Below are 109,439 nucleotides of genomic sequence, written 5' to 3'. Positions count from 1 at the left end.
CTGCCCGCCGGTGACGTAGTAGTAGCCACCGATGACAAGCGCGACCGGAAGCAGCGCAAACAGGACTGGTCGCGTCATGCCACGGCGCTTGCGCGGCGCCTCCGGGGGCGCTGCCGGTGCGGCCGGCGCAGTCGTGGAAGGCTGGGGCGCCGGGTTTGAGGATGGAGCCTCGGCGACGGGAGCTTGATTTTGTTCGGAGGAGTTTGCGTTCGCGGGTACGCGAAGTGGGGAGGATGCTTCAGCCATGTTGTAACTCTTTATCGACTGCTTTTGAACGGCAGGCGCTAACCAGGTTCGATTTCATAAGGGTAAGCAATTCATAGAGGCGCTCTTGATCTTCCTGAGAGGCGCCCTCGAGCGCTTCCTTGCGCGACTGTTCGCCAATGCTGCGCATGGCGTCCATCAACGGCCGGGCCTCTTCGCGCATATAGAGTAGCCAGCTGCGCCGATCATTCGGATGCTGCCGGCGCTCCACCAGCCCCCGTTCGCTGAGCTTGTCCAGAATACGCACCAGCGTGATCGGCTCGATTTCGAGAATTTCGGCCAGTCCGGCCTGATGGATACCTTCATTGTTTGCAAGGTAGGCAAGGGTTTGCCACTGCGAGCGCGTCAGGCCCAAATCCTTCGCACGCTGCTCGAATCTCTTCCGAAGGAGTCGCGCAACGTCATGGAGGAGAAAACCAACGGTGGGGGTCGAAATCATTGTATGGGGAGCCTGCTATTCATAAGCAACCTTATAATTGTTGTTACGTATAGTAAGCGCCCACGTGATACAAGAGGGTGCGCGTTCAACAAATGGCGATGGTCAACATGCCGCAGGGAGTGTCACAAAGATGTCGCAGCAGGCTTCGGTTGTGGTGCAATGCATATATTCTGCAATTCTTGCATACGGGCGTTTGCGGTTACCAATTGAAAAGGCGCGGACGAATCGTCCGCGCCTTTTTCGGCGGTTTCGCAGCTGCGGTCGCTCGGAGTGGCTCGTCCACCCGTCGAGAGCTCGTCCTGACTAGCGTCGGCTCAGAAGGCCGATCAGATAACCGATGCCTGCTGCGGCAGCGACCATGAAAATCGGCTCTTCTCGAACTCTCTCGCGCAACTGCTCCGTGATCTCCTGGGCTTCCTCCGCGACGACAGATTTCGCTCCCTGCCCCACAGCCGCCACGCTTTGTGACAGCTTTGCCAGATCTTCGCGTAAGGCTGCGACCTGGGCGGCAAGATCCTCCATTGCCGTTTCCGTTTGTGCTCGCGCCGAAGACGACTGAGTAGAGGCTGATTTGGTCTCTGCCATCGTGTGCTCCTTATGTTTCCGCATTGCTAGAACGCTGTCGCTTCTCAAAGGTTCCGGCATGGCTGCACCTCATCAGGCGATTTCCCCACTGGCTCTTCAATTCCGGTTCGGATTGTTCTAAGGAACTCCGATTGTTTCGCCTGCGGGCGAAGACTTGATGATGACGAGGTTTGCTTTCCGATGTTCGACGTGCTGAGAAAAATCGCCCAGACCTGGGTTGCCAAAGGTTTGTTGCTTCTTCTTGCGGCGGCCTTCGGCGTGTGGGGCGTCGAGCGGTCCCTTATCACGGGCGGTGGCAGCAATACCGTTGTCACAGTCGGCGATCAGCACATCGATACCAATGAGTTCCGCCTTGCCTATCGCCGCCAGATCCAGGCGATCAGCCAGCAGCTGCGCATGCAGATCACACCGGAGCAGGCTCGCGCCTTCGGCATCGGGCAACAGACGGTGGCGCAGCTCGTCGCTGGCGCTTCGCTCGATCAGCTCGCCGCTGACATGAACCTCGGCCTCTCGCAAGACCGCCTTGCCAAGCTCATCGGCGACGATCCGGCCTTCAAGGCTGCGAACGGTGCCTTTGACCGCCAAAAGTTCGATATGCTTCTGCGCAACAGCAACATATCGCCCGATGATTATATCAAGGAGCGCAGCAAAGTCGCGATCCGCAGCCAAATCGTCGAAGCTGTGTCCAACGGCTTTGTCGCACCGGCGGTTCTTGCCGATGCGGTCAAGCAGTATCACGACGAGACCCGCAGCATCGATTATCTGTTGCTGACCAATGCCAATATCGATCCCGTCAAGGCGCCGGCCGACGACGTGTTGCAGAAATGGTTCGATGGCGTGAAGTCGAAATATCGTGCGCCTGAATACCGCAAGTTCGCCTATGTGAAGTTGCAGGCCGAGGATATTGCCGATGTGGCAAGTGTCACGGATGACGAAGTGCGGGCGCAGTTCGACAAGCGCAAGGACAGCTTCACCACGCCGGCAACGCGCACCATCGAGCAGCTGACCTTCGCTAACAAGGATCTCGCCAATGCCGCAGCCGATGCGCTGAAGACGGGAACCACCTTCGATCAGCTCGTCTCCGATCAGGGCAAGAAGCCGTCCGACGTGCTGCTCGGCACCTTCACCAAGGATCAGGTTCCGGACAAGACCGTTGCCGAAGCGGCGTTTGCCGTCTCCAAGGAAGGCGGCACCACGCCCGTCGTGGACGGTTCATTCGGTCCGGTCATCCTGCGTGTAACCAATGTGAAGAACGAAACGGCCAAGAATTTCGACGACGTCAAGGAAGATATCCGCAAGCAGATTGCGCTCGGCAACGCTGCCAATGAAATCACCAGCGTCCACGACAAGTTCGAAGACCTGCGCGGCTCCGGCGCATCGCTTCAGGATGCGGCATCGCAACTCAAGCTGAAGCTCGTTACCATCGATGCGATCGACCAGACCGGCCTCGATCAGAATGGCAATGAGATCAAGGATCTGCCGGCCCGCCAGCAGCTGATCTCGGAGGTCTTCAAGGCCGATCAGGGTGGCAACCCTGCTCCCCTGACGGTCGGCAATGATGGCTACATCTGGTATGATGTCATGAACGTCACGCCCGATCATGATCGCCCGCTTTCCGAAGTCCGTGAAAAGGCAGTTGCCGACTGGACCGCCGAGCAGCAGAAGGTCGCGCTTGCCGCCAAGGCCGCCGAGCTGAAGCAGGAAGCGCAGAAAGGCAAGTCGCTCGCCGATATCGCCGCGCCGCTTGGCATCGCTGTTGAAAGCAAGACCGGCATCACGCGCTCGACGGATGATCCGGTTCTGGGTCGCGGCGGTATCGCTGCCGCCTTCTCCGGTCCGGTCGATACGGCCGCCAACGCTGTCGGCGCCGATGACACGACGCAGATCCTGCTCAAAGTCACCGATGTCAACGACAATCCGACGACCGATGCGCTGAGCAATGACGATCAGCAAGTGGCCCAGATCGCCAATGCTGCCGGCGACGACATCCTCGACCAGATAGTCGGCCAGCTGCAGTCCAAATACGCCGTAACGGTCAACCAGAGCCTCGCCGAACAGGCGATGTCCCGCTAGACCCATACGGGAGGATGGATCATCAATGACAGAATTGAAGCCTTTCCTCGCCAAGGTGGCCAATCGTGAGGCGCTGACGCGGGACGAAGCCCGACAGGCATTCGAAATCCTGATGTCGGGCGAGGCCACGCCGTCGCAGATCGGTGCATTTCTCATGGCGCTGCGCGTTCGCGGCGAGACGGTGGATGAAATCGTCGGCGCCGTGACGACCATGCGCGCCAAGATGCTGCCGGTGGAAGCGCCTGCCGATGCGATCGATATCGTCGGCACCGGCGGCGATGGCTTTGGCACATACAATATCTCGACGCTGGCGGCATTCATCGTCGCCGGCGCGGGTGTGCCCGTCGCCAAGCACGGCAATCGTGCCCAAAGCTCCAAGGCCGGCACCGCCGACACGCAATCCGTATTGGGTATCAAGCTCGATATCGGACCTGAGACGATTGCCCGCTGCATTCGGGAAGCCGGTATCGGCTTCATGTTCGCGCAGCTGCATCATTCTTCCATGCGCCATGTCGGCCCCTCGCGTGTCGAACTCGGCACGCGCACGATTTTCAATCTCCTTGGTCCGTTGTCCAATCCTGCCGGCGCTCGTCGTCAGCTGCTGGGCGTCTTCGCGCCACAATGGGTATTGCCGCTGGCCGAGGTGCTGAAGGATCTCAACGCGGAGAGCGTCTGGGTCGTGCACGGCGACGGCTTGGACGAGATCACTACGACGGGCAAGACCTCCGTAGCGGCCCTGGAAAACGGCAGGATTCGTAGCTTCGAACTGACACCGGCCGATTTCGGCCTGCAACATGCTGACCTTGCCGATCTCAAGGGTGGTGACGGCGTTGCCAATGCCGCAGCCCTTCGCGCAGTGCTCGCCGGCGAAAAGAACGCCTATCGCGACATCGCCCTTGCCAATGCGGCGGCCTCGCTGGTCATTGCCGGCAAGGCGGAAACGCTGCATGATGGCATGAAGCTCGCGGCTCATTCGCTCGATAGCGGCGCCACCGCCGTTGCACTGGAAAAGCTCATTGCCGTTTCCAATGAAGAAGGACAGGACTAGGACATCATGAGCGATATCCTTAGAAAGATCGAGGCCTACAAGCGCGAGGAAATCGCCGCTGCCAAGGCCAAGCTTTCCCTTGCCGATCTCAAGGCCATGCAGGCTGACCAGTCCGCGCCGCGCGGCTTTCACAAGGCGCTGCTTGCCAGGCAGGAATCCAGTGTTTTCGGCCTGATTGCCGAAATCAAGAAGGCAAGCCCGTCCAAGGGCCTGATACGCCCCGATTTCGACCCGCCTGCCCTCGCCAAGGCCTACGAGGCCGGCGGTGCGGCTTGCCTTTCGGTGCTGACGGATACACCGAGTTTCCAGGGTGCTCCGGAATTCCTGACGGCTGCCCGCGCGGCCTGCTCGCTGCCGGCACTGCGCAAGGATTTCATGTTCGACACGTACCAGGTCCAGGAAGCCCGTGCTTGGGGTGCAGACTGCATCTTGCTGATCATGGCATCGCTTTCGGACGATGACGCCGAGCGTCTTCAGGACGAGGCCTTCGGCCTCGGCATGGATGTGCTGGTGGAGGTCCACGACGCCGAAGAGATGGATCGTGCACTAAAACTCTCCTCGCCGCTGGTCGGCATCAACAACCGCAATCTGCGCACGTTCGAAGTAAGCTTGACGGTCAGCGAGAATCTGGCGCCCATGGTACCGAAGGATAGGCTGCTGGTCGGCGAAAGCGGCGTCTTCACACACGCCGACTGCAAGCGTCTCGAGGCCGTCGGTATCAGCACCTTCCTCGTCGGCGAAAGCCTCATGCGCAAGGATGATGTGACGGCGGCAACCAAACTGCTGCTGAACGGTGAAACCGGCATTCTGGCGGCCGAGTGAGATGAGCAGCGAGAAGGCCGGTCTTACGCATATCGACGCTTCGGGCGAAGCCCATATGGTCGACGTCGGCGATAAGGCCGAGACGGCGCGCAGCGCCACCGCGGCCGGTTACGTCAAGATGAAACCCGAGACTTTGGCGCTGATTCGCGACGGCAACGCTAAGAAGGGCGATGTGATCGGCACGGCGCGGCTTGCCGGCATCATGGCTGCCAAGCAGACCAGCAATCTCATCCCGCTCTGCCATCCCCTCATGTTGACGAAGGTTTCCGTCGATATCGCAGAAGATGCCGCCCTGCCCGGTCTCCGGGTCACCGCGACAGCAAAGCTGACCGGCCGCACCGGCGTCGAGATGGAAGCGCTGACGGCGGTTTCCGTCGCCTGCCTGACGATCTACGACATGGCCAAGGCCGCCGATCGCGGCATGGAAATCGGCGGAATCACTCTATTGGAGAAATCCGGCGGCAAATCGGGGGATTTCCGCCATCCGAGGGCCTGATATATGAGCCTGCTACCCGTTGTCGAAGCGCAAGCGCGCTTGTTGGATAGTGCCGCGCCGATCCACCGTGTTGAAGGCGTTCCGCTCGATATGGCCGAAGGCAGGGTTCTGGCCAAAGATTTGACGGCCCGCCTGACACAGCCGCCTTTCGATGCCTCGGCGATGGATGGCTACGCGCTGCGCTTCGAGGATGCGGCACTGCCTGGTTCTGAGCTGCAGGTTATCGGCGCCTCGGCTGCCGGCCATGCCTTCGAAGGAACCGTCGGCAAGGGCAAAGCGGTTCGCATTTTCACCGGCGCGCCCGTTCCGGCCGGTGCCGATTCGGTGCTTTTGCAGGAGGACGCCGAGCGCTTGGAGGGCGATCGCATCCGCACGACCTATCCCTTGCGCAAGGGGCAGCATATTCGCCCGCGCGGACAGGATTTCCTGGAAGGCGAAGCCGTGCTTCCCGCCGGCACGGTGATGGACTTTTCGAGGCTTACCGTCGCCGCGGCCATGAACCATCCGGCCTTGGATGTCTACCGGAGGCCGCTGGTGGCGATTCTCGCGACCGGCGATGAACTCGTGGCTCCCGGCAATGAACCGGGTCCCTCGCAGATCATCGCATCCAACACGTTCGGCATCGCTGCACTGGCCCGCAATGCAGGCGCGCATGTGCTTGATCTCGGCATCGTCGCCGACGACAGCGACGATATCACCGCCGCCATAGGCCGTGCGCAGGTGGCCAAGGCCGACATCATCGTCACGCTCGGCGGCGCTTCTGTCGGTGATCACGATCTGGTGCAGGCGACAATGGTGGCTGCGGGAATGAAGCTGGATTTCTGGCGTATTGCCATGCGCCCCGGCAAGCCGCTGATGGTCGGCAGCCTCGGCGACATGCATGTCCTTGGCCTTCCCGGCAATCCCGTCTCCAGCCTCGTCTGCGGCCTGCTCTTTCTCGAGCCATTGATAAGAAAGCTCGCATCCCTGCCGCCGATAAAGCGCGAAGGCTTTGCACGCGCCGCCGTCTCCTTTGCAGCGAACGATCAGCGACAGGATTACGTCCGCGCAACGCTGACGAAAGCTGCCGACGGCGGCCGGCTCGCCGAGCCGTTTTCGAAGCAGGATTCGTCGATGATGAAGATCTTTTCGCGCGCCGACTGCCTGGTCGTCCGCCCGCCACATGCACCGCAGCTAGAAGTCGGTTCGCCCACTCCGGTCATATTCCTGCGGCCCGATCTGCTGGGCTGAAGGTCCACCAGGAAAAGTGCATGGCGGTTTCCGGCTCGACGTATCGGGATAATAAAAGCGGACAAGAAAAAGCCGGGAGGTTTGACCCACCCGGCTCGCTATCATCAGATCGATAGACCAACCAATTACTTCGCCGGCTTCTCATGGTGGCCGCCGAAGCCGGCGCGCATGGCAGAGAGAACCTTGTTGGCGTAGTCGTCATTGCCGCGCGAAGCGAAACGGCCGTAAAGCGCAGCGCTCAGCACCGGCGTTGGAACGCCTTCGTCGATCGCGGCCGAGATCGTCCAGCGGCCTTCGCCGGAGTCGGAAACGCGGCCGGCATATTGCGAAAGCGCTGCATCGCCGTGCAGGGCATCGGCCGTGAGGTCGAGCAGCCAGGAGGTGATCACGCTGCCGCGGCGCCAGACTTCCGAGATTTCGGCGATGTCGAGATCATACTGGTAATACTGCGGGTGGGAGAGCGGCGCGGTTTCGGCGTCCTTCTCCGCGTCTTGCTTGCCGATATTGGCATGGCGCAGAACGTTGAAGCCTTCGGCATAGGCAGCCATCAGGCCATATTCGATGCCGTTATGGACCATCTTGACGAAATGGCCGGCGCCGGATGGGCCGCAATGGAGATAGCCCTGCTCTGCCGTGCTGTTCTTGGCAGCCTCTTCCGAGCGCATTGCCGACGGAGCGACGTCACCGACACCGGGGGCAAGTGTCGCGAAGATCGGCGATAGATGCTGGACGGTTTCCTTTTCGCCGCCGATCATCAGGCAATAGCCGCGCTCCAGACCGAAAACGCCACCGCTGGTGCCGACGTCGACGTAATGGATGCCCTTCGGCTTCAGCTCTTCGGCACGGCGGATATCGTCGTGATAATAGGAATTGCCGCCATCGATGACGATGTCGCCCTCTTCCAGCAGCGGGACGATCGCCGCCAATTCCTGATCGACGATTGCCGCCGGCAACATCAGCCAGACAACGCGCGGCTTAGCGAGCTTCGATACGAAATCCGCGAGAGACTTGCTGCCGGTGGCGCCGAGCTGCTCAAGCCCGGCGATGCTTTCCGGACGCGCATCGAAAACAACCGCACTGTGACCGCCTCTCATCAGGCGCTGCACCATGTTGTTGCCCATACGGCCAAGGCCAATCATTCCGATTTGCATATGTCAGTCTCCTAGGACGGTTTTAATCGTTTGAATGTTCAATAGAGACATTTCGCAGCATTTTCCAATGAACAAATGACGGGCGAGCTATGCATAAGCCGGTCAGCGAAGGAAAATTCGCCCGTTCACGCATCTGTGATGTCGCCTGGTCTGACCTCCCGCTTTTCGCCATGATCGCGCTTTGCCGGTTTCGAGGAAAGCTGTATTTTGCGCTTCATTCATGTTGATGGATTTAGCATCGATCTCGGGTTCTTTGCATCATTCTCTTTAGGGTGGCGCTCACATAGAGCGTCAAAGGGGGCATATGGCTGCGTCTTTGAAACTACCGCTGGTTCCAGCTTCGTTTTTCGGCATGATTCTTGGGCTTTCCGGTCTCGCCAATGCCTGGCGCGTGGGTGCCCGCATCTGGCATCTGCCAGTACTGATCGGTGAATTTCTGACCTTTATTGCGCTGGCCGTCTGGCTGGTGCTGATCGTGCTCTACGCTTTGAAGTGGATGGTGGCGCGCGAGGAGGCATTCAAGGAAGTGGCGCACCCTGTCCAATGCTGCTTTATCGGCCTTGTCGGTGTCGCAACCATGCTGGTCGCCGGTGGCCTGCTGCCCTATTCGCGTATCGGCGCCGAAACAATATTCCTGATCGGCGCCGTCTATACCCTGGCGTTCTCCGTCTGGCGAACCGGAGGGCTCTGGCAGGGCGAACGCGATATTGCCACGACGACAGCCGTGCTCTATCTGCCAAGCGTCGCCGGCAGTTTCGTGACTGCTATTGTCGGCGCCGCACTCGGCTTTCCGCAATGGGCGCAGCTTTTCTTCGGCGCCGGCTTCTTCACCTGGCTTGCTATCGAATCCGCCCTGCTGCATCGCCTGCTGACGGGGCCGGCGTTGGCCGCGCCGGTGCGGCCGACCCTCGGAATTCAACTGGCTCCGCCGGCTGTCGGTGCGTTAGCCTATATCAGCGCCACACAAAGCCCTCCCGACATGCTCGTCCACGCAATGATCGGCTACGGCTTGCTGCAGGCCCTGATCATGTTGCGCCTCCTGCCCTGGATCATGAAAGAAGGCTTCAGCCCCGCTTATTGGGCCTTCACCTTCGGCGCGACCGCACTGGCAACCGCCCCCATGCGCCTTGTCGAACGTGGCGATGTTGGTCCAGTGACGCAACTTGCTCCCATTCTCTTCGTCGCTGCCAATATCGTCGTCGGTTTGGTCGCGCTGGCAACGATCTGGCTGATTGCCAACCGCAAACTTGTCATTGGTTGGGTCGAGCTTGCCGACCGCGACGCTGGCGCCGTTGGTCAGCGTTAATGGAGTTCAATCTCACTTTTGGAGGGTGATGTGCTGGATCATGTGACGATCGGGGTTCGCGATATCGAGCGATCGAAGATCTTCTACGACACACTACTACGCTCCATAGGCATAGAACGCCTTTATGCCGAAGGCGAAAGATTTGCGGGTTACGGTATTGGCCAGAAGGCTTTCTTCTGGATCGGTCAGCGCGATGCTTTGCAAACAGGCACCCATATCGCCTTTGCCGCCCGAAACAGGGAGCTCGTCGATGACTTTTCCATCGGGTCGGGATAATCGCCGGCGGCACCGATAACGGTGCCCCAGGTCTGCGCCCTCATTATCATCCGAACTACTATGGCGCTTTCATTCTCGATCCTGATGGCCACAATATCGAAGCTGTTTGTCACCTTCCGGTGAGTTGAGAAGAAAACGCCCTATGTCCGGTAAGAATGAGATCATGGTACAGGCGGACCTACATAGCGCGCACGCGGCCGAATGAGCCTGCCGCTGGTCGCCTGTTCCATGGCATGCGCAAGCCATCCGACCGTCCGTGCCAGCGCGAAGATGATTAGCGGCGCATTCTCCGGGAGATGATAGGCATGGGTCATCGCCGTCAGCGCGAAGTCAACATTGACGCGTTCTCCGACCAGTTGCTCGCCGACATCGCGAACTCTGGCGAAGAGCGGCGGCAGCGTGAAGCAGCCAAGCAACGCCTCTCCCCGGATATCGGCATCAGGATAAAGCTGATGGCCAAAAGCCGGCAATGGCCGTCCTTCCGCGAGATAGCTGCGGACCGCCTCATCCACCCCCGTCGTGGCTGCCCGCGCGATCAGCGTACGCACGCTCTGCCATGCACCGCCATGCAGCGGACCTGTCAGTGTGGAGAGGCCGGATAGAGTGGCGGCGGATAGCGTGGCGCCTGCGGATGCCGTGATCCTTGCGGTGAAGGTCGAAGCGTTCAGCTCGTGATCGGCAAGCAAGACGAAACTGCGGCGGATCATATCGGCGGCATCAGGGCGGTCCCAGGCAATCGCGAGACGGCGATGCAGTGGTTGATCCCACGCGCCCGGGGCCAGGGCCTCAGCCACCGTACCAAACACGCTTTCGGCTTCATTTTGCAGTGGCGGAAGCGAACGCCCGAGTGATGGCAGATCGCTTGTTATGCGCTCGGCAAGCGCGGAGAAAGCACTATCCAAGGAAGGCGGCTTCCGCCACGCCTCGCTTGGATCGAATCGCAACGGCCGCTTCATGTCCCAAAGCAGCCGCGCGATATCTTCGAGGCTTGCGCTTTCGGCAAGCATCGCCACGTCCTTGCCGCGATAGAAAAGCCTTCCGTTCGAAACCGTCGACAGTGCCGATGGCAATACCGGATCGCCCCATTGAATGGCCTCGGCGGCCACCGTCTCGGTCTTGCGCCGTCCGGCGTGGCGGGTGGCCAATCGCTTGACGTCATCGGCAAAATAGAGGCTGCGCCGCGTATCCGTGGGATCGGCTTTCGCACGAATGCGCCCGCGGCTGACATTGGCGTAGAGCGTCTGTGATTTCGTTCCCAGCAGGTTCAGCGCCTGCTCTGCCGTCAGCCAGCTCATCGGTCCTCATATTGATCAATTGCGTCAAGATTGACGTCAATAGGAATAGATCCGATCTAATCGGATAGTCAAAGGAGAACCGTAATGAAAAGTGGTCTTGAAGATGTCATTGCCGCAGAAACCAAGCTGTCCGATGTCGACGGCGCTGCCGGTCGCTTGATTATCCGCGGCGTGTCGCTCGATGATCTGGTGGCAACCAGCCGCTTCGAGGATGTTGCGGCGCTGCTGCTGGATGGCCTGTTTGACGAACATATCGACGCAGCTTCCATCCGAACTCAACTCGGCGCGGCTCGTGTTGCGCTTTTCCCGCATGTGAAGACCGCCGATGCCGCTCTGCTCGCGCTACCACCCGTGGATGCCGTGCGGGCCTTGCTGGCGCGCGTGGCCGACGGTGAGGATTTCGCCACCGCGATCCGCCTGATGGCGGCACCGGCCGTTTTCCTGCCGGCCATCTTGCGATTGCAGAAAGGCGAAGCACCGATAAAGCCGGATGCATCCTTGTCCCAATCCGGTGATATCCTGCGCATGCTGACGGGTCGAAGCCCGACCGCAGAGCAGACCGCAGGCCTCGATGCCTATCTGGTGACGATTTCCGATCACGGCTTGAATGCGTCCACATTTGCCTCCCGCGTCATCGCCTCGACTCATGCCGGTCTGACCTCCTCGGTGCTCGCCGCAATCAGCGCCCTTAAAGGTCCGTTGCATGGCGGCGCCCCCGGCCCTGTCCTCGACATGTTTGACGGCGTCGGCAAACCGGAAAATGCCCGGGCATGGTTGTCTGACGCGCTCGATCGTGGCGAGCGGCTAATGGGTTTCGGTCACCGCATCTATCGCGTCCGCGATCCGCGCGCCGATGCGCTGAAGACTGCATTAAAGCCGATCTTTGCGAGCGGCCAGGCAGATGCTGGACGTATCGCGCTGGCGGAAGCCATTGAGGCGGCGGCGCTGGCGTTGCTGAAGGAGCGCAAACCGGATCGGCCCTTGGACGTCAACGTCGAATACTACACCGCCCTGCTGCTCGATGCTCTCGGCTTTCCTCGCAGTTCGTTTACCGGCGTCTTCGCGATCGGCCGCACGGTCGGCTGGATCGCCCATGCCCGCGAGCAGACGCTCGATGGGCGTCTGATCCGGCCGCAGTCGCGCTATGTCGGTCCGCTGCCGAAGGCGGCATAGGCGGTTTTATCAAGGAGACGGAATTTAGGCGGCCGCGGATTGGCGCGGCCGCATCATGCCCTCGCGGATATGGCGGGCAAGCTCCAGCGCCTGCGGTGTTGCGCCGCCCTTCGGCAAATGCAGGTTGATTGAGAAGACCGGCAGCTCGGGCAGACCCTGCTCGCCGGTGAGGATATCGAGATCGGTGGGAACGGTCGAAGCGAGCCAGGCGGTGATAGCCAGATCCGTGCGCACCGTCGCCGTGGTCGCTTCGATATTGCCATTCTCAAAGACCGTCCGCCAGCGCAACCCATCCTTGCTGAGCGCGGCAAAGACCGACGATCGGAAGGCACAGGTATCGGCGACCATCGAAATCGGCAGCGGTACCTTGCGATGGGCATTGCCTGCCTTCGCTCCGACCCAGACGAGCCGCTCCACAGTAAGGCATTCGCCCTGCGACGTGCCGTATGGTTCCTCCACCACACAGAGGTCGACGGTTCCCTTCCCCAACTCTTCCAGCAGTTCCGGCGACGATGCGCAGACCAGCGAAATCTCCACCTGCGGATGGCGTTCGGCATAGGATTTCAGCACGGGCGCTAGCGTCGCGCCCACAAGATCATAGGGAACGCCGAGCCGGACGCCGCCGCGAACGGTGCTTTCCGTCATATCGTCCCAGATCTCGTCATTCAACGCCAATAGGCGGCGAGCATTGCCGCGCAGGCGTTCACCGGCCTCCGTCAGCCGCAATCCGCGCCTGTTCCGTTCGAACAGAGCGCAGCCGAGCATATCCTCCAGCCGCTTGATCTGCTGGCTGACGGCGCCCTGGGTCATATGCAGCATATTGGCTGATATCGTCATGCTGCCCTGGTCGGCAACGGTGGCGAAGGTTCTGATGAGGGTAATATCGAAGTTTCGGATCATCTGGGCATTATAATTGCTAATGCCTTGATCCTTCAATATTCGATTTCATAATGCGGGAGCTGCGCCTATGCCTTTTTCGATTAGAGAAGGGCTGGATATGACAATCGAACCTCTGCTGCCGCTGATACTCTTCGCATTGGTTTCCACCATAACGCCGGGCGGTGCGACCACGCTCGCGACTGCGTCCGGCGCGCATTTCGGCTTCCGTCGCTCCATACCCGTCATGGGCGGTTTTGCCTTCGGCTTGGGCTCCATGGCCTGCGCTGCGGCTGCGGGGCTCGGCAGCGTGTTGATGGCCCTGCCGATGCTGCAGATCGCCATGAAGACGCTGGGGTCCCTCTATCTGCTCTGGCTCGCCGTTCGGATCGGCAGAAGCGGCCAGCCGCACGAGGTGGGGCAGATGGCGAGACCGACAGGCTTCCTCGCCGGCGTATGGATGCTCTGGCACAATCCCAAGGGCTGGGCCATGACGATGGGGGCTGCTGCTTCTTTCGCTGCGTTGGCAGAAAGTCCCGTTAGACTTGGTATATTGCTCGGTGTGACTTTCTGCCTTATCGCAGCCTTCTCGCTCGCCGTATGGTGCCTTCTCGGGCAGATGCTCGGGCGTCTGCTGAAAGCGGCATGGCAGTGGCGCGCGGTCAATATCTCTCTTGCGTGCCTCCTGGTGATTTCAATCATTCCGATGTGGGGAGAATGAAACCAGGCAGATGGAGGCTGGTTTGATCACGGCCGGTTGCGCCAAAGCCATATGGTCAAGGTCCCGGCGCGACCACGCAAGCCTGTTTCGATCGGGCCATCGAGGCTGCCCTCATTGAAAGGCGCGCTGTCCCGACCGACGGAAAGCAATAGCTCATGGCTGATGGCGATTTCGGCGCGATTGCTGGCGGCGACCTCCATCAGCCGGCTTGCGACGTTAACGGTGTCGCCGGTTGCGGTGATCTGCTGTCGTCCTCCACCACCCAGCCGGGAGGCGACGATGATGCCGCAATGCGCACCGATCTTGAAGCCGATGCGGGAAGCGACCGTCTCCGGCAGTGCTGAGAGCCAGCCCTTCATCCGCGCGGCGAGACGAATGCAGCAGCGCGCCGCATTGGCGGGATCGCTCGGCTTCGGCTGCGGCAGGCCGAAAAGGATCATAGCTCCGTCACCCATGAAGCTGATGATGGCGCCGCCGGATGCGGTTACCTCTTCATCGACGAGATTGTAGAAGCCGTTCAGCAGTTCCCGAACCGCTGCTGGGCCAATGGCCTCGCTAAGACCTGTGAAGCCGTTGATGTCGATGAAGACGACGGCCGCTTCCTGTTGCACAGGGCTTGCGAGAAAATCGGGATCGCGGGCAAGATATTCGGCAAGACCGGGCGCCTCGATGCGCTGCAGGAGCTCGCTTTGCTCGGCAAATCGCGTCGCTCGCCTGCGGTCGAGCCAAAGTTGCGTGGCGCCATATAGCAGCATCGGTGGTACGGTCGCAGCAATCGGCAGTGCTGCGCTCAGCCATATTCCATGCTTGAATGCGCTGACGTTGACTGCGAACCAGACAAGCATGACGCCGAGTACTGTTATCGGGCCGATGGTGCTGCGCCGCCAGGAGAGAAGGGCAATGACGAGCAGCGGCAGGCCGACGGCGAAATAAAGGTCGATAAAACGGACGTTGCGGTCGCGTACCAGCCCGTCTCCGGCAATCAGATGTGTGATCGAGGTCGCGATAACCTCGACCCCAGGCAGAACGGGATCGAAGGGTGTTGGAAAGACATCGCCGCCGCCGGTAACGGTCGCGCCGATAACGACGATATGATCCCTGATCGCAGCCTCCGGCAAGTGCCCATTGAGCGCAGCACCGGCGCTGACGGTGCGGATCGTTCCGCGCGGACCGTAGAACGAGAGCGGCATGAGATAGCCGGTATCGGTCTGGATGGACCTGTCACCGATCTTGATATGATCGGAGATGACGGTTGTCTGCTCGTTGGTTGCGGTGGAAACGACACGCAGCGAAAAAGATGGTTCGATCCGCTCGCCGCTGCGAAACAGCAAAGGCACGAAACGCGGCGTGCCCGCCTTGTCGGTCTGCACATTGACGATACCATAGCTTGCGACGTCGGCGAACCGCTGCTGCGGTTCGAGGAATTGCAGCGCACTGGGCACGCGAGCGAGAGGTTCCTTGCTATCTTCTGTGACGCGTTGGCGGCTTTCGGGAAAGATGCCGGCTGCGGCCAGCACAACCTTGGTCCGTTTGAGCGATTGTTCCAATGCTGCATCGTTGGCCTCGTCGCCGGCATCGACCAGAAGCAGATCGAGCGCGACGGCTTTCGGCCCCAATGCGGCGATGGCATCGATCACTTTGGCGAGCGTGGCGCGCGGCAAAGGATAGTGTCCCGCCATACGCGACGTCTCATCGTCTATGGCAATGATCGTGACGAGATCGGGTGGCTGGAAGCTGCCGCCGAGCGTATTGCGGAGGTTCGTGAGCGTCGCTTCGGCGCCGTCGACAAAGGGAATGTCACCGCGCAGATGCGCGACGCCCAGGCCCATCCCCCAGACGGCAGTCAAGAAAAGCGCAATCAGCGTCTGCAGCGGCGGTCTGCGCATGATGTTGGAATCTCACTGGCCGAGGCGCGCCATCAAAGCATTTATGCGCGGCTGTCCCCATTGGGTGACACGCAATGCGGCGCGCCCCCGGTCGGCGTCGACGCCTTGTCCTTGGCCTAGCGTAAGCCCCTGCCCGGTCGATACCTTATTGACCGCGACCCGGCCGCGCAGGACAAGCACGGAGGTATTGCCCCGTTTCACGTCGACGGCCCAGCGCGTGCCGCGCACGGCGGCGATCGCCTGCGGCGTCACCACTTCGAATCCGCCCCTAACACGGTTGCGATCGACATCAACCAGTGCTGCCTTGCTGTCGAGTACGAGAGCATCCGCCCGACCATCATGGTTTCGGTCTGCAAACCGGTAGTGAGCGCCACGCTCGACGGTGACGCTAAGCCCAGCTTCGCAATTCAAGACCTGGCGCGTCGTGCTGACGGCAGGCTGCAATGGGCAATTTGCGACGGCTTGTGCAGAAGCCGTGCCGGCGCTGACGATGCATAGACTGCCTGCTGCCAGCGCTAGGCTGCGAACATTGCTTGCGTGGATCATGATTGTGGCCCCTCATCACATGCGACTGGAGCCGCGGACGGCGATTTCCAGTCACGGTATGCCCGATCCTCGGGGCGATGATGCGTCATGAGCGATTGATCTGCAAGTTGTCGTAGCCTCTGGCTTTGTAGAGCACGGTCGAAACCAGCCAGCTCAGCAAGAAGATGCCGACGACGGCGAAGCCGAAATTGGCAAGGTTGTCGTTGAGTTCGCCGACGAAGCTCCAGAAGCTGCCTTCGAGGCCGAGTTTGTCAGCGATGAGCCCCAAAGCCTCGATACCACCGATGAAGACGGCGACGACAACTGAAGCCGCAGTGATGGTCAGATTGTACCAGAGCTTGCGAACCGGCTTGACGAAGGCCCAGCCATAGGCACCCGTCATCAGCGTACTGTCCAGCGTATCCATCAGCGACATGCCGGCGGTGAACAGCGCCGGGAAGACGAGTATGGTCCAGAAGGACATGCCCTGCGCGGCTTGAGCGGCCGAAATGCCGAGAAGCCCGATCTCAGTTGCGGTATCGAAGCCGAGGCCGAAAAGGAAGCCGATCGGATACATATGCCAGGAGCGTGTCACGACCTTGAACATAGGACGGAAAATGCGCGCCAGGACGCCGCTGCCGGCAAGCAGCGTGTCGAGATCTTCTTCTGAGATCCGCTCACCCCTCTGCGCCCTTCTGAAAGCGGACCAGACGCCTTTTAGGACGAAGAGATTGGCAATGCCGATCAGCAGCAGAAAGACCGCTGAAACCGTCGTGCCGACGACGCCGCCGATATCGTGGAAGGAATCGAGCTGGCTTTGCATGGCGGCAGCCGTTGCGGCAATCAGGATCGAGGCGATCACAACGATCGAGGAATGACCGAGCGAGAAGAAGAAGCCGACGGCATAAGGCTGCTTCTTTTCCTGAATGAGCTTGCGCACGACATTGTCGATCGCGGCGATGTGATCGGCATCGAAGGCGTGGCGCAGGCCGAACATATAGGCAAGAAGCGCAATACCAAGCAAAGACGGACGGTCTGCAAAAGCGACCCAAGCCCAGATCCAGGCGGCAATATTGAAAACGATCAGCAGCGCGAAGGTGAAGGCGATCTTCGCCCTCGGCCTTTCCGCGCGATCATCAAATGGATTGAGAATCATACTTTTGTTCCCGTTATGCTTACCCGCACAATGTCACGGAAACGAAAGCAGCGCGACAGTCAAATGACGTAGATGCCGAAGTTTTTCGCAGTGTCGCAAAAATGGGCAGACCCGTCTATGCCGGCTCTGCCCTTTGCGCTCAATCCTTCTCGAACGGATACCCCTCATCGGCCCAGCCGGTCATGCCGCCGATCATGACCTTCACGCGCTTACCGAGTGTGCCCAGACGCCAGGCCGCCTTGTCTGTGCCGTTACAATGCGGTCCGGCGCAATAGACGACGAAGAGTGTATCGTCTGGCCATTCCGCCATCTTCCTCGCGGTCATCTTGCCATGCGGCAGGTTGATCGCACCCGGGATATGCTTCTCCTGGAACATGGCCGGGCCGCGGACATCGAACAGGACGAAATCGACATTGCCCGATGTCATGGATTGGTAGACGTCGGAGCAATCGGTTTCGAAGCCAAGCCTCTTGGCATAGTGCTCAGCGACGAGACTGGGGTCTGCAACGGGGATTTCACTGACGAGGGACATGGAACGCTCCTTATTTGGTTCGGTGCATTCATGCCTGAGCGATCCCATGATTGAAATTGGCCGAAATGCCATATAACGTCAAAATCATGCCAAACTCAGATCACCCCAATCTCCGCGGCCCCCATGTCGTCACCCTTGTCTATGACGGGCTGTGCACCTTCGAATTCGGGGTCGCCTATGAGATCTTTGGCCTGTCGCGTCCGGAAATGGGCGAGGACTGGTATCGCTTTTCCGCCTGCGCTATCGAGCATGGCCCTCTGCGCGCCGCCGGCGGGCTGACGATACAGGTCGACCACGGTCTTGAAGTCCTTGCCGATGCCGACCTCATCATCGTGCCCGGCTGGCGCGGTATCGGAACGCCGGTCCCTGCCCTGCTGATTGCCGAACTCCAAGCGGCCAGCCGCCGTGGTGTCCGCATCATGTCCCTCTGCTCTGGCGTCGCAGTCCTTGCCGCGGCCAGTCTACTCGCCGGCCGCAAGGCGACCACACATTGGCGCTACGTCGATTCCATTGCTACGCGCTATCCGGATATATTAGTCGATGCCGATGTTCTCTATGTCGATGAAGACAAGGTGCTGACCGCCGCCGGCAGTGCCGCCGCCATCGATCTCTGTCTGCATGTCGTGCGCCGCGATTACGGACCGGATATTGCCAACAGCGTCGCCCGCCGTCTTGTGGTTCCACCCCATCGCGAGGGCGGCCAGGCGCAATATATCGAAACGCCGGTTTTGAGACAGCGTGAGGGAGCTCGTTTAGGCCCGCTGCTTGAATGGATGCGCGAGCGTTTGCAGGAAGATCAGCCCATTGCGGCACTTGCAGCGCGGGCCGGCATGAGTGTGCGGACCTTCCAGCGCCGTTTCGAGGCGACCACCGGCATGACGCCGGGGGAATGGCTGCTCAGCGAGCGGCTGCGGCGCGCCCGCGATCTGCTTGAAAAGCAAACGGCCATTTCATTGGACGATGTAGCCGCGGCGAGCGGGTTTGGATCGCTCGCCACCATGCGCCATCATTTTCGGGAGAGGCTTGCGGTGAGCCCGAGCGACTACCGCAAGCGATTTTCAAATCTTAAACCAGCCGGCTCTGTTCCGTCGCCGCTTCGATAAAGCTCGAGAACAGCGGATGCGGCTCCAGCGGACGGGACTTCAGTTCCGGGTGATACTGGACGCCGATGAACCACGGATGATCCGCATATTCGATCGTTTCAGGCAGAACGCCGTCCGGTGACATGCCGGAGAAGGTCAAGCCGCATTCTTCCAGCCTGTCCTTGTAGTCGACATTGACCTCATAGCGATGGCGATGACGCTCCGAAATATCTGTGGAGCCGTAGATCTCGGAAATCTTCGTGCCCTTCTTCAGGGCCGCCTTGTAAGCGCCAAGGCGCATCGTGCCGCCGAGATCGCCGGATGCCGTGCGCTTCTGCAGCTCATTGCCCTTCAACCATTCGGTCATCAGGCCAACGACAGGTTCCTTGGTCGGGCCGAACTCGGTCGACGAGGCATGTTCGACACCGGCCAGATTGCGGGCCGCTTCGATGACGGCCATCTGCATGCCGAAGCAGATGCCGAAATACGGCACCTTGCGTTCGCGTGCGAAGCGGGCTGCCAGGATCTTGCCCTCCGAACCGCGCTCGCCAAAGCCGCCGGGGACGAGAATGCCGTGAACTTTCTCAAGATACGGCGCCGGATCTTCCTTTTCGAAGACCTCGGATTCGATCCATTCGAGCTTGACCTTGACCCGGTTGGCGATGCCGCCGTGATGCAGTGCTTCGATCAGCGACTTATACGCATCCTTGAGCCCGGTATATTTGCCGACGATGGCAATCGTCACCTCGCCTTCCGGCGTGCGGATGCGATTGCAGACCTCTTCCCACTGCTCCAGGCGCGGCTTCGGGGCCGGCTCGATGCCGAAAGCAGCCAGAACTTCGTTGTCGAGGCCTTCCTTGTGGTAGGCCATCGGCACGTCATAGATGTTGGCGACATCGAGCGCCTGAATGACGGCAGATTCCCGCACGTTGCAGAACAGCGAAAGCTTGCGACGCTCAGCTTCGGGGATTTCCCGATCGGCGCGTACAAGCAGAATGTCAGGATGAATGCCGAGTGCCTGCAGTTCCTTGACCGAATGCTGCGTCGGCTTGGTCTTCAGCTCGCCGGCAGCGGGGATATAGGGCATCAGCGTCAGATGGACGTAAACAGCCGTACCGCGCGGCAGATCGTTGCCGAGCTGGCGGATCGCTTCCATGAAAGGCATGGCTTCGATATCGCCGACCGTGCCGCCGATTTCGCAGATGACGAAATCATAGTCGTCATTGCCTTCGGTGACGAAATCCTTGATCTCGTTGGTAACGTGCGGAATGACCTGAACAGTCGCGCCGAGATAGTCGCCGCGGCGTTCCTTGTCGATGATGTTCTTGTAGATGCGACCGGTGGTGATGTTGTCGGTCTTGGTGGCCGAGCGGCCGGTGAAGCGCTCGTAGTGGCCGAGATCGAGGTCGGTTTCAGCACCGTCGTCGGTGACGAAGACCTCGCCGTGCTGGGTCGGGCTCATAGTGCCCGGATCCACGTTCAGATAGGGGTCGAGTTTGCGCAGGCGGACTCGATAACCACGAGCCTGCAACAACGCTCCGAGAGCCGCAGCCGCAATTCCTTTTCCGAGGGAAGAAACCACGCCGCCAGTGATGAATACATATCGCGCCATGGGAGTCACCGGATACCTTTTCACAAATGATTCCGCTAGCCCTAAAATTCGTTTCCGGAATTTTGGCTACAGAACGCGGAATATGGACAAAACAAAACCGGCAGATCCGAGGACCTGCCGGGGATGATCTTCGACGACCGGAATTACTTACCGGTCGGGACGCCGCCGTTGTCGGCTGGCGCGGGAGTGGTCGTCGCCGGCGCGGTCTGTTGACCGGTCGCGGCCGGAGCCTGCTGGGCAGGAGCTGCCTGATTCGTCGTGGCAGGCGGTGTTGCCTGCGACTGCGGAGCGACGGCACCGCTGTTCGGAACACCGCTATTATCGGCGGGCTTCGGCTGGGTGTTTGCCGGAGCAGCACCCTTCTGGCCGCCAAGCGAATCGAGAATGCCGTTGCCCTGACCCGCCGTGCTCGGAATGCGGTTGAGAATGTCGGTCGGGCGAGCCTCGAAGCGGGACAGCACGTTCATGCCGAGGGCAAGCGCGAAGAACAGCGTTGCCAGAATGGCCGTTGTGCGCGTCAGCGCATTGGCCGTACCGCGCGCAGACATGAAGCCCGAGCCGCCCCCGATGCCAAGGCCGCCACCTTCGGAGCGCTGAATCAGCACCACGCCGATAAGGGCGACGACAACCATGAGATAGATGACAAGCAGTACGGTTTGCATAGATCCAGTCCTGCCCGGTGCGGGCATCAAAAATAAAAGCTCGCGGCTCTTTACATGAGGCTCTCGCCTATTCCAAGCCCTTTTAAGGCTGGAATTCCGGGCAAGTGGTTGCTTCAGGCGAACTGCCGTTCGAATGCGGCATAAATGGCGAGGAAGTCGACCGCTTTCAAGCTCTGTCCGCCGACAAGCACACCGTTGACATGCGGAACATCCAGAAGGTCGCGCGCATTGGCGCCGCTGACCGATCCGCCATAGAGGATTCGCATATTCGCCCCCTCCTTGCCGAAGCGCTCGATGAGTTCGGCGCGGATGAAGGCATGTGCCTCCTCGACGTTTTCCTGGGTTGGAACCACGCCGGTGCCGATCGCCCAGACTGGCTCGTAAGCGATCACGGTCGTCTGTGCCGTGGAGCCATCCGGAATGGAGCCCACGAGCTCCCGCTTCAGCACCTCGAGCGTTTGGCCACTATTGCGCTCGTAAGCCGTTTCGCCGATGCAGATGATGGCGATCAGCCCGGAATCATGCGCTGCCTGCGCCTTGGCGCGCACCAGCATGTCGCTTTCCGCGTGATTCCTGCGGCGTTCTGAATGGCCGACGATGACGTGAGTGCCGAAGCAGTCGGCGATCATCTCGGCTGAAATATCGCCGGTATGGGCGCCGCTGACCTGCTGGTGACAATCCTGGGCGCCGATGGCGAGCGGACTGTCGTCGCAAAGTGCGGTCGCGACATAGAGCAAGGTGGCTGGGGGGCAGAGCAGCGTATCGATCTTCTCCGACAGCGGCGCCTTGACGCCGTCCGCGATCGCCTTGATCTGATCCAGGCTCGCGCGTGTGCCGTTCATCTTCCAGTTTCCGGCCAGAAGCGGCCGTATGGTCTTCGTCATTCCGATATTCTCCCCCTTGATCCAGCTTCGGACTAACAAAAAGGAAAGGGAAAAGAAAGTTATCGAATGCGGCCGAAACCAGCTCAAATCGTTTGAAAAATGCTTATCCGGAAAATAAGTCGGATTGCGCGAGCGTTTATGACGCTTGCGGATCAACGATCCAGTTGAGCACTTTGCGCCAATCGGTCATGCGCACCGGCGTTCCATGATTGCCGGTCTCGAAAAGCGTGAAGCGTGTCGGATAATGCGTCTCGTAAAGTTTTTCAAACAAGGCCTGCTGGTCCGCAGCCGCATAGACCGGATCCTTGCTGCCATGCGTGAACCAGAGCGGCAGCTTTGCCTTGTAAAAGGCGCTCTTGGTAAAATCAGGATCGGTGACGCCGCTCAGGATCGCCATGCCCTTCATGCGCTTGACGCTCTCGGCATCGCGGGTAATGCCCCAGCAGATGAAGCTGCCCATGGAGGCGCAGGTCAGGATGACGGGCTTGCCGCCCGACTGTTCATAAGAGTAGCGGATCAGCGCGGCGATATCCGCAACCCCGTTGCTGTCGAAGCCCTTGACGCTCGGGGCGTAATAGGTGCCGCCGTTGCGATAGGCGAGGTTCTTCAGCCGGTTGAAATTGCCGCCGAACGTATAGTCGTTGGAGCCGAGCCGGCGGTCGCCGCCGCGGCCATGGATGAAGATCACGGTAAATGCCTGTTGCGATGCGGGACCTATGCGGGTGACATCGACCTTGCGGCCGCTGATCTCAAGCGTTTCGTCTTCCTGGGCTTTCCAGCGCACGCCGGTATCGACATAGGCCGGCTTGACGCGCTTTTCCGGAATCTGGTCGCGGCCATTGATATCTCGCATTTCCTGGTAATCGATCGTCTGGAACGCGCCGTTGTCGTGGCTTTCGATGACCGTCTGATTGGAAAACAGCTCATCCTTGAACGGCTTCAACATATCTGCAGAGGCGGTCTGCCCCGTCGCCAGAAGCAAAATGGCCGAGATTGCGGGCAGGATAGGCAAATGAGCTGTGGACATTCGCATGCGGATACTTCCTCAAATCAGCCATCGGGGTTGCCATTCGTCACTCGGCAACGCAAATCTCATTCATGAATCTTCCCCGTCACGGGGCGCCATCGCTCTTGTGCGCCGTTTCTGGCAGAATCACGATGATTCGCGAATAGCGGCGACAAATGCGATATTAAAGGGGTTTGGCCCCTCCAGGACAAATCTAGCAGCTCGAAGTTCTATGGATAACAGCAACGATCTCTTCTCCGGCCTCCCCCGCTCGCCGAAACCGGAAGCAGCGGAAAAGTCGGCCGCAAAGCCGGAAAAGTCAGCCGCCGCGCCCGCACAGCGCCCGGCTCCGACGACTTCGTCGTCAGAGGAATATGGCGCAAGCTCCATCCGAGTTCTCGAGGGGCTCGAGCCCGTCCGCATGCGTCCCGGCATGTATATCGGCGGCACGGACGAGAAGGCGCTGCACCACCTCTTCGCCGAAGTCATCGACAATTCCATGGACGAGGCGGTGGCCGGCCACGCCAATTTCATTGAGGTCTATCTCGATCGGGAAGGTTATCTGACCGTCACGGATAACGGGCGCGGCATTCCCGTGGAAAACCATCCGCAGGTGCCTGGCAAGTCGACGCTCGAAGTCATCATGACCAAGCTGCATGCCGGCGGCAAATTCGACGGCAAGGCCTATGAGACCTCGGGCGGTCTGCATGGCGTCGGCGTGTCCGTCGTCAATGCGCTGTCGGATGATCTGGAAGTCGAAGTCGCCCGCAACCGCAAGCTCTATCGCCAGCGCTTCTCGCGCGGCCTGCCGATTGGCGGTTTGGAAGAACTGGGTGACGTGCATAATCGCCGCGGCACGCGCGTCCGCTTCCATCCCGATCCGCAGATCTTCGGCGATCACGCCCGCTTCGATCCGGCCCGCGTTTTCCGCATGGCCCGTTCCAAGGCCTATCTGTTCGGCGGCGTCGAAATCCGCTGGGGCTGCGATCCCGAGCTGGCGCCGGAAGGCGCCGATGTTCCGGAAAAGGCGGTCTTCCATTTCCCGGGCGGCCTTAAGGATTATCTTAAGGCGACGATGGGCAACGAGTTCACTGTCACCCGCGAGATCTTTGCCGGCAAGTCGGAAAAGGAAAGCGGCCACGGCTCGCTCGAATGGGCGATCACATGGTATGGCGGCGACCCGCAGATCCATTCCTATTGTAATACGATTCCGACTCCTGAAGGCGGCACCCATGAGGCAGGCCTCCGCATTGCCTTGACCAAGGGCCTGAAGAGCTACGCCGATCTCACCCAAAACAAGCGTGCGGCCAATATCACGACGGATGACGTGATGATTTCCGGCGTCGGCATGCTGTCGATCTTCATCCGCGAGCCGGAATTCGTCGGCCAGACGAAGGACAAGCTCGCGACGGTCGAAGCCCAGCGCATCGTCGAAAACGCACTGCGCGACCCTTTCGATCACTATCTTGCCGACAATCCGGCCGAAGCTGAAAAGCTGCTGGAATGGGTGATCGAGCGCTCCGAGGAGCGCCTGCGGCGGCGCAAGGAAAAGGAAGTCAACCGCAAGACGGCCGTGCGCAAGCTGCGCCTTCCGGGCAAGCTGGCGGATTGCTCGCAGAGCGCAGCGGAAGGTGCCGAACTTTTCCTCGTGGAGGGCGATTCGGCAGGCGGCTCGGCCAAGCAGGCACGAAACCGCACCAACCAGGCAATCCTGCCGCTACGCGGCAAGATTCTGAACGTCGCCAGCGCCGGCCGGGAGAAGCTTTCTGCCAATCAGCAGATTACCGACCTCGTGCAGGCGCTCGGTTGCGGCACACGCACGAAATACCGTGAGGAAGACCTTCGCTATCAGCGCATCGTCGTGATGACCGATGCCGACGTCGACGGCGCCCACATCGCTTCGCTGCTGATCACCTTCTTCTATCAGGAGATGCCGGAGCTGATCCGTCAGGGCCACCTCTTTCTGGCCGTCCCGCCGCTCTACAAGATCACCCAGGGCTCGAAATCCATCTATGCCCGCGACGACGCCCACCGGCAGGAGCTGATGGCCACGGAATTCAAGGGCAAAGGCAAGGTTGAGATCAGCCGCTTCAAAGGTCTGGGCGAAATGCTGCCGGCCCAGCTCAAGGAGACCACGATGGATCCGGCTAAGCGCACGCTGCTGCGCGTCGAGATCGATGAAGTGGATTTCGAAGGCACCCGCGACGCCGTCGACAATCTGATGGGCACCAAGGCCGACGCCCGTTTCCGCTTCATTCAGGAGCGCGCTGCCTTTGCCGAGGATCTGGATATCTGACAGCAGACCAACCGCCGAAACGGATTTGTTGATCCTCCTCGCTGATAAAAGTTTCAAATTCGACACAAAAACTCAGTCTTCTGCGTTCAAGATGCTTCTTCGCCTCTCGATAACTTAATTACGGCGCGCAGGACGGTCGTGCTATTGTCATGACGGCTGAATAAGAAGCTTAAAGCCGTTGCTCTTGAAACGGCCTAGATCATACCCCATAACCGGATGATCTAGTAAAGAGGGGCGAAGTAAGACCGGTGGGTGTATTTGAACGTCATAAGCCGAGGGAGCATCGGTGGCTGGGACCGAGTGCGCATGCGCGCATGCCTTTGATCCCATCCATTTCCGCAGCGCGCTGGCTGCTGATTCTGATTGCCATTGCCGGCATTTATTTCTTCTATGGCTTTCTCGTTCCGGTTCTGGCCGCCGCGGTGATCGGCTTTGCCACTTGGCCGCTTTACAGTGATATCGTGCGGCGAACGGGCGGGAATACGACAGTTGCCGCCACCATCGCTATTGCATTCATCGTGACCTTTCTGGTTCTCCCGATCGTTCTTTCCGCCCTCTATATGGCTGGAGAAGTACGCGACTGGTTCGGCTGGGCAATCCATGTAAACCGTGACGGTGCGCCGCCACCGCAATGGATTCTGGCTTTGCCGGTCGTCGGTGCGTGGCTCGGCGAGCAATGGACGCAATATGTCGGCAGCCCGGGCTCGCTCGGTGAGCTGGCGCAGCTCGTCAGCGGCGCCCATATCGGCAATATCTACAGGGCAGTGCTCGCAGCAGGCGGTGGCGCCTTCCACGTCGTCTTGACCTTGCTCTTCATGCTGATTGCATTGTTCTTCATCTATCGCGACGGCTCGACCTTCGTTCGTCAGGTCGATCTGCTCGGCGAACGTATTCTTCCCAATCGTTGGGAACGGATTTCGCGGGTCGTACCCGCGACGATCAGTTCGACCGTCATGGGCATGACGCTAATCGCCATCGGCGAAGGCATCGTCCTCGGCGTGGCCTACTGGATCGCCGGCGCTCCGTCCGCAATCACGCTCGGCGTACTGACGGGCGTGATGGCTCTCGTGCCGGGCGGTGCACCGCTTTCCATGTCGCTTGTGTCGATCTATCTCGTCGCCAGCGGCTCGCTTTGGGCGGGTATCGCCCTCTTTCTCTGGGGCACGATCGAGCTTTTCATTGTCGATAAAACGCTCCGTCCCAAGCTTGTCGGCGGTCCGATCAAGCTGCCGTTCCTCCCCACCTTCTTCGGTCTGGTGGGCGGGGTGAAGACCATGGGTTTCCTCGGGCTGTTCATCGGCCCGGTCCTAATGGCCATTATCGTTGCCATCTGGCGCGAATGGATTCGTGAGGCTGAATTGACCGAGGAACAGCATGCGCAGGAACCCGAACTGCAGCTGCATGTTCGGGACGCTGCCGAAGGCTGATTGCTCAGCTGGTTTGTTCCAGCCGTTTTTCCATGAACAGGCTGAGCGGGTCGGGCTGATAGCTGCCGAATGCGGGAATTTCGAGATATCCGAATTTCCGGTATAGGCCGATCGCTTCCGGCTGATATATGCCGGTTTCAAGCCGCACCGCGGAAAGGCCTTTTTCGAGCGCTGCCGCTTCGAGCGTCTCCATTAGCTTGCGCGCGACACTGCGGCCTCTGGCGATCGGATCGACGAACATGCGCTTGATCTCCGCTGTACCGTCGCCGGCTTCCACCAAGGCGCAACATCCGACGATCGCGCCCTCTACCCTGGCAACCCAGAAGGTCACCTCGGCCTTCTCCAGGGAAGAGAGATCGAGCATGTGGTTACTCTCCACCGGATAGAGCGATTCCGCATAGGCGCTCGACATGTCGAGAAGGCGGATAACCCCCTCCTGACGCGGGGATTCGATAGCAATCGTCAGTGACAAGATGAACCTCTGAGAGATAGAATGTCCGCTGGATATCACGCGGCGGCGAGCGTCGCCAGTGCGGCAAAGCTCCGCGCAGTCTGCCGTTTCTCGGCATTGGCAAGCTTCTCGACCATGTCGAGCAACTGCGTTGCCGCGGCGGGGGCTTGCTCCGCAAGGCGGAACTTGCGCATCAATCGCGAAGACACATCTTCCAGCATCGCACTGCCGTTCTTGCGGGAGGATTCGCGCCATATCATCGTCGCTTCGACGAAGATCGTGCTGATATCCCGAGGCAGTCCGGCGCTTTCGTAAAGCGCCCGCAGGGCATGGGCGCGCCCCCTGGAAACGATCGAGCGCACGCGCCGTTCATCGCATCCGGAAAGATTGGTGATCGCGCAGGCAAAGAAATCGACCTTGCCGGAACATAGCGCATGCATCAGGAACGCCGGCGTCAGCCAGCCGCCCTGCCTGAGATGCTCGACCAAATCGGGCAATTGCTCGTGCTGTGCCGTTCCCGCAATCGTGACGGTTGCGGATTCGGTCGCTTCACGCGTTACCTGCTGTAGTCTGGATCTGTCGATAAAACTCTGGACGAGGGGCGATTCCAAAAGCGCGTTGCTGACCTGGCGCATCAGCAGGTGCCTGATATCTGAGGACAAGATGTCTCGTGAAAGAAGCAGTCCGCGTATGTCGGCGCAGTCACCCATTCGCTCGGCGATGCGTTTGAGCGAGGCCTGCGAAAGCAAGGCACCATCGTTCTCGAGCAGACACAGAATTTCAGCCTCGCCGCCGATCTCGGCAAGTGCAGCGCAGACCGCACGTGGCACCTCGCCGCGAGACGCGATCAACACCCGCGTCACATCGCTACCCCGCAATGCGAGATCGACGAGGTCGGCATCGGTGAACACGGGCGAAAATAGGATGATCTGCCCGGCGATTTCAGGCTGATCCTCGGCTAAAGACAGGATGACGTTCCGCGGGGCGGTGGCCGAATGCGCGACCGCCTCAGCAAGCGCCAGCCGCACGCGGGGAGACGGGTCGTCGAGCAGATAGGTCATTGCCATCTCGGCAGCCGCGCGCTCGTCCTTCGGCATCTCCGACTGCAGATAGGCCCTGCCGAGCGCATTGGCCGCTCGGGTCCTGCTTTCTGCCTTGGCGGTCTCAGCCCAGCGAAGGAATGCTTCTATGATCACGTAACGCCCCGATATCAACGAGGCGATTCTTGCCCCGCAAATTCATATGCTTCACGTTATCGGGCAAAGGTTTACGGGACGTTTACCTTGCTTATTAACCTTTCGCCTACCAGCACGAGTGGCACCCATCAGGGCGCCTTTGGCCTGATCATCTCGAAGACGTCACTGCCCTCGCTATAATCCATGTAGCCCATGCGGGCGATGGGACGCGCCAGCGCCATGTCCAGCCTGCCGTCGCGAATGATCGTCTCGTCGATATGGATACCGACGACCTGGCCGATGACCATGATATTTTCCGATACCTCGCCATTGAGACCCTTGGGCTGCAGGATTTCAGTTACCCGGCATTCAAGCACGGCAAAGGCTTCGGCAACATAGGGCGCATCGATCAGCTCGCCAGGTTTTGCGGTCAGTCCGGCAAGTTCGAATTCATTGACGCCATAGGGAACGGCAACGGAAGAATGGTTCATCTTCTCAACGATATGGCGACTGACGAGGTTGGCCGTAAAGACGCCGGTTTCCTCGACATTGCGCACGCTGTCCTTTCTGCCGGCAGAGGAGAACATCACCAGCTTCGGCCGGTCGCTGACGGCGTTGAAAAAGGAATAAGGCGACAAATTCAGCGAACCATCCCTGCCCTTGCTGCCGATCCAGCCGATCGGCCGCGGCGCCACGATCGCCTTGAACGGATCATGCGCCAGCCCATGACGATTGGTATCCGTCGTATAGAACATCACGCGTCCTCGCCGCCGACCCATGTTACCGTTTCGGCAAGTTCCGGGCGTGGGCGTTCGACCGGAGGAAAGCTTGTCGAGCCGATATGGATGAAGCCGGCGACCTTTTCGCCAGGCTGGACGCCGAGCAACGGATAGGCGCGCTCGTCGAAGGCGAACCATTCGGTCAGCCAATTGGAGACCCAACCATGAGCATTGGCTGAAATCAGCAGGTTCATGCAAAGCGCGCCCGCCGACATCAGCTGTTCCCATTCCGGGATCTTGAAATGCGGCGCCGCCTTGCTGACGACGGCGATGACCACCGGGGCACGAGTGAAGCGGGTGCGCTCCACCTGGATCATTTCCTCCGATAGGTCAGGCTTAGCTTCCAGCGCAAGCTTCAGCAGCTCTTCACCGATGCGAGCGCGTTCCTCGCCGCGATAGACGATGAAGCGCCACGGTGCGAGCTTGCCGTGGTCCGGCACACGCGAGGCCAACCGGAGAATCTCCTCGATCTCAGCCTTGTCCGGTCCCGGCTCCGACATCTGGAACGCAGGGATGGATCGGCGCACCGCGAGATAGTCGACCAGCTTGATATCGGTTTTCATTGAGGAACTGCCTTCATTTTGGCTTGTGGTATGATGAGGTCTTGAATTTGCCACCGCATTGGTTTTGAAGTGGCGTGTGTTTTATCGGAAGTCAATCGGTTGGTATCCATGTCAGGCATTTCATCCGCTCGCCGATTGAGCGCGGCTTTCGCAATGCTTGCGAGCATGAGTACCGCCGCCTCGGCACAGGATGCCTTCAAGGAATTCAAGCAGCTCGACGGCAGCGTCAAGATGCCGAAGCTCAATGCTTTCGTGGCCCCGAATGGCGAGAATTCGCCTGCGCGCGCATTGCGCGACGTTTCCCTCGAAGCCAAACTCACGCCCCAGAGCAGCCCGCAGCAGCAGGGCCTTGCCTGGTACGTCTTCAGCCCGATAGCGGGAGCAGACGGCAAACTGCCGCTGGTTGCCAGCTCGCGGGGAGGCTCGGCTTCCTTTCACCTTTTGCCGGGCGATTACTTCGTCAATGTCTCTTTCGGCCGCGCCGGTGTCACCAAGCGGCTGAGCGTGCCTGAAAGCGGCGAGACCCAGAAGCAGACGATGGTTCTCGACGCCGGCGGCATGGTCTTGAATGCCGTATCCGGCCCCGATGTCCGTATCCCTCCGAACGAGCTGAGTTTCTCGATCTATTCGAGCGAGACCAAGGAAGACGGCGAACGCGGCCTCGTCATGGACGACGTCAAGCCGAACACGCTGGTCGGCCTCAGTGCCGGCACCTATCACGTCGTCTCCGAATATGGCGAGGTCAATGCCGTCATCCGTGCCGATATCCAGGTGGAAGCCGGCAAGGTGACGGAGGCAACCATCCAGCACAGAGCGGCAAAGCTCACGTTCAAGCTGGTCTCGGATGCCGGCGGCGAGGCGATCGCCGATACGGCTTGGTCGATCCTCACATCTGCGGGCGATATCGTCGGGGAAAGCGTCAGTGCGTTCCCGACCATGGTCCTTGCGGAAGGCCGCTATACGGCTGTTGCCCGCAACAAGGACAAGATCTATCAGCGCGATTTCACGGTCGCCGCCGGGATGAATACGGATGTGGAAGTGCTGATGAAGCAGCAGCAGCCGCAGGATGCCGATACCGAACAGTCGGCCCGGCAGCTGCCGATCCAGATGCCGCCGATGCGCCAGAGCCAGACGCCGCCGGCCACGACCAACCAGCAACCGCTGCCCACTTATGAACAATTGGCGCCTTCCGCTGGTGGCGACGACGGCGATAGCATGGATTGACAGCGGAGCCCCGGGTTTGATCGCCGGCTGGCGCTATCAGTGCAGTCACCGTTCGGTGATGAGAAGCTCGAACCCTTTCCGCTCACCCGGCCTTACGCCGCAGCATCTTTCTAGGGGGTGCCATGGAGAAGACCGCTCCATAGAGCTTCGTCAGCAGGTCCTTGCGGTCACTGCCCTCGCTGAGGGCCTCCCAGCTCCTGGGAGCACCGATATGCGCTGTTATGGTGCTGCCGGAGAGACGCCGGAATTCACGGATCAGCAGCGAGATCCGCAGGGTCATCGAGATGCGGCTCGCCAGATGGAACAGCCGGCCGTTCTGTCCTTCGAAATAGATGGGAATGACGCTCGCACGCGCGGCCTGGATGAGTTTTGCCGGGAATATCTTCCAAGGCAGATCCTCCGCCCGGCCGAAACCCTTCTTGGCGGTTGCAACGCCACCGGCCGGAAAGACGATGATCGTTGTGCCTTCCTTTAAGAGGCGAACAGCCTCATGCCGGGTCTTCATATTGATCGCCATCGCTTCCTTGGTCTCCTCGAAGGAGACCGGCAGCGAATAGTCGTGCATCTCAGGCACCTTCAGCAATTCGTTATTGATCAGAACCTTGAAGGGCCGCCCCAGTTGCTCGGCAAGCGCCAGCACCGCAATGCCGTCGCCGATGCCGTAGGGGTGATTGGCGACGATGACGATCGGCGCCTCGGGGATCTGGTTCGGCGGCCACTCGCCTTTGATGAGCAGGCGCACATTGATGAGATCAAGCATCTTGCCGAAAACCCGCTCGCTCTTGCCGACGATATCCGTGCGCCAGATATCGTAGAGCCGGGCGTAACGATCTCGGCCGGAAAGGCCTTCGATGGAGCGGATGAACCAGCGCTTGATCCGCGTGTCCCGTTCGTTGGCGTAGGATAATTCTTTGAATTCCAAGTGCGCGACGGGGCTGCCCCGCTCCTATGGTCTCAGTTGCGTCACATGCTGCAGCCACAGCAACGCGTTGATTCATCAATTATATGAAAGTCGTATGTCAGTTCTCTGACGGCACCCTGAAGGTGCCGCCAGATACAGAAGCGTCAAGCCGCCTTGACGCGCCGTGCTTCGCGCTTGCGCAGAATGTCCGGCGGCGTTGCTTCGAGAGCAAGCGACGCGATCGCTTCGTCCAGTGACATCGAGGTCTGCGATTGGCTGCCGAGGCGGCGGATGTTGACCGAACGTTCCTCGGCTTCCTTCTTGCCGCAGACGATGATGACCGGAACCTTCGTCACCGAATGCTCGCGGATCTTGTAGTTGATCTTCTCGTTGCGGAAGTCGGTCTCGACATCGAGGCCGGCGTCGCGCAACGCTTCCGCTACTTCTTCGCCGTAGGCATCGGCTTCCGAGGTAATCGTCGCCACGACGACCTGCAGCGGCGAAACCCACAGCGGCATATGGCCGGCAAAGTTCTCGATCAAGATGCCCAGGAAGCGCTCCATCGAGCCGCAGATGGCACGATGGATCATGACCGGCTGCGTCTTTTCGGAGTGCTGGTCGATGTAAAAGGCACCGAAACGCTCCGGCAGGTTGAAGTCGACCTGCGTCGTGCCGCATTGCCATTCACGGCCGATGGCATCCTTGAGCGTATATTCGAACTTCGGGCCGTAGAAAGCGCCCTCGCCCGGCAGAATGCCGGTCTTGATGCGGCCTTCGGACTGCGCCTCGATCGTCTTCAGCACGTCCATCATCACGCTTTCGGCGCGATCCCAGAGCTCGTCCGAACCGACGCGCTTGTCGGGGCGAGTCGAAAGCTTGACGACGATCTCCTTGAAGCCGAAGTCCTCATAGACCGACAGGATAAGATCGTTGATCTTCAGGCACTCAGCCGCCATCTGCTCGTCGGTGCAGAAGATGTGTGCATCGTCCTGCGTGAAGCCGCGCACGCGCATCAAACCATGGAGCGCGCCCGAAGGCTCGTAGCGATGCACGGCCCCGAATTCCGCAAGGCGGATCGGCAGTTCGCGATAAGACTTCAAGCCATGCTTGAAGATCTGGATGTGGCCGGGGCAGTTCATCGGCTTCAACGCAAAGACGCGATCGTCATCTGTATCGTCGCCGGCAACGGTGACCTTGAACATGTTGTCACGGTACCAGCCCCAGTGACCCGAGGTCTCCCAAAGCGACTTGTCGAGCACCTGCGGCGCGTTGACTTCCTGATAATCGCCCTGCAGTCGCCGGCGCATATAGGACACGAGCGTCTGGAACATGCGCCAGCCCTTGCCGTGCCAGAAGACGACGCCAGGGCCTTCTTCCTGGAAATGGAACAGGTCCATTTCGCGGCCGAGACGGCGATGGTCGCGCTTTTCGGCTTCGGCAAGAATGTGCAGATAGTTGTCAAGATCCGTCTGCTCGGCAAACGCCGTGCCATAGATGCGGGTCAGCATCGGATTGTTGCTGTCGCCACGCCAATAGGCGCCGGCAACCTTCATCAGCTTGAAGGCATTGCCGATCTGGCCGGTCGAGGCCATGTGCGGACCTCGGCAGAGATCGAACCAATCACCCTGGTAATAGATCTTCAGATCCTGACCTTCGGGGATGGCATCGACCAGTTCCACCTTGTAGCGCTCGCCCTTGGCGGCAAAGACTTCCCTCGCCTTCTCGCGCGACCATATTTCCTTGGTGAACGGCTTGTTGCGCTGGATGATCTCGCGCATCCGCTTCTCGATGACCGGGAGGTCATCGGGTGTGAAGGGCTCGTTCTTGGCGAAGTCGTAGTAGAAGCCGTTTTCGATGACCGGACCGATCGTCACCTGCGTTCCCGGCCAGAGCTCCTGAACGGCTTCGGCGAGAACGTGAGCAGTGTCATGGCGGATCAGTTCCAGCGCGCGGTCGTCCGAGCGGGTAATGATCTCGATCCTGCCGTCGGTCACCGGATCGGAAAGGTCGCGCACGGTGCCGTCTATAGCGATTGCGACAGCCTTCTTGGCCAGCGACTTGGAAATGGATTCGGCAACATCGCGCCCGGTCGTGCCGGCAGCGAAGCTGCGCACGGAATCATCGGGAAATGTCAGGGAAACGGATTGGGACATCGATATTCTCCTTGTCCAGTCCCGCCAACGAATGCGGGTGGTTTCGAAAGATAGGGACCAAGTAAATGCGTAACTTAAGTCCGCGCGCCTGATAGCTGTATTTCGCATTCTAGTAAAGGAAAAGCCGCGTTAGCTGCCGATCATCTCGGCTAAACCACGCACGGTGTTCCAGTTTCGCATCGTTCCGATGCCGAGCCGTTTTGTTGTCAAAGCCGGTAGCATTTTCGTCTCGCTGGCCTTGAGGCCGAAATCGATCCATAAATCGCCATCGACAACGGCCATGCGCTCGTCCTGCCGGTATTTCGCAAGCACATCGAGAATTTCGGGTTCGAGTGGCTGCCGCATCACCCGTACGATGACCTCGCTGCCGATCCCGTCGAGAAAGGGATTGCCGTCGGCGAGCCTCAGCCATGTATCGGCATCGCGGACGATGATATCGACATGCTTGCCGAAAGCCGTAGCAAAACCTGTCTCAAGCTGTGCCTCGACCGATGCGATTGATTGCGGCTCAGCTTCGAAAACAAGATTGCCAGTCGCAACAAGCGTTCGGGCATTGCGAAAGCCCAAACTCTCCGCCATGGCCTTGAGATCGGACATGATAACTCTGCGGCCTGGGCCAAGGACTATGCTGTAGAGCAGCGCGACATAAACTGCCAACGGTCAGGCAGCCTTTTGCCCAAGGCGGAAATAGCGCCAGGGCGTCCACCAATGATAGCGGCGCTCCAGCTCGCCGGGCACCGGATCGAGCCCGCTCGTCCCACCCGGTCCGCAGCGGGCGACGCGAAACAACGTCATCCAGCCGCCAGCCCAAAGCCCATGGCGCGCTACTGCCTCATAGCCATATTCCGAGCAGGTCGGGATGTGGCGGCAGGAGTTGCCGATGAAGCCGGAAAGCGTCAGTTGATAAAGGCGAATGAGGCCCATGCCGAGGAGCCGGTCCGGTGTTTTGCGGAAAGGTCCGGCATAATTGCGCGACTTCATCGCCATGTCGCCGCCTAGTGATGCATCGCGCCGCGCGCGCTTGGAGGGTGCAGCACCGCCCTCGTCTTCATCGTCGTCCTGCATGAGACAGAATTGGCACATGGTCAGCGCCCGCTCAGACGGCTTCAGCCGTTTTGGCATTTCCGCCTTGACGCGCCGCCTCGATCTGCCCGATCGCGTCCACAACGGCATCGAATGTCAGCATGGTCGAAGCGTGACGGGCCTTGTAATCCCTGACCGGCTTTAGATAGCGCATGTCTTCGAAACGCCCCTCAGGCCCCTCGCCGTCGGCCTTGAGCATGGCGAGCATATCCTCGCGGGCCTTGCGTACTTCGTCTGCAGTAGCGCCGACCACATGGCGCGCCATGATCGAAGATGACGCCTGGCCGAGCGCACAGGCCTTGACGTCATGGGCAAAATCGGTCACCACATCGCCGTCCATTTTCAGCCAGATTTTTACGCGAGAACCGCACAGTCTGGAATGGGCCTGGGCACTGGCATCGGCGTCAGGAAGACTGCCGATGCGGCCGATATTGCCGGCAAACTCTAGGATTTTGCTGTTGTAGATGTCGTCCATCACAGATTTTGCTCCGATGCACCTGTTCGTGTTTCGTAACAAAAAACACAGCGTGTCCGTTTAGGACACTTTCACAGGGACAATGCCATACTATATGTATGTCGTTCGAAGACCATCGAAATGCAATGGTCTTCTGTAAGTTTGATGGGAAACCGTGCAGGACGGCAGGCTTGTCCGCCAGCCAGAACGCCCCGGAGCCCGCCAAAGGTACAAAATCTCCGTACCTCGGGGAATGCCAGTGGCGAGTCCGACAAGATGATATCCGCACAGCGGATCAGGAGAACCACAGGTAATGGACGCCATTGTAAAGAACTTTCCGCAAGTCACTGATTCCGAACGCCCGTCGCAGCAGGAAGCTGAAGACGCAATCCGCGTTCTCCTTCGCTGGGCCGGCGATGATCCGCGTCGCGAAGGCCTGCTCGATACGCCTGCGCGCGTTGCCAAGGCCTATCGCGAGCTGTTCGGCGGCTACGAGCTGAATCCCGAGGATGTGCTCGGCCGCACTTTTGAAGAAGTCTCGGGCTACGACGATATCGTTCTTGAGCGGGACGTCCCGTTCTATTCGCATTGCGAACATCATATGGTGCCGATCATCGGCAAGGCGCACGTCGCCTATCTGCCGAGCGGTCGTGTCCTCGGCCTGTCGAAAATCGCCCGTGTCGTCGATATTTTTGCGCGCCGACTGCAGACGCAGGAAGCCATGACGGCCCAGATCGCCAATGCGATCGACGAGTCCCTGCGTCCGCGCGGCGTCGCCGTGATGATCGACGCCGAACATATGTGCATGTCCATGCGCGGCATAAAGAAGCAGGGTTCCTCGACGCTGACGATGACCTTCACGGGTGCCTTCAAGGCCGATCCGGCCGAGCAGGCTCGTTTCATGTCCTTGGTCCGGGGTCGCTGACCGGGCTTCAACGAAAGAGCCGGAAATGAACCTGATTTTCAATGCTCCTTCCGAAGATAAAGCCGAGTTGGAGGATGCAGGCGATTTCACGCCCCGTTTCGACGATCGCGGCCTGATCACCGCGATCGTGACGGATGTACATGATGGTGAATTGCTGATGGTCGCGCACATGAATGCCGAGGCGCTCGCGCTGACGATCAAGACCGGCACGGCGCATTATTTCAGCCGCTCGCGCGGTAAGATCTGGAAAAAAGGTGAAACCTCCGGAAACCTTCAGACGGTGAAGGAAATCCGAACGGATTGCGATCAGGATGCAATCTGGCTGAAAGTGGAGGTCGCCGGACATGATGCGACGTGCCATACTGGCCGCCGTTCCTGCTTCTACCGAACAGTTGAGCTCGAAGATGGGAAGCCGGTGCTGAGCGTGGTCGACGATCACCTGCATTTCAATCCGGAAGAAGTCTACAAGCAGTAGACCTATCGGTGATGGTGTTTCAACAAGCCACAACCAGTATACGATTTGGAAACGAAAAAGGGACAGTATTTTAGCCGAGGCACACGGAGCCTCGGAGGAGGCGTAAAAATGCTGAATTGGGGGTTGAATCGTCACATCGGCGGACAGAGCTCGACCGGTTCAGGCCTTACGCAGGATACGTCTACCCCGCTTCTCCCTCCCGCCCCTCCAAAAAAAGTAAAGATTGCCTTGGCGCTTGGCGGTGGTGCTGCGCGTGGCTGGGCGCATATCGGTGTTTTGCGCGCACTCGACGAAGCCGGCATTGCAGTCGGCATGATTGCCGGTACGTCGATCGGCGCCCTCGTTGGTGGCTGCTATCTTGCAGGTAAGCTTGACGAGCTCGAGGCCTTCGCGCGTTCGCTGACCATGCGGCGCATCGCCAGCCTGCTCGACCTCACCATCGGCGGAAGCGGATTGTTCGGCGGCATGCGGCTCACCAAGCGCATGCAGGAACATCTGGAAGGATTATCCATCGAAGATCTCGACCGCCCCTTCGTGGCCGTCGCGTCGGAGTTGAACACAGGCCATGAAGTCTGGATTGCCAACGGCTCTCTCATCACTGCGCTCAGGGCATCATATGCCCTGCCCGGCATCTTCGAGCCGGTACGCTCCAACGGCCGTACGCTGGTCGATGGCGCCCTGGTCAATCCGGTGCCGGTTTCGGTCTGCCGAACTTATGAACAGACGTTGGTGGTTGCGGTAAACCTTCACTACGATCTCTATGGCCGGTCCGCGGTGGTCAAGCACAATGTCGGCTCGCCCAACGGCGATCTGCTGCGCCGCGAGGATGCGCCCGCCATGAAACTTGGCATGACGGGTGTCATGGTGCAGGCTTTCAACATAATACAGGACAGAATTGCGCGTGCGCGCCTTGCCGGCGATCCGCCCGATCTGGCGTTGCATCCGCGCCTCAGCGATATCGGCCTTTCGGAATTTCATCGTGCTGGCGAAGCAATAGAACGCGGCTATGAGGAAGCATCGGCAAGATTGACCGAGATCCGGCGCATGCAAGAAGCCTACGCGCGTTAAGCCTTGAAAAACGCAATCGGCGCTTTGCTGGGAATTCAGGCCGTTGCTTACCGCAGGCGATCCACCGCGCCGATTGCTTCGGTCACGCCGAACCGCTTCTTACCCGGCGATATAGGCCTTGATCTGCTCGGCCTCGAGTTCGATCTCACGGATGCGCCATTTGACGACGTCGCCTATGGAGATGATGCCGGAAAGCTTGCCTTTCTCCTCAACGGGAACGTGACGGAAGCGGCGCATCGTCATCAGTTCCATCAATTCGTCGGTCGTCGTATCTTCCTTGCAGCGATGCACCTTGGCCGTCATCATCGATGCGATCGGCTTGTCGAGGCATTCCTGCCCCTGCTTGGCAACGGCATTGACCACATCCCGTTCGGTGAAGATACCGGAAATCTTGCCGCCCGGTCCGACGACCACGATGGCGCCGATGCGATTCTCATTGAGAATCTTCGCGGCCTCGGCAACGGTCGTATTACCGCCCGTCGTCACGACGTCGCGGCCCTTGGCTTCAAGTATGGCCTTTACGGAAACTGACATTCGATCCTCCCATCTCGAAAGCATGATGAACACCTGAAGCGTCCGATATGTTCCGAAATTACCCCCGGAGCTCAAACCGGCGCCTCGCCCGTCGGTCGGTCGATCTCCTCATCCAACGATCGACGGATAGCAATGGTGCGCCTGTGTCAGTCAGAAAGCAACAGCTCATTCATCGAGTGGTAAAGCTTCCTGAGCTTCCACGGGCGGCTGCCGGTCGAAGGGTGCAAAAAGCAGGAATCCGAACAGGAATCCGCCAATATGAGCATCCCAGGCCACCGGCTGCGAGCTGTCGCCCGCAAGATTGATGCCGAAGGCGACGAGTGCATTACCGGCGACCCACATGACGATATAGGCGACGACGGTACGGCTTCGAAGCGACTCCAAGATGCTGAGTCGCGGATTGAGATGCGCCTGCCGCATGGAAACTCTGCGACCGTCCATGGCCGGAAACGCAAAGCGGCAAGCTGCCCCCATCAGCGCCGAGACGACTCCGGATGCACCGATCAAAAGCGTCTGGTCTCCCCAATAAAGCGCTGCATGCAGGAAGGCGGAAGCGGCGGACGAAAAAATCCAGAAAATCACATAGCGCAGCGCGCCGATGCGTCGCGCCACGGGCGCGGCAAAGACCATCAGCCAGAGACTGTTGAAGACGATATGCTCGATCCCGCCATGCAGTAGCGAATAGGTGACCGGCGTCCAAAGCCATTCCAGCCCCTGCTGCGACAAGGGGAAGGCATAACGGGCCGGGATGAAGCTGAAGGTGAAATAAATCCAGTTCAACGTATCGTCCGACCACGAGGGCAGGTTCATGACCGCGAAGATGACGATCAGAACAGCAAGACTCGCCAGAATCGCGGGAGGCAGATTGAAGGCGGGCACATGCTGCTGCGGCCGCGGATTTTCCGGCTCTGGGCGCGGCAGCTGTTCATCGTCCATGTCTTGCTCGGCTTATCAATAGAGGTCTTCGACACATACCGCAGCAAAAATCAAAAAAAAAGCCGCCCGCAGTATGGGGCGGCGCGCCGGGATGCTCCTCTCCGGCTTGGACCACGCTGGTCCATCCGGCGCCCGGGAAATTCGTGCTGAAGGTCACTTGGTGAAGTGATGAACAAAGCCTTACACCGACCATCGGGCGGAGCAAGCGAAACCCCTTGTTAACCCTAATGGCCCGGTTCTGGCATGGAATTCGCAACGGTGGAGTCGAGGGCAATGAATGCCTTTGTATTTGAAATGAAATGGGACACGGACGCATTATGCGCCAGAAGACGAGCATCGATATATTTACCTATTGGGAGCATATACGCGGCAACGCTGATGCCCCCTTGCGCAATTTGATACAGCCATCGGCGATCGGACATATTCTTCCCGAGCTGTTCATCCTGGAAAACACGGCCGACGACAATCCCCGCTTCCGTCTGGCCGGTACGGCGATCTGCAACCTCATGGGGCGCGAGATTCGCGGCGAGAATTTCGCGGCGCTCTGGGCTGGCAGCCAGCAGGACGATCCGGTGCACATCGCCGCCGGCGTGATGAGGCACGTGGTTCCCGCATCGATCCATGCAACGGGATATTGCATCAGTGGCCGCAGCATGACCTTCGAGCTGATATTGCTGCCAATTCGAACATCGAGCGACACTTGCGACAGACTGCTCGGCTGCCTCACGCCCACCGTTTACACGACATGGCTCGGCAATGAGCGCCTGGAATTTCTGGCGCTGGACCGCAGCCGCCTGCTTCGCGACCGCCCCGTCCGGCTCGTGAATGCGCCGCCGCATCCCGATCCGACAGATCTTCTGCCGCATCAGCGAAGCACCAGCCTGGGCGAATGGATGCGCCGAAAGTTAATTCAAGCAAAAAATGGGCGCGAGAGAGCTGGAATTGACCCAGCTCGGAACAAAATCGACGATCATCTCTAAGCCATGCCTTGGGAAAGACAACCTTACTTTAAGGAGTTGCGGCTAATAGTTGGAAGAGACGCAATAGGGTTCAAGACGCTTCATGCACTCATTCCAGCCGGCCCATGCGACGCGGCCCAACCAAATGCCAGGCAATGCTGTTCGCAATGATCAGCGGACCTTTCAACGGGTTCCGATCAATATGCAGGGTCGCCTGATGCTGGCTAATTATGAGGAGTTCGAGTGCCTGGTCACCGAGATGTCGCCGGGCGACCTTCATGTCACCTGCCTGGGACGTCCGCGCGCCGACGAGCGCGTTGTCGCCTATATCGATCACCTTGGCCGCGTTGAAGGCAATGTCGTTGCCGTCGATGGCCGCGGTTTCACCATGTCGATCAATGCGACCGAACGGAAACGCGAAAAGCTTGCCGCCCAATTGACCTGGCTTGCCAACAAGCACGAACTCGGCCTGCCGGAAGATCGCCGCCATGATCGCCTGACGCCGCGCAACACCCGCTGCGAGCTTACGCTCGACGACGGTACGCAATATGTCTGCCGCATCATGGACCTCTCGCTCTCGGGTGCCGCGGTCGATGTCGAAATACGCCCTACGATCGGGACGCCGGTGCGCCTCGGCAATATGCGTGGCCGCGTCGTCCGCCATTTCATGGAAGGCGTGGCGATCGAATTCCTTTCGCTGCAGTCGCGCGAGACCTTGCGCGAATTTCTCTGATATTGTCATCCTCCTGTCACGCGGCGTCGCGAAACAGCGATGCCTGTCTTCTTCTCAACGCGTGACGGCGAATGCTTTACCCGGATACAATTCCTTTTGACGAAGGCCTGCTTGAGGTCGGTGACGGCCAGCGGATTCATTGGACGCAATCAGGCAACCGGCCAGGCAGGCCTGTCCTTATCCTGCACGGCGGTCCGGGTTCAGGAAGTTCGGCCGGAACGCGGCGTTATTTTGACCCGCATTACTATCGAATCATTCAGTTCGACCAGCGCGGCTGCGGCGGCAGCCTTCCGCATGCGTCGGAACCGGCGATCGATCTCTCGGCCAACACCACATGGCATACGATTGCCGATATCGAGCAATTGCGGTTGCGTCTCGGCGTTGAAAGCTGGATCGTCTTCGGCAATTCCTGGGGCTGCACGCTTGCGCTCGTCTATGCCGAAACCCATGCGCAACGGGTGGAAAGCTTGCTCCTCGTCGGCATTACCATGACGAGACAATCAGAAATCGATTGGCTCTATCAAGGTCTTGGCCGGTTCTTTCCGGAGCAATGGGCACGCTTTCGCGCTGCCGTGCATGAAGAGGATCGCGACGGTGATCTCGTCGCTGCCTATTATCGCCTCCTGCTTAACCCAGATCCCGCAATCCACGTGAGAGCCGCAAGAGACTGGCACGAATGGGAGGGCGCCTCGATCCTGATCGATCCGCGCGAGACCCTCCCATCTCGGTGGTCCGATGCTCGCTATCTGACGGCCCGTGCCCGGATCATCACCCACTACTTCCACCATCTGGGCTGGCTCGAGGAACGGCAGATCCTGCGCGACATCCATCGGCTCGCCGGTATCCCCTGCACGATGATCCAGGGGCGGATGGATCTCGAGGCGCCGCTGGTAACAGCCTGGGAATTGTCGCAAGCATGGCCAGAGGCGGAACTGGTGATCGTTGCGAACGCGGCCCACTCGCCGGCCGTCGCGGAGATGGCTGCCGCGATCATTCGCACAACCGACGGGCCTCGCCCCAACGGCCGACAATAAAAATCAAAAATATTTTTTGAGCCGGCTTTCCCAAAATGGGACAGATCGAGGTTCTTGCGGTCATTTCCGGCACTCGGCAGGCCTATCGCAAGGTGGGCTCTGTATCAATACAACACGGTTGGTGCCCAAATCTGCACCCGGACGTTAACGATCCTCATTGTTGAAAACCGTTCCGAAACAGCCGGATACCAAACTCTCGCTTTGCTGCACTTCATACCAAAATTCCTCAAATTTTAATCGAATTTGCCGCAAACTTGAATCAAGTTTTCTGCGTGTTTTATGAGAATTTTCTCCAGATTTGATTCAACTAAACCATTAATTTAACTGCGCAATTTTGCGTCAGATAAAATCACGCGTGTCATTCTGATCCCAATAAAACAGGGACAGGGACATGAACTTTCAAATCGCACTTCGCGGCCTTGCCGCTCTGGCGCTTTCCGCTCTTGGCTTCTTCGGTGCGGCCCAGGCGGCACCCGCCAACATGACGATAACAGGCGACGCTGCTCCTCCGATCGGCCATTACGAATTCTGCAAGGAAAATCCGCGGGAATGCGCCTATTCCGGTGGCGATGCAGGGCCGATGATCCTCAATGAGGATAGCTGGAAGACGATTCTGAAGGTCAATTACACGGTCAATACCACCATCAAGCCGATGACCGATATGGAGCTTTACGGCGTTGAGGAAAAGTGGGCGATCCCGACCACCGCCGGTGACTGCGAGGATTTCGCGCTCCTGAAGCGCAAGCAGCTCATCGATGCCGGCTTCTCGCCTTCCGATCTGCTCATGACCGTCGTGCTGCAGCCGAACGGTGAAGGCCATGCCGTTTTGACCGTCCGCACGGATCGCGGCGATTTCATTCTCGATAACATGCGCAACAAGGTGAAGCTCTGGTCCGAAACCGAGTATACCTTCCTCAAGCGCCAGTCCGCCGACCACCCGGCTCGCTGGGTCAAGATCCAGGATGGCCGCGCCGTCGCAGTCGGCAGCTTGAAATAAGCGTTCTTCACACAGGATCATCGGCGACCTAGCGTCGATGGTCAAAGTCAGAGGCCCGGTCTCGTCCCCTGATTTCTGTCCAGGCCGGTGCCTCTGAGCCGTTCCCACTGTCCCAGGGAACGGCTCTTTTTCGTTTGATGAGTGGGCCTAAAGCTAAGGCTGAAAATACCCGAAGAATTTAAGTGCGCCATTAGCATGGCTTGCGACACATATTTAACCGTCGGTTAACCATCGTGGCGCCAATCATCATTTCCAACGAGACTCAAAAAAGTCAGGCGCCGCGAGGCTTTGCCGTCGATGATGGCGACCTGAGCGGAAGGAAATGAAGGCAAGAGTATGGCTCCTCCTCTGTCATCCGCCGCAATGATCGAAGAAAGACCGCTGATATCGAGCGGCTTTGTCTATGGGCTCACGGCCGGTGTCGCCGTTCTGGCAGCCTTGACCGTAGCCATATCCGTTGGTGGACACTGGCTTGGTGAGAAAATTTCGCTGGCAGGGCATACGACGGATACCAAGCCCATCTCTGTCACGATCGGCGACGACACAATGCGTCTGGCTGCAAACACCATTCGCTTTCCGAGCGAGCGTTCGGACGGTATGGCCGAACGTGTCGATCTCTATCTGACCTGGCCGCAGATGCAGGGCTATAGCGAAGCCGATCGCATGCGTTTCGACGATATCTCGCAATCGTCCTCACTGATCTTCCTGCAAATCAGCCAGAGCACGATGTCCCATGACATGTCCGGCCGGCTCGGTCCGATCTATTCGCAACTGATGGATGGGGCGGCCTATGCCGGCCCCTTCGGCCTGACCGCACATCGGCTTCGTGCGGATGCCGGCTACAACGACGAAATCCTTCTGACGGCGCCGCGGCCTGACGAGACCGATTATGTCGTGCGCTGTCTCCTGCCCTCCTCGCCCACGCTGACAACCAGCGGCGATTGCCAGAGGGACATCAAGGTCGGTAAGGATTTGAGCGTTCTCTACCGCTTTTCCAGCAATCAGCTGGGTGACTGGCGCGCCATGGATGCCGCGGTCCAGAACTTCGTCAAAACGCGTCTTGTGGATAATGCCGTACCTGCGACGACAGCTGTGGGCGGCCGCTAAAATGGCGCAGAAACCTGAAACCAACTGTTCATCATAAACCGATTGGTAACGCTAAGCCTCTACTGTCGAACGGAATGGCCGTTCATGGAGGCGGCGGCCGGATAATCGAGAATGTAAATGCAAGCAGAGAGTGATTTAGTGTCCAGATCCATTCTTTCCGTTTCGTCGTCTCAAACCGGTAAGATTCTGGCGAGAGCGCTTGTTGGTTTTTCGATCGCAACGGCGACAGTCACGGTGACTGTCATTGACGCGAGCGCGGCCGGTCCGAAATATGCCGGTATCGTCATCGATGCCAATACCGGCAACGTTCTCTACAGTGAAAACGCCGACACGCTGCACTACCCGGCCTCGCTGACCAAGATGATGACGGTCTATCTGACCTTCGAAGCACTCGAAGCCGGCCGCATCACCCTCGACACCCCCGTCGTGTTTTCGAAGAACGCTGCAGCACAGGCTCCGACCAAGCTCGGTATTGGAGCCGGCCGCTCCGTGACTGTTCGCGAGGCAATCCTCGGCATCGTCACCAAATCTGCCAATGATGCAGCAATGGCGCTTGGCGAAATGCTTGGCGGTTCGGAGGAAGGCTTTGCCCGGATGATGAACGATAAGGCGCGGGCGCTCGGCATGACGCGCACGACCTATCGCAACCCGAACGGCCTGCCGAACACGGCGCAGATGACGACGGCGCGCGATCAGGCCCGCCTTGGCATCGCCTTGCGCGAGCATTTCCCGGAATATTACGGTTTCTTCTCCGAAACGAGCTTCCGGCTGGGCAATCGCACGATCCTCGGTCACAATCGCCTGGTTGGCTCCGTGCGCGGCGTCGACGGCATCAAGACTGGTTACACGCGTGCCGCCGGCTATAATCTCGCAACCTCCGTGAAAGTCGATGGTCGCTCCATCGTTGGTGTCGTCCTTGGCGGCGCTTCGACGCCGGCTCGTGACAACCAGATGCGCAAGCTGATCGCTGACTATCTGCCTAAAGCATCGACAAAGCATATTGATTCCAATGTGATCGCACAGGTCCCGGCCGCAACGCCCAATGTGCAGGCAGCCAGCGCACGCATGGCGGATATCAGCCGCGCGAAGATCAAGAATGGCGGAACGACCGAAGTCGCCGATTCCAACCCTTCCAGTGCGGCGGCCTTCGCAGCGGTAACGCCGCAGTCTTCCTCCTCCAATCCACTGCTTTCGGCGAAACCGGAGCCCGTGAAGCGGCCAGCCTATGACGAAACGGCCTCCGCCGGATCGTCGGACGATGCCGATGAGGATGAGATCGATACCGTAACGACCGCATCAACCTCCAAGAGCGATACGAATCTCGCGAAGCTGCAGCGGACCGAAAAGACAGAGAAGGTTGCAAAAGCAGCCAAAGGCGAGCGCGGGCCGACTGGCTGGGTCGTGCAGATCGGCATTTCCTCCAGTAAGGATGGCGCAACCGACCTGCTTGATACGGCTAAGACCAAGGGTGGCAAGGCGTTGCGTTCGGCAAAGCCCTATACAGTCGCCTTCGATGGCGGTTACCGCGCCCGTTTTGGTGGTTTCGAAGATCAGAGCGAAGCGGTGAATGCCTGCAAGGCGCTCAAGCGAGCCGGCGTCAAGTGCTGGGCGAGCACGGAATAGGAATGTGGCCGGTGTTTTCGCGCCGCATGATTTGAAGATTGGTCGGGCCTTCTGTTGCGCCCGATCCTCCGGTTCCGAATGTCAAACGGGCCGGCCCTGAGTTTGTAACGTGTACGGGGTTTTGAAATGGCAATGAACGAGAACTTTCCCGGTTTCTCGCTCGACGGCGGGGGCAAGATGAAACCGAAGGGCTTTGCTCTTCATCCGCTGCATGAGGCGGCGATGCGGCTAGCGGACCTAGGTCTCAGCCGTTCGCGTTCGCGCAACAAGACGAAAGACCTGATCGGCATCCTGCTTTGCCATGGCGCACGCGCCTGGCGTTATTCGCAGCCGGAAGCGCATATTCATCTGCACATCACCGCCCCGACCGGCCGTGCGCCGATCATGATGCGACTGCGTTAAAGCAATCCGAGTTCGGAAAGTTCCCGCCGTAGATCGGCGGGCAATTCGGCTGCCGCGCCGAGACTGTCGAGATCGCGCGGCACGTCGTCCTGCGGCAGGTACCGCCAGCCCTGAAATGGCCGCTTCGGCTGCCCTGTCGTCTCGACAACGCTCGGGTCGAGAATAAGCCGGCAGCGCTGAATGCCGTCCGCGTCGGTGAAGGTCTCGATGCCAAGCAATTTCTGCCGCGCCTGCACCTGCCCTTTGATCACCCAATAAAGCGAACCGCCGTCCAACAGCTCGTCTACCCGTTTCGGCACCATGCGCGTCGTGTGGGTTGTATGCGGCTCGAGCCCAGCAGCAATGGCGTTCATTGCTCGCTCGGAAACCCATTCGCGCAGATCATCCAGCGAATCCGCGCCCACGCACAATTTAATGAGATGCAAAGCCATAATGCCGTTGAAGTCCTTTTGACCGGCAGCGTCAAGCTTTCCACTGCGGACATCCACAGAGTGGGTAACATCACCTGAAAGCGCAAGAGGTGATTCTCGGAGGCGATTATGGGCGGTGCATCGGATTACCCGGCCAATGAGTGGACAACAGTGGATGATCCAGGCCAGTTCGGCTGGTCCAGTACTGCGCTCGCGAACGCCTACCGTTATGCGCAGTCGATCGGATCGTCCGCGATCATGATCGTGCAAGATGGCTTGATTATGAGCTCGTGGGGTAAGATTGCCGACGTGACCGGCATCGCCTCCATGCGCAAAAGCCTGTTGAATGCATTGATTGGCACGCATGAGATCGAGGGCACGATCGATTTGGCAATGACTCTGGCCGAACTGGATATCGATGATTGCGAACCAGCGCTGACACCGAAAGAGAAGCAGGCGACGATCGCTGATCTTCTGATGTCGAGGTCGGGTGTTTATCATGCTGCCGCCGATCAGGACCCGGCACTTTTGCCTGCCCGAGGTATCCATGCTGTCGGAGAGCAATGGTTTTACAATAATTGGAGCTTCAATGTCCTGGGCGTCATCCTCCAGCAACTGAGTGGCGTTCCGATTGCCGAGGATTTTTTCCGTCGTATTGCGATCCCGCTTCAGATGCAGGATTTGCGGCCGGAACACTTCTATTTCAAGACGATTCCTCAATCGCTACATCCTGCCTATAAGATCAGAATGTCCGCGCGTGACCTGGCGCGCCTGGGCGTGCTTCTGGCGAATGACGGCCGATGGCGCGATGCGCAAATCATTCCGGCGGAATGGATCAGCAGAAGCATCGCGCCTTATACGGATCTCGGGCGAGGTGCAGGTTTCGGCTATAGCTGGTGGATCGGGCGATACGCATTGCAGCCGCCAGCCGCATCCGACTGCGAAGTTGTCAAAGACAAGCCATTCTACTGGGCATCCGGCATGGGAAACCAATATCTCATGGTGTTTCCGGACTTAGCGACGGTCCTGGTTCACAGAGTAAGCGACACCAATAATGGGCCGAGCAGCGCTCAAATCGAGCAATTGCAAACCATGCTTTTGGGAAGCCGCGTGGCCGGCATCCCCCTCACCACGCCTATAAGCAAATGATCTACTCCCAAGATCGCGCTTCGACCTTGGGCCACATCAGCATTCCACGACATTGACGGCGAGGCCGCCAGTCGAAGTTTCCTTGTATTTCTCGCTCATGTCGTGACCCGTCTGGCGCATGGTTTCGATGCAGGCGTCGAGTGGTACGAAATGCTGGCCGTCGCCCTTGATCGCAAGCGAAGCGGCAGTGACCGCCTTGACCGCACCAAGCGCGTTACGCTCGATGCAAGGCACCTGCACCAGGCCGGCGATTGGGTCGCAGGTCATGCCGAGGTGATGTTCAAGCGCGATTTCCGCGGCATTCTCGATCTGCTCCGGCGTCGCCCCCATGACAGCGGCAAGTCCCGCAGCCGCCATCGCGGCCGCCGAGCCCACCTCGCCCTGACAGCCGACTTCGGCGCCTGAGATCGAGGCGTTGTGCTTGATGATGCCGCCGACGGCGGCGGCGGTCAGAAGATAGTTGCGAATGCCGTCCTGATCCCAATCCTCGTGGAAATGCTGATAATAGCGGATCGTTGCCGGAATGACGCCGGCCGCTCCGTTGGTCGGCGCTGTGACCACGCGGCCGCCGGCCGCATTCTCTTCATTGACGGCCATGGCGTAGACGCTGAGCCAGTCATTGGCGAGCAGCGGATTGATGCGGTTGCTACGCCATTCTTCCTGCAATTTATCATGGATGGCACGCGCACGCCGGCGCACCTTCAGGCCACCAGGCATGATGCCATCGACCTTGAGGCCACGATCGATGCAGCTGCTCATGGCCGCCCAGATGCGGTCGAGGCCGGCATCCAGCTCTTCGGCGCTCATATGCGTCTCTTCATTGGCGCGCTTCATTTGCGCAATCGAAAGGCCGGAACGCTCGGACATTTCGAGCATCTGCTTGGCGCTGGCGAAGGGGAACGGAACACGCTCGCCGGCTGGGGCAGGCTTTTTCCGGTCGGCCTTCATCTGCTCCAATTCTGTATCGGTGACGACGAAGCCGCCGCCGACGGAATAATAGATGCGCTTGACCAGTAGGCGCTCGTCCTTGTCGAAGGCAGAGAAGCTCATGCCGTTGGCATGACCGGGCAGCGGCACCTTCTTGTCGAAGATGAGATCTGTCTTGGGCTGGAATCGATAGACCGGATGGCCTGGCGGCGTGATGCGCCCGCTACGCTCCACTTCGTCGATAATGGCATCCATATGATCGGGATCGACACTATCAGGCTTTTCGCCCATCAGGCCGAGAATAACCGCCCTGCCCGTGCCGTGGCCAATGCCCGTGTGGGCGAGCGAGCCATGCAAGCTGACCTTGATCGACTCGATATGCACATTCGAAGACGGACGCGGCCATTCGTTCGAAAGAACGAGGTCGAGGAAGCGATTCGCGGCCGACATCGGCCCCATCGTGTGCGAGCTGGACGGTCCCACACCGATCTTGAACACATCAAAAACTGAGAGAAACATGGACCTTTGGTGCCTCCAGGCAAATCGATTTCCGGCAAGGCTACGCTATCGGGGCAAGCTTGCACGGCGATTGGCCGACATCGGATTTCATGGCAGCGACATTACATATAGGCATTCGGGGAAGCAAACAGAAGGCCATTGCACGCAGCCCGCGCTGCGCTACAGTCCACATCGGATTGATCTGGAGAATCTCCCTTTATGACGACTGCCGACTATGTCGCCCTCGCCCTCTTCATCCTTCTCTGGGTCGCGCTGAACTGGATCGTCAGCAGCGCCAGCTTCTTCAATCGTACAAGCCTGACGCTGGCGATGAACGAGCGTCGCCGCGAATGGATCTACAACTCCCTTCGCCGCGACCTGAAGATGATCGACACGCAGATCCTCTCAGGCCTGCAGAACGGCACCGGCTTCTTCGCCTCCACCTCGATCTTCGCCATCGGCAGCTGCTTTGCGTTGCTCGGCGCCACCGACAAGATCAATGCCTTCTTCTCCGACATGCCCTTCATCTTCAACGGCGGCCGGACAGCTTTCGAAATCAAGGTGGCCGGGCTTGCCTGTCTCTTTGGCTATGCCTTTTTCAAGTTCGGCTGGGCCTATCGCCTATTCAATTACTGCACCATTCTCTTCGGCTCCCTGCCGATGCTGGAAGATGCCATTCGTGATCCCGTGCGTGCCGAACGCGCCGCCGAGCGGGTCATCCGCATGAACATCATCGCGGCCCGGAATTTTAACTCCGGCCTGCGAGCCATTTTCCTGTCGATTGGCTATCTCGGCTGGTTTCTGAGCCCTTACGTTTTCATGGTCACGACCATGTTCATCATCATCGTGCTGGTCCGCCGGCAGTTTTTTTCCGATGCCCGTCTGGCCATTATGGATAGCGATGTGCCATGACATGCTCGCGCCGTCTCAAGCGGCGCTCGTGATCTGAGTTCATGCCTGGAAGGACCCGCCAATGGTCGCTATCGCCGAGAGTGCCGATGCACCGCAAAAGACGCCCCGCATCGGCATTCTGGACACGGCGCGCGGCGTCGCACTCCTGGCCATGGCAAGCTATCACTGCACCTGGGATTTCGAGTTCTTCGGCTATCTCGATTCCGGCACGGCGGAAACAGGCTGGCTGAAGCTTTACGCCCGCGCGATCGCCAGCACCTTCCTGTTTCTGGCAGGATTCAGCCTTGTGCTTGCCAATACGCCGGAGATTCGCTGGCGCTCCTACTGGCGACGACTGGGCATGATCGTGGCGGCCGCCGCTGCCATTTCCCTCGTCACCTTCATCGGCATGCGCGACGAGTGGATATTCTTCGGCATCCTGCACAGCATCGCGGCGGCAAGTCTCATTGGGCTCCTATTCTTGCGTCTGCCGGCACTTGCCACGCTTCTCGTCGCAATCGTGCTTGCCGTCGGTATTGTCGTCGACAATGTCATTGCGCCTCTATCGCTGCATTCGACATTTTTCGACGTGCCCTGGCTCTGGTGGGTGGGGCTTTCGGAAAACATCCGGCGCTCGAATGACTATGTGCCGCTTTTCCCATGGCTGACGCCATTCCTGTTCGGCGTCGGCGTGGCGCAATTGGCGACATCTCTTGGCTGGCTTAGATGGTTGGCAAAATTCGGCCCCGGCCGCAATCTCATTGCCCGGGCCGGTCGGCACAGTCTGATCTTCTATCTGCTGCACCAGCCGGTGCTGTTCGGCCTCGTCTACCTTTTGTCACTGGTCGCACCGGCTCCGCCTCAGGACGCGACCGTCGGCTATATCAGGCAATGCGTGGCCTCCTGCACCCGGTCGGGCAGCGAATCCATGTGCCGCAGCTTCTGCCAATGCACACTCGATAAATTACAAGCCCAGAATCTTTTCAAACCATTGGAATCCGGGGCGATCAAAGCAGATAGCGATGAACGTGTAAGCCGAATCGCGATACAATGTACGGATGAAGCGCAATGACAGGGTTATTCTATGAATGCCTATCGTTCGAAGTCGCTGAGTTTTCCGTGGCCGCCGCTGCTCTATAGCCTCGCCGTCATGGCAGCGCTGTATCTGCAGCGGGTGTATCCCTTGCCGTTGCCCTTTGTCTGGGCGCTTGTTTCTTGGATGTTTGGCGCGCTTCTGACCGCCTTCGCCGTGACGCTGAACGTCTGGGCCGTCAAGACGCTCCTAGAGCGCCGCACGACCGTTCTGACGCAGCGCTGTACGGCGCATCTGGTGACGACTGGCCCCTTTCGCTTCACCCGCAACCCGACCTATCTCGGCTATACCTTGCTGACCGCGGGCCTCGGCATGCTGATCGGCAATCTCTGGTTCCTGGCGATGGCGGCCCTGGCGGCTGCCTTGACGACATTGCTCGTCATCCGTTGCGAAGAGATGCATCTCCTCTCGCGATTCGGCTGTGAGTTCGAATTCTATTGCAAGCGGACGCGCCGCTGGCTTTGACAAGCTGAAGGCCTGGTCGCGATCACGTCCCGACGCCAATTTCGGCGAGACGTCCAAGGCAAGCTTCTTCGACATTGTCGAGTTCGCTCAGCGTATCGTCGATATCCTTGCGCTTTTGGCGCAGCTCATCGCGCTTCTCATCGACGCGCTTCATCAGCAGCTTGAGCTGACCGATTTCGCCCGGAGGCTCTTTATAGACCTGAATGATCTCGCGAATCTCGGCAATGGTGAAGCCGATGCGGCGGCCGCGCAGGATTTCCATGATCAGACGCCGGTCAGCCGGACGGAACAGGCGCGTACGGCCCCTGCGCTCAGGGTGGATGAGACCCTCGTCCTCATAGAACCTCAAGGTCCGAGTCGAAACCCCGAATTCCCGAGTAAGCTCCGTTATGCTATAGTATCCGTCGACCAAGAATCCGCCCCTATCTGCTGTCCATGATAATATTGACTTTTACGTAATAGTCAATTTTCGCGGGTTGCAGTCAGTTCCCGACCCACCAGTGCCGCCCAAAACCACAGGCTCGCAAGCCCCGAGAGGGCAAAATTCCTCGTAAATTCGATGGGAACGGTCATAAAAGCAGAGGACGCCTCAGCCATTCGATGCACGAATCATGCGATGGAGGTTCGAATGGCGGAATGCGGTGATTGCATCTTCAGCAATGGCAGACGTCATTCGGCTAGAAGGCCTCCGGCTCGCCCGACGTCCCTTATGGGGCTCGATTGAAATCGATGTAAAACAAGTGGATGATGGAAAAAGCTCATAGGGAAAGCGCAGCCATCGGGACGGTGGCATTGCAACCACCTTCCCCTTATTCTGGCAGCCTCCTGCCTATGTCTTCCATCCGTAGAGGGTCCCATGCCGGTTCGCCCCATCATCCGCTTTCCCGATCCGCTACTACGAACCGCCTGCGCTGCTGTCACCGCCTTCGACGACGATCTGCGAGCGCTCGTCCACGACCTGCTGGATACGATGCGGGCTGCGCCCGGCGTTGGCATCACAGGCCCGCATATCGGCGTCCTCAAGCGAGTCGTCGTGATTGAACTCAGCCGCGAGGATGGCGTGCGCACCTATATCAATCCGGAAATCCTATGGTCGTCGCCGGAAACCATGCGGCATACGGAGGGCAGCGTTTCCATGCCCGGAGTGACGGAAGAGATCGTCAGGCCGAAATCGATCCGCTTTCGCTATTGGGATGTCGCCGGCGAGGTCCATGAAGCGGAGGCGCACGACTTTCTGGCCATCTGCCTCCAGCACGAGATCGACCAGCTGGACGGCATTTTCTGGCTGCAGCAGCTTTCCAAGCTCAAGCGCGACCGGCTTGTCAAAAAATGGGAAAAGATGCGGGCTTGATCTCCATAAAAGGAAACGGGCGCCCAAAGGCGCCCGCTCCGTAATCGCTTGGCTTCTCAATCAGCCCTTGAGCTTGGAATTGCAAAGGCTGTAGTAGCCGCCGCCCTTCTGAATCCACTTCAGACCGCCGAGCGAATTGCTGGTCTTGGCGGCGTTGTATGCATCGACGCAGGTGTGGAAGCGGGCTTTGCCGGGCGTCTCGGTAGCATATTTGGGGTCGACCTTTGCCGGGAAGGTTACGCCAGCTGGCGCAGCCGTCGTCGGCTTTGCCGGTTCGGCTGCCGGCGGCTTCGTCGCGTCGGGCTCGCTGGCATCGACCTTGGCAGCCGCAGTGGTCTTCGCCGGCTTGGCAGGCGTCGTAGCCGCTGGTGTGGTGGCTGCGGGAGCGGTGGTCGTAGTGGCGCTGGCGTCCGCACTGCACTGCGTTGCGCGGAAGTCATTCCACTTCTGGCCGTTCAAGGTACCAGCGGTCTTGGCCGCTTGGTATTTGGCGCTGCACTCTTTCATGGTAAGCGCAGAAGCCGAAGAAGCGAGGCCCATCGAGCCTACAACTGTGAGAGACGCAAGAGACATCAACAGGATGGCACGACTTGTCATTGGCATATCCTCCGCTCTATGACGAATGTCGAAACTATTAATCGTATCGTCCATATCGATTGTCAATCGACGCGCGATCTGGGGGCGACGGAAGACACCATATGCGGACGAACATGAACGCAAACTGTACAAAAATAGCCATCGAAAAGAGTGGCTTGGCTGGGCTGACAATCCTTGATGGCGGTTCGCCGGCGCGCTGAGTGCAGCTGGAGGTAGAAAGAGACCGCAACCCCGATCTGGCACATTGATCGGCATGATTCTGCTATTCGCAGGTCAGCGATGCGCTTGGGCTGCAATAGCACTCATAACGGGGAGCCGGGCAGGTTGCGGTCGCGAGGCTGAAATCCTGGCAATTGCATTGGACGTGAAACTGTTGATCTGCCGTTGCGGATGTCGCGCTGTAGATCGAAAAGCCGGTGCCGATATCGGCCGGACGAGACCCGACGCTGAAGGAATAGGTCGAAGCTGCGCTTTGCGGCGGCGAGTTATTCTGCTGACCCCACGCCATCAATGGAAGGCAGAGCACACCGAAGATGGCAAGCAATAGCCTTGACGACGATTTGGCCATATCTCGCGCCCACCTTTCCTACTGGCACATCAGATAAGCGTGCGGAACGCAGGTGCATGCGTAAGATTGGGTCGGGCACGTCATGTCCTGCAATGTCCGGTCGTCGCAATTGCACGTTACGAAATAGGATGAATTGTTCGGCATCTTCAGAATGCTCGAGGTGGAATAGCCGCTGCCAAGATCCGCGCGCCGATAGCTGAAGCTTGAAGCCGAATTCTGGGCATTCTGGTTGCCGCCGGCGGTCTGAGCCATGACCGGCAAGACGGACACGGTAAGGAGGAGTAGCGCCTTGAAGCCTGTCTTCCAATAACGGGTCACGCCAAAAACGGCTCTCATTGTCCTTACTCCATTCTGCAGTTTTGCTTGGGAATGAACTCTAATTTCGGAATGTTTCTTCCGTTTCTCCGTCTGTTGCGAAACCTTTCTGTCCGCAATTTTCAGCCATGAGATGAACGGAACGTCGCCGGTGCCGCGTCTCGGCACAATGGTTGGGAAAACCCCTGTGGCTTACGTCCGACCCCTTGCCGACAATATCACCACCGCGCAGAGGGAAAAAGTCGTTAGGACCCTATCAAAGGCTGACGGCGATCACGGTTTCGCGAGGAATAGGAGCGATTGTGGGAGGGATACAACCTATCCTGAAACTTGGACCTTGAAGTGCAGACGCATCGCCCTAATTTCATTAGTGCAGTTCCCCTCTCTGTGCCCTGGATGCTCTCCCTTCCAGGGCATTTTTCTTTTGTGGCACTTTTCTTGTCGAGCCGGGCATGCGGTGAAAACGGACCATCGCACCAAATGATTCGCAACGGCTCCCAAATGGGCGTAAGCTGTCCTCACCGTTGGCTACCGAACCCGTAGGCGCCATCGGCTGAGAGAGACGACGCGCTCTCGCCTGCAGAGGTCAAGGAGTTACCCGCATGACCTCGCATGATAATCACGACAATATCTTGAGCGATCAGAAACTGCATGATCTTCTCAGGGCAGAAGACAAAATAGATCTTTTGGAAAAATCGAAACGGCGCGCTTTGGATGAATGGGAAGTGCCCGTGCCAGAAGATGCCGAACAGTTTTCCCTGTGAGGGATGGCGGCTTTTTCGCAGTAGATCGGACAGGTCGTTTGACCTGTCCTGCTTAGCGCTGGAATTCCGCGCAGCATCCTGGATCGCCTTCCGGCGATCACCGATTGGCTTCAAGCGTCATTGATCGTTTCGCCGAAGACTTGTTCGAACGCCTCGCGGAGACGGATATCGACATCCGCCATCATGACCGGCAGGCCAAGATCGACGAGGCTGGTGACGCCATAAGCCGAGATTCCGCAAGGAATGATGCCGGTGAAGTGCCCGAGATCGGGGTCGACGTTCAGCGAAAGGCCGTGAAATGTCACCCATTTGCGCACACGGATACCGAGGGCTGCAATTTTGTCCTCCGCCAAGGTACCGTCTGCAAGAATCGGCTTCTCCGGGCGCCTGACCCATACGCCGACCCGATCTTCTCGCCGCTCGCCACGTACATTCATCGAATCAAGCGTGCGAATGATGACCTCCTCGAGCGCGCCGACGAAGGCGCGGATATCCTGCCGCCGACACTTCAGGTCCAGCATGACATAGGCCACGCGCTGACCTGGCCCGTGATAGGTATATTCTCCGCCGCGTCCGGTCGCAAAGACCGGGAAACGATCCGGCTCGATCAGATCGGCGGCATTGGCGCTGGTGCCTGCCGTATAGAGTGGCGGATGTTCGACCAGCCAGACGAGCTCCGGCACCCGTCCCTCGGCAATCGCGGCCACTTCCGCCTCCATCGTGGCTACGGCCTCCTCATATGGCACGAGGCCGTCGCTGATCCGCCAGCGGACGGGCGGCGTGCCTTGAACGGGAAACATTTGGTGAGAAAGTTCGGTGCGAAGCATATGGCAGTCCTTTGCGCGCCGCGCCGGCCGCATATGTGGAAAACTTGCGTGCCGACGGGTTGTCCACATATGGCGCTATTCGGGCGGGAATTCAAACATGTAAGGCGTTTCCGCCGCATCCGGACCAGCTCGATCGGGCGAGCTGTGAAGGAATTTAAAAAAACTGACATATCGCTCTTGTGCCCCCCGAATGCTTTTGCTACATGCAGCCGCGCCGGAGCAATCTGGCCTACCACGATGCGGTCGTGGCGGAATTGGTAGACGCGCAGCGTTGAGGTCGCTGTGGGGCAACCCGTGGAAGTTCGAGTCTTCTCGACCGCACCAGTAACGAAAAAGCCTAAGTCATTGATTTGACTTGGGCTTTTCGCTTTTCTGGACCTTGCCATATTGACGATGCTCGTAATTTTGTGCCACAAATTGTGCTACACCCACGGGACGGAGGTTATGTGTTGTCGCCTCGCAAAATCATTCATGCAGCGCCTGAACCGCTTCGCTATCTCAAAGCGCGCGGCAAGAAATGGCACTATGTTCGGCGCGTGCCGGGCCATGTTTCCCACTTCGACAATAGAGGGACAATCCGCGTCTCACTAAAAACGTCATCGCTTGACGTGGCGAAATTACGCCGCGATGCTCTTGAGCGTGCTGACGATTTGTTTTGGCAAGGTCTCGTCATGGACGATCCGCAAAAGTCCGCCCACGCTCAATATGCGGCGGCTAAGGCGCGCGCGGTCGCACTCGGTTTTGAATACAAGGGACCGGTGCAAATCGCCGAAACATCATCAATCGAAGAAATCGTGAAGCGTATCGCAGCGGCCAAGGAATCGCCACGGGATGAGGTTGCCGCGCTCGGGGCAGTGGATGAACCGAAGCTTTCGGTTAAGAAGGCAATGGAGCTCTACACCGAAGAGCTTGCCGCCGACGAACTGAAGGGCATGAGTGAGGGGCAAATAGAGTCGTGGAAGAAAGTTAAGCTGATATCGTCGGCGATGTTTGTTGAAGTTATCGGCGATAAGGCTTTGCTCGATATTACCCGTGCCGACGCGACTAAATTCCAGGCACATTTCCGTGAGCGCATGAAGAAAGAAGGGATTTCCGGCAACACGGCAAATCGGCGTTTCGGGAATATGCGAAAGCTCTTCCGGGTATATGCCAATCATTTGCAGCTTGACATTAAGAACCCCTTCGACGGTCTATCCTTCAGCGATAAGAAGACGCTTCGCAAAAAGATATTGCCGTTTGAAGCGAGCTATATGGAGATGAAGTTTCTCAACTTTGAGCAGGACCCCGAAACAGGCGAGCATAAATACGCTTTGGCTACCCTGAATCGTGAGGCTCGATTGATCTTTCTGGCAATGATCGAAACCGGCTGCCGTCCTTCTGAGATAGCCAATCTCAAGCCCGAGAATATCCATCTGAAAGCGAACGTGCCCTTTATTTCGGTCACATTCACAGACGATCGCGGCTTAAAGACGGAAAACAGCGTGCGCGATATCCCGTTAGTCGGCGTCTCGCTGGAGGCTATGCGTCTCGCGCCAAACGGTTTCCCACGCTATGCAGACAAGGAAACCAATTTATCAGCCGCCATCATGAGGCATTTGAAAGTATTCAAACTTTTGCCGTCGAAGAATCATCGTGCGTATTCTATCCGCCACGCCTATGAGAAGCGAATGTTAGAAGCCGAGTTTGACGACGAATTCCGTCGCCGCACGCTAGGCCACGACACGGACCGCCCCGAATATGGCGACGGCGGCTCACTCGCCTGGAGACAGGAAAAGATGGCGTCGATAGCGCTAAAGTTCGATCAACGGATTTTTGACTAGATCGCCCGCATAGCTGGCGCGACGTAACCTTGCGCCACGTCATAGGGAATCGACGTGCCGGGGCGTGCATAGAGCGTCGGGCGCGTGTTGCCTTCCTGAAGGATTGTAGTCGTCGCCTTCCCCGTGGACACATAGCCGAGCGATTCACAGATCGCGGCAATCTTACGCGGCGCACGGCGGATATTGTTGCTTTGGAGCAAGTTCGTAACCGCCCATGTCGAAAGCCAGCCGTTGCGGAAGCCTGGCACGTCACTTTCAATTGCGTCGATAACGTATTGTTCCGCCACACCATAACTATTCGCGACGGCTTCCGGAGTGCTCGACGTACGCGGCGCGAGCGTGCATGTGGCAGCCGGGTTGAATTCGTCGGCAATTTTATAATTCAAGAGGTAGTGACGCATGATCGCGAAGCCGTCGGCGCGCAACCAATCCCACAGGCGCGGAAAGTAATTGTCACTTAGCATCCCGTCGCGCTCCATATCCTCACGCGATTGTTGCGCGGTGTAGAAAATGGCAAAGCGGCGGTCGTCGCGTTCCTTGATAATCGCGTCTTTGTGGTTTGTGCAGAAAAACCAGTTGGCGCAATAGTCCCGATTCATGCCGGCGTCGACGCCTTTCTTTTCGATCTCGACGCCTTCGGCGGTGATGTAGTTTTTCAGCTTCTCCAGCATTTCGAGCTTTTCGAACATGTGGATTTCTTCGACGTTGATAAACGTCCGATTCACGAGGAACGGGTTGAATTGCTTCGTGATCGACTCGGCTTCCGGCGTCCAGGAATACCGATCGCCCATGGAATATGTCAGCACCTTAGCGATAAGGCTCTTGCCGTTGCCCTTCGTCCCCTGAAGCACTGGCGACCACAGGAATTTCTTGCCGGGGAACTGCACGAGCGCGGCCATCCAACAGAGCAAGATTTCACGGTCACGCGGATCCGGCAGCATTCGACGCAGCAAGTCCAGGAACGGCGACGCATCGCCTTCGACGGTCCGAATCTCTTCACAGAAGTAGATATTGACGGCGTCGTTTATGATGACGCCTGAAGGAACTGCCGGCTTGAAGCAAGTCCGGTGCACCTTGGGGAATTTGACGGCGCGATTGACGGTGAAGGCTTCCCACGCCGAATAGGTCGGTTTGCTGCCGTCGAACGACATGGCGAACTGATGACCGCCGTACATGATGTCGAATTGCGTTCGCTTCAGGAGTCGACCACCCGGCACTACAATACGATCGTCAAGCTCGACATAAACACAGCCTTTGAAGTGGTCGGCTAGCTCTCCGATGCCGACGAATTCGCGTCCGTCTCCAGCGACGGCAACGGGCGCTGTTCCGGTATCGCCGACGGCAGCGGCTGGAATTGTGAGCTGTCGTGGTCGAGCGTAGACGTTGCGAGTGCCGCGAACAGCCTTTGATATTGATTCAGCACGGTAGTCAGGTCGTCGGTCATATTTTTCCCGCATAAGTGCGGAACGGCGAAACAAGCGGTCAATTCGCGCCGTGTTCTTTCCTGTATAGAATGCAAGGTGGTTAAGCAGGGCCTGGTCGGCGCTGGAGTGATCGAAATCACCTCCAGTGGTTGAGGGATAGATTTTTCCGAGAACATCAACGCGCCCTTCCCATAAGTCCGCCACCGTGGCGACGTCGCCAAAGTTCGCGGCGATACTGCCCTTAGCGGCAAGCATAATTTTAATAAGTTCATCGTCATCGGCTGGACCGTTCCATTGCGGGTCGGCAGCATCCACGAACGGCACGGCGTCGGCGGGGTCGCTCGATACCGGCACGAGCGCGGCAAGCGCCGTCGTCCAGTCGAGATTGATGTTACCTTGCATCCCCTGCCCGAGCGCAACAAAACGCTTCGTGCTGTAGTATTCCAGCCAATTGCCGGGGCGCTCTGTCGTGCCGAACTTGTGCTTACGCGGGCCGAGTGCCAGAGCATCGCACACACCCATGATATGCAAGCCGGTCCCGTTCACGGACACTTCCATGCAAGCGCCGGGGAACATGTTCGCGATGCGCAGCGCTTCCGGGTGCCATTGTCCCGTAGCCGGGTCGCGGCAGTCGTCCAGGTCGAACAAGAAATAAGGGTCGTTGTCGGTTAGCACTATGCCGACGGGAAGTCCCGTGGCGTTCGCTTGCTCCCACGTCATCCACTGTGTCGGGTCGTGCGGGTCGATTGCATAACCGGTATGCGGGTCGGTCGGCACCTTGCGCGGCTTCGTCGCGGGCGGTATCGGCGGCTGAACGGTCCAGTTGATGAAATTGAATGTCATGCCCCTAGCGCACCCGGTATTCTATAATTCTGCCGTAGTCCGAAATGTCTTCCGGGTACGGTCCCCATTGCCACAGAAACGCGGGACGATTTTCGAACACCTCACCATCGGCAAAGCGGATATCGACTCTCGTGTTCCGGCTTACCGGTAAGCCTTTTCCGTCGTGTGGGCGGAACGGCTCGTCATTTTTCATCAGTGCACCGGAACCCGGCTTTTCCCACGATCAGCCGTTGTTCATCGGTTGCCGGGACGAAAGTCGGAAAGTAACGAAACACCCGGTTGCCGTCTTTGTCCGTCGCCGCGCCAAGCTCGACGCAATAACGAATGCCACGTGCCGGGGTTTTTGCGATGTTCGCGTGAGCCGCTTTGTTTGTCTTGAAGTTCTTAAATTTCGTGCGCGTCATCGGAGTGTTTTTCCCGCCTTAGGATCGGCTTCCTGAAGATGAAAGAGCATGGAATCGAACATCGGGCCGACAGGCACGAGCATTTCAATCCCTGTGTCAAAGCGAACCTGAATGAAGCCTTTCTTCACCCGCGTATCAAACGCAAGGGCAAGACCGAGTTCTTTCGTGTCGATATGTGACGAGTGTTTCATATGGCCGGCTTTCGTAACGGTGCGTTGGAAAATGGCACGTTATCGCCCCAAACGCACCACTGACAATCCATTGTGGCGTTGCCTCCACCGGTAAAATCGACACGCCACGTTAACGGATGGCACGCCTTCGGCGGGTATTTCTCATGTAAGATGTAACGCTTGTCTGCATTCCAAAACGTCTGTTTCAGATAGAACGCCATGAACGCAAACCCGAGCTTGTGGGCATGCTCGATAAACTCGGCAGCGAGGAAGAACGGCGGATTCGTGATCAGCGCCATGCGACGAAACGCCGGGATAGGCGGCACTTTTAAAAAGTCGATACCGCCCAGGCCAAAGCCCCTGTGAATGAGGTCCGTCGACAGGACAGTCTTGCCGTGACGCGCGATGACTTTTGACATTGCCCCGTTGCCGCACGCAGGTTCAACCACAATGTCCGGAATGATGTCAATGTAATGTTGTAGCATTACAATAGTCGGCTCTGGGGGCGTCGGATAGAAGTGATGCGCGTTCGAAACCTTGCCACCGCCCGCCACGGCTACGCCGAAATTGTTCATTTGCGTCTCGCTTTTAACAATCGATGGAGTCGGCAAAGGCTTCGATGAACGCTTTTGTTTGATACGCGTTGATTGCGTTGCCATAACCGCGCAATCGTCCCACTCGGGCGGCAGCCCCATGAGCCAACGGGAATGTGCCGGGTTCAACTGCCCTCCACCGCTCATCCCGGCAGAAGAGCCAATCAGCATCGCTCCAGAAACCGTTAGTCGGGCCGGTTGATCCGTGGTCGACAACTCGACAGTTCGAGGCGAACTGTCGTTGTTCCCCGCCGCGTTGTTGCCGTTCTGTGAAGGCGTCCCGGCCATTGGAGTCGGCCACGCTGCCAGTTGATGAACTTGTTCGTTCAACGGTTTGCCCCTGGGGTGAGCTGCACGTTTCGAGTGAAATTCGTCGCTTGCACTGTTGCTGCGATAATCGTGCGTCGTGGGCAACTCCCACGACGCCAAATGAGAGGCTGTCGTCATCGAATGACCGCGATTGCCCCGCTCCAGAGAGCCTTTCCCTCCCGCCGCTTCCGAATCTTGAAATGTCGGTGTCGGCCAAGAGGTACGCTCCGAAGAACTGCCGATGTCTTTCGTGCGGTGCGCCGTAGCCCGCAGAAGGGGAAACGACCGCCCCGCAGGCGTAGTCCATTCCTTCCAAGTCAGCTTGTACAAGGTCGAGCCAAGCATATCCGTCTTTTGACGCAACTTGTTCGCCAACGATTTTTGAAGGTTTGCACTCGTGGATGAGATGTTGCCAAGACGGCCAAAGGTGCCGCTCGTCATCAAAGCCGCCTCTTTTGCCTGACGCGGAGAAAGGTTGGCAGGGGCAAGAACCTGTCCAAATAGGACGGTCGTCACTCCAGCCGGCAAGCCTAAGCCCGTAGCTCCAGACGCCGATACCGGCAAAGAAGTGGCACTGAGTATATCCTGCAATCTCGGAAGGTTTGACATCAACTATGCTCCGTCTATCAACCACGCCTGGCGCAATATGACCTTGGGAAATCAGCGCTTCTAACCAGTCGGCGGCGAACGGATCGATTTCGTTATACCAAGCCGTCATTCTTCGTCATCCAATATCGCCGTGACCAATCCGGAGTCGTAGACGGTTGACAAAATCTTTGCGTCAAGTTCGCGCGGCGTCATGCGACGCTTGTGCGCTTCGTGCCATCGCGGCGGCTTTATTCCGAGTAATTTCTTTTGCATCGAAACGGCGGCTTTCGTGCATTTAAGCTTTTTCGCAACGTCGATTGTGCGCGATTTAGGATGATCCATCAGATAAGAGCGGATTGCCGCCGCCTGTTCGCCTCGCGGATGATCGCTCATACCCGATACCCCATGCGATCGCCGACAAAGCGCGGATCTGCAATGATGCTGTTCCAAAGCTCACTGTAGCGCGGGAAATATGCTCGGACGGTACGGTCCGCTGTCTCGGCTTCGCATTCGTTGGCAACCGAATTCCAGGTTACGCGCAACAGCCCGTCGCGGTTAGCGACGCGAATTGCCGCGTCAAGGATGATCGTCCGACGAGCTTTTGCGGGTAGCTTCATCCTAGTCGCACCGCTGTAAGATGGTCACGGTATTGCCTCTCATGCGTTACAAACATGCCGATGCCGCCAAGCTGGCAAACGGTTGCTAGAAAAGCCTCTTGCGCTCTGTCGCGGTCGTTCTCGGGTTTCTTCCAGCCGGGTTTCTTGACTTCCACAGCTGTAAAAATCCCCATCGTGTAACCGACGTGACGCGGCGTGATGACGATCGGTGTTGGTCCGATCAGGTCTGACGACTTCCATTCGTCGTCCAACTTCGCACTGTCATTCCCCAGGCCGAAGCGCACCCATCGCCCCGGAGACATTTCGTGTGCACCGCGATTATTTCGCCAAAGGGCCGCGCCAAGTTTCGGAGCTTCGACTCGTAGCCGCGACTGCGTGGATGCTTCGGACGTTCCCGCATCTGTCGACGTCGGGATATAGATCGACCGAAGCTCTTCAAGCGCGGCGGCGGGTATGCCCCATTTCGCGGCCCATTCGGCGAACATCATTACGAAGCCGCCATTTCCGCGAGTTGCGTCATCAACTTCTTGACGCGTTCGAGGCAGATCGTTTCAACAACGTCGCGATTCAGGTGCTCGGCAGCCCTGACGTCGGCGTCGAGCACCGTCAGCTTGTCCTTAAACCCCTTGTTGATGATCGTTGCCGCGTCGACATGCGTTGTGCAGATTTCATCAATCCGCCGCGCCACGTCATCCAACGTAAGTTTCTCGGTCATGCGAATTTTCCTATCTGGAGATTGATGATGACGATTTTCATTTCCGCCGTGATGTCGGAGCGGAGCGCCGTCATGCGAATGAATTGAATGAGATCGTTACGCGCTTTGATGTATTCCCGCGCTTGCGCCTTGTGATAAAGTGCGTAACCTTCCGGTGCGTGCGCTGCCGCGTGGGCGAGACTGTCGAACGTGGGAATGCCGATTGTCATTGCGACAACTCGCCAAGTTTGATGTTTGCAGCAACAAGCATCCGGTGCGCCTGGACATAATAGCGATCGGCAATTGCCATCTTATCGGGGTCGCCCGAGATCCGAGCTTCCTCAAGTTCGACGGTTGCCATTTCCGCCTGCAACGCGCGTTCAGTGGCGATACGTCTCCAGCGTGCGAGAGCGTTAGACATTGACGGAAGCCTTGATATCCGCACACGAAAGACGCGAGACGGCGTTCATTGCGGAAATGCGAAGCGTTGACGGCTGCGATTCCGATTTGCGAGCTGCGCGCTTCTTGCGATCGTTCAACACACGGGTTCTCTCGCCACGCTTGACGACGGCGCGGAAATCGGCGCGTTGCACCTGCCGGCTTTCGATCGTCGGGACGAAAAATAAGCCAGCCACTGCGTTCGATGCAACCACGCGGCGAGCACGTTTCGCGTCGGCGCGTGAAATATAGAAAATCTTCGACTCGACCGTCTGAGCGCGCGGCTTCATGCGCTTCCATCCGAGAACTACGGCTTCGGCAAAATCTTGTGTGCTAAGCATTCAAATTCCCTCCGTTAGAGTTGGGCGGCTCTTGCGGCGAGTCCGCCCGGTTGTTGCGACGGATGGCGCGCCCCGCGCTGCGGTTTTACATTTGCCACCCCCTTACGTTACATGCGTTACATATCGTGTAACGTTTTGATGGCACATTATGTCAGATCATGTCAACACGTAACGTTACATTAAATGAAGCTTTGGCGAATTTTGCCGGCAAGCGCTGTCATCTCGGCACCCGTCAAGGTTTGTGCCGTCATCGCATCCACACCGAAGCCGTGATAAAAACGCCGGTATGCTTCGCTTTCGGAGCGCCCTAGCCCGTAGATTTGTATCCCGGCCCAATAGTTCATGGTCTCGCGAAGCTGCTGTAACGCCTCCAGGCGTGCCGCATGGTTTCGTTGTCGCACGACGTCGGCGGCGGATTGCGGCTTTTTGGTCCACTCGTGATCATTCATTTCGCCACGCAGGCGAGCAAGCAACTCGGGGGAAAACTCGGTTAGATCACCGTCGACGGTATCGGGTGACGACCTGACACCGGGCGCGGGGACGTCGACATAGCCGCAATACGGGCATTTCTTCGTGACGGCCTCGTATGCTCTAAAGCATTTAATGCACGCACGGACCGGCAACACACCTTCGTCAAGATCGCGCTTCTTTGAGCCGCGATAATCGATATCGAGCGTCCAGTTACGCGGTGCGTCGGGCAACCCGTGACGGACAACGTTGCCCACGTGGTCGATATAAATCCCGTAGGTTTTGCCCTCAAACAGACGCAACATGCGCCCGAAACGTTGTGCAAAATTTGCAAAGGATTCCGTGGGCGCGCCATCGATAACAACTTCAACGGCGGGAACGTCGAACCCCTCCCCGAATAGTCCGACATTGACGAGAACAAGCGTCTTGCCTTGCTCAAATCGTTCGACAGCCTTCTGACGTATCGTATCGTTCGTCGTGCCGCTAACGGCTTCGGCGGGAATGCCGGCAGCCATGAATCGAGCGGCAACCTCTTTAGCCGTCTCGACGTCAACCACGAATACGATTGCCCGTTTGCCATGGGCAATCTTAGAATATTGGTCGACCATATCGCCGACGATTTGCGATTTATGCGACGCCTCACGAACGGATGCTTCCGTGAAATCGCCAGTGCTCTCGCTAATTTTGAGCATAGAACGGGCGATGGATGCGGGCGGCGCGAAGATCCTGTATTCGGAAAGGTAGCCTTGATTGATCAGTTCCCGCATTGTTGGGCCGATCACCATATGATCAAACAGACCGCCGAATTTGCGCCCGAGCGGTTGATTGTCACAACGTCGTGGCGTCGCTGTTACGCCAAGGCCGATCGCCCGTGGAAACAGTGCGAAGCCTTTGCCCCATTTATTGTTCGCAAGCACGTGATGCGCTTCGTCCATCATGCACAAGCGAATGCCAGTGAATAATTGTTGCAGCGAACTTTGACGCTTAGGCGAAAGTAACGTGTCTATGCCGCCGACGTGTGCCGGTGCCCGTGGGTGATGATAATTGCGTCCGAACTTTTCTACGTGCTGACTGATGCAAAATTTTATCACCGGGTCGGGCGCAATTATGTTGTGATAGATACCTTCCGCCGCCAAAGCTTTCGATAGCTGTCCGACAAGCTCTTGTCGGTGCGCGATTGCTATCTCAGGCTCTTGATTATCCATGAAAATCGAAGCGGTGAATTTCGTCTTCCCCATCCCCGTAGGACCGACGGCTAGGACATTCTTTTTTCCAGCCCTCCACGCCTCGTACGTTTCATTTTTCATGCCGCTTTGATATGGACGTAACATATTTTATAAAATTATCCCGCTTGACACGTAACGGATGATGACATTTAGTGTCAGATATTGTCAACGCCGTAACGCGAAAGGTATTACGAGACAATGCCGAAAATTACACTCACCCTTGATGTAACAGACGAGCAACATGCTCAACTCGTGCAGCGCTTCATTGAGACGGCAAATGCCGTTTCCGGTGGGGATGATGACGAAGGCGGCATTCAGAGCGACCCGAACGGCTCGAAGGTCGACAGTAACGGCGTCGTTTGGGATGCCCGTTTTCACGGTGCCAAGATGACGAAAAATCAGGATGGTACCTGGCGGCGTCTCAAGAATCTCACCGCACAACAGAAGGCCGACGCCGACGCGTACGAAGCCGGTTGCCGTGGTGCCCCGACCGCCGTTGCGCAAGCCGCTGCCGGCGTTCCGGTAACGCAGGAAGCCTCGCCCGTGCCGGCGTTCCTTCAGACCGGCAGCTTTGCGCAGCCTGCCGCCCCGGCAGCGTTACCCGGTGCTCCTATGATGGCAATGCCGGGTATGCCTGCCGCCGCCCCCGTCGCGCCGCCCCCGCCCGCACCGGTCACATACCCGGATCTGATCGCGGCGTTTCAGGCGACGATTGCCCGCGTCGGTCAACCCGCCGTGGATGCCAGCCTTGCGCAGATTTACGCCGCTGCCGGCGTTACCGAACTATCGCAGCTCGAAACCGACGAAGCGAAACGTCGCTCCGTCAAAACCTTCCTGGAACAACTCAACGGCTAAGCCTCCCAAGGGCGGACCGCAGGCGGGTGCACGAATGAACGAGGCGTGCACCCGCCAAATCTAACGGAGATTGATCATGCTTAAAGTTATGCTCGTCGCGGCTTCCACGGTGGCAACGCAACCCGTCACGCCGCAATGCGAATATTCTCGCTACATGTCCGCTGCCACATGGTCCGCTCTCGATGACGCGGAACGCAACGGAGCGTCGAAGTTCGCCGTCAAGAATATCGAGTCGACCTTGCGCGATATCGTCGCGATGGAACGCAGGGTGTGCAGCAAATGAACTTCCGGCTTCCCCCGTCAAGCTCGCATCGCTGGACCAATTGCGCAATGTTCATGCAGGCGGCGCAAAATTATCCAGAGTCACCGGAAGGTGACGAGGCGCGAGAGGGCACATGTGCGGCGTGGGTTGCACAGCTCGTCTTGACGGGGCAAGTGCCGAATTGCGCAACGATGATCGGCACGCCTCATACCAACGGCTGGAGCGTCACGCGCGAAATGGCCGTCGACGTTCAAGGCTATGTCGACATGGTGAAACGGCGCGGCGGCACAACCACATGCGAGCAATCTGTCCAGCTATGCGACTATCCGAACATCGCCGGCACGCTCGACTTGAGCGCGACGTTTGCGAACGGCGACACTCTTTATATCGATGATCTGAAATACGGTCGAAAGATCGTGGAAGTTCGCGACAACACTCAAGTCGTCATCTATGGCGGCTCAATCATTCGCCAGTATGCACCCGGAACGTTCCGTCTTGTGCAGTTCGGCATTTATCAGCCGCGTGCATTTCATCGTCACGGCACCTATCGCAAATGGGTAATTTCCGTTCCCGAGCTTGAACAACTCGTGGAAGATATCAAGGAAGCCGGTCGCGCCGCCTATGCGCCGAATCCTTCCGCGACGCCGGGGTCATGGTGCGAATACTGCCCCGTCGCGACACGATGCGAAGCGCTGGCACACACGAATTATGCGCGGATCTCGCTTGTTAAATCACAGTCGCACCGCGACATGACGCCTGACGAATTGCGACGCGAGCTTGATTTCCTGGAGGAAGCTGAAGCGACGATGAAAGCGCGGCGGAAAGCCGTCGTTGCCGAAGCCGAAGCGCGCGCCCGGAAAGAAATCATTCCCGGCTATACGCTCCAGAAAAGCAAGGGGAAGCGACGTTTCAACGTTCCCGGCCCGGTCATCAAAATGGTGACGGGAGTCGACCCTTATACGGCACCTGATTTGTGCACGCCTGCCGAATTGATCCGGCGCGGTGCATCGGAGTTTGCCACCCACTCCTTATCGATCGTCCCCGAGCGGGGCTTTGAACTGGTCAAGACGGATAGCGTCGATATCGCGGCGTTGTTCAATGGAGGCGGAAAATGATCCCTGAAATACCCACGAGCGACGGCAAACCCCGCCCAAACGATACGGTCGAGAACGTAGCAGCGGCAGAGCTTCGCCAGTTTATCGAACGTGTCGAGCGCCTGGAGGAAGAGAAAGCTGCCATCGGTGCCGATATCAAAGACGTATATGGCGAAGCCAAGGGGCGCGGCTACGACACGAAAGCCATCCGAAAAATCATCCGGATACGTAAGCAGGACGCCAACGAGCGGGCCGAAGAGCAATCCATTCTTTCAACCTACCTGATCGCTTTGGGCATGGCACCCGAAGACTACGTATAACTCTGGAGGCGTAACACCGTGGATGACATCGTTAAAATCGAGAACATTCGCAAGGTGGATATCGGCGAAAATGACGTGATCGTCATCCACACGCCCTACCGAATTTCGGATGAAACCGCGAAGCGCGTCAAAGATTACATGCGCGAACTGCTTCCCGAAAACAAATGCATCGTTCTCGACAATGGCGCGACGTTAAGCGTGCTCACTCGTGACGAGCTGAATTCGCTCAAAGGAGAGTAAAGCAATGCCACAGTCATCAATTCTCAATACCGCCGTCGGTCGATGGGTTAGCGGCTCGTTGACGGAAAAGCGCACCGAAGACATGGACGGTCGTCCGATTCCGGAAGATAAACAGCAATACGAAATCGGTGTCGCGTACCGCAAAGACGACCCCTGGTTGCCCGTCGGCTTCCATGCTATTGCCGGTCATGCATACACGGAATTTGCGCGTGACGGTGCTGCACAACAGAAGATTGCACAAGCGGCGCAATACTTTCCGCAATATCCGCAGGCGCTGGACGGCTTTTCGTGGAAGATTTCGGACGGCGACAAGCCAAACCGCAAGGGACAGGTGAGCGAGCATACGCGCGGTCATTACGTCTTCTATTTCAAGTCGTTGTACCCCATCCGTTGCGCCAATCAGCAGAATGCGGAAATTCCGGCCGATCAACTGAAGCGCGGCTATTTCGTTGATATTTCGTTCACATGTGCCGGCAACGGCGAAGCGGGCGACCGCGCCGGAATATATCTCAACCCGCAGTTCGTGCGGATGATCGCCTATGGTGAAGAAATTCGCGGCGGTGTGAGCGCAGCCGAAGCGTTTGCGAACGCGCCCGTTCCGACACAGTTGCCGCCTGGCGCGTCCGCTATGCCGATCGCGGGTAATCCCGCCGCGATGCCGGGTGGTCAACCACAAGGCATGCCGCAGGCGCAACAGCCGGGTTTTCCTCCGAACGGTGCACCCATGGGCATGCCTGCGTCATCGGTCCCGGCAGGTATGCCGGCAAATGGCATGCCCATGTCAAACAATGGCCTTCCTGCACAGACGAGTGCATTCCCTTCTAGTCAGCCGGGTTTTCCGGGTGCCCCTGCCGGGAACGTCCCGCAGGCCGGTGCGCCCGCTGCGTTTCCTGGTGGGAACGCGCAACAACCGACTGGATTCCCTGGTAACGTTCAACCGCACCCGACCTTTGCCAGCGGTCCAGCAATGGGCGGCGTCGGTTATCCCGGCACGTAACACGATCGGGCGGCGCGAAGCCGCCCATCACTTCGGGGCGCATCATGGCATTCTGTTTCTATTGCAAACGCACGCTCAATGAGGGCCGCGTATCGAAGCGTGGCGACCGTCATAAAGGGCTTGATTTCACGATTGATCACAAAACGCCCCTGTCTCGTGGCGGACCGAACACCCGTGAAAATCGCGTGCCGTGCTGTCTCCGATGCAACGGTCTCAAGGGCAGCATGACCGCCCGCGAATTCTTCAGATACATCGAACGTTACGGCTTTGAGCAACAGCCGCGTCTCATCCGTGAGGGCTTTAAATATGAATGCAAATGACACTTATATTCGCCCGCAGGATCGACGGTTTAACCCGACAGTGTGGGAAAAGAACGCTGTTAAAATTCCTTGGATCAGCACCGACGAAATCGCTCGTGCTCAAGTCGAAGCTGGTACGTGGGCGGTGTTTTATTTCGTTGGTGCGGATAAATACGGGTATCCGACATCGTGACAGATTTCAGCCCGCTTGACATCGCCAAACCTAAGCCGTTTCGCTGGAAGCTCCCCGACGGGTCCGATATCCCGGCGAAAGACTACGTATTCGACATCGAATCCTATCCAAACGTCTTCACGTGCACCATAATTCACCCCCGCACGGGCGCATCGTGGCAATTCGAGATTTCCGATCGCCGCAACGACTCTGGCGCTTTCGTCACATTCCTATTCGATCTCCAGCGCCACGGCTGCCGGCTATTCGGCTTCAACAACTATTTCTATGACTACCCGGTTATTCATCATCTTGTCACCGTCTGGAGACAATGCGGCTATTTCCTTGCGCAGAACGCGTGGGAGAAAACCGACCAGATCATCAATCACACGCATTTCAACGACAAATACAAGCACACGGTGCGCGATTGGGAGGTGATCGTTCCGCAGGGCGATTTGATGCTCATCCATCATTTCGACAACAAGGCGAAGACGACAGGTCTGAAGGCGCTCGAATTCAACATGCGTGCCGACAATATCGGCGACTTGCCATTTCCTCCAGGGACAATTCTAACGTCGGAACAGATTGACAGCTTGTTACGTTATAACATGCACGACGTCAAAGAGACGACGCACTTTTATATCCATAGCCTGGAGGCGATCACCTTCCGTGACAATCTTGCCCAAACAACGGGGATGGATTGTCTCAATTATAACGACACGAAGATAGGCAAGGAATTCTTTCGGCGTGAGCTTGAAAGCTCTCTCGGCATGCCGATCGGAAAGCAGAATCGGACCGAACGCCCGAGCATCGCGCTTAACGACGTCATTTTGCCATACGTCGGTTTCCAGTCGGCTGAATTCAATGGCGCGCTTGATTATCTGCGTCGGACGGTCATCACCAACACGAACAAGCCCCCCGAGCTTGAATCGCTATCGGTGACGTTCGGAGGATTTCAATTCGACTTCGGAGCGGGTGGCATCCACGGGTCTGTGCATCGGCAGCGTGTCGCGCCAAACCAATATGAAAAACTCATAGACTTGGACGTATCGAGCTATTACCCGAATCTCGCCATCGCCAACGATCTTTTCCCGCACCATCTGTCGTCAGCATTCTGCGCAATCTACAAGGCGCTTTACGATCGGCGGCAAGGCATTCCCAAATCGGATCCTGTGAACGGCATGCTGAAGCTCGCTTTGAATGGCGTCTATGGCGACAGCAACAACGAGCATTCGAAGGGCTTCTTTGACCCGCAATATACGATGGCTATCACCGTCAACGGGCAGCTCTTGCTTTGCATGCTTGCCGAATGGTTGATCACCTATGCCGGCTGCCGTCTCGTACAGATCAACACCGACGGCATGACGCTACTCGTGCCCGACAGCCATCACGCGACGTTCCGCGATCTATGCGCCCGGTGGCAGGCAATGACGAAGCTCATGCTTGAAGACGTCGAATATTCGCAAATGATCGTTCGCGACGTGAACAACTACATCGCTGTGGATGCTGCCGGCAAAGTCAAAAAGCGTAAGGGTGCATATCAATGGAAGACGGACAAGCCGACAAACCTTTCCGAATCGCTCGTATGGCATCAGGATTGGAGTGCTCTAATTGTCCCCATGGCGGCAGAGATGCAAATGGTACAAAATGTATCTGTTCGCGATTTCATCCACGATCACGACGACGCTTTTGACTTTATGCTGAAGGCGAAAGCACCTAAGGGTAAAGGGCATCTGGAGCTAGACGACGGTACGCGCCTGCAGAAGGTGACGCGATATCATATCGCTCATGGTGGACGCGGAATGCGAGCCGTGCACCCTCCCCTAACGAAGAACCCCGACAAGGTGCGGAACATCTCGATTCAAGCCGGCTACGGCGTCCAGGTGTGCGACGACGTGCGAGACTTCGACCCGAGACGGTTGAATCGAGACTGGTATATCAAGGAAGCGGAGAAGCTGATTATATGAAGATCGAACGCAATGAATGGAGATACGTGTTTTACGGATCGGCAGATATGAGCACTATCGAACAAGTGTCATACGGTGACAATGACGGTCACACGAGCGCCCGAGAACGAGGCTTGCAGGAAATAGACGAGGTCGACTACTGGTTAGCAAAGTGCCGGCAAGAACGTGACGAGAGAGAACGGGAACGCGTGGAAGATACGCTAAAGCTCGCAAATGCCAACGGTTACGCCTTTCTGTTTCTATGAACCGTCACTTAGTCGCTGAAAACCACCCGATGATTTTCACGACGTTGTCGTGCAATGCGGTGACGGTAACCACGATCGCAAGACCGCCAAGTACCAGCCAGCGAATGAACTTCGCGACGGTGCGGACAGATCGAACAAGGTTCATCCCCTCTTCCATCGTCTCAATATCACCGTCGCGAAGCTGTGAAAGAAACTGCTGCGTCCGTTCCGGCAATTCGTTGAACCGATTTGCGGTTTCGGCGTTCGGGTCCATGGGCGTCATCTCGTGTTGTTTCCTAGATCGACTGCCATGCTAGCCAAATGATACACGCTAAGACGATTTGGCACGTTACAGCACTTGTTAATAGACACAACTGACGTAACGCCGTTCGATCAATACCGCAACAATATGTCCAGACTTTGCACAGCATGTTAGGATAGAACCACCACGCCGCGATGGGACGTTGTGAAGGCACCAGCGCTTGTAACGACGCGAACGTGAACCTGGTTCCCCTTCGCGACATTGACGCTACCGGTTACATCGATCGAAAAAGAGCTGCCGCCCGAGATAGTTCCGGTCAATGCCGTCGCGCTGCCGTTGACCATCACCGTATAAGTAAAAGTTTGTGACGCACCCGGAGCGTCCGAAACCTGAGCGACAAGCTCAGTCAAAATGCCATCTCGTTCACAAACAAACCCGCCTCCCGCAGCCGACGAGTTGTTGCCCAAGACGCCGAGATACGTTGTCGTTCCGGGTCCAAGCGTGGCGCTGGAAACAATGTACATCGGTGAGAACGCAGACAATGCGGCGCGCCCTGCTACGTTGTCGGCTGCCGCCGCAAGCGTTCTTCCGAATGAGGTAAAATCCGCAAGCGCCCACGTTCCGGCACCCGTAGCGTAAGGTAGCTTGTTGGCGGAAGTTGCGAGCGCGGCGATCGCTGTTAGATCCGCGTCCAGTGGCTGCTTTTCGCTATCTAGCTCATTCAAGGCAGCCTGGACGGTAGTAGCTGCGATATTCCCTGACGGTGTGTTTGTGATCTGGCCGGCATTATAATCGCCGTTTGTTGCTACGACAGTGCCGGTCCGACCGAAAACGGTTGAAATTGCACCGCTTGGATTCAGAATCTGTTTCCAGTCAGCGAGCGTGGAAGGGCTATCGCTTGACAGAATGTAAGTTGTTGTTGTGTCTGTCCGAATTGCAACGTCGCCGCGCTGCGCGGTCAATGCAAGCATTGCTGCTTGCGACGCGACCGTGAAAACGTCATTGATCGCAAGCGGCGGCAGTTGCGACGTAAGCACCTTGCCGGAACTGTCCAAGGTAGCAAGACCATTGTTGACACCGGCACGCGCAGTAAATTCGCCTTGTACGAATGCGGTCGTTGCACCTTTGGTGGAATTGTCGCCTGCCGTTGCAGTTGGAAATGTGGGGATGCTCGCAAAGGCTGCAACCCCCGTTGACCAATTGAAACTTATAGGAATATCAACCTGTGTGCCACCGCTGTTGTAGCGTATCAGCGATGCATTATCCCCTGCGTCAGCAAGGATAAAATCCCATCGGATAGCGCCGTTATTTTGGCCGCGGATGTAAGACCAATTGCCGGCAGTTCCCTTATTCAAGATCAGGTTTGCTGCGGCGGCCGAAATAGTAAGGTTTCCCGTCAGCGTGCCGCCCGTCAGCGCAAGCTTCCCGGCAACCGTCGTCGTCAAGTCGGTAATCTGCTTTTGCAACTTCCCGAGCGCCGAAAGCACGGTATCAGACGCCGTAATAACCGCGTTTGTAGCGGTCGACAGGCCGGCAAGCGCGGACGCGAGAACACGCGCCGCCGTAAAATAAAGGTTTGCCGATCCTTCCGGCACACTATCGGTTGATCCAGGCGATGGCGAGATTTCGACATATGCGCTTCCCGACCAGCGATAAATTTTGCCAGTATCATCGGCGACGTAAATGACACCGGTACTTCCAGTACCAGGAAACGCTGCCAAGTTGGCATATTCCAGCACGTCATCCACATACGACGGTAATTGCACAGCCGGAACTTTGCCGCCTGCGTCAAGAGAGGCGTAACCATTCGCCACGCCTTTGTTCGTGGTCTTTTCAGCGTCCGTGATGCCATAACCTGCAACCGTCGTCGGTTTACCTGTTATGCCGCTCCATGCCGTTGTTCCCGGCGCGCCCGGATCCCCTTTCGGACCTAGCGGGCCGCGCGGACCTGGAACAAGAACTTCAACGACATTCGTCTCTTTTACGTTGACTATAACGCCCATCACGCCGCCTCAAATGGATTGCTGAAAATGTTCAAGGAACCGACAAGAATCGACTCCTTGCAGCCTGCCGGGTCGACCAGACGAACTTGATATCGGCCTTGCCAAGTGGTCGGAAGAGCTTCGGTTTCGGCTGCGGTCATGTGGAATTCAATCGTGCCGTTAGCCGGTGTGGCAATTTCGCCTGCCATGATCACATATCCGGAAATCTGCTTTTTTGTCGTAGTGCCGATTTGATATGACCATGCGACAACCATCTCTGCCGTATAACCGGTCAAATTCGTGGGGCCATCATCACCGCTATAAGTCAACGAGAAATCAAAACAGTCGCCGCGATTGATAAATGTATCGTAAGTCGCGCGTTGGTTACTCATTGGAGCGCCTTTGCAACGTTGTCATAATTATCGGCGCACCGGACAACGCGAGCGTTCGCACGATCGGTAACGGCACGCTCTCGCTTCAATACGGAAACAGGATCGGCACCCACAACCACGGCGGCGTGCGGCTCGCGCTTGCGGCAATCTTCCGGCAACGGCGGCATGTGGACGCGTACGGCGGCAATTCCGGCCTGTTTTGCCGACCTATCGAGCGTCAAGCAAGAATTTAACATCGGCGTCATCAAGAGCGCCGCAACGACCGTTAGCCTTGCGGAGAGCTTCGTTTTCGGAAATCCGTGCTTCAAGATCATTTGCGGCAGCCTCTTCCTTTGCGCGGGCGTTCTTCAATTGGACCTGATACGCATCGATTACGATCTGTCCCGCCGACAGTTGCCGTTTCAGTTCGTCGCGTTCGGCTTCCGCCGACGTCGCGCGATATTCATCAACTTTGCCTTTTGCCGCGTCCAGACGCTCCAAAGGAACGACAACGAGATACATAATCGCAGCCGCGATAAGACCGCCGATCGCCATCCGTGCCGCACCGCTGATGCCACCGATAAGCTCCCACATGGTCAAACTCCCGAGCGGCAAAGTTCGCCTTCGCCAATCCGAGTCGCATCACCCATGCCGCGCCGAAGCGACAAGCCGATTATGAATTTGCCATTCGATTTGTTGAACACCGTTGCGGCTTGGCAGGAGGCAATATAATCAGGCTTCACGCCTTCCTTTACCGCATTGCCTACGATACGCGCCGCTGTCGAGCTGCACGCCGCTTGCGGGCCGATATTCCAGGCAAGCGAAATCATCATGCCGCGCCACGCCAGCGGCTGCTTATCCCAATCGGGAATATTGTAACAAGACGCCAATACGGGGCGGAAGCGCTTTTCCATTTTCTTTGCGATGCGCGCGTCACACTCTTCCGGCGTCGCTATCTGTCGCGGCTTGACGTCGTCGGTATCGCCTTCACAGATCGTCCAACGCGGCGGATTCGGCAACTTGTCGAGATATGCGACAAGCGCTCGGCCTTCCCAGGGTGCGGCAACCTCAATCGCAAGCGCGACGTCGTCGTGAACCTTCGGCTGCCCTGGAAAGATCGTGACATACCCGCCGACACTAAGTGCCGCAATCGATGCGATCAGAGCGCTTGCACGCGACGTTGCGCGGAGCTTAGTTGCCATTGTTGCCACCCATGTTTTCCTGAACGACGATGCGCGCGACAAAGCCGCCAGCGATGACAAAAAACGTCAGAGCGGAAAACAGACGCGGCGGAATATCAAGAAAGCTCGGAAGACTGGGTAATACGGCTTCGGCACCCGTTAGCAACGCCGCAATAACTATAAAGCGGACACTCCAGGCGCGTTTCAGTATGTGATGCCAATCGTCAGCGAGTTTCATGTAACGTCAATAGCATGACGTTACATGACGCAACAAGCGTTACGCTGGCTTTTTCAACAAAAGGGAGATCGGCATAAAACGTTCAACATCAAAGTATTGAGCGAAGGTTTCATAAAACCAGTGACTTCCCGTCATCGACAAAAACATTTGTCGAGCGCTACCGTGCGGAACAAAAGGATCTGCAACTTCAAGTCCGGAAATTTGTGCGGCACCGACGATCTCGTCATAGGAAAGATAGTCGTGGATTTGGACACGGCCACCGAAGGACGGTTCCATCATGTCGAGTCCGCGCCCTAGTTTTGCAACGAGATCGCGCGCTAGATTTCCCGAGAGAAGACGAACAAGCGGTAATCTTGTGTCGTGCCTGTCATACGGATAAAGGGAGTTTTCCGTATCGATATGGACTACCCCTCCAGGCGCGACCAAATCAAAAAGACTCTTTAAAGCCTTAAACTGCATTTCACGCGGGATATGCTCAATAACCTGATAACAATAGACAAAATCGAACTGCTCGCGCATACCGGACGGCAGGGGTTCTATGATATTCCCTTCTTTCGCCGTTAACGGTACGCCATGCTCGTTAAAGCGCATATTTGAGATGCGCACTGCCTCTTTGGAATAATCAAAAGCGGCGACGCTTCGAGCGCCCAACTCCCACGCGGAAATTGCCGCAACTCCGGTTCCGCAACCGACGTCAACGAAACGGCTTCCTTCGATTTTGATATGAGGCGCGCATGCGGTCAAAAAGCTCTTCACCCAATCCACGCGGGTCGAAAGCTCAATTTCCAGGCGCTCCGGTGTGGAAGCGCCTGTGTAATGTTCGATTGTGTGTCTGAATGTTTCTGAATATTGACGGGTCATGAAAAACCTATACCCACACAGACAGTGCCAGACAAGCCATTTTACACAACTTGTATAAAACCCCGATGCCCTGATGACGCTACACCGGAGGTAGTTTGCACCCGCAAATGAACCTGGTCGCCTTCGGATATAGCTATGCCCTTATCATCCCCCTTGACGGAGAATGTGCCTGTTCCCGTTATCGTCGCCGTAAGCGACGTCGGGGCACCGTTGACCATTACCGTGTAAGTAATGGTCTGCCCGGCGCCTGGAGCATTGTCACATTGCATGATGAAACGGGTTAGAAGGCAATCATACTCGGCCACAAACCCGTTTACAGCGGTCGCGTTGTTCCCCAACGGACCAATGTAGACAGTGGCTGATGCCCCAATAGCCGAGCTGGAGGCGAACTTGTATGAATCGCCGCCTTTGAAGAATATTTTTCCGGCACCGCTTCGTTTCAGTGAAGGTGCCGTGAGTGCACTGACGTCAATCGTCAATGTAGAACCCACTTCGGAATACAAAACGTCACCGATAACATTCACCGCCGTGTCGGTGACAGGAACTTGCGTCAACGTCAAAGCGCCGCCAAACGTCACGACTGAGGTTTCAGCGATATCGATGTTGTTCGACACATACCCGCAAAAATGATCGTCATAAACGATGCCAGTGGATTCGCGAATATGTTCACCGACCGGGCACGTATCGGTGATGCACTGGACGAAATTTGCGAGTTCTTTCTTGCGGATATGCCGACCATAGTAAAAATCAAGAATTTGAAAATCCTGATACTGACAACCGCCGCGTATGACACTCCAGCCTGTTTGATCGTTAAAATGACCAAACCAGCCATCAGTAAAATTATTAATCACTATAGCGGCACCATTAGCCGGTGCGTTTGTGAATGTGATCTGATAGCGCCCCGTCACGGTGAAATCCACGCCTAGAGTCATAGGCGTACCACCGACCGTTATGCTGATGTCACGGTCTAGAAATATGGGCCAATCGGTCGAATAGATTTTCAGGCTGCCATTGCCGGTGTAATTCTTGGTTTCAACATGACCGCCCCAAAGCTGAACGGCAGACACAGAAAGCCCTGCAACGTCGCGCCCTTCCACGATTCCGGCGTACTTAACATTCGAGGCGAGAATTTCGGTAATGATGTCTTGGTTTACAATGTCACCGGTCGATGACTTATCGATGACCATCAGCACGGACGGATTAACAGCAAATATCGTCTTGATATGCGCCCACGTCGCGCCATAAACACTGATCATGCCCCAACTGGCTATGACTGGAAGCGTGGCGCTTGCGGCGTACGGCAACGGAAACTGAAGGCTTATCGTATTGCCAGCAATACCCGTAATGAACGTCCCGTGATACGAGTCGTCATTCAAGCGCAGGGCAAAGAACTGTCCAACTTCCATGCCTGCCGAACTGCCAACCACAATCGACGTTGCGCCGGCAATAGCATTGGAACCTACGGTTGTCTTGCGTACAACAATGTCATTCGGATCTTCAAATTCGATCGGACCTTGAATTACAGGACGGTATCCAGACGCGCGGACAATCCATTTTGCACCGGTTGCCGGTTTGAGCCGGGAGCCGTTAGCTATAATGCGTTGCCCACTCGTCAGAACAATGTCTTTAACCGCATACACTTTCCCCTTGGCCGTCTCGATATAGCCAAGCGCGGTTTTCATCGAATTGAAAGCCGCGCTATCATCCGTTACACCGTCGCCGACAGCTCCGTATTTTTCCACGGTTGGTGCTACAAGACTTGCCGCCTGCCCTGCCCAATATTCTGCGTCGGCGGCGGCGGCTTCCGCAGCAGCAACAATCGCAGACGATACTTGATCCGTCAAAAGCCTGTACGATGGGCCACTGTCGAAATATGCAACCATCATGCCAGACACGAGGCCACCGGGAGAAATTTGATTCCCCGAAGATGTCAAAAGCGGTTTCGGTGCAGATCCATTCTCGGAAACTGTCACATTGTCGGTGTTCGCTTCGAAAATATTCGCAACGCGCAACGCAGACGCCGACGTAGGAATCGAAGACGTAAGCTGAATCGCATTCGGCGTCCCCGCTCCGATGTCTATCAGCTTCACAAAGCTGTACGGAAGATCCGCAACGCGAGTCCAAGACCCGGAACCGCTAGTTCCGCTTTTCATATAAACGCCGTTATTGCCAACGGTAGCATCACCGATAACCCAAGCCATCGAATTCGCGGCATGTGCAAGATCGGCGAAAAGAGAAGCACGCGTGGTGTAAATCAAACCGCCATTCGCGGTGAATGCTGAAATAATGTTTTCAAGCCATGTGCCCCAATCTCGAATTTCTTGAAGCATTGGATCGTGGTCACCGGAAGAAGGTACACCGTCAACTTCCCAATTCCGCCAAATTTGTGCAGCCGTGCTAACCATTCCGGAAACCTTTAAGTTACAACCACGGATGCGGGAGTTGTCGCAACCGAGGCACTTGAAACGTCACTGGCGTTGGCTGCCGTCACCCAATAGTAATACGTGCCCGCCGTTACAGTGTTAACGTAGGAATATGCCGTATTGGGCGAACCGTAAACAGTTGTAACGAGTGTTGCAGTGGAAAAGTCATTCGACGTGTTTCTGTAGATATGAGCGCGGTCGAAATTGGCACTGTTCGGCGCTGTAAAACCAATCGTCGCTTTGCCTGCCGCACCGACTGCCGTAACACTCGTCGGCACACTAGGCGCGCTAGTATCGGCTACCGCAGTGAGTTTTATTGTCGGGTCCGTCCACGGACCTTGACGGCCGGTTAACGTCACGTACCGCGCGCGATATTCATATTGCACACCGTCATCTTGAATGAGTGCGTCAACACTCAATGCGCCATCGGGGACACTTATATCCGTCCAATTTGTGTCGGCGACTTTCTTGCCCTGGAGCTGCACCTTTAACGAATCAGACGGCGGCGCGTCGAAATCGAGAATACTGTAAGCAACCAGATTGCCGCCGATCGTGCGCCGTCCGACAGTCGCGTCAAAGCCGGAAACATTCGGAATCGTGTTATCGACGTCGGTGTGTTCGGTGACAGGTGCAACACCTTCCTCTTGCGCCGGGTCCCATGTGAAAGCGTCGGGGCTAGTCGAGCGCAATGAAATAGTCACGCTTCGCAAAATGCCTTTATCACCGATGTTCCATTTGAAATTGACGACTTCAAAAGCACCCTGAATGCGCATCGGCCCTATCGTGTAATCGACGGCAACAAAACGCTCTTGAAATGCCTTCAGCGCGCCAACACGACAATTCACCGTGATTTGCCAATCCGGATCGAGCTGGAAAGCCCGCCGCTTCATGAGGCGGCGGCATTGACTATGTGAAGGCGTCCATCCGTATGTCGTGTCATCTGGAATATAACCACGAGCGGAAACGCTATCTTCGTTTACCCACGGGTCCGCGTCGACTTGCTGATAGTCATCATCTTTCGAAATATATTTCGCGGTGATGACGTTCGCCGTCGATCTGACGTCCACGCCTCGCGTAATGGACGTAACCGCCGTAATCAGCGATTTATCGAGCAAGACCGTCGGCTCGTAGTATTCGGTGATTTCGATCGCAACGCCGCCGTCGCGCGTAAGAATCGGTCGACCGTCGCAATTCAAAAGCATCGCTTCCAAAATACTCCCCGGCGTCTCGGCAAGCTTGTAAACGCCCCACAAGCGATAGCGCGGCTCTGTCCCTCCGGCGGCGAGCGGGACCGCTTCTGCACTCTTATTCCAGGCGGCTTTCCATTTTTCGATTGCTTGCGGCGTGTTGATGATTTCTGCCGGCAAGCGCATTCCATCCGACGACAACATGAAATCGCGGATGATACCCGCTGCGTTATCGGACCATGCCGTTACGCCGGTATTCGGGTTATAGATTTCCGTGAATTTTCCTTCGACACGATATAACGTATCTTTGAGTGACGGAAAAATCGTTGTCACTTTTTCAGATGGAACGGCGTCTTGATATGCATAAATCGTCACAACGCCATCGCCGCGATGGGCTGACGTCCACTCGGGGAAAACTGCCGTAAGCTCCGCATAAGCCGTCTCTATCGGCAATCCACGTCGGTATAGGATTCTAACATTCGTCTTATACGGATCAGTTTGAACCCATCCGCCCCCGTCAAGCGTAACGGGATTATCATCGATTTTCCAACCGAGAGTTTCGACTAACAAACCCTCGCAGACGACTAGCACTTTATGCAAATTGCCGTCTTTGGAATCGCCAAAAATCCAGTTGCCCGTAGCCTGCATTTGGCCGTAAATCTTCACACGGTCCGAAATGGCAACACGCAATGACTGCTGAACATCATCAGATTTAGTGCTCTGGCGTTGGCGGAAAATGGCGTTTGCGGCGAACGAAAGTCCGAACGACAGCGCGATTTGACCGACAGCACCCAAAACACTCCCAAGCGCACCAACGCCGACAAGAGCATTAGAAAGCCAAAGAGGGCCACCGGCCTGAAAGATCGTTAGAGCGAGTGCGCCAAGCGCTTGAGGCATGTTGCAATTTCCCAGGCAATGACACGATGCGTATCGTCTGCAACGATGAAACCATCTTCGTCACGACTGCACCATAGATCGCCGTCATATATCGCAATACACGCTCTGTTATCAACAACCACAATGCCGACGTTACCGGCGTTAGGGGCGAACGTTACGCGACGCGCACCGGATTTAACGAGAACGTCGCGGCAGCCACGTAACAATCCTCCAGGCTCGGCTATCCAAGCGCGCCCTGTGTTTTCGTCTATCACGGAACGACCAAACCATTTCATCGGGGAAAACCCTAACAGGATCTCGCACCAACGATCCGCCGTCGTCCCGCAATCCGTCTCCCCCCAAATAAACGGCTTTGCCCTTTCGATCTCCAGAAACCGCGTAACATCCATGATTAGAAATCCGGATAGACAAACGTCTTGAAGACCAGACCCGGCATGAAATCGAATATCCTGTCGCCAGGATGGCGGTATTGCTGATCACGATCGCTATAGCGACCGCCTGGAGGGCGAGCACGATTGAAATAGATATTCTCGGCAGCAACGCTAATTGTATGCGTCGGGCTTGCTGCGTTTACGTCCGTGACAACTTCGTCCTGAGTGCCTTCGGGCGGCTGCATATAGCCAAAGAAGATCACCGGGGCAGCAGCGATAGGCTGCCAGGCATCATCGAACAATTGCAGATAAATTTTAAGCAAACGGTCCTGCAGCTCGCCAGATTCGGCCAGCGCCTGCCCGAGAATGTCGCTATTCGCACCCGACACGCTCACGGTTACGTGGTCCGACGTCGTGGAGTTAGCGAAAGACAAGCCGTCGATATTTCCAGCGCCGTACATCGGCAGAAAATCAACTCCGTTGACCGTGAGCTTCGTGTTGCCGTTCCAAACGCCCATGGTCTTGGAAACGAAGTTCATTTCGACAAGAAACGCAACACGAACATTGCCAGATTCAAAGCGTGAGATTTCGTCGGCGGTAAAAAACGTCACGGTGCCAGATCCTCAACAAAATCGAGAGACGGAAAACCGCGTTTGCCCATGTCCAAGTCGATTTGCATTGCGTCATCAGTCGCAAGACGCATGCGGCATACAGGGGTTGTAAAATTCAATTCCGTATCGGCTGATACCGCTTCACGCGCTGGTGGCATGAAAGAAATAAGCTTCTGTGTCCCGACAAGATCCGTAACGCTCGTGATTTCATAGAGCCTTTCGCCCAGTGAAAACACCTGCCCCGGTTCAAGCGTGTCGGCAGCGATGACATTCACAGTGGCGGATACGCTGCGTTCCGGAATATCGGTTGCCAAGAGAATTTGCGTTCCACTCGGCAAATACCCAGCGCCCGTGTCAAAATATGCGCCGTTGTCGTGCGGAACAGTCGCATACGTATATTCCGCGACAACGGGTTGATACATCGTGCAGTACGGAACAAGGATCGGGTTAAGACGGCCCTGTAAGATAGCCCGGATCGCGCGCCACGTTTTCACGCGTGCTTCATTATTGACAACAATGCTGCTGTAGGTCGCACGCCAGAAACCAGCATCGCCAGAAATAATGTCCGATTCACCTGCCTGCGATACCGGCCCCGAGATATTCATATGAGACAGGAAATGCGGACGTGGTGTTTGCGGCGGCAAAAGACGTCGAGGCCAAACAATCGTCATGACAACGCCCTTTGCTGTGCATCGGTCATCAAAGCCGGCATGTCATTCTGGACCTGCTTGTAACCCTGTGTAGCCGCAACACGAATGATCGTGCCGCTCGCAGTCTGAATACGTCGATCGGCAATATCAGCCATGCGACCGGAATCATCCTGAAGGTTGATCGTCAGAACGTCATGGCTCGATTTTTTCGATGAATCGCTACTTAGTGGCGAACTGATCGTTACAGGCACCTTCCCGCCTGCCGGGAGCGGAATAACGGCTTCCTCCCCGTGAACGATACCCACAGGTTGCCCCTTTCGACCGCCCGTGTTCGCCGTGCCAGTCGCAAAGCCGAATAGCTTGCCAATGCCGCTAAATATGGAGCTGAAGAACCCGGAACCCGCCGCGCCACCGGCATTTACACCCGTTTTTGTGTTGAAGATGCTGTTAACGGCCATGTCGAGCAATTTATCAGCAACCTTGTTCAGCGCGTTCGCCAAAGCTTCAGCACCCGACTTGCCGTCCTTCAGGTCCTTGAGAAAGCCGCCGAAAACGTCCTTCTCCATATCGTTCCATTCTTGCGCCTTTTTCCGCACTTCCTCTTGCGATTGGGCAAGCTGTTTCGATTGCGCCGACGCTTCGGCATACTGCCCCGCCAACTGCGAAATCTGATCACGAAGTTGTGGCGTAATTTCCATGCCTGCTTTTTGAGCATCAGCAAGCAACTTTTGCTCCGTTGCGGCTTTCTGGCTTGCATAGCCGAAATCATTCACGAGTGGGTTTATCGCCGCTTGCGCAGCCGTAGACGCCTTCAGCGCTGCCGTCCGTTCATTGATGCTGGCAACCTCATCCTCGTAAGCATGTGCACCACGAGCAGCACCGCCCCGCGACGATCGCGGCTTATTCCAGGTGCCACCCGGATACATGCCTTCCGTCGAAGGGCGCGCATCAGGCGTTGGAATCGGAACATAGCGCCCGTCATCGGTCAAAACCGTCCCTTGCGGACTATTCGGTATGGGGCGGTTCACGCCTTGCTCATCCGTGTAAGTGCGACGCGGCGTGGTTGTCATGTCCTGGATGCTCGACTGCACCTTTGCCGCCGTGTTGAGCACCGAATTTGCTTGCGCCTGGAATTGAGCGAGCACCGTCAACGAATTCATGATACCGCTCGTCAAAATATCAAACGCGGCGGCGAATTCGCCCACACCTGCAACGCCGTTATCCGTTGCACTCTTTGTAGCGTTCGAGACAGCTTGAAAGTCTTCCGTCGTCGCGGTTCCGTTGAGGATTTTCTCTTTCAAATTGTCATATGCAACAGCAAGATTATGCAACGGATCATCGGTGTTTGCCGCTTTCGCCATCAAATCAATGAAAGACGAATTCGCATCGTTGAACGCATAAAGACTATCGCGGGCAGCCGTCCAAGTGTTGATTTGCTCATTCTCGACCGCTTGCCGCAAATTTAGAACGTTCGTCGCTTCCTCGTTGGCGTCAACGTAACTCTGCAACGCGGGCATAAGATCGCCATACGCGGCAGCAACTTTCGTCACCAACTCTGCTTGATCTGCCAACGCCTTATTTGCCGCGTCGGTACTATCAGGCGCCTCCGTCGGCTTCGGAATTTCGCCTTGCGGAATGAAGTCGCCAGGACGCAACGTTTGCCCATTGTCGGTGAATGTCCCCGACGTGGAAAGATTTTGAATCTGTTCCTGAAGGGCGGCGGCTGTATTCAGCGCATCTTTAGCTTGTGAAACAAACGTGTCGAGAACGGCAAGCGTGCCCCGTGCAGCACCGTTAAAACTGGAAAAAGCCGCACTAAAGCTACCAACGGCAGCTTCCCCGGATTGTGCCGCAAGATCGCTTACCTTTTGAAAGTCTTCCGTTGTCGCCGTGCCGTCATGAATCTTCCGCTGAAGCTCAACATACGCCTGCCCGAGCTTGTTAACAGGGGACGAAGGATCGCCGGAATCCTGCACCAAAAATCCGACGTCGACGCGGTTGTTTGCCTCGAAATCAGAAAGAAGTTGCTGCAATTCCTTTTTCGCGTCATCCTGCCGCTGTTTAACGACAGTCTGCAAATCGCCGATATCTTTCGCTCGCTCCAGATTGTCGACGTACTCTTTCAACGCCGGAACAGCATCGCCCCATGTCTTGGCGACAGCTTCCACAAGCTTCGTCTGTTCCTCGAGTGTCTTTTTAGAATCTTCACCGCCGCTAACGAGGCTGCCGAAATATTGAACAGCCGCGCCGCCAAGCCCGATCACGGCGAACGTCACGAGATTCACGGGGCTGAGAACAGAAAGCAATGCCTGTGACGCAATCTGCCCGAGCGCCTTGAAACCGCCGCCTGCCTGGGCCGCAATTTGCCCAATCTGCGTGCCTTGCTGGAGCATGATTTGAAACGGCGACTGCCCGCCTGCAAGCTGCACCGTGATATCGTTCAACTGTGCAGCAAGGTTTGCAGTATAGCCCGATAGATCCTTGACGGCGGGGGCAGCAGAACTAGCGCCACGCGCGTAATTGTTGAAAGCATTACTGGCGTTACTCGCGATATTGTCGTTCGCCTTGCTGAAAGAACGCTCGATATTTTCCGCCGATTTCGCGCCGGCACTCACGAGTTTGGCAAGCTCACGTTCCATGCGAGCTTGCGTAAAGCCGATTTGGACAAGCAGACCATTGGTATCAGAATCAGCCATTTAGAAACCTGCTATGCCCAATTCGCGCAATCGTTCTTCGCTGATATCGCCCTTCAGCTTAGGCTTAATACCGTTGTTGACCTTCCACCCCTCGTAACAGGCGTTGAATTCCCACAAGGTCATTTCATCTACTACGCGGGGAGAGAAACCCATTTTCTGTCCGGCCATGTAAAAGTGTGACCACTTTATTCGACCGAATTCGTCTCTGTCCCCGCTTTCGGCTCCCCCTCGTCGGTATCTCCCACGGGGTCCGTAGGCTCGCCCATGACCGCATCACGAAGCACCCGCACGGCAAGCAATGCGCCGCGATAAAGCGCGGGCGGGTTGTCGCAAAACACCCGGTCCGTGAGTTGCTTCGCTTCCTGTTCCTTCAAGCCGCCGCCGATCAAACCGAGACGAACGGTCTCGATAATGTCATCGACAAACCATTGTGAACCGGTGATGCGTCCTAGAAGAAAAAGCGGCCCGACACCGGTAGCTTGCTGCAATGCGCGCAACTCCCCAATGCCGAGACGGAATTTGTGTTCGCCACCTTCCCATACAAGCATGGGTTAGGCTTTCATGGTGAGCGTCGGAACACCGTCGAAGCGAAGATTGATTTCGCGAGTGACTTTCTGCCCCTTCGTGCGGGCATCGGTCATCGTCGTGATGAGCGCGGGACCGGCTTCGGTTTCCGGGTCGCCGCTGGCTGCCGCAGTGTTGCGGAGACGGATATTCTTCGTCTTGCCCGAATACCACCAATTGACCATGGTGGCGTTGGACGAACGAGCCCACACGCCCTTCCCGTCGACGGTGACGGTCTGAGAACGAACGGCGACTTCGACCGAAACCGGCAAGGATTCGTCATCGCAATCCGGCACTTCCGTTTCGTCAACATTCGACGTGCGTGTGATTGTGACGTCCGTAATGCCGCAAAGCGGTGTAAAAACGCCGGGTGCGCCGACGGGATCGACTTCAACGTCGAGAATTAGTTCTTCGTACTTTTCGGTGATTGCCTTGGCCATGGCGTCGCCTTTCCTGCCTTGACAGCCGCCTCAACAACGTCATGCGGCCAATTCTGAGGTTCTTTCGACGGATGGACGACGAACGCTATCGCTTGCGCGGGACGCCTGTCATACTCGAATCGTTCATGAAATATCGCTTTCAATTAACGCCTCGAATTCCACAACGCCGTGATAGTTGATATCGTCCGGTTCACGTATCACCGTCATATTCACAAACCGAATAGAATGTAACGCGTTATCCGTCAATTCGCCGTCATATTTGTGCAGGGATTTTTTAACATTCCCCATCATCTGTTTCAGCTCGACCATACCGTTTTCGCTGTTGTACAGATTGATACGAAACGCATGTGATGTTCCTGTGATGCATTCGTCGTCATCTTCGCGAGAATCTTCGTCCCCGAAATCGATATACGGCAACGACTGTTGCGGGTCCGCCCGATCAAACACCGGCCAAGTGATTTCCGGGTCCGACGTGAGCCGCTTGTAAATCATGTCCTGTAGATCGACAGAAGGTGAAAACGTCATCCTGCTTCTAACGCTCCGTTTGAATTGGCGATTGCCTGCTTAATAGCCTTGCGCACGGCGCGTGTGAGCTGCCCCTTAACCTTGCTCTTGTTATTGCGCCAGGTGCTGAAAAAGAACGGGCTGCCGCGCCATTTTCGCGTACCAAATTCCGTCCAGCGAGCGTAAAACGCTATCTTGTTGCCGGCATAGATCGTCAGTTTAAGCGAGCCTTCCCCGGTGTACTGCTTCGTCTTAATCGCGCCGAGCGTAACGGTTCCCTTTGGCGCGTCGCCCCATGTCCACGCGATACTGTCACGCAACGCACCTCTTACGACCGCTTCGCCTTTGTGACGCCGATCGCGCCGGATCTCAGGCGGACCGCCATAAATCGGTGCACGGGCTTTCATCTGCGCGACAACCGTATCGGCAGCTTTAGCCATGGCGTCCTTGACGCTCGATTGGATAAGCGCGGGCAGCGTCTTCAACAACGCCGCCCTGACGTTCTCGACACCGGTAACCATGGCGCTAGGCGTTTCGAGCGAGAATCGCAATCTGATATTTCGCTGAAGCCCCGGCGCTGTTGGCAATGGCGAGAATGTCGGCGGTTGCCGGCGTGACGGTCTTAACGCCTGCCGCGTCGCCAGCCGCCAAGAGCAATACAGCACCGGGTTTGAGCACGAACGGCATTGCGGTAGCGAAGACGCCATTCGCGCCGCCCCCAATCGTCAAATCCGTGGTGTTCGCGGGCGTGCCGGCACGCGGCTTGTTGATGATCATCAGAGCGACAATTTCGGCTGCCGTTATTGTCGATCCGAAGGCGTCAGTCAGAACGCCGGCAAGGTCCAGGGAATCGGTTGCAGCGGTCGCAACGGTCCGTTCGTCAACAAAGGCAAGATTTGCCTGATTTGCGGCAACGCCGTCCGTGAGCTGAAGCATCAGTTCCAGGACCGGATCGAATTCGGGACCGCCAAACTTGTTAACACCGGTCTGATTGATCTTCACACGAGCGAGAATTTCAGCGGAAAGAGTCATCCGAGTTGCACCCCTTTTTCAGCGACTATTTCGACGTCGCGGCTGCGTTGATCTTTGTTTTCAATGGAGTAAATACGGTGCGGAACGTCGCCGCTCTGATCGTGCACAACCACGATATCGGCAGCCGTCAAACCGCGAATGGCGGCGCAATCCTGGACGACGATGTATGCCAATGTGGAAGCCTGGAGCCGACCCGCTTCGACACGCTCTCTTCCTGTCTCGGGGCGGTATTCGATCGGCACTCTCTCCAAACCGGGCAGAGACGTCCAATTGCGTTTTTTCGAGCCGCCGACGCCTGGAGTCGTCCCGGTATCCCGTTTGAAGGTGGCGCGCTTGCTCATGGAACCTTGCGTTGCCATCAGACAGCCCACCTATGCGGAATAATCAACGCATCCACGGTGTACGGGATATTCGTCGGTATCGCGCCGAACGCTACCGGTTCCCGGTTTCTATACCAGTGAGAAACAAGGATCTTGATTGCTAAAAGCAAATCGTCTGGAACTTCGTTTTCCGGATAACCATTCGTAGAAATGATCAACACCGCGTCGTCACGATCATGATTGACCATCGGCGGCAAAAACGCCTGCTTGAACTTCACATAGTCCGCATATGCGATGTAGTTTGCCGGGTCGACCGTCTGCAAAACGTCGTCGGTATCGTAATATTTCACCACGACGGCGCTACTATCAGTAAACAATGTCGCCATTCGGTGACAAAAGCGTTTGTACGGCTTCTGCCACTTTTGAGGCATGAGACAACGGTTCAGTACACCGTCGTAACCGTCCATATATTTGACAGCGGCTTTCAATAATCCTTCAATGTAAGTGTCATCGTCGGGGTAAAACACCCGCATATGTTCCTTCGCGTCTTCCAACGCGACGGGCAATTCTGCGGGTGCTTCAATCCGGATCGGCTTCATGGATTATGCGCCAGGAAGCCCGAGATTCGGCAAGCCGGTCACTTTCTTCGGCTTGCGCTTGCCTTCGTCGTCGGCAGACGCGCCGACTTCCTCAGCGTCGCCGGCATCGATCAGAGCGGCGGCAAGATCGGCAGAAACGGTGTAAGCGCTGCCCTTGTCATATTCCCGCACAACCGCGCCGCCATCAGCGCCTTTGACGCCATCTTTGAGGATCTGGATTTCGACCAGTGTTTTGAGTGCCATTGTCGCGTTTCCCGTTATGTCACCGCACGGCGACTATTAGTTGACCGTGCCACGAACGTTCGGCTGTTCGATGCAGACTGCCGAGAACGACGCCGCACCCGTGTTGTTCGCCGGGGTGATCGTCAGACGCGTGTATCGCTTGTAGCCGATGTAGCCGAGCGTCTTGACGGTGTTGTCGCCGTCGAACTGGAACGACGCGAGCGATTCCGTTCCGAGCAGATACGCGTCATCCACGGGGGCGAAGCCGGAGCCGGCAAGGTCGGATTCTTCGAGCAGCGCGGTAAACGTCGCGTCGGCGTCAACAAGCGTGCCCGCATGAATGACGTAGGTATGCGACTTGGAATCGCGGTGATCCTGGACGACGCCAACGGCTGCGGTGTTATCCGCAACATCGGCGTGCAGGACCGGGTTGACGATGATGTTATTTTTCAAATCACGGGGTGCCATGGTGGTTTCCCTTGCGAAAATGGAGGAAAAGGGCGGGGATTAGCCGCCCTCCGTTTCGTCCTGCCGGTTAGTTTGCGGCGAACTTCATGAACTTGACGGCTTCGAAATCGAGCGCGCCGCCACCCATCCGCTTTGTGGTGTAGAGCTTGACAAAGCCCTTTTCCGTGTAGGGGTCGCGAAGTACGCGAATGCCCGCACGGTCCACGATCTGATAGGCAGACTTGAAGTCGCCGAAGCCGATCGACAGGGCATTCGCGGCCATGTCGGGCATGTCTTCAGCTTCAACGATCGGGTAGCCGAGAAGGCTACCGCCCTGCCGCTGCGTGAAATCAGGCTGCCACAGGTAATTACCTTGGCCGTCCTTCAGCGTGCGGACATAACCGACAGACTTCCGGTTCATCGTCCAGTTCGCGCCCGCGCGGTAAGCCGCCTTCAGGGCGAAAACGAGGTTGACGAGGAAATCCGTATTCGTGATCGCAGCGTTTCCGCCCGATGCAAGATACTGGAACGTCTGCCAGGCACGGGTTTTGTCGTCGGCCGTCGAAGTCGCATAGGTGAGAATGCCGCGCGGCATGACGACGCCATCACCCGTGAAAGTCGCGGTGTTCTCCGAACGAATGAATTTGTCGGAAACTTTGCCCGACAACCATGCTTCGATGTCGAAGCCGGAATCGTCCAGAAGCTTCTGAGTGACCTTTGGCATGGCATACTGTTCGTTGACGTCGATCCGCCACTTGCCGAGTTCCGGCGTACCGGTTTCGGTTCGCGGCTGCTTTTCGCCTACCCATCCGGAATCGAGATCGTCGCGATCAATCAGACCTTCAATGGCGTCCGTGCCGATCGTCACGCTCGAAAAGAGCTGCCGAGCCGGCGACGTCTCGAAAATCTTCTTGATGATCCGTCCGTTCATATCCGGCGTCACGGTATAGCCGCCTGCCGGGTCGCTTCCGACTTCCATAAGATTTCGGATATCGCGACCGGCTTTTTCGGCACCGACACGCAAATATGTGTCCAGACCAGCGGCATATTTCCCGAGGTCCTCAGCCGAAACGTCCGTACCGACGATGTTCGAGAATTCACGGGCTTTCGCCTGCATGTCGGCGGACATGCCACCGTTGCCGAGTTCGTTCGAAGCGAGCTTTTCGAGCAGCTTCGTCACTTCATCCTTGACGGTCGTCAGTTCGTCGTTGATCCGGTCGACCTTTTCGGCCTGGAGCGGATCGAGGCGACCCTTTTCCATTGCCGCAAGTTTGGCGTCATTCTCAGTCTTGAAGTCGGCGAAAGTCTTGTCGAAACGGGCGATCATTGCCGCCACTTCAGCAAACTCATTGCGGGCACCTGCCGCGCTCAGGCCGCGAAACGACGCGCCCGCCATCATCTTGTGGTTATGAAAGGTCATGTTACGATCCCATCGTTGCAAGTAGCTTGTCAAAAGCCTTTGTAACGCTCGCATCACGCAGAACGTTTTCATGACTTGCATCACGCGGGGTCATCATTTTCGCGAACGTATCAGCACGTTCTTTTCGTGACAAGCCCTGTTTCGCCATAGCCGTTTCAATACGGCGTCGCGCAACGATCGCGTCACGTTTTTCTTGTGGAACACTTTTCACCGGGTCACTTTCATCGACGTATTCAGCATCGGCGAACTTCATTGTAACGGCTTCAGCCGCCGTCATCCACGTGCCGTCGCTCCGACGATTCGGGCCGGCAAGCATAGACATAATTTCATCTTCGGACTTGCCGGTCCGAGCCGCGTAAACGGCAGCCAGAGATTTATCGATCTGGTTGAACACCGTCACGGCTTCGGCGAAATCATCAGCATTACCGATGATCGCGCCCCATGCCTTGTGCACCATCATCATCGAACCGTTCGCGACGTGGATTTCGTCGCCCGCCATGGCAATCACGCTTGCCGCGCTTGCCGCAATGCCACGTACCCGCACGGTGACTTTCGCCGGGTATTCGCGAAGCTGATCATACATCGCCAAACCGTCGAAAACGTTGCCACCCGGTGAATTGATGTTCACGGTGATGTCACGGCCACCCATATTCCGAAGAATGCCGTTAAGCTTGGCCGTTCCGAAGCCGTCGCCGTACCAGTCTTCGCCGATCGGATCGTAGATATTGATCGTGGTATCTTCGGACGCTGCCGCGTCATAGATCCGGTCGCCCCATTCCTGGAGTGCTGCGCTAGGCGCGTCGTAGTCGTACCAATTCGGCTGCCGAGCGATAATACGAGCTTTGGGGAGAGACTTGATAAGGCTCATGATTAATTACCCTCTAGCGGCGGACCGCCGTTATGACCGATGTTAGAATTTGCGTCGGGATTTTGGTTTGGCGGCGCGGCGTAAATGTAGCCTTCCGGGTCAACGGAGCCGTCTTGGAGCGTACGCGGGTTGAGATCGAGCATCGCGCGAATGTCGTTCGCGTTCCAAACGCCCCATTGACGCCCGCGCGTGAACGCATCCCATTGGGCCTTCGTGTCGCCCTTCAAGAGCGCCTGGACAAAGAAACGAATATCCAGCGTATCCCAATCCTCAGCGTTGATAGCGTCACGTTTCAATGCCTCTTGCCACATGACAATCCAGTCATTGAGCGTGTACGTCACGAAGCCGATATTCTGTTGCTCGATACCGGAACCCCACGATGTCGTTTTCTCAGTCGCGCCGATCATGTGAGGCGGCACGCCAAAGAACATTGCAATGTCGTATCGCTGGAAATCGCGCGACTGGATAAACTGCAGGTCGGCGGCGCTCATGGTCGTTTTGACGAGATCCGCGCCTTCCTCAAGAATTGCAGTCTTGCCAGTGTTGCCGGCACCGGCATTTCGCTCTTCCCAAGAAGATTTTAGACGTTCGTACGCCTCTTTCGACATCTTCGCCGGGTGCTTGATAACGGACTCCACAAACGAGCCGTTTTTCATCAACGTGGCAGCCGCCGTTTCACCGTCGAGCGCGATCGCGATTGATTCCCGCATATGCGAGATCACGGACAGCCCGCGATAGCCGTCCATCGTTAGACCACGCAAATGCAATACGTCTTGACCACGATAGACCTTTGTCGATCCGTCTTTCATCGTGATCGTATATTTCATACTCAAATCAGGATTCTGTTCTATCAACACCCGATCGGGGTGAATTGGGAGCAATGCAGAAACTTGACCAAACGCCTTAACCTTCAACGCAACAGCGTTGCCGCGCAACATCACATGCGCTTGCATCATCTGTTTAAATTCTTTGGGGGTCTGCCACGCGTTCGGGCGAACAGTGAGCACTTTACGCAACGGATGCCCGACGGCTGGCTTTCGAACGTCCTCGCTCTCGCGTTTGATTACGTCCACGGGGAGACACGCGACGACGCCGGAAATGATGTTAACGCAACGATAGACCGCCGCAACCTTCAACGCGTTAGATTCGGTGACATGCCTGCCGCTGATAGAGACGTTTCCGCTACCATGCCGAAAAAACTCTTCCGCCTCTTCCCGCGTGGCATAGGTGACGTTAAGTGTCTGCCCCACGGCGGCACGGATAGAATTCTTCAAGAGCTTTAGCATCGCTTGTCCGCGCGTAACGTCGAAATGTAACGTCAGTGCGTAACAAATGCCGCGTTTCAACGCAACGAAAATGCCAGACTTTCCACGGTGATGTTACACCATGAGCACGCCGCGATCGTCATAGACCGACCGCGTATCCTCTATGAGCATCCAACGTGCCATAGCCATGATTTGGGCGACGGGGCCGTCAATTTTGTTCTCGGAAACGTCCTTTCGAGGATAGACGTTATCCTTCGCGTCTTCCTTGGCAACAACATTCGAGAGCATCCAAGTGAAGCAAGGATCCCCGTCATGTGCGATCGCCTTTGACCTTATCAGCGCTTCGATTTCTTTCATGGGTTCGGAAAAATTTAACACTGTAGGTGCTACTTCGACGCAATTTAGACCTTTTGCGATCAATTCCGAGACCATCATACGGGCCTGATGCTCGTCAAACGCGAGTTCTTCAAGCTGAAAGATGGAGCTGAAATCTAAGATGTCTTCACGAATTGTTACATAATCTATCATGTCACCTTCGGTTTCGGTGATATGCTGCTCCTGAACCCATGTCTGATAATGTTCGTTTTCCCCCAAGGAAATTGTTTTTTCCGGAAGATAGTATTTCCCGAAGGTCGCGTATTTAAAACCTTCCTTTATTAGCTCTGTTGCAGCATCGCAATCGCACTGATCTAATCGAAACAGAAGAACAACCGCAGCAATGTCGACTTTCGAAGCCAAGTCCAGGCCAATTTTTACAGGCTGCCCGCGAAACATTTCGAGTGTAATATTAGCACGCGCGGATTCGTTCCACTTTTGAATGTTGAAATACGCGTTACGTGCTTGCACCCATAGATTTAGATGCTTCGTTTTGAACTTTCCGACCTTTCGCGCCGACTGAATTGCCTCGCGTTGCATCGATTTTAGGAAGTCGGCGCGTACCGAAACGTCATAGTTCGGGTTTGCCTGTCGCAACGCCAGTTCCGACGTCCAATCAACATCGGGGTCCGCCGCATAAATGATGCCGAACAGCTCTTCATTCGGAATGACGCCTTCAAGCATCTTCTGGACTTCGAGTTGTTGGGCGTAGCACGGGCCGGCAATGTTATCGCCCGCCGTCGAGATGATCAGCAATAACGGTTGCTCGCGCGCACCCATGCCCGTTTCAAAGGTGGAGACCATCGCGTCCGTGTCGTGCTCGTGATATTCGTCCACGATGGCGCATGACGGGCTGGCACCGTCTCCAGGATTGCCGATGACCGTTTCAAACTTCGCGCCGTCAGCCATCTTGTAGAGGTTCGAGCCGGCACCCTTCCCCGTTTCGACGCCGTAATGCTCGGTCATCGCCGGGGTATTCTTCACCATCAGCCGAGCGGGCTTGAAAACTTCCCACGCCTGCTTTTCGTTCGTCGCGCCGCTGTAGACTTCGGCACCGTATTCGCCGTCTTCGCACAGCATATACAGGCCGACCCCCGCCGCCCATGCCGATTTACCGTTTTTGCGGGATTCCAGCACGAAAGCTTTGCGAAAGCGTCGATAGCCATCCGCTAGGCGTTTCCAGCCGAATATCACCATGGTTTTGAAGCATTGCCACGGCTCCAAAATCAGTTTTTGGCGTTTTGCGGCCCATTTTCCCTTCGTGTGGGGCAGCAATTCGATGAATTTGCACACCTTTTCGGCGGCTTTTTCATCGAAATAATAGGGAAAATCATCTTCGTTTTCGTCGTCTTGGGGTCCGCCGTTGTGCCCCCGCATAGACCGCGCAAGGTCATCAAAATGGCGTTGACAAGCCAATTTCACCCATTTTCCGGCTGGAATCTTCCCCGAAAGGACGTCACGGGCGTACTGTGTGCCCTTCTCAACGTGCGTAGGTACTCGTGGGGGCAAGACGCCAGCAGGAAGCCCGAGCATTAGAGCACCGCTGCAAATTCAGGAGGAAGAATAACGTTTCTCGGGCATGGTGCATCGAACATCCACGCGATATCCTGGGGCTGATAACCCGCTAAACCGCACCCGATCGGCGTCAAACGAAATGTCAAATCAGGATGACATAACGCGAATTCGAGAAATGCGGTCACAAAGTTCGCAATCGTACTAACGGGCAGAGTTTCAAGATGATAACCTTTTGTGGGAATAGCGTAACTATTGCCTTGAAGCCCCTCACCTTGCCCGTATATTGCTCCGTGATGCTGTCGCGCGAATAGCGCCGCCCCTTTACCGTGTCGCCCTGCGAGGTTTGACCCGAAAACGAAAATCTCTCTCGTCATAGGTCATCCCTGATCCAGCGTGGCGAATGGATTGCTTGGCTTGTTGCCGAGCTGCGCACTCACTCGGGACCGGGCTGCAGGCGAAAGACCAAATTCAATCAAGAGCGACTGAGCGTGGCGCATAGCCTCATTCCGCATGGCAACCTCTGGGCGCGCCTTCCACAGTCCTTTGTCCGTGAGATATGTAAATCCTTCGGATTCTATCGTCGCCGTGTGCTCTTCAATCTCCTGGAGCCGCGACGCCAAGAGCGACAACATAATCGTGTCTTCGTCGCTCATGACCTTCATGCCGTGGACAACGACCAGCAAATCCCGAAATATCTCAGCGGCCCGATAGTTCAAAAACTCAGGGGGTGCCGGCATCTCGGAAAAATGCACTGCCGGGGCGTCAACAGCGTCTCGGCATGCCTGATGCGTGCCTTTTAGCTGCTTTAGCGCCGTCGGCAGCGGTCGCGATCCACCGCCCATTACGAACACCTTCCGGCGTCACGCAGACGAACGCCCAATTCCCTATCCGACGCGTCCGCATAGTCTAGCAGCTCTTCACGAAGCGTATGCATTTCGACTTCGCGATATTGACAGAGTTCGAAAGAACGTGCCGCACCCGCAAAATACATCATCCTAAGAGAATTCACCTGCGCATCAGTGAGTGATGCTGAAAAATGTTCGCCGACAAGTCTAATAAACTCCGTTTCAAGTGGAGCGTAAGAGTGATCCCGCCCAACAACCGTTTTACGATCTACATTCACAGTTCATGCCCCCTTCGGTTATGCCCAAAAACCACCGCAATACAGGATGGCCGCGAACGTGATCTTTACCAACAGATCAGCGCCCCATTTTTTCCAGTAGTCTTTCCACGGAATGAAATTCTTGCTTCCGGATTGTATCATCGCGAAACGCAGCACCGGCACGCCGATGATATATCCAGCAAAGTAACAGGCGACTAACCATTGCGCCCAATGATATGCGTTCATAGCCCTTGTTCCATCCGTTGCTTATGTTTAGCGTGACACGGGCTATCACACAACAACTGCAAGTTTGCCTCGTCGCGAAATAGACCCCAATCCCCCCGATGCGGCTTGATATGGTCGACCACCAATCGCGACGGCATGTGCCCCCAATTCCGTTTGCACATTGCGCAAGAAAATCGATCCCTTAGCAGAATCTTGGGGCGCAAAATGCCCGCCCAAATTTTCAGCTTGTACCATCGCTTATATGCCTTCTCATCCGGAACGACGTGCCGGCTAGCACCCTCATGGCGCGATACTTTGTGTGTCGGGGGAAGTGAGGGCATTTATGTAACGTCCGTGTCAGAATATGACATAACGTTGCATGACTGCACTGCCAAGTCAACCGACCATGTAACGCCATCCGCAACACCGTAACGTTACGTTATAACATGAAATTTTGCCCCGACGGTGCACTAGCGAAAAAGTGACTGGGCCGCCGGTCCGTGGCGAGGCGACCTTTTGACTTTCAGACACCCCCCGTCATGAGGGCAACCTTCCCTTATATCATTATTTTACATTCATGTCAAGCGAATGTTACATCAATCGATGAAATATTATTGCTTTTTATCATTTCATCCACAGTGGCATGTGACGCTGATTGCGACTAGATAGGCAACCCATTGATTTAACGTAATGTTGCGTATTGTCTTACATCTACTCGATATTATACACTTTCTTTAAGACATCATTGAAATCATTACATAAATACCCTTGTTGTCTTCTATGACTTAATAATATGAATTAGAATGTATACGGCACATGTATTAGTATAGAGTGTAATAAATACATATACATGGACCATATAGAGAAGGATAGGCGAAGCATGCAAAATATGGGACTTAGAAGACAATACATATTAAAACCGTTTATTTACATGCGCTTACAGACAGCAATGTCTTGTCTTAATCGAGACGGTGTCTAGCCTAGATTGACACGATACATGTGCAACGATATGTATTAGTGACACGCAACGTAAGACATGGGTCATAAAATGAAGCTGATTGGGATTATCGAATTATATGGTCAAGCGCTGTCGGCAACCGTTATCCTGGAGGAATCGAAAGGAAGCGGTGCGACATATGTTCCACGGGTAAATAAATGGAAGGCTCAACGCTACGTGGATGGCAGACAGCGATACTTTGGTTACTACGATACCAGAGACGAGGCCGTAGAGGCTTCTCGCAACATGAAGAATTCGACGCCGAAGCGAGAACGTAAGTCGCTTGGCGACGCATCCGACGTCTATCGCCGCAGCAACGGCATGTGGCGCGCTAGGATGATGATCAACGGCAATCGTATGCAGCTCGGGGAATACATATCATATGGGCATGCTGTCCTGGCACGGGACGTCGTAGCGCGACGGACAGGCAAGCATGTGGTTGTGGCGGATTATGAAATGCCGATGGGTTTATTAACGAATGCCGTTGCAAGATCGTTCATACGTGATTCGGTTCCGCAGGTATCAGAACGCGAAATTGAAACCTATAATTCACGTGTCGCGTTACTAAATGCGCAAATTAATGCGATAAACCCTTAGATTCCACGGGTGCTTTCGTTAACGAAACGAATGATGCGTCTTTGACAAACATTGCGCGTCGTTGTAAAACGCGTTTGTCAAATTCACACGGAGCACACCTTTATGCAGGTTTACGACCTTGTTGAAAAGCGTAAGGCAGAGATTCTAGCCGAGATGGCGAAGCTACAGGCCGAACTAGCAGATATTGATGCGTTTCAGAAGCACAGACCCGCCGCTAAGGTAACAGCGGACGAAGTGGGCAAAATTCCCGTTGCTGCTGTTCCTGTCGCTATGTCTAAGGACGACGCCATCATTGAAGCGCTCAAGGCCGGCAACCGCACGCCTGCTACGATCTCTGATTACATTCGCGAAAAGCTCGGGCAGGAAGTCAACGATGCTTCCACACGCACGCGCTTGAGCCGAATGAAAGCCGTCGGCAAGATATCGCACGACGGCAACGGCTGGAAAATCTAACAATTATCCACAGTTAAACAATTAGAGCGTCTTTGGGAAACCAGGGGCGCTTTTTTGTGCGTAAAATCCGTTTGACACATGTTACGTTACACGTTACACAAATGATACACACTGTAACGGAGACGTGACGTAATGACACCGAACGAAGTCGCTGAAGCGGCGCGTAAGAAGATCGCCGGCAATCCCCGACTTGAGGAAGCTATGCGCGTTCAGTGGGAAGCGGTCGCATTGGAGCTTGACGCAAGACACGCTGCGTCGAAATCCCTTCATAGGAACTATGAGGCAGCACAGCGGCACCGGGCGGCGCGGTTGATGATGCTCACAGCTTTCATTGACGGCAACTCACCCGAAACATGCCGGGAAGCAGCATTCAACGCAATCGAGCTATTCGACAAGGATCGTGCACAATGACGAAATACGGTATCAAGGAAATCGCCGAAGGTCGGTCCGACATTTACCGCGTCGACCCGCGCAAGCTGAATATCAAGCCGGATTGGAACGTCCGTGTTGACGCAGATCCGGAAAATCAAGCCCATATCGAACGGCTAGCTGAATCGATTGCCGAAGTCGGCGTGAAGCAGCCATTGACAGTTTATATGGACGGCGAACAGCTTTACGTGTCGGACGGTCATTCTCGCCTTGCTGCAACACTGCTGGCGATCGAACGCGGCTTTGATATCAAGACGGTGCCGGTGCAAACCGAAGATCGTTATTCGAGCGAAGCGGACCGGGTATTTTCGCAAATCGTGCGCAACTCGGGAAAACCGTTGTCGCCGATCGAACAAGGCCGCGTATTCAAGCGCATGCTCGACTTCGGGTGGACTGTCGCGGATATTAGCAAGAAAAGCGGCATTAACCCATCATGGGTGCGTGAGCTGTTGGACCTTCAGGCGAGCACCGCCGAAATTCAGCAAATGGTGCTCACGGGGCGCGTTTCGTCCACACTGGCGATCGAGACCATGCGCAAGGAAGGCGACGCGGCAGCCGAGACGCTGACGAACGCTGTGAAGGTCGCCGAAGAACAAGGCCGCAAGCGAGCGACGAAAAAGCATATCGCTTATGCGGGGAAACCTCAGAAACCTAGCGCGACATATAGCAAGGTCCGCAAGGATTTCGAATATCTCGAAACGGTTGCGCCGCTTGACGATTGGGTTGAAATAGACGGTCGCGTTTTAGAACTGATGCAAAATCCGACGAAGGAAACGGCTTTCTCCATGTATGAAAGTTGCATCGGATTGTGGTTTCAGGAAGCGCATTCGGATCGTCGCGAATTGCCGGCACGAGCTTTGGAAATCAAAGAGCGCTACTGCTTCTAACGTTACAGAACCTTGAATTTTGAAACGGAGCGTACGAACATGCGTTACGTCGCATTGATACCGCTTGCCCTGAGTTTGGCCGTTATGGTGTGGCGTCTCGCTGAATATAACCAGTATCTCGGATGGGCGGCACGGATATGAATGAACGTCAAGGACCACTCGCGCTCCTAATAGTGGAAAAGGGCGGAAAGACTAAAAATCTCATGGCCCCATCGCCACTATCCATTGAGAGAATGTACGCTTCGATCCAAGCGGATCGTCACAGGCGTAATCCGAGCATGTATTCGCGTCCAATGTGCATCGTCCGCCTGAAGTCGTGGAAGCCAAAGCCATGAAATACGAAGAACTCGCCCACAACGCCATCATAGCCGGCCTGAAACCAGCGTCACCCGAAGAAACCGCGCAACAGTGGAAATCCTTGGGCGTGACGCGGCAGACCGAATATCGGTGGCGCAATTCTAAAACGCTCGTGCCGCTTACCGCGCGCTTGGCCGCTGCCTGGTTGCTGCATAGCCGAAAGGTGTGACGATGAAATACATAGCGAGCGAAATCAGAACATCGTTTTCCGCTTTGGGCGAAACGATCGCAGCTCTTGCGGAAGAGAACAAAGAACTGAAAGCCAAGCTCGACACAGCAAACGCACTCGTGACGTGCTGTTGTGGCAACCCCGTGGACGCTCATGGTATGGGTGACGGTCATTTCCCGGTCGACATGTATCACAATCACCTGAAGAACCTGGAGGAAGAGAACGAACGGCTTCGTGACCGTCTTTGCATTAGCCCGATGGGTGACGATGCGATAGACGCGGCGGAAAGCGCGATGGAACATTTGCGCGCCCGTGTCGAGCACCTGGAGAACGCAAAACCGATCGGCTACATCGATGCGAAAACGCTAGAAAGCCTATCTCGGAATTACGGCGGTCTTTACCGTATCGCGTCGCCTCGTTGGCATAACGATGGCGCTGAAGAAACAATCGCCGTTTATGTGCACGAGTCATCCACATGACGACCGTCGCCGAAATCAAGCAAGCGATGGCGGATCTCGCCACTATAATCGAAACGTCGCCGCATGGTGACAAATATTGGCCCATCTTCGATCGCCTGGAGGCAGAACTAGCGTCCCGTAGTGGGCGTGCGTCACGTCTTGCGGCAGCTCGGGCCGCTGTTGAGGTTAGGATATGACCCGGAAAGCACGGTTGTTCATGCGCGAGAACGACAATTCACCCGTCGTTAGCGGGGCTGCCAAGGGCAACGGCGGCGAAGGTGGGATTTATCATCTTGAGAACGGTTTGCGCTTCGATCTGTCACTAGCGGATTGCCGATCTTTGAAAGACGGTTATCCAAAATGGAAAGAGTGGCGAGCATGAGCGGTCGCATACAGGGCGTCGGAACAATATGCGGCGGGTTGCCGGTATTCGCAGTCATCGACCACGGGCAAGACGCGTTCACGTGTGAATATTGGTCCGAAGTGCGGTCAATTCATTGGCTGCGCAAGGGCGATCAACCGGGGAAACAGATCCCGCAACATCTCTATGACAGAGCGGCCAAATACGACCCTTATTTCGGCAATCTCACATACGAAGTCGGTGATAACGTTTTCTCACGTCGAGATGTAACATTCATTTGACATGCGTTACACTATGCGTTATATCCGTTACATCAACAACGGAGGTTTCGTTATGCCTTTGGGCACTGTGGATGACAACGGCGTTTGCCGCTTCAGCAGCACCGATATTCAAGCTTGCCGAGACTTTCTTTATGGACTCGGGATGGAATGTTATCTGTGTGGATGGATGAAAGCGGGGTGGCAAGGATCGATCGTCTTTTTCAAGGGCGAGTGGCATGCTTCTGCCTGGAGGAACTGAAGTGGGGATTTTCTTTACGAAACGGCGGGGCATCTGGAATCCGCCGACACCGACGAAACCGCAACTGTTTGGCAAGTATTTTTGCATCGTGTTACCGCATGATTGGATACAGAGCAAAAAGCGTCTAACCGGGTGCTACGTTTGGACTCCCGCTTTTCGTCCAGAATACGAACTGGAAGCATTACACACGTGCGCACGGTGCCTGAAACAGCGTTGGTTTGGTCATTATGCGATGACTTCCCTATTCAAGATTGGCGAAAATTTAACATACGACGAACAAGGCTTTCCGGTTGATGGAAGTGGCAAGCGATTGCCAGCGTCAAAACAACCCAATCAAACAGGGTGGTGAATGATGACCGGCAACCACACGGCCATTTGCAAAGGCGGTCCGCTCGACGGTAAAACGATCTCGGGCGGCGACGTGATGCACTACGCTTTTCCAGATACAAAGGGCGTCCATCGCTATCAATTCGACCGTGGCGTCTACCGTCATCAAGGACGCAGAAATGTCCTGAAGAACGGCTATGACGACAATCCGACGATGCGTGTTTGCATGGAGTGCTACACTATCCGCGAAGACTATCTATCGACCACATGCCCGTGCTGCGGCTCGAAATCATATCGGAGAACGTGAGATGGCTAAAATCTTGTCGCACCTTTGCATCGGCGGACCGCTCGACGGCCAACTTTGGGCCGGTGACGTTCCGCCGAAAGTACCGTTGTGTCTCACGGAAGCCCCGGTCCGCTACGACCAATCAGCCAAAGTTCCGACTGAACCCGTTCCGATCGATATTGCTCAATACGAGATACGGAACCTAAGGCAGCCGTTTGGCGGCTATGTCACACTGTTTGTGCTTCGCGATATGACCGACTACGATTTGCGCGAGACACTGAACCGGCGTTATCCGAAGGGTATCGAATGACCGAAGACGTTGTGACAATCGCTTTGCGAATCGCGAATAAAAATTCAAACGGCGTAGATTTAGCGATAGATATCAAAAACGCTATTCTTGCGGAACGCAAACGAGTCGACGCGGCGTGGCGTCAAGCTTGTCACGAGATTGTTTATCCCTCCAGGCATGTAACGATGCATCAAGAAATCGAAGCCCGAGTTGCGGAGCTGCTAAAATGACTGATCCCGAACAACGCCACAAGATTTTTGAAGGCCGTATGTCGCGACAAGAATTCGAGGAATTCAGAAGTTGCGCCGGATCGTTGACACTGTGGCGCGGGGTAATCATTGAAGACTGGAAAGCTGACTGGCACTATGAAGATTGCGTGTTCGTGGAAGCATTCGGACGTGCCGTGCGGTGGACTGTCGATTAACGACGACCCGAGCAATAAACGCTCATCCCCGTGACGGCGATCTTATTCACCATCGCCGTTGCCATATAGGCCGCTTCAACCGCCGCCTGATCGGCTGTGATGTTTGCATCCGCCGCACCCTTCACAAGCTCGTCGCTCAAGTCCGCATTATCGTAGCGGATGCTGCAAATATTCTGATCAACCATCATCGTTGCGGCACGCTCTAAATGAGCGTCGCCGGCAAATGCCGTTCCGGTCATGAGGAATAGAGCTAGAAGCGTGCGCAAGATAACCCCTGAAATTCGAATGCCCCGCTTATCGGTTCACGGGCCGATACGGGGCACTCTGGTACGGAATTGCATGATTCTGCTTTAGGCTGCGATCGTTGTCAATCACGACCGGTGATGCCGGAATAGATTATCCAGGCGACGGCCATTCGAGCGGGAGGCGGAACCTGCCCCGTTTCTCTCCAATATCGCGCTTGCGATTCGGGAACGCCAAGCCGCTGATGATAGTTGTAGACCAAAGTCGAAGAAATCGGGTGCAACCCCTGCCGTGCGGCTCGTAGCGCCATGTCGAAATAAGGCGGTCGTTGCTTTACCCCCGATAGCCATCCTTCGACGGTCTCAGGCGAAACTCTCAGATGATGGATAAGCTCGTCACGGGTAAGACCGTAAGTCTGCAACTGTGGTTGATGAGCAACAATTCTTGCCGCCGCAATCATGTTCATAGCTGGAAATCCTGTGCTACAAATTGTGCTACAAGATACCATGATTCGCGGGTTTAACTACTTGATTTTATTATGGTGCGGTATGTAATCGAGTCTTCTCGACCGCACCAAGAACCCGGCTTTGGCCGGGTTTTTTGTTTTTGAAACAATACCTAGCCAGATCTTGTTTCAGCGTGACATTATCTGACATGCCATCGTCCGCCCGCGGACGACACGCGAACCGATCAAAGCGTCGGGGATATTGCGGTGCCGCCCCGTTATCCAAACAAGTTGCTTACGAAATTTATGCCAAGAGGTAATTCTCCTACCCTGATGGGCCGGAACAGCCGTCGTATTTCCATGGTCACTTGACTTCGCGCCCCTCTCTGGCACCGTGAACTTCTTCAGATATGGGGAAGATGAATGACGCCGGAACGCTTTTCAGAATGCCTTTTGCATATACGCTGGACGCCCATCAATCTGGCGAGCGCTCTGCAATGCGACCTGTCATGGGTGGAGGCGCTGGAAGCTGGAAATGCCAAAGTCCCGGAAGGGTTGGCGGAATGGCTGGAAACTCTAGCGCAATGCCATGAGAAAGCCGGCGTTCCAACCACTTATCGCGGCCGCGGACACGACTGAGATTGAGGGATACGAGCCCGGAGAACGAATGACAGCTCGAAACAGCGGATAACTCATTCCAACGGAGGGATTGGAGATGAATGATGATTTTCGCTTGAAGCTTATCAAAATCAGAGGCGAAAAGATCGCCCATCGCAACGAACTGCTGGCGATGAAGATGCAGGGCGCAAATACCAAAGGGGCTGGCCAGGATATCGATCTCGACGGCATGATCGCCCGCGAACAGCTCGCGATCGATAATCTCGACGATACGATTGCCCGTCTCAGCTAGAGCAATTCCAGGAAAAGTGCGTAGCGTTTTTCCGTCCCGAATTGAAAGAAAACAAAAAGATAGAGCGGTTCGGGGATTCCATGAAAAGCTGAGCCTCTCAAGAGAAGTTCAGCGCAGCGCCATGAACATTAAAGGTCGCCACGCTCAATGCGCCACATCCTTGCTGAGATTGCGTAGCCTGATCTGATGGTCGAGGCGTTCAAGCTGGTTTGTCGTCGCCTCGATCAGCCGGCCGATCTCCTGATAGGCCGTCCGAAGCCGCGAAAGCTCGTTCCTGACAGCTTCCAGCGCGCGCTCATCGCTGTCCTCTCCGGGTCCATCACCGGATCCGGTCATCAGCCATGCCGGAGAAACATCGAAAAGAGCTGACATCTTGGCCAGCGCGGAGGGATTGGGTTCGGCGCGATCGGATTCCCATGCCAGCATCGTCTCCTCGCTGACGCCGAGCTGTCCGGCCAGCGTTTCGAGACTAATTCCCGCGGCATCGCGCGCCATGGACAAGCGCCCTCCAAGCGTATCACCGCCTTCATCCGAAAAAACGGTCGTCTCTTGTTCTGGTTTGAACATCGGTGCGATCCCTTTCCTGGTTGCGCCAGCAATTTTGTGCCGCGCATTCATGTTTTAGCTGTTTCCAAAGCTCCAGATAGGTCTAAGGGCGTCATCTCGCCATGGCGATCTGTCCCAATTGGAAAAGTCTGACACTTTCCGCTGGCTGTCCGCGAGACTCGCAGCTCGCTCCTGATCGCGCCTTGATTGCATGCTTTTCCTGTGTTTGATGTTCGTGCATGTCCATCTCTCCCGCCGTTTCCACGCAGCAGAACCCGCTTCGAGGCATGACCATCATGGCAAGCGCCATGATCCTGCTGCCGACGATGGATGCGATCGCCAAATACATGGCGAGCTTCGAAGGCATGTCGCCGGGCCAAGTGACCTTCTATCGCTTCTTCTTCCAGCTTGTCTGCATGCTGCCGCTGCTGGCGACCGAGGCCGGGCGGTCGGCCTTTTCTGCAAAGCGCCCCTGGATGAATCTGCTGCGGGGCGCGCTGCATGGCGCTGCGAGCCTGCTCTTCTTCGCAGCGGTCAAATACATGCCGCTTGCCGATGTCTTCGCCATCTATTTCGTTGAACCCTTCATGCTGACGGCGCTTTCTGCTCTATTTCTTGGCGATAAGGTCGGCTGGCGGCGATGGCTGGCGATCGTTATCGGCTTCGGCGGCGCAATGATCGTGATTCAGCCGAGTTTTGCGATCTTTGGACTGAAGGCGCTGCTGCCGGTCGCCTGCGCTTTTCTCTATGCGCTGTATCTCTTTATGAACCGCGCCGTCGGTGAAGCGGATTCGCCGCTGACGATGCAGATCATGGCGGGTCTCGGTGGTACCGTCTTCATGGCCTTGGCTCTGTTCGCCGGCTCGTTAGCCGGTACTGCGGATTTTGCTCCGTCCCTGCCCGCCTCGGCACTCGGACTGGTGCTTCTGCTGATTCTCGGTTCGATATCGGGCTACGCGCATATGCTTGTCGTCAGAGCCTTCCGGCTGGCACCCTTGTCCCTACTCGCTCCATTTCAATATTTCGAGATCATCTCCGCCACCGTCCTCGGCTACGCGATCTTCGGCGATTTCCCCAATCTTTCCAAATGGATCGGCATATCAATCATCGTCAGCTCCGGCCTTTTCATCATCTGGCGGGAACGCGTTCAATCGAGATTGGAAAAAACCGCGTGAGCGCAGACATCTTGCGCATGGACCGGGCACGCAATTTATGGCTAAAACACTGACTGAATAGGGTATTTGGGCGGAGATTGCATGTTCAAGAAAATCCTGATCGCCAATCGCGGCGAGATCGCCTGCCGCGTCATCAAGACCGCGCGACGAATGGGCATCCTTACGGTCGCCGTCTATTCCGATGCCGATCGGGACGCATTGCATGTCGAAATGGCCGATGAATCCGTACATATCGGCCCAGCTCCCGCAGCCGAAAGTTATCTTGTCGCTGAGAAGATCATTGCTGCCTGCAAGCAGACAGGCGCCGAGGCGGTTCATCCGGGCTACGGTTTTCTCTCCGAGCGCGCCTCCTTCTGTGCGGCGCTGGAGAAGGAAGGCATCGTCTTCATCGGCCCGAAGCCGAAGGCGATCGAAGCCATGGGCGACAAGATCGAATCGAAGAAGTTCGCCAATGCCGCCAAGGTCTCCACGGTTCCGGGCTATCTCGGCATCATCGATGATGCCGATCATGCCGAAAGGATCGCTGCCGAGATCGGCTATCCCGTGATGATCAAGGCGTCCGCCGGCGGCGGCGGTAAGGGCATGCGCATCGCCTGGAGCAAGGACGAGGTGCGCGATGGTTTCGAGCGCGCCCGTTCGGAGGCGAAAAGCTCGTTCGGCGACGACCGCGTCTTCATCGAGAAATTCGTCGTCGATCCCAGGCACATCGAGATCCAGGTGCTGGCCGATGCCCATGGCAACGTCGTTTATCTTGGCGAGCGCGAATGCTCCATCCAGCGCCGGAACCAGAAGGTCGTCGAAGAAGCGCCCTCACCTTTCCTGGATGAAGCGACGCGCAAGGCCATGGGCGAGCAGTCCGTGGCGCTTGCGAAGGCCGTCGATTATCAGAGCGCCGGCACGGTCGAATTCATCGTCGATCGCGATAGGAACTTCTATTTCCTCGAAATGAATACCCGCCTGCAAGTCGAACATCCGGTGACGGAGCTGGTGACCGGCATCGATCTCGTCGAGCAGATGATCCGCGTTGCGGCCGGCGAAAAATTGCCGTTCAAGCAATCGGATATCAAGCTCGATGGATGGGCGATCGAAAGCCGCCTGTATGCGGAGGATCCCTATCGCAACTTCCTGCCCTCGATCGGCCGCCTGACGCGCTATCGTCCGCCGCGCGAGGGTAAGACGGAGAAATCGGTCGTGCGCAACGATACCGGCGTCTTCGAAGGCGCCGAAATCTCCATGTATTACGATCCGATGATCGCCAAGCTCTGCACCTGGGCTCCGACGAGGTTGGAGGCGGTCGAAGCGATGGGTGAAGCCCTGGATGGGTTTGTCGTCGATGGCATCGAGCACAATATGCCGTTCCTATCCGCATTGATGAAACATCCGCGTTGGCGCGAAGGCCGCCTCTCCACGGGCTTCATTGCCGAGGAATATCCCGATGGCTTCGCGCCGGCGACGCCGGACGAGGACCAAACCGCTTTGCTGTCGGCAATCGCCCTTTCCTGCAGCCTCATCGAATCCAACCGCCGTGAACGCTATGGCGACCGGCTGCGTCCGACCGCCGCGCCGCTGCGGGAGAGCTGGGTCGTCAAGCTCGGTGCCGACTATCTGCCTGTGACATTGCTTGAAGGCGTGGTGACCATTCCCTTCGAGATGGACATGCAGATCGGCGCCCAAACCGTAACTGTCGCAACCGACTGGCGTCCCGGCGACTCGGTATGGGTCGGCACCATCGACGGCCGCAAGCTGACGGCCCAGATCCGCACCGTCCTCAATGGTCTGCGCATCGATTGGCAAGGCATTTCCGTCCGGGCCAGGGTGTTCACGCCGCGCCAGGCCGAGCTCGACAAGCTGATGCCCGTCAAATTGCCGCCGGATACGTCAAAGCTGCTGCTCTGCCCCATGCCGGGCCTGGTCGTCGCCATCGCTGTTACCGAGGGGCAGGAAGTCAAGGCGGGCGAAACGCTGGCCATCGTGGAAGCGATGAAGATGGAAAATGTGCTGCGCGCCGAACGCGATCTGGTCATCGGCAAGATCAACGCCAAGCCGGGCGAAAGCCTCGCCGTTGACGCCGTGATCATGGAATTCGCCTGATCGAGAAGCTTCGCCATCGCGGCCATATGGAAAAGCTTGCGTGGCGATTGCTCGGCCAAAACATGATAATTGCGACGCTAAGTGTCTGATTTTGGCTTGAGCCGCCCCGTGCGCCCATGCCAATGTCGCGCGGACCAAATCATAAGCAGGAAGGGATGAGATCATGGACGTAAGAGCAGCGGTCGCGGTTGCGGCTGGCAAGCCGCTTGAGGTGATGACGGTTCAGCTGGAA

Annotated in this window: 129 protein-coding genes, 1 tRNA gene and 1 pseudogene (1 of these 131 running past the window's edge); 55 read left to right on the top strand and 76 right to left on the bottom strand. The window is 56.9% G+C overall.

What is annotated here, in order from left to right; translation table 11 throughout:
* The 3 genes from AC13RC_RS28845 to AC13RC_RS28835 all read right to left on the bottom strand — a co-directional run.
* A protein-coding gene (locus AC13RC_RS28845) for an HlyD family secretion protein (protein WP_488559313.1) crosses the window boundary here: on the bottom strand, positions 1–246 show its beginning. The gene continues 981 nt to the left of window position 1, outside the view; 246 of the gene's 1,227 nt are visible here — the first part of the coding sequence; the start codon lies at positions 244–246; its stop codon lies off the left edge, out of view.
* Complete coding sequence (locus AC13RC_RS28840; protein WP_069612200.1) at positions 239–703, bottom strand: MarR family winged helix-turn-helix transcriptional regulator; 465 nt, start codon at positions 701–703, stop codon at positions 239–241. The genes AC13RC_RS28845 and AC13RC_RS28840 overlap by 8 nt, the downstream gene beginning before the upstream one ends.
* Positions 704–1,006: 303 nt before the next feature.
* Positions 1,007–1,288 carry a hypothetical protein gene (locus tag AC13RC_RS28835; RefSeq protein ID WP_069612302.1) on the bottom strand — a complete coding sequence of 94 codons (282 nt, stop codon included), beginning with the start codon at positions 1,286–1,288 and terminating at the stop codon, positions 1,007–1,009.
* Positions 1,289–1,468: 180 nt separating this feature from the next.
* On the opposite strand from AC13RC_RS28835, the gene AC13RC_RS28830 reads away from it, so the two are divergent.
* From AC13RC_RS28830 to AC13RC_RS28810, 5 genes are read left to right on the top strand one after another with little or no spacing between them, the layout of a single operon-like run.
* Positions 1,469–3,361, top strand: coding sequence for a peptidylprolyl isomerase (locus AC13RC_RS28830; RefSeq protein ID WP_113352517.1), 1,893 nt, complete (start codon positions 1,469–1,471; stop codon positions 3,359–3,361).
* Positions 3,362–3,386: 25 nt separating this feature from the next.
* Complete coding sequence (gene trpD / locus AC13RC_RS28825; RefSeq protein ID WP_145317440.1) at positions 3,387–4,409, top strand: anthranilate phosphoribosyltransferase; 1,023 nt, start codon at positions 3,387–3,389, stop codon at positions 4,407–4,409.
* Positions 4,410–4,415: 6 nt separating this feature from the next.
* On the top strand, positions 4,416–5,231 hold the full coding sequence (gene trpC, locus AC13RC_RS28820) for an indole-3-glycerol phosphate synthase TrpC (RefSeq protein ID WP_145317437.1): 816 nt from the start codon (positions 4,416–4,418) through the stop codon (positions 5,229–5,231).
* A 1-nt stretch (position 5,232) separates the two neighbouring features.
* Positions 5,233–5,727, top strand: coding sequence for a cyclic pyranopterin monophosphate synthase MoaC (moaC, locus tag AC13RC_RS28815; protein ID WP_112721300.1), 495 nt, complete (start codon positions 5,233–5,235; stop codon positions 5,725–5,727).
* 3 nt (positions 5,728–5,730) lie between these two features.
* On the top strand, positions 5,731–6,957 hold the full coding sequence (locus AC13RC_RS28810) for a molybdopterin molybdotransferase MoeA (RefSeq protein ID WP_488559312.1): 1,227 nt from the start codon (positions 5,731–5,733) through the stop codon (positions 6,955–6,957).
* Between the two features lie 125 nt (positions 6,958–7,082).
* Here AC13RC_RS28810 and gnd read toward each other — a convergent pair whose 3' ends face one another.
* Positions 7,083–8,108: a phosphogluconate dehydrogenase (NAD(+)-dependent, decarboxylating) gene (gene gnd, locus AC13RC_RS28805; RefSeq protein WP_069612206.1), complete on the bottom strand. Its 1,026-nt coding sequence runs from the start codon at positions 8,106–8,108 to the stop codon at positions 7,083–7,085.
* Between the two features lie 304 nt (positions 8,109–8,412).
* On the opposite strand from gnd, the gene tehA reads away from it, so the two are divergent.
* Complete coding sequence (tehA, locus tag AC13RC_RS28800; protein WP_488559311.1) at positions 8,413–9,414, top strand: dicarboxylate transporter/tellurite-resistance protein TehA; 1,002 nt, start codon at positions 8,413–8,415, stop codon at positions 9,412–9,414.
* 30 nt (positions 9,415–9,444) lie between these two features.
* A pseudogene (locus AC13RC_RS28795) lies at positions 9,445–9,818 on the top strand (VOC family protein).
* Between the two features lie 33 nt (positions 9,819–9,851).
* Here AC13RC_RS28795 and AC13RC_RS28790 read toward each other — a convergent pair.
* Positions 9,852–10,985 (bottom strand): citrate synthase, encoded by a 1,134-nt coding sequence (locus AC13RC_RS28790; protein ID WP_488559310.1) that lies wholly within the window; start codon positions 10,983–10,985, stop codon positions 9,852–9,854.
* Positions 10,986–11,069: 84 nt separating this feature from the next.
* Here AC13RC_RS28790 and AC13RC_RS28785 point away from each other — a divergent pair, with 84 nt between their 5' ends.
* Positions 11,070–12,158, top strand: a complete 1,089-nt coding sequence (locus AC13RC_RS28785) for a citrate synthase/methylcitrate synthase (RefSeq protein ID WP_488559309.1) — start codon at positions 11,070–11,072, stop codon at positions 12,156–12,158.
* A gap of 24 nt (positions 12,159–12,182) precedes the next feature.
* On the opposite strand, the gene AC13RC_RS28780 is transcribed toward AC13RC_RS28785, so the two are convergent.
* Positions 12,183–13,058, bottom strand: coding sequence for a LysR family transcriptional regulator (locus AC13RC_RS28780; protein WP_488559308.1), 876 nt, complete (start codon positions 13,056–13,058; stop codon positions 12,183–12,185).
* A 97-nt stretch (positions 13,059–13,155) separates the two neighbouring features.
* On the opposite strand from AC13RC_RS28780, the gene AC13RC_RS28775 reads away from it, so the two are divergent.
* Positions 13,156–13,755, top strand: a complete 600-nt coding sequence (locus AC13RC_RS28775; protein WP_152092821.1) for a LysE family translocator — start codon at positions 13,156–13,158, stop codon at positions 13,753–13,755.
* Between the two features lie 26 nt (positions 13,756–13,781).
* Here AC13RC_RS28775 and AC13RC_RS28770 read toward each other — a convergent pair whose 3' ends face one another.
* From AC13RC_RS28770 to AC13RC_RS28755, 4 genes are all read right to left on the bottom strand, one after another.
* Positions 13,782–15,641: a CHASE2 domain-containing protein gene (locus tag AC13RC_RS28770; RefSeq protein WP_488559307.1), complete on the bottom strand. Its 1,860-nt coding sequence runs from the start codon at positions 15,639–15,641 to the stop codon at positions 13,782–13,784.
* 12 nt (positions 15,642–15,653) lie between these two features.
* Positions 15,654–16,187: a FecR domain-containing protein gene (locus AC13RC_RS28765; RefSeq protein ID WP_488559306.1), complete on the bottom strand. Its 534-nt coding sequence runs from the start codon at positions 16,185–16,187 to the stop codon at positions 15,654–15,656.
* Between the two features lie 85 nt (positions 16,188–16,272).
* Positions 16,273–17,322: a HoxN/HupN/NixA family nickel/cobalt transporter gene (locus AC13RC_RS28760; protein WP_488559305.1), complete on the bottom strand. Its 1,050-nt coding sequence runs from the start codon at positions 17,320–17,322 to the stop codon at positions 16,273–16,275.
* A 139-nt stretch (positions 17,323–17,461) separates the two neighbouring features.
* Positions 17,462–17,854 (bottom strand): rhodanese-like domain-containing protein, encoded by a 393-nt coding sequence (locus AC13RC_RS28755; protein ID WP_145317405.1) that lies wholly within the window; start codon positions 17,852–17,854, stop codon positions 17,462–17,464.
* Between the two features lie 65 nt (positions 17,855–17,919).
* On the opposite strand from AC13RC_RS28755, the gene ftrA reads away from it, so the two are divergent.
* Complete coding sequence (gene ftrA, locus AC13RC_RS28750; RefSeq protein ID WP_488559304.1) at positions 17,920–18,957, top strand: transcriptional regulator FtrA; 1,038 nt, start codon at positions 17,920–17,922, stop codon at positions 18,955–18,957.
* Here ftrA and pyrG read toward each other — a convergent pair.
* From pyrG to AC13RC_RS28730, 4 genes are all read right to left on the bottom strand, one after another.
* Entirely contained in the window at positions 18,920–20,548 is a 1,629-nt protein-coding gene (gene pyrG / locus AC13RC_RS28745) for a CTP synthase (protein WP_162746325.1), read from the bottom strand. The two genes, ftrA and pyrG, sit on opposite strands and share 38 nt — an antisense overlap.
* A gap of 143 nt (positions 20,549–20,691) precedes the next feature.
* The gene (gene secG, locus AC13RC_RS28740) at positions 20,692–21,210 is read right to left on the bottom strand and encodes a preprotein translocase subunit SecG (protein WP_113330663.1); all 519 of its coding nucleotides are present in this window, start codon (positions 21,208–21,210) and stop codon (positions 20,692–20,694) included.
* A 113-nt stretch (positions 21,211–21,323) separates the two neighbouring features.
* Positions 21,324–22,094, bottom strand: coding sequence for a triose-phosphate isomerase (gene tpiA / locus AC13RC_RS28735; protein WP_488559303.1), 771 nt, complete (start codon positions 22,092–22,094; stop codon positions 21,324–21,326).
* Positions 22,095–22,230: 136 nt separating this feature from the next.
* A complete protein-coding gene (locus tag AC13RC_RS28730) occupies positions 22,231–23,127 on the bottom strand; it encodes an alpha/beta hydrolase (RefSeq protein ID WP_488559302.1) in 897 nt (298 codons plus the stop codon).
* A 205-nt stretch (positions 23,128–23,332) separates the two neighbouring features.
* Here AC13RC_RS28730 and parE point away from each other — a divergent pair, with 205 nt between their 5' ends.
* Together parE and AC13RC_RS28720 are read left to right on the top strand one after the other, a co-directional pair.
* Positions 23,333–25,396 (top strand): DNA topoisomerase IV subunit B, encoded by a 2,064-nt coding sequence (gene parE / locus AC13RC_RS28725; protein ID WP_488559301.1) that lies wholly within the window; start codon positions 23,333–23,335, stop codon positions 25,394–25,396.
* A gap of 248 nt (positions 25,397–25,644) precedes the next feature.
* On the top strand, positions 25,645–26,823 hold the full coding sequence (locus AC13RC_RS28720) for an AI-2E family transporter (RefSeq protein ID WP_488559300.1): 1,179 nt from the start codon (positions 25,645–25,647) through the stop codon (positions 26,821–26,823).
* A gap of 4 nt (positions 26,824–26,827) precedes the next feature.
* Here the strand turns inward: AC13RC_RS28720 and AC13RC_RS28715 are convergent, their stop codons facing one another.
* The 4 genes from AC13RC_RS28715 to AC13RC_RS28700 all read right to left on the bottom strand — a co-directional run bounded on the left by AC13RC_RS28715 (position 26,828) and on the right by AC13RC_RS28700 (position 29,791).
* Positions 26,828–27,295, bottom strand: coding sequence for a GNAT family N-acetyltransferase (locus AC13RC_RS28715; RefSeq protein WP_488559299.1), 468 nt, complete (start codon positions 27,293–27,295; stop codon positions 26,828–26,830).
* Positions 27,296–27,330: 35 nt separating this feature from the next.
* Entirely contained in the window at positions 27,331–28,485 is a 1,155-nt protein-coding gene (locus tag AC13RC_RS28710; RefSeq protein WP_488559323.1) for a DUF2336 domain-containing protein, read from the bottom strand.
* A gap of 113 nt (positions 28,486–28,598) precedes the next feature.
* Positions 28,599–29,204, bottom strand: coding sequence for a flavin reductase family protein (locus AC13RC_RS28705; protein WP_488559298.1), 606 nt, complete (start codon positions 29,202–29,204; stop codon positions 28,599–28,601).
* Entirely contained in the window at positions 29,204–29,791 is a 588-nt protein-coding gene (locus tag AC13RC_RS28700; RefSeq protein ID WP_113330656.1) for a nitroreductase family protein, read from the bottom strand. Before AC13RC_RS28700 ends, AC13RC_RS28705 begins: the two co-directional genes overlap by 1 nt.
* A 108-nt stretch (positions 29,792–29,899) precedes the next feature.
* Between AC13RC_RS28700 and AC13RC_RS28695 the strand changes: the two genes are divergently transcribed.
* Positions 29,900–31,015 carry a hypothetical protein gene (locus AC13RC_RS28695; RefSeq protein ID WP_488559297.1) on the top strand — a complete coding sequence of 372 codons (1,116 nt, stop codon included), beginning with the start codon at positions 29,900–29,902 and terminating at the stop codon, positions 31,013–31,015.
* 82 nt (positions 31,016–31,097) lie between these two features.
* Here AC13RC_RS28695 and AC13RC_RS28690 read toward each other — a convergent pair whose 3' ends face one another.
* From AC13RC_RS28690 to AC13RC_RS28670, 5 genes are all read right to left on the bottom strand, one after another.
* A complete protein-coding gene (locus AC13RC_RS28690) occupies positions 31,098–31,937 on the bottom strand; it encodes a lysophospholipid acyltransferase family protein (RefSeq protein WP_488559296.1) in 840 nt (279 codons plus the stop codon).
* A gap of 143 nt (positions 31,938–32,080) precedes the next feature.
* Complete coding sequence (gene thrS, locus AC13RC_RS28685) at positions 32,081–34,069, bottom strand: threonine--tRNA ligase (RefSeq protein ID WP_488559295.1); 1,989 nt, start codon at positions 34,067–34,069, stop codon at positions 32,081–32,083.
* Positions 34,070–34,198: 129 nt separating this feature from the next.
* Entirely contained in the window at positions 34,199–34,726 is a 528-nt protein-coding gene (locus AC13RC_RS28680) for a DUF1697 domain-containing protein (RefSeq protein ID WP_488559294.1), read from the bottom strand.
* Positions 34,727–34,729: 3 nt separating this feature from the next.
* Positions 34,730–35,152, bottom strand: coding sequence for a membrane protein insertion efficiency factor YidD (yidD, locus tag AC13RC_RS28675; protein ID WP_488559293.1), 423 nt, complete (start codon positions 35,150–35,152; stop codon positions 34,730–34,732).
* 13 nt (positions 35,153–35,165) lie between these two features.
* Positions 35,166–35,627 carry an iron-sulfur cluster assembly scaffold protein gene (locus AC13RC_RS28670; RefSeq protein WP_173002446.1) on the bottom strand — a complete coding sequence of 154 codons (462 nt, stop codon included), beginning with the start codon at positions 35,625–35,627 and terminating at the stop codon, positions 35,166–35,168.
* A 292-nt stretch (positions 35,628–35,919) separates the two neighbouring features.
* On the opposite strand from AC13RC_RS28670, the gene folE reads away from it, so the two are divergent.
* The 3 genes from folE (at position 35,920) to AC13RC_RS28655 (ending at position 38,074) form a co-directional block, all read left to right on the top strand.
* Complete coding sequence (gene folE, locus AC13RC_RS28665) at positions 35,920–36,531, top strand: GTP cyclohydrolase I FolE (RefSeq protein WP_075856928.1); 612 nt, start codon at positions 35,920–35,922, stop codon at positions 36,529–36,531.
* Positions 36,532–36,556: 25 nt separating this feature from the next.
* On the top strand, positions 36,557–37,006 hold the full coding sequence (hisI, locus tag AC13RC_RS28660) for a phosphoribosyl-AMP cyclohydrolase (protein WP_488559292.1): 450 nt from the start codon (positions 36,557–36,559) through the stop codon (positions 37,004–37,006).
* 108 nt (positions 37,007–37,114) lie between these two features.
* A complete protein-coding gene (locus AC13RC_RS28655) occupies positions 37,115–38,074 on the top strand; it encodes a patatin-like phospholipase family protein (RefSeq protein WP_069612235.1) in 960 nt (319 codons plus the stop codon).
* A 99-nt stretch (positions 38,075–38,173) separates the two neighbouring features.
* Here AC13RC_RS28655 and AC13RC_RS28650 read toward each other — a convergent pair whose 3' ends face one another.
* Both AC13RC_RS28650 and AC13RC_RS28645 read right to left on the bottom strand, forming a co-directional pair.
* Positions 38,174–38,608 (bottom strand): CBS domain-containing protein, encoded by a 435-nt coding sequence (locus AC13RC_RS28650; protein ID WP_015339966.1) that lies wholly within the window; start codon positions 38,606–38,608, stop codon positions 38,174–38,176.
* A gap of 165 nt (positions 38,609–38,773) precedes the next feature.
* A complete protein-coding gene (locus AC13RC_RS28645) occupies positions 38,774–39,544 on the bottom strand; it encodes a rhomboid family intramembrane serine protease (RefSeq protein WP_488559291.1) in 771 nt (256 codons plus the stop codon).
* 317 nt (positions 39,545–39,861) lie between these two features.
* On the opposite strand from AC13RC_RS28645, the gene AC13RC_RS28640 reads away from it, so the two are divergent.
* From AC13RC_RS28640 to AC13RC_RS28610, 7 genes are all read left to right on the top strand, one after another.
* A complete protein-coding gene (locus AC13RC_RS28640; RefSeq protein WP_488559290.1) occupies positions 39,862–40,524 on the top strand; it encodes a PAS domain-containing protein in 663 nt (220 codons plus the stop codon).
* An 82-nt stretch (positions 40,525–40,606) separates the two neighbouring features.
* Positions 40,607–41,236, top strand: a complete 630-nt coding sequence (locus AC13RC_RS28635; RefSeq protein ID WP_488559289.1) for a PilZ domain-containing protein — start codon at positions 40,607–40,609, stop codon at positions 41,234–41,236.
* 71 nt (positions 41,237–41,307) lie between these two features.
* Positions 41,308–42,270, top strand: coding sequence for a prolyl aminopeptidase (pip, locus tag AC13RC_RS28630; protein ID WP_488559288.1), 963 nt, complete (start codon positions 41,308–41,310; stop codon positions 42,268–42,270).
* 391 nt (positions 42,271–42,661) lie between these two features.
* Positions 42,662–43,267 carry a transglutaminase-like cysteine peptidase gene (locus tag AC13RC_RS28625; protein ID WP_113333845.1) on the top strand — a complete coding sequence of 202 codons (606 nt, stop codon included), beginning with the start codon at positions 42,662–42,664 and terminating at the stop codon, positions 43,265–43,267.
* A gap of 336 nt (positions 43,268–43,603) precedes the next feature.
* Positions 43,604–44,374, top strand: coding sequence for a hypothetical protein (locus AC13RC_RS28620; protein ID WP_488559287.1), 771 nt, complete (start codon positions 43,604–43,606; stop codon positions 44,372–44,374).
* 117 nt (positions 44,375–44,491) lie between these two features.
* On the top strand, positions 44,492–45,997 hold the full coding sequence (locus AC13RC_RS28615) for a serine hydrolase (protein ID WP_113355699.1): 1,506 nt from the start codon (positions 44,492–44,494) through the stop codon (positions 45,995–45,997).
* A gap of 126 nt (positions 45,998–46,123) precedes the next feature.
* On the top strand, positions 46,124–46,399 hold the full coding sequence (locus AC13RC_RS28610; protein WP_069612243.1) for a hypothetical protein: 276 nt from the start codon (positions 46,124–46,126) through the stop codon (positions 46,397–46,399).
* Here the strand turns inward: AC13RC_RS28610 and AC13RC_RS28605 are convergent.
* Positions 46,396–46,830 (bottom strand): DUF1489 family protein, encoded by a 435-nt coding sequence (locus AC13RC_RS28605; RefSeq protein ID WP_092715857.1) that lies wholly within the window; start codon positions 46,828–46,830, stop codon positions 46,396–46,398. The genes AC13RC_RS28610 and AC13RC_RS28605 overlap by 4 nt on opposite strands.
* A gap of 108 nt (positions 46,831–46,938) precedes the next feature.
* Here AC13RC_RS28605 and AC13RC_RS28600 point away from each other — a divergent pair, with 108 nt between their 5' ends.
* The gene (locus tag AC13RC_RS28600; protein WP_488559286.1) at positions 46,939–47,958 is read left to right on the top strand and encodes a serine hydrolase domain-containing protein; all 1,020 of its coding nucleotides are present in this window, start codon (positions 46,939–46,941) and stop codon (positions 47,956–47,958) included.
* 36 nt (positions 47,959–47,994) lie between these two features.
* Here the strand turns inward: AC13RC_RS28600 and AC13RC_RS28595 are convergent, their stop codons facing one another.
* On the bottom strand, positions 47,995–49,404 hold the full coding sequence (locus AC13RC_RS28595; RefSeq protein WP_488559285.1) for an L-serine ammonia-lyase: 1,410 nt from the start codon (positions 49,402–49,404) through the stop codon (positions 47,995–47,997).
* A gap of 198 nt (positions 49,405–49,602) precedes the next feature.
* On the opposite strand from AC13RC_RS28595, the gene AC13RC_RS28590 reads away from it, so the two are divergent.
* The 3 genes from AC13RC_RS28590 (at position 49,603) to AC13RC_RS28580 (ending at position 51,832) form a co-directional block, all read left to right on the top strand.
* Positions 49,603–50,295, top strand: coding sequence for a DUF599 domain-containing protein (locus AC13RC_RS28590; RefSeq protein ID WP_069612246.1), 693 nt, complete (start codon positions 49,603–49,605; stop codon positions 50,293–50,295).
* Positions 50,296–50,356: 61 nt separating this feature from the next.
* Positions 50,357–51,346, top strand: coding sequence for an acetyltransferase domain-containing protein (locus tag AC13RC_RS28585; protein ID WP_488559284.1), 990 nt, complete (start codon positions 50,357–50,359; stop codon positions 51,344–51,346).
* 12 nt (positions 51,347–51,358) lie between these two features.
* Positions 51,359–51,832 (top strand): methyltransferase family protein, encoded by a 474-nt coding sequence (locus AC13RC_RS28580; RefSeq protein ID WP_488559283.1) that lies wholly within the window; start codon positions 51,359–51,361, stop codon positions 51,830–51,832.
* 22 nt (positions 51,833–51,854) lie between these two features.
* On the opposite strand, the gene AC13RC_RS28575 is transcribed toward AC13RC_RS28580, so the two are convergent.
* Complete coding sequence (locus AC13RC_RS28575) at positions 51,855–52,244, bottom strand: MerR family transcriptional regulator (RefSeq protein WP_069612249.1); 390 nt, start codon at positions 52,242–52,244, stop codon at positions 51,855–51,857.
* A 444-nt stretch (positions 52,245–52,688) separates the two neighbouring features.
* On the opposite strand from AC13RC_RS28575, the gene AC13RC_RS28570 reads away from it, so the two are divergent.
* Complete coding sequence (locus AC13RC_RS28570; protein ID WP_488559282.1) at positions 52,689–53,183, top strand: peptide deformylase; 495 nt, start codon at positions 52,689–52,691, stop codon at positions 53,181–53,183.
* 60 nt (positions 53,184–53,243) lie between these two features.
* Here AC13RC_RS28570 and AC13RC_RS28565 read toward each other — a convergent pair whose 3' ends face one another.
* The 3 genes from AC13RC_RS28565 to AC13RC_RS28555 form a co-directional block, all read right to left on the bottom strand.
* Positions 53,244–53,780, bottom strand: coding sequence for a hypothetical protein (locus AC13RC_RS28565; RefSeq protein WP_488559281.1), 537 nt, complete (start codon positions 53,778–53,780; stop codon positions 53,244–53,246).
* A gap of 262 nt (positions 53,781–54,042) precedes the next feature.
* Positions 54,043–54,348: a hypothetical protein gene (locus AC13RC_RS28560; protein ID WP_113355704.1), complete on the bottom strand. Its 306-nt coding sequence runs from the start codon at positions 54,346–54,348 to the stop codon at positions 54,043–54,045.
* An 18-nt stretch (positions 54,349–54,366) separates the two neighbouring features.
* The gene (locus tag AC13RC_RS28555) at positions 54,367–54,684 is read right to left on the bottom strand and encodes a hypothetical protein (RefSeq protein WP_113333835.1); all 318 of its coding nucleotides are present in this window, start codon (positions 54,682–54,684) and stop codon (positions 54,367–54,369) included.
* Positions 54,685–55,265: 581 nt separating this feature from the next.
* On the opposite strand from AC13RC_RS28555, the gene AC13RC_RS28550 reads away from it, so the two are divergent.
* Positions 55,266–55,427 (top strand): hypothetical protein, encoded by a 162-nt coding sequence (locus AC13RC_RS28550; RefSeq protein ID WP_156090745.1) that lies wholly within the window; start codon positions 55,266–55,268, stop codon positions 55,425–55,427.
* A gap of 110 nt (positions 55,428–55,537) precedes the next feature.
* On the opposite strand, the gene lipB is transcribed toward AC13RC_RS28550, so the two are convergent.
* Positions 55,538–56,254 carry a lipoyl(octanoyl) transferase LipB gene (lipB, locus tag AC13RC_RS28545; RefSeq protein WP_488559280.1) on the bottom strand — a complete coding sequence of 239 codons (717 nt, stop codon included), beginning with the start codon at positions 56,252–56,254 and terminating at the stop codon, positions 55,538–55,540.
* 239 nt (positions 56,255–56,493) lie between these two features.
* Between lipB and AC13RC_RS28540 the strand changes: the two genes are divergently transcribed.
* Together AC13RC_RS28540 and AC13RC_RS28535 are read left to right on the top strand one after the other, a co-directional pair.
* Positions 56,494–56,578 (top strand) — tRNA-Leu (locus AC13RC_RS28540).
* A gap of 125 nt (positions 56,579–56,703) precedes the next feature.
* Positions 56,704–58,074, top strand: coding sequence for a DUF6538 domain-containing protein (locus tag AC13RC_RS28535; protein WP_488559279.1), 1,371 nt, complete (start codon positions 56,704–56,706; stop codon positions 58,072–58,074).
* Here the strand turns inward: AC13RC_RS28535 and AC13RC_RS28530 are convergent.
* The 11 genes from AC13RC_RS28530 to AC13RC_RS28480 form a co-directional block, all read right to left on the bottom strand.
* Entirely contained in the window at positions 58,071–60,341 is a 2,271-nt protein-coding gene (locus AC13RC_RS28530; RefSeq protein WP_488559278.1) for a phage NrS-1 polymerase family protein, read from the bottom strand. The two genes, AC13RC_RS28535 and AC13RC_RS28530, sit on opposite strands and share 4 nt — an antisense overlap.
* A 182-nt stretch (positions 60,342–60,523) precedes the next feature.
* Positions 60,524–60,745 carry a hypothetical protein gene (locus tag AC13RC_RS28525; protein ID WP_488559277.1) on the bottom strand — a complete coding sequence of 74 codons (222 nt, stop codon included), beginning with the start codon at positions 60,743–60,745 and terminating at the stop codon, positions 60,524–60,526.
* Between the two features lie 187 nt (positions 60,746–60,932).
* On the bottom strand, positions 60,933–61,490 hold the full coding sequence (locus tag AC13RC_RS28520) for a hypothetical protein (RefSeq protein WP_488559276.1): 558 nt from the start codon (positions 61,488–61,490) through the stop codon (positions 60,933–60,935).
* Positions 61,491–61,503: 13 nt separating this feature from the next.
* Positions 61,504–62,535: a DNA cytosine methyltransferase gene (locus AC13RC_RS28515; protein ID WP_488559275.1), complete on the bottom strand. Its 1,032-nt coding sequence runs from the start codon at positions 62,533–62,535 to the stop codon at positions 61,504–61,506.
* On the bottom strand, positions 62,532–62,798 hold the full coding sequence (locus AC13RC_RS28510) for a hypothetical protein (RefSeq protein ID WP_488559274.1): 267 nt from the start codon (positions 62,796–62,798) through the stop codon (positions 62,532–62,534). Before AC13RC_RS28510 ends, AC13RC_RS28515 begins: the two co-directional genes overlap by 4 nt.
* Before the next feature lie 220 nt (positions 62,799–63,018).
* Positions 63,019–63,510, bottom strand: a complete 492-nt coding sequence (locus AC13RC_RS28505; RefSeq protein WP_488559273.1) for a hypothetical protein — start codon at positions 63,508–63,510, stop codon at positions 63,019–63,021.
* Complete coding sequence (locus AC13RC_RS28500) at positions 63,510–63,737, bottom strand: hypothetical protein (RefSeq protein ID WP_488559272.1); 228 nt, start codon at positions 63,735–63,737, stop codon at positions 63,510–63,512. The genes AC13RC_RS28505 and AC13RC_RS28500 overlap by 1 nt, the downstream gene beginning before the upstream one ends.
* Entirely contained in the window at positions 63,734–63,946 is a 213-nt protein-coding gene (locus AC13RC_RS28495; protein ID WP_488559271.1) for a hypothetical protein, read from the bottom strand. The genes AC13RC_RS28500 and AC13RC_RS28495 overlap by 4 nt, the downstream gene beginning before the upstream one ends.
* Positions 63,943–64,077: a hypothetical protein gene (locus tag AC13RC_RS28490; RefSeq protein ID WP_488559270.1), complete on the bottom strand. Its 135-nt coding sequence runs from the start codon at positions 64,075–64,077 to the stop codon at positions 63,943–63,945. The genes AC13RC_RS28495 and AC13RC_RS28490 overlap by 4 nt, the downstream gene beginning before the upstream one ends.
* A gap of 52 nt (positions 64,078–64,129) precedes the next feature.
* Positions 64,130–64,495, bottom strand: a complete 366-nt coding sequence (locus tag AC13RC_RS28485) for a hypothetical protein (protein WP_488559269.1) — start codon at positions 64,493–64,495, stop codon at positions 64,130–64,132.
* Positions 64,496–64,674: 179 nt separating this feature from the next.
* Positions 64,675–66,294, bottom strand: coding sequence for a DEAD/DEAH box helicase (locus AC13RC_RS28480; RefSeq protein WP_488559268.1), 1,620 nt, complete (start codon positions 66,292–66,294; stop codon positions 64,675–64,677).
* A 93-nt stretch (positions 66,295–66,387) separates the two neighbouring features.
* Between AC13RC_RS28480 and AC13RC_RS28475 the strand changes: the two genes are divergently transcribed.
* The 9 genes from AC13RC_RS28475 (at position 66,388) to AC13RC_RS28435 (ending at position 72,637) form a co-directional block, all read left to right on the top strand.
* Positions 66,388–67,044: a hypothetical protein gene (locus AC13RC_RS28475; protein ID WP_488559267.1), complete on the top strand. Its 657-nt coding sequence runs from the start codon at positions 66,388–66,390 to the stop codon at positions 67,042–67,044.
* 76 nt (positions 67,045–67,120) lie between these two features.
* Positions 67,121–67,327 carry a hypothetical protein gene (locus AC13RC_RS28470; RefSeq protein ID WP_488559266.1) on the top strand — a complete coding sequence of 69 codons (207 nt, stop codon included), beginning with the start codon at positions 67,121–67,123 and terminating at the stop codon, positions 67,325–67,327.
* The gene (locus tag AC13RC_RS28465) at positions 67,324–68,421 is read left to right on the top strand and encodes a DUF2800 domain-containing protein (RefSeq protein ID WP_488559265.1); all 1,098 of its coding nucleotides are present in this window, start codon (positions 67,324–67,326) and stop codon (positions 68,419–68,421) included. Before AC13RC_RS28470 ends, AC13RC_RS28465 begins: the two co-directional genes overlap by 4 nt.
* Positions 68,418–68,720 (top strand): DUF2312 domain-containing protein, encoded by a 303-nt coding sequence (locus AC13RC_RS28460; protein WP_488559264.1) that lies wholly within the window; start codon positions 68,418–68,420, stop codon positions 68,718–68,720. The genes AC13RC_RS28465 and AC13RC_RS28460 overlap by 4 nt, the downstream gene beginning before the upstream one ends.
* Positions 68,721–68,738: 18 nt before the next feature.
* A complete protein-coding gene (locus AC13RC_RS28455; protein WP_488559263.1) occupies positions 68,739–68,960 on the top strand; it encodes a hypothetical protein in 222 nt (73 codons plus the stop codon).
* Positions 68,961–68,964: 4 nt separating this feature from the next.
* Complete coding sequence (locus AC13RC_RS28450; protein ID WP_488559262.1) at positions 68,965–69,957, top strand: hypothetical protein; 993 nt, start codon at positions 68,965–68,967, stop codon at positions 69,955–69,957.
* A gap of 44 nt (positions 69,958–70,001) precedes the next feature.
* Positions 70,002–70,277 carry an HNH endonuclease gene (locus AC13RC_RS28445; RefSeq protein ID WP_488559261.1) on the top strand — a complete coding sequence of 92 codons (276 nt, stop codon included), beginning with the start codon at positions 70,002–70,004 and terminating at the stop codon, positions 70,275–70,277.
* Between the two features lie 567 nt (positions 70,278–70,844).
* The gene (locus tag AC13RC_RS28440) at positions 70,845–72,392 is read left to right on the top strand and encodes a hypothetical protein (RefSeq protein WP_488559260.1); all 1,548 of its coding nucleotides are present in this window, start codon (positions 70,845–70,847) and stop codon (positions 72,390–72,392) included.
* The gene (locus tag AC13RC_RS28435) at positions 72,389–72,637 is read left to right on the top strand and encodes a hypothetical protein (protein ID WP_488559259.1); all 249 of its coding nucleotides are present in this window, start codon (positions 72,389–72,391) and stop codon (positions 72,635–72,637) included. The genes AC13RC_RS28440 and AC13RC_RS28435 overlap by 4 nt, the downstream gene beginning before the upstream one ends.
* 4 nt (positions 72,638–72,641) lie before the next feature.
* Here the strand turns inward: AC13RC_RS28435 and AC13RC_RS28430 are convergent, their stop codons facing one another.
* The 30 genes from AC13RC_RS28430 to AC13RC_RS28285 all read right to left on the bottom strand — a co-directional run bounded on the left by AC13RC_RS28430 (position 72,642) and on the right by AC13RC_RS28285 (position 97,426).
* Entirely contained in the window at positions 72,642–72,890 is a 249-nt protein-coding gene (locus AC13RC_RS28430) for a hypothetical protein (RefSeq protein WP_488559258.1), read from the bottom strand.
* Between the two features lie 158 nt (positions 72,891–73,048).
* Positions 73,049–74,881, bottom strand: coding sequence for a collagen-like triple helix repeat-containing protein (locus AC13RC_RS28425; RefSeq protein WP_488559257.1), 1,833 nt, complete (start codon positions 74,879–74,881; stop codon positions 73,049–73,051).
* Positions 74,881–75,252, bottom strand: a complete 372-nt coding sequence (locus AC13RC_RS28420) for a hypothetical protein (protein WP_488559256.1) — start codon at positions 75,250–75,252, stop codon at positions 74,881–74,883. Before AC13RC_RS28420 ends, AC13RC_RS28425 begins: the two co-directional genes overlap by 1 nt.
* A 207-nt stretch (positions 75,253–75,459) precedes the next feature.
* Entirely contained in the window at positions 75,460–75,825 is a 366-nt protein-coding gene (locus AC13RC_RS28415; protein ID WP_488559255.1) for a hypothetical protein, read from the bottom strand.
* Positions 75,826–75,827: 2 nt separating this feature from the next.
* Positions 75,828–76,433: a glycoside hydrolase family protein gene (locus tag AC13RC_RS28410; RefSeq protein WP_488559254.1), complete on the bottom strand. Its 606-nt coding sequence runs from the start codon at positions 76,431–76,433 to the stop codon at positions 75,828–75,830.
* The gene (locus AC13RC_RS28405) at positions 76,423–76,650 is read right to left on the bottom strand and encodes a DUF7940 domain-containing protein (protein WP_488559253.1); all 228 of its coding nucleotides are present in this window, start codon (positions 76,648–76,650) and stop codon (positions 76,423–76,425) included. Before AC13RC_RS28405 ends, AC13RC_RS28410 begins: the two co-directional genes overlap by 11 nt.
* 39 nt (positions 76,651–76,689) lie before the next feature.
* Positions 76,690–77,511, bottom strand: coding sequence for a class I SAM-dependent methyltransferase (locus tag AC13RC_RS28400; protein ID WP_488559252.1), 822 nt, complete (start codon positions 77,509–77,511; stop codon positions 76,690–76,692).
* Between the two features lie 41 nt (positions 77,512–77,552).
* On the bottom strand, positions 77,553–79,916 hold the full coding sequence (locus AC13RC_RS28395) for a hypothetical protein (RefSeq protein WP_488559251.1): 2,364 nt from the start codon (positions 79,914–79,916) through the stop codon (positions 77,553–77,555).
* Positions 79,917–79,927: 11 nt separating this feature from the next.
* Entirely contained in the window at positions 79,928–82,018 is a 2,091-nt protein-coding gene (locus AC13RC_RS28390) for a phage tail protein (protein ID WP_488559250.1), read from the bottom strand.
* On the bottom strand, positions 81,988–82,407 hold the full coding sequence (locus AC13RC_RS28385) for a DUF6950 family protein (RefSeq protein ID WP_488559249.1): 420 nt from the start codon (positions 82,405–82,407) through the stop codon (positions 81,988–81,990). The genes AC13RC_RS28390 and AC13RC_RS28385 overlap by 31 nt, the downstream gene beginning before the upstream one ends.
* Positions 82,408–82,409: 2 nt before the next feature.
* Positions 82,410–83,000, bottom strand: coding sequence for a hypothetical protein (locus AC13RC_RS28380; RefSeq protein ID WP_488559248.1), 591 nt, complete (start codon positions 82,998–83,000; stop codon positions 82,410–82,412).
* Positions 82,997–83,671, bottom strand: a complete 675-nt coding sequence (locus AC13RC_RS28375) for a hypothetical protein (protein ID WP_488559247.1) — start codon at positions 83,669–83,671, stop codon at positions 82,997–82,999. The genes AC13RC_RS28380 and AC13RC_RS28375 overlap by 4 nt, the downstream gene beginning before the upstream one ends.
* Positions 83,668–86,346: a phage tail length tape measure family protein gene (locus AC13RC_RS28370; protein ID WP_488559246.1), complete on the bottom strand. Its 2,679-nt coding sequence runs from the start codon at positions 86,344–86,346 to the stop codon at positions 83,668–83,670. The genes AC13RC_RS28375 and AC13RC_RS28370 overlap by 4 nt, the downstream gene beginning before the upstream one ends.
* Positions 86,347–86,531: 185 nt before the next feature.
* Entirely contained in the window at positions 86,532–86,894 is a 363-nt protein-coding gene (locus AC13RC_RS28365; protein ID WP_488559245.1) for a gene transfer agent family protein, read from the bottom strand.
* Between the two features lie 3 nt (positions 86,895–86,897).
* The gene (locus tag AC13RC_RS28360) at positions 86,898–87,350 is read right to left on the bottom strand and encodes a phage tail tube protein (RefSeq protein WP_488559244.1); all 453 of its coding nucleotides are present in this window, start codon (positions 87,348–87,350) and stop codon (positions 86,898–86,900) included.
* Positions 87,351–87,473: 123 nt separating this feature from the next.
* Positions 87,474–87,875 (bottom strand): DUF3168 domain-containing protein, encoded by a 402-nt coding sequence (locus AC13RC_RS28355; protein ID WP_488559243.1) that lies wholly within the window; start codon positions 87,873–87,875, stop codon positions 87,474–87,476.
* Entirely contained in the window at positions 87,872–88,339 is a 468-nt protein-coding gene (locus AC13RC_RS28350; RefSeq protein WP_488559242.1) for an HK97-gp10 family putative phage morphogenesis protein, read from the bottom strand. Before AC13RC_RS28350 ends, AC13RC_RS28355 begins: the two co-directional genes overlap by 4 nt.
* Before the next feature lie 40 nt (positions 88,340–88,379).
* On the bottom strand, positions 88,380–88,886 hold the full coding sequence (locus AC13RC_RS28345; protein WP_488559241.1) for a hypothetical protein: 507 nt from the start codon (positions 88,884–88,886) through the stop codon (positions 88,380–88,382).
* Complete coding sequence (locus tag AC13RC_RS28340; RefSeq protein WP_488559240.1) at positions 88,883–89,245, bottom strand: phage head completion protein; 363 nt, start codon at positions 89,243–89,245, stop codon at positions 88,883–88,885. The genes AC13RC_RS28345 and AC13RC_RS28340 overlap by 4 nt, the downstream gene beginning before the upstream one ends.
* Positions 89,245–89,805 carry a head-tail connector protein gene (locus tag AC13RC_RS28335; RefSeq protein ID WP_488559239.1) on the bottom strand — a complete coding sequence of 187 codons (561 nt, stop codon included), beginning with the start codon at positions 89,803–89,805 and terminating at the stop codon, positions 89,245–89,247. Before AC13RC_RS28335 ends, AC13RC_RS28340 begins: the two co-directional genes overlap by 1 nt.
* 3 nt (positions 89,806–89,808) lie before the next feature.
* Positions 89,809–90,048: a hypothetical protein gene (locus AC13RC_RS28330; protein WP_488559238.1), complete on the bottom strand. Its 240-nt coding sequence runs from the start codon at positions 90,046–90,048 to the stop codon at positions 89,809–89,811.
* Between the two features lie 36 nt (positions 90,049–90,084).
* The gene (locus tag AC13RC_RS28325) at positions 90,085–90,495 is read right to left on the bottom strand and encodes a hypothetical protein (RefSeq protein WP_488559237.1); all 411 of its coding nucleotides are present in this window, start codon (positions 90,493–90,495) and stop codon (positions 90,085–90,087) included.
* 67 nt (positions 90,496–90,562) lie between these two features.
* Entirely contained in the window at positions 90,563–91,894 is a 1,332-nt protein-coding gene (locus AC13RC_RS28320; protein ID WP_488559236.1) for a phage major capsid protein, read from the bottom strand.
* A 1-nt stretch (position 91,895) separates the two neighbouring features.
* Entirely contained in the window at positions 91,896–92,762 is an 867-nt protein-coding gene (locus tag AC13RC_RS28315; RefSeq protein ID WP_488559235.1) for a head maturation protease, ClpP-related, read from the bottom strand.
* 2 nt (positions 92,763–92,764) lie between these two features.
* Positions 92,765–94,048 carry a phage portal protein gene (locus AC13RC_RS28310; protein ID WP_488559234.1) on the bottom strand — a complete coding sequence of 428 codons (1,284 nt, stop codon included), beginning with the start codon at positions 94,046–94,048 and terminating at the stop codon, positions 92,765–92,767.
* Positions 94,049–94,141: 93 nt separating this feature from the next.
* The gene (locus AC13RC_RS28305; protein WP_488559233.1) at positions 94,142–95,824 is read right to left on the bottom strand and encodes a terminase large subunit; all 1,683 of its coding nucleotides are present in this window, start codon (positions 95,822–95,824) and stop codon (positions 94,142–94,144) included.
* Positions 95,825–95,934: 110 nt separating this feature from the next.
* On the bottom strand, positions 95,935–96,291 hold the full coding sequence (locus AC13RC_RS28300; RefSeq protein WP_488559232.1) for an A1S_2505 family phage non-structural protein: 357 nt from the start codon (positions 96,289–96,291) through the stop codon (positions 95,935–95,937).
* Between the two features lie 3 nt (positions 96,292–96,294).
* The gene (locus AC13RC_RS28295; protein ID WP_488559231.1) at positions 96,295–96,759 is read right to left on the bottom strand and encodes a phage terminase small subunit P27 family; all 465 of its coding nucleotides are present in this window, start codon (positions 96,757–96,759) and stop codon (positions 96,295–96,297) included.
* A 299-nt stretch (positions 96,760–97,058) separates the two neighbouring features.
* On the bottom strand, positions 97,059–97,265 hold the full coding sequence (locus AC13RC_RS28290; RefSeq protein WP_488559230.1) for a hypothetical protein: 207 nt from the start codon (positions 97,263–97,265) through the stop codon (positions 97,059–97,061).
* Entirely contained in the window at positions 97,262–97,426 is a 165-nt protein-coding gene (locus AC13RC_RS28285; RefSeq protein WP_488559322.1) for an HNH endonuclease, read from the bottom strand. The genes AC13RC_RS28290 and AC13RC_RS28285 overlap by 4 nt, the downstream gene beginning before the upstream one ends.
* Before the next feature lie 866 nt (positions 97,427–98,292).
* Between AC13RC_RS28285 and AC13RC_RS28280 the strand changes: the two genes are divergently transcribed.
* From AC13RC_RS28280 to AC13RC_RS28230, 11 genes are all read left to right on the top strand, one after another.
* Positions 98,293–98,838: a hypothetical protein gene (locus tag AC13RC_RS28280; RefSeq protein ID WP_488559229.1), complete on the top strand. Its 546-nt coding sequence runs from the start codon at positions 98,293–98,295 to the stop codon at positions 98,836–98,838.
* 102 nt (positions 98,839–98,940) lie between these two features.
* Positions 98,941–99,291, top strand: a complete 351-nt coding sequence (locus AC13RC_RS28275; protein ID WP_488559228.1) for a hypothetical protein — start codon at positions 98,941–98,943, stop codon at positions 99,289–99,291.
* Between the two features lie 132 nt (positions 99,292–99,423).
* On the top strand, positions 99,424–99,702 hold the full coding sequence (locus AC13RC_RS28270) for a hypothetical protein (RefSeq protein ID WP_488559227.1): 279 nt from the start codon (positions 99,424–99,426) through the stop codon (positions 99,700–99,702).
* Positions 99,699–100,607, top strand: a complete 909-nt coding sequence (locus tag AC13RC_RS28265) for a ParB/RepB/Spo0J family partition protein (protein ID WP_488559226.1) — start codon at positions 99,699–99,701, stop codon at positions 100,605–100,607. The genes AC13RC_RS28270 and AC13RC_RS28265 overlap by 4 nt, the downstream gene beginning before the upstream one ends.
* A gap of 331 nt (positions 100,608–100,938) precedes the next feature.
* On the top strand, positions 100,939–101,133 hold the full coding sequence (locus tag AC13RC_RS28260; RefSeq protein ID WP_488559225.1) for a hypothetical protein: 195 nt from the start codon (positions 100,939–100,941) through the stop codon (positions 101,131–101,133).
* 2 nt (positions 101,134–101,135) lie between these two features.
* A complete protein-coding gene (locus tag AC13RC_RS28255; RefSeq protein ID WP_488559224.1) occupies positions 101,136–101,612 on the top strand; it encodes a hypothetical protein in 477 nt (158 codons plus the stop codon).
* Between the two features lie 196 nt (positions 101,613–101,808).
* Complete coding sequence (locus AC13RC_RS28250) at positions 101,809–101,973, top strand: hypothetical protein (protein WP_488559223.1); 165 nt, start codon at positions 101,809–101,811, stop codon at positions 101,971–101,973.
* A gap of 847 nt (positions 101,974–102,820) precedes the next feature.
* Positions 102,821–103,105, top strand: a complete 285-nt coding sequence (locus AC13RC_RS28245) for a hypothetical protein (RefSeq protein ID WP_488559222.1) — start codon at positions 102,821–102,823, stop codon at positions 103,103–103,105.
* Position 103,106: 1 nt separating this feature from the next.
* A complete protein-coding gene (locus AC13RC_RS28240) occupies positions 103,107–103,394 on the top strand; it encodes a hypothetical protein (protein WP_488559221.1) in 288 nt (95 codons plus the stop codon).
* Positions 103,391–103,603 carry a hypothetical protein gene (locus AC13RC_RS28235; RefSeq protein WP_488559220.1) on the top strand — a complete coding sequence of 71 codons (213 nt, stop codon included), beginning with the start codon at positions 103,391–103,393 and terminating at the stop codon, positions 103,601–103,603. The genes AC13RC_RS28240 and AC13RC_RS28235 overlap by 4 nt, the downstream gene beginning before the upstream one ends.
* Complete coding sequence (locus AC13RC_RS28230; RefSeq protein WP_488559219.1) at positions 103,600–103,797, top strand: hypothetical protein; 198 nt, start codon at positions 103,600–103,602, stop codon at positions 103,795–103,797. The genes AC13RC_RS28235 and AC13RC_RS28230 overlap by 4 nt, the downstream gene beginning before the upstream one ends.
* On the opposite strand, the gene AC13RC_RS28225 is transcribed toward AC13RC_RS28230, so the two are convergent.
* Both AC13RC_RS28225 and AC13RC_RS28220 read right to left on the bottom strand, forming a co-directional pair.
* Positions 103,794–104,063 carry a hypothetical protein gene (locus AC13RC_RS28225; protein WP_488559218.1) on the bottom strand — a complete coding sequence of 90 codons (270 nt, stop codon included), beginning with the start codon at positions 104,061–104,063 and terminating at the stop codon, positions 103,794–103,796. The two genes, AC13RC_RS28230 and AC13RC_RS28225, sit on opposite strands and share 4 nt — an antisense overlap.
* A 101-nt stretch (positions 104,064–104,164) precedes the next feature.
* Positions 104,165–104,506 (bottom strand): hypothetical protein, encoded by a 342-nt coding sequence (locus AC13RC_RS28220; protein ID WP_488559217.1) that lies wholly within the window; start codon positions 104,504–104,506, stop codon positions 104,165–104,167.
* Positions 104,507–104,908: 402 nt separating this feature from the next.
* Here AC13RC_RS28220 and AC13RC_RS28215 point away from each other — a divergent pair, with 402 nt between their 5' ends.
* Together AC13RC_RS28215 and AC13RC_RS28210 are read left to right on the top strand one after the other, a co-directional pair.
* On the top strand, positions 104,909–105,124 hold the full coding sequence (locus AC13RC_RS28215) for a hypothetical protein (RefSeq protein WP_015339986.1): 216 nt from the start codon (positions 104,909–104,911) through the stop codon (positions 105,122–105,124).
* Positions 105,125–105,200: 76 nt separating this feature from the next.
* Positions 105,201–105,395 carry a hypothetical protein gene (locus AC13RC_RS28210; RefSeq protein WP_113333833.1) on the top strand — a complete coding sequence of 65 codons (195 nt, stop codon included), beginning with the start codon at positions 105,201–105,203 and terminating at the stop codon, positions 105,393–105,395.
* Between the two features lie 144 nt (positions 105,396–105,539).
* Here the strand turns inward: AC13RC_RS28210 and AC13RC_RS28205 are convergent, their stop codons facing one another.
* Positions 105,540–105,962, bottom strand: coding sequence for a helix-turn-helix domain-containing protein (locus AC13RC_RS28205; protein ID WP_488559216.1), 423 nt, complete (start codon positions 105,960–105,962; stop codon positions 105,540–105,542).
* A gap of 218 nt (positions 105,963–106,180) precedes the next feature.
* Between AC13RC_RS28205 and AC13RC_RS28200 the strand changes: the two genes are divergently transcribed.
* Complete coding sequence (locus AC13RC_RS28200) at positions 106,181–107,116, top strand: DMT family transporter (RefSeq protein ID WP_488559215.1); 936 nt, start codon at positions 106,181–106,183, stop codon at positions 107,114–107,116.
* An 81-nt stretch (positions 107,117–107,197) separates the two neighbouring features.
* Positions 107,198–109,207: an acetyl-CoA carboxylase biotin carboxylase subunit gene (locus AC13RC_RS28195; protein WP_488559214.1), complete on the top strand. Its 2,010-nt coding sequence runs from the start codon at positions 107,198–107,200 to the stop codon at positions 109,205–109,207.
* The last annotated feature ends 232 nt before the right edge of the window (positions 109,208–109,439 follow it).

The organism is Martinezella sp. CNPSo 3890 (assembly GCF_057784455.1).
This window is presented reverse-complemented; position numbering and strand designations above follow the sequence as displayed.

What these genes read in the sequence shown, in the direction of transcription:
- AC13RC_RS28215 (WP_015339986.1), top strand. Translation starts at nt 104,909, where the DNA reads ATGACGCCGGAACGCTTTTCAGAATGCCTTTTGCATATACGCTGGACG.
- tehA (WP_488559311.1), top strand. Translation starts at nt 8,413, where the DNA reads ATGGCTGCGTCTTTGAAACTACCGCTGGTTCCAGCTTCGTTTTTCGGC.
- AC13RC_RS28485 (WP_488559269.1), bottom strand. Translation starts at nt 64,495, where the DNA reads ATGCTTAGCACACAAGATTTTGCCGAAGCCGTAGTTCTCGGATGGAAG.
- AC13RC_RS28235 (WP_488559220.1), top strand. Translation starts at nt 103,391, where the DNA reads ATGACCGAAGACGTTGTGACAATCGCTTTGCGAATCGCGAATAAAAAT.
- AC13RC_RS28500 (WP_488559272.1), bottom strand. Translation starts at nt 63,737, where the DNA reads ATGACCGAGAAACTTACGTTGGATGACGTGGCGCGGCGGATTGATGAA.
- AC13RC_RS28400 (WP_488559252.1), bottom strand. Translation starts at nt 77,511, where the DNA reads ATGACCCGTCAATATTCAGAAACATTCAGACACACAATCGAACATTAC.
- AC13RC_RS28560 (WP_113355704.1), bottom strand. Translation starts at nt 54,348, where the DNA reads ATGGCCAAATCGTCGTCAAGGCTATTGCTTGCCATCTTCGGTGTGCTC.
- AC13RC_RS28210 (WP_113333833.1), top strand. Translation starts at nt 105,201, where the DNA reads ATGAATGATGATTTTCGCTTGAAGCTTATCAAAATCAGAGGCGAAAAG.
- AC13RC_RS28265 (WP_488559226.1), top strand. Translation starts at nt 99,699, where the DNA reads ATGACGAAATACGGTATCAAGGAAATCGCCGAAGGTCGGTCCGACATT.
- AC13RC_RS28520 (WP_488559276.1), bottom strand. Translation starts at nt 61,490, where the DNA reads ATGAACAATTTCGGCGTAGCCGTGGCGGGCGGTGGCAAGGTTTCGAAC.
- AC13RC_RS28460 (WP_488559264.1), top strand. Translation starts at nt 68,418, where the DNA reads ATGATCCCTGAAATACCCACGAGCGACGGCAAACCCCGCCCAAACGAT.
- AC13RC_RS28300 (WP_488559232.1), bottom strand. Translation starts at nt 96,291, where the DNA reads ATGACGAGAGAGATTTTCGTTTTCGGGTCAAACCTCGCAGGGCGACAC.
- AC13RC_RS28230 (WP_488559219.1), top strand. Translation starts at nt 103,600, where the DNA reads ATGACTGATCCCGAACAACGCCACAAGATTTTTGAAGGCCGTATGTCG.
- parE (WP_488559301.1), top strand. Translation starts at nt 23,333, where the DNA reads ATGGATAACAGCAACGATCTCTTCTCCGGCCTCCCCCGCTCGCCGAAA.
- trpC (WP_145317437.1), top strand. Translation starts at nt 4,416, where the DNA reads ATGAGCGATATCCTTAGAAAGATCGAGGCCTACAAGCGCGAGGAAATC.
- AC13RC_RS28595 (WP_488559285.1), bottom strand. Translation starts at nt 49,404, where the DNA reads ATGTTTCTCTCAGTTTTTGATGTGTTCAAGATCGGTGTGGGACCGTCC.
- AC13RC_RS28375 (WP_488559247.1), bottom strand. Translation starts at nt 83,671, where the DNA reads ATGACGATTGTTTGGCCTCGACGTCTTTTGCCGCCGCAAACACCACGT.
- AC13RC_RS28525 (WP_488559277.1), bottom strand. Translation starts at nt 60,745, where the DNA reads ATGACGCGCACGAAATTTAAGAACTTCAAGACAAACAAAGCGGCTCAC.
- AC13RC_RS28475 (WP_488559267.1), top strand. Translation starts at nt 66,388, where the DNA reads ATGCCGAAAATTACACTCACCCTTGATGTAACAGACGAGCAACATGCT.
- AC13RC_RS28650 (WP_015339966.1), bottom strand. Translation starts at nt 38,608, where the DNA reads ATGTCAGTTTCCGTAAAGGCCATACTTGAAGCCAAGGGCCGCGACGTC.
- AC13RC_RS28470 (WP_488559266.1), top strand. Translation starts at nt 67,121, where the DNA reads ATGCTTAAAGTTATGCTCGTCGCGGCTTCCACGGTGGCAACGCAACCC.
- thrS (WP_488559295.1), bottom strand. Translation starts at nt 34,069, where the DNA reads ATGTCCCAATCCGTTTCCCTGACATTTCCCGATGATTCCGTGCGCAGC.
- AC13RC_RS28730 (WP_488559302.1), bottom strand. Translation starts at nt 23,127, where the DNA reads ATGCGAATGTCCACAGCTCATTTGCCTATCCTGCCCGCAATCTCGGCC.
- AC13RC_RS28615 (WP_113355699.1), top strand. Translation starts at nt 44,492, where the DNA reads ATGCAAGCAGAGAGTGATTTAGTGTCCAGATCCATTCTTTCCGTTTCG.
- AC13RC_RS28565 (WP_488559281.1), bottom strand. Translation starts at nt 53,780, where the DNA reads ATGACAAGTCGTGCCATCCTGTTGATGTCTCTTGCGTCTCTCACAGTT.
- AC13RC_RS28640 (WP_488559290.1), top strand. Translation starts at nt 39,862, where the DNA reads ATGCGCCAGAAGACGAGCATCGATATATTTACCTATTGGGAGCATATA.
- AC13RC_RS28345 (WP_488559241.1), bottom strand. Translation starts at nt 88,886, where the DNA reads ATGACTCTTTCCGCTGAAATTCTCGCTCGTGTGAAGATCAATCAGACC.
- AC13RC_RS28840 (WP_069612200.1), bottom strand. Translation starts at nt 703, where the DNA reads ATGATTTCGACCCCCACCGTTGGTTTTCTCCTCCATGACGTTGCGCGA.
- AC13RC_RS28260 (WP_488559225.1), top strand. Translation starts at nt 100,939, where the DNA reads ATGAAATACGAAGAACTCGCCCACAACGCCATCATAGCCGGCCTGAAA.
- AC13RC_RS28365 (WP_488559245.1), bottom strand. Translation starts at nt 86,894, where the DNA reads ATGCTTGTATGGGAAGGTGGCGAACACAAATTCCGTCTCGGCATTGGG.
- AC13RC_RS28570 (WP_488559282.1), top strand. Translation starts at nt 52,689, where the DNA reads ATGCCGGTTCGCCCCATCATCCGCTTTCCCGATCCGCTACTACGAACC.
- AC13RC_RS28775 (WP_152092821.1), top strand. Translation starts at nt 13,156, where the DNA reads ATGACAATCGAACCTCTGCTGCCGCTGATACTCTTCGCATTGGTTTCC.
- AC13RC_RS28435 (WP_488559259.1), top strand. Translation starts at nt 72,389, where the DNA reads ATGAAGATCGAACGCAATGAATGGAGATACGTGTTTTACGGATCGGCA.
- AC13RC_RS28810 (WP_488559312.1), top strand. Translation starts at nt 5,731, where the DNA reads ATGAGCCTGCTACCCGTTGTCGAAGCGCAAGCGCGCTTGTTGGATAGT.
- AC13RC_RS28385 (WP_488559249.1), bottom strand. Translation starts at nt 82,407, where the DNA reads ATGGATGTTACGCGGTTTCTGGAGATCGAAAGGGCAAAGCCGTTTATT.
- AC13RC_RS28200 (WP_488559215.1), top strand. Translation starts at nt 106,181, where the DNA reads ATGTCCATCTCTCCCGCCGTTTCCACGCAGCAGAACCCGCTTCGAGGC.
- AC13RC_RS28290 (WP_488559230.1), bottom strand. Translation starts at nt 97,265, where the DNA reads ATGAACGCATATCATTGGGCGCAATGGTTAGTCGCCTGTTACTTTGCT.
- AC13RC_RS28695 (WP_488559297.1), top strand. Translation starts at nt 29,900, where the DNA reads ATGTCAGGCATTTCATCCGCTCGCCGATTGAGCGCGGCTTTCGCAATG.
- AC13RC_RS28835 (WP_069612302.1), bottom strand. Translation starts at nt 1,288, where the DNA reads ATGGCAGAGACCAAATCAGCCTCTACTCAGTCGTCTTCGGCGCGAGCA.
- AC13RC_RS28220 (WP_488559217.1), bottom strand. Translation starts at nt 104,506, where the DNA reads ATGAACATGATTGCGGCGGCAAGAATTGTTGCTCATCAACCACAGTTG.
- AC13RC_RS28255 (WP_488559224.1), top strand. Translation starts at nt 101,136, where the DNA reads ATGAAATACATAGCGAGCGAAATCAGAACATCGTTTTCCGCTTTGGGC.
- AC13RC_RS28655 (WP_069612235.1), top strand. Translation starts at nt 37,115, where the DNA reads ATGCTGAATTGGGGGTTGAATCGTCACATCGGCGGACAGAGCTCGACC.
- AC13RC_RS28430 (WP_488559258.1), bottom strand. Translation starts at nt 72,890, where the DNA reads ATGGACCCGAACGCCGAAACCGCAAATCGGTTCAACGAATTGCCGGAA.
- AC13RC_RS28610 (WP_069612243.1), top strand. Translation starts at nt 46,124, where the DNA reads ATGGCAATGAACGAGAACTTTCCCGGTTTCTCGCTCGACGGCGGGGGC.
- AC13RC_RS28415 (WP_488559255.1), bottom strand. Translation starts at nt 75,825, where the DNA reads ATGTGGGAGCTTATCGGTGGCATCAGCGGTGCGGCACGGATGGCGATC.
- AC13RC_RS28250 (WP_488559223.1), top strand. Translation starts at nt 101,809, where the DNA reads ATGCGCGAGAACGACAATTCACCCGTCGTTAGCGGGGCTGCCAAGGGC.
- AC13RC_RS28465 (WP_488559265.1), top strand. Translation starts at nt 67,324, where the DNA reads ATGAACTTCCGGCTTCCCCCGTCAAGCTCGCATCGCTGGACCAATTGC.
- AC13RC_RS28790 (WP_488559310.1), bottom strand. Translation starts at nt 10,985, where the DNA reads ATGAGCTGGCTGACGGCAGAGCAGGCGCTGAACCTGCTGGGAACGAAA.
- AC13RC_RS28240 (WP_488559221.1), top strand. Translation starts at nt 103,107, where the DNA reads ATGGCTAAAATCTTGTCGCACCTTTGCATCGGCGGACCGCTCGACGGC.
- AC13RC_RS28670 (WP_173002446.1), bottom strand. Translation starts at nt 35,627, where the DNA reads ATGGACGACATCTACAACAGCAAAATCCTAGAGTTTGCCGGCAATATC.
- AC13RC_RS28355 (WP_488559243.1), bottom strand. Translation starts at nt 87,875, where the DNA reads ATGACGTTTTCACCTTCTGTCGATCTACAGGACATGATTTACAAGCGG.
- AC13RC_RS28310 (WP_488559234.1), bottom strand. Translation starts at nt 94,048, where the DNA reads ATGCTAAAGCTCTTGAAGAATTCTATCCGTGCCGCCGTGGGGCAGACA.
- AC13RC_RS28830 (WP_113352517.1), top strand. Translation starts at nt 1,469, where the DNA reads ATGTTCGACGTGCTGAGAAAAATCGCCCAGACCTGGGTTGCCAAAGGT.
- AC13RC_RS28445 (WP_488559261.1), top strand. Translation starts at nt 70,002, where the DNA reads ATGGCATTCTGTTTCTATTGCAAACGCACGCTCAATGAGGGCCGCGTA.
- pyrG (WP_162746325.1), bottom strand. Translation starts at nt 20,548, where the DNA reads ATGGCGCGATATGTATTCATCACTGGCGGCGTGGTTTCTTCCCTCGGA.
- AC13RC_RS28700 (WP_113330656.1), bottom strand. Translation starts at nt 29,791, where the DNA reads ATGAAAACCGATATCAAGCTGGTCGACTATCTCGCGGTGCGCCGATCC.
- AC13RC_RS28530 (WP_488559278.1), bottom strand. Translation starts at nt 60,341, where the DNA reads ATGACATTCAATTTCATCAACTGGACCGTTCAGCCGCCGATACCGCCC.
- AC13RC_RS28205 (WP_488559216.1), bottom strand. Translation starts at nt 105,962, where the DNA reads ATGTTCAAACCAGAACAAGAGACGACCGTTTTTTCGGATGAAGGCGGT.
- yidD (WP_488559293.1), bottom strand. Translation starts at nt 35,152, where the DNA reads ATGTGCCAATTCTGTCTCATGCAGGACGACGATGAAGACGAGGGCGGT.
- trpD (WP_145317440.1), top strand. Translation starts at nt 3,387, where the DNA reads ATGACAGAATTGAAGCCTTTCCTCGCCAAGGTGGCCAATCGTGAGGCG.
- AC13RC_RS28325 (WP_488559237.1), bottom strand. Translation starts at nt 90,495, where the DNA reads ATGGCACCCCGTGATTTGAAAAATAACATCATCGTCAACCCGGTCCTG.
- AC13RC_RS28370 (WP_488559246.1), bottom strand. Translation starts at nt 86,346, where the DNA reads ATGGCTGATTCTGATACCAATGGTCTGCTTGTCCAAATCGGCTTTACG.
- AC13RC_RS28505 (WP_488559273.1), bottom strand. Translation starts at nt 63,510, where the DNA reads ATGATGTTCGCCGAATGGGCCGCGAAATGGGGCATACCCGCCGCCGCG.
- AC13RC_RS28590 (WP_069612246.1), top strand. Translation starts at nt 49,603, where the DNA reads ATGACGACTGCCGACTATGTCGCCCTCGCCCTCTTCATCCTTCTCTGG.
- AC13RC_RS28490 (WP_488559270.1), bottom strand. Translation starts at nt 64,077, where the DNA reads ATGGCAACCGTCGAACTTGAGGAAGCTCGGATCTCGGGCGACCCCGAT.
- AC13RC_RS28285 (WP_488559322.1), bottom strand. Translation starts at nt 97,426, where the DNA reads ATGTGCAAACGGAATTGGGGGCACATGCCGTCGCGATTGGTGGTCGAC.
- AC13RC_RS28605 (WP_092715857.1), bottom strand. Translation starts at nt 46,830, where the DNA reads ATGGCTTTGCATCTCATTAAATTGTGCGTGGGCGCGGATTCGCTGGAT.
- AC13RC_RS28330 (WP_488559238.1), bottom strand. Translation starts at nt 90,048, where the DNA reads ATGGCACTCAAAACACTGGTCGAAATCCAGATCCTCAAAGATGGCGTC.
- AC13RC_RS28395 (WP_488559251.1), bottom strand. Translation starts at nt 79,916, where the DNA reads ATGGTTAGCACGGCTGCACAAATTTGGCGGAATTGGGAAGTTGACGGT.
- AC13RC_RS28360 (WP_488559244.1), bottom strand. Translation starts at nt 87,350, where the DNA reads ATGGCCAAGGCAATCACCGAAAAGTACGAAGAACTAATTCTCGACGTT.
- hisI (WP_488559292.1), top strand. Translation starts at nt 36,557, where the DNA reads ATGAACCTGATTTTCAATGCTCCTTCCGAAGATAAAGCCGAGTTGGAG.
- AC13RC_RS28555 (WP_113333835.1), bottom strand. Translation starts at nt 54,684, where the DNA reads ATGAGAGCCGTTTTTGGCGTGACCCGTTATTGGAAGACAGGCTTCAAG.
- AC13RC_RS28340 (WP_488559240.1), bottom strand. Translation starts at nt 89,245, where the DNA reads ATGGCAACGCAAGGTTCCATGAGCAAGCGCGCCACCTTCAAACGGGAT.
- AC13RC_RS28295 (WP_488559231.1), bottom strand. Translation starts at nt 96,759, where the DNA reads ATGGGCGGTGGATCGCGACCGCTGCCGACGGCGCTAAAGCAGCTAAAA.
- AC13RC_RS28770 (WP_488559307.1), bottom strand. Translation starts at nt 15,641, where the DNA reads ATGCGCAGACCGCCGCTGCAGACGCTGATTGCGCTTTTCTTGACTGCC.
- AC13RC_RS28550 (WP_156090745.1), top strand. Translation starts at nt 55,266, where the DNA reads ATGACCTCGCATGATAATCACGACAATATCTTGAGCGATCAGAAACTG.
- folE (WP_075856928.1), top strand. Translation starts at nt 35,920, where the DNA reads ATGGACGCCATTGTAAAGAACTTTCCGCAAGTCACTGATTCCGAACGC.
- AC13RC_RS28450 (WP_488559262.1), top strand. Translation starts at nt 68,965, where the DNA reads ATGCCACAGTCATCAATTCTCAATACCGCCGTCGGTCGATGGGTTAGC.
- lipB (WP_488559280.1), bottom strand. Translation starts at nt 56,254, where the DNA reads ATGCTTCGCACCGAACTTTCTCACCAAATGTTTCCCGTTCAAGGCACG.
- AC13RC_RS28645 (WP_488559291.1), bottom strand. Translation starts at nt 39,544, where the DNA reads ATGGACGATGAACAGCTGCCGCGCCCAGAGCCGGAAAATCCGCGGCCG.
- AC13RC_RS28425 (WP_488559257.1), bottom strand. Translation starts at nt 74,881, where the DNA reads ATGGGCGTTATAGTCAACGTAAAAGAGACGAATGTCGTTGAAGTTCTT.
- AC13RC_RS28280 (WP_488559229.1), top strand. Translation starts at nt 98,293, where the DNA reads ATGAAGCTGATTGGGATTATCGAATTATATGGTCAAGCGCTGTCGGCA.
- AC13RC_RS28270 (WP_488559227.1), top strand. Translation starts at nt 99,424, where the DNA reads ATGACACCGAACGAAGTCGCTGAAGCGGCGCGTAAGAAGATCGCCGGC.
- AC13RC_RS28390 (WP_488559250.1), bottom strand. Translation starts at nt 82,018, where the DNA reads ATGCCTCAAGCGCTTGGCGCACTCGCTCTAACGATCTTTCAGGCCGGT.
- AC13RC_RS28755 (WP_145317405.1), bottom strand. Translation starts at nt 17,854, where the DNA reads ATGTCCCTCGTCAGTGAAATCCCCGTTGCAGACCCCAGTCTCGTCGCT.
- tpiA (WP_488559303.1), bottom strand. Translation starts at nt 22,094, where the DNA reads ATGACGAAGACCATACGGCCGCTTCTGGCCGGAAACTGGAAGATGAAC.
- AC13RC_RS28410 (WP_488559254.1), bottom strand. Translation starts at nt 76,433, where the DNA reads ATGGCAACTAAGCTCCGCGCAACGTCGCGTGCAAGCGCTCTGATCGCA.
- AC13RC_RS28515 (WP_488559275.1), bottom strand. Translation starts at nt 62,535, where the DNA reads ATGACGGCTTGGTATAACGAAATCGATCCGTTCGCCGCCGACTGGTTA.
- gnd (WP_069612206.1), bottom strand. Translation starts at nt 8,108, where the DNA reads ATGCAAATCGGAATGATTGGCCTTGGCCGTATGGGCAACAACATGGTG.
- AC13RC_RS28760 (WP_488559305.1), bottom strand. Translation starts at nt 17,322, where the DNA reads ATGATTCTCAATCCATTTGATGATCGCGCGGAAAGGCCGAGGGCGAAG.
- AC13RC_RS28765 (WP_488559306.1), bottom strand. Translation starts at nt 16,187, where the DNA reads ATGATCCACGCAAGCAATGTTCGCAGCCTAGCGCTGGCAGCAGGCAGT.
- AC13RC_RS28420 (WP_488559256.1), bottom strand. Translation starts at nt 75,252, where the DNA reads ATGAGTAACCAACGCGCGACTTACGATACATTTATCAATCGCGGCGAC.
- AC13RC_RS28405 (WP_488559253.1), bottom strand. Translation starts at nt 76,650, where the DNA reads ATGAAACTCGCTGACGATTGGCATCACATACTGAAACGCGCCTGGAGT.
- AC13RC_RS28335 (WP_488559239.1), bottom strand. Translation starts at nt 89,805, where the DNA reads ATGAAGCCGATCCGGATTGAAGCACCCGCAGAATTGCCCGTCGCGTTG.
- AC13RC_RS28705 (WP_488559298.1), bottom strand. Translation starts at nt 29,204, where the DNA reads ATGTTCTATACGACGGATACCAATCGTCATGGGCTGGCGCATGATCCG.
- AC13RC_RS28780 (WP_488559308.1), bottom strand. Translation starts at nt 13,058, where the DNA reads ATGATCCGAAACTTCGATATTACCCTCATCAGAACCTTCGCCACCGTT.
- AC13RC_RS28510 (WP_488559274.1), bottom strand. Translation starts at nt 62,798, where the DNA reads ATGAGCGATCATCCGCGAGGCGAACAGGCGGCGGCAATCCGCTCTTAT.
- AC13RC_RS28275 (WP_488559228.1), top strand. Translation starts at nt 98,941, where the DNA reads ATGCAGGTTTACGACCTTGTTGAAAAGCGTAAGGCAGAGATTCTAGCC.
- ftrA (WP_488559304.1), top strand. Translation starts at nt 17,920, where the DNA reads ATGCCATATAACGTCAAAATCATGCCAAACTCAGATCACCCCAATCTC.
- AC13RC_RS28600 (WP_488559286.1), top strand. Translation starts at nt 46,939, where the DNA reads ATGGGCGGTGCATCGGATTACCCGGCCAATGAGTGGACAACAGTGGAT.
- AC13RC_RS28320 (WP_488559236.1), bottom strand. Translation starts at nt 91,894, where the DNA reads ATGACCTTTCATAACCACAAGATGATGGCGGGCGCGTCGTTTCGCGGC.
- pip (WP_488559288.1), top strand. Translation starts at nt 41,308, where the DNA reads ATGCTTTACCCGGATACAATTCCTTTTGACGAAGGCCTGCTTGAGGTC.
- AC13RC_RS28580 (WP_488559283.1), top strand. Translation starts at nt 51,359, where the DNA reads ATGAATGCCTATCGTTCGAAGTCGCTGAGTTTTCCGTGGCCGCCGCTG.
- moaC (WP_112721300.1), top strand. Translation starts at nt 5,233, where the DNA reads ATGAGCAGCGAGAAGGCCGGTCTTACGCATATCGACGCTTCGGGCGAA.
- AC13RC_RS28315 (WP_488559235.1), bottom strand. Translation starts at nt 92,762, where the DNA reads ATGAGCCTTATCAAGTCTCTCCCCAAAGCTCGTATTATCGCTCGGCAG.
- AC13RC_RS28785 (WP_488559309.1), top strand. Translation starts at nt 11,070, where the DNA reads ATGAAAAGTGGTCTTGAAGATGTCATTGCCGCAGAAACCAAGCTGTCC.
- secG (WP_113330663.1), bottom strand. Translation starts at nt 21,210, where the DNA reads ATGCAAACCGTACTGCTTGTCATCTATCTCATGGTTGTCGTCGCCCTT.
- AC13RC_RS28625 (WP_113333845.1), top strand. Translation starts at nt 42,662, where the DNA reads ATGAACTTTCAAATCGCACTTCGCGGCCTTGCCGCTCTGGCGCTTTCC.
- AC13RC_RS28495 (WP_488559271.1), bottom strand. Translation starts at nt 63,946, where the DNA reads ATGACAATCGGCATTCCCACGTTCGACAGTCTCGCCCACGCGGCAGCG.
- AC13RC_RS28480 (WP_488559268.1), bottom strand. Translation starts at nt 66,294, where the DNA reads ATGTTACGTCCATATCAAAGCGGCATGAAAAATGAAACGTACGAGGCG.
- AC13RC_RS28195 (WP_488559214.1), top strand. Translation starts at nt 107,198, where the DNA reads ATGTTCAAGAAAATCCTGATCGCCAATCGCGGCGAGATCGCCTGCCGC.
- AC13RC_RS28245 (WP_488559222.1), top strand. Translation starts at nt 102,821, where the DNA reads ATGATGACCGGCAACCACACGGCCATTTGCAAAGGCGGTCCGCTCGAC.
- AC13RC_RS28585 (WP_488559284.1), top strand. Translation starts at nt 50,357, where the DNA reads ATGGTCGCTATCGCCGAGAGTGCCGATGCACCGCAAAAGACGCCCCGC.
- AC13RC_RS28620 (WP_488559287.1), top strand. Translation starts at nt 43,604, where the DNA reads ATGGCTCCTCCTCTGTCATCCGCCGCAATGATCGAAGAAAGACCGCTG.
- AC13RC_RS28635 (WP_488559289.1), top strand. Translation starts at nt 40,607, where the DNA reads ATGCACTCATTCCAGCCGGCCCATGCGACGCGGCCCAACCAAATGCCA.